Source organism: Streptomyces sp. NPDC046349 (genome assembly GCF_055587885.1).
Genome location: NZ_JBVJFK010000001.1, coordinates 55769 through 166783, shown reverse-complemented (window position 1 = coordinate 166783; position 111015 = coordinate 55769). Strand labels below are relative to the sequence as shown.

The following is a 111015-nucleotide window of genomic DNA, read 5'->3' as shown; positions in this document are numbered from 1 at the left end:
CGGCAGCCCGACGGCGGGTTGGCCGGGGACGGGACATCACCGGAGAGGATGATCCGCTCGCGGTGGGCGCGGGCCTGCGGGTCCGGGACCGGCACGGCCGAAAGCAGCGCCTGCGTGTACGGGTGGGTCGGGTGCTCGTAGATCTCGGTGTCGGTGCCGATCTCGACGATCCGGCCGAGGTACATGACGCCGACCCGTTCGGAGATGTGCCGGACGATCGAGAGGTCGTGCGCGATGAAGACGTAGGACAGGTTGAACTCGTCCTGGAGCTTCTCCAGCAGGTTGACGACCTGCGCCTGGACCGAGACGTCCAGGGCGGAGACCGGCTCGTCGGCGACGATGATCTCGGGCTGGAGGGCCAGGCCGCGGGCGATGCCGATGCGCTGGCGCTGGCCGCCGGAGAACTGGTGCGGGTAGCGGTTGATGTACTCCGGGTTCAGGCCCACGACGTCGAGGAGTTCCTGGACCTTGCGGCGCCGGTCGCCCTTCGGGGCCACCTCCGGGTGGATCTCGTACGGCTCTCCGATGATGTCGCCGACCGTCATGCGCGGGTTCAGCGAGGTGTACGGGTCCTGGAACACCATCTGGATGTTGCGGCGCACGGCCTTCAGCGCGCGCCCCGACAGCCGGCTGATGTCCTCGCCTTTGTACGCGATCGAACCGGCGGTCGGCCGTTCCAGGTTGACCAGCATCTTGGCGACGGTGGACTTGCCGCAGCCGGACTCCCCCACGATGCCCAGGGTCTCGCCCGCGTGCAGGCCGAAGGAGACCCCGTCGACGGCCTTGACCGCGCCGACCTGCTTCTTGAAGAGGATGCCCTGGGTCAGCGGGTAGTACTTGACCAGGTCCTTCACCTCGAGAAGGGGCTCAGCCATGGAGGCACTCCTTCCAGAAGTGGCAGGCGCTGGCCCGTGCCACGGGCGACTCGGTCACCGGGTACAGCGGCGGGACGTCGCTGCGGCAGACCTCCTGAGCCATCGGGCAGCGCGGGTTGAAGGCGCATCCGGGCGGGATGCGGAGCAGGTTGGGGGGCAGGCCCTTGATCGCGTACAGCTCCTGGCCCTTCTGGTCCAGGCGGGGGATGGAGTCGAGCAGACCGCGCGTGTACGGGTGGGCGGGCGCCTTGTAGATCTCGTGGACGGGGGCCGCCTCGACGATCCGGCCCGCGTACATGACCGCGATCTTGTCCGCGACGTCGGCGACCACGCCGAGGTCGTGGGTGATCAGGATGAGGCCCATGTTGAGCTCCCGCTGGAGCTCGGCGAGCAGGTCCATCACCTGCGCCTGGACGGTGACGTCCAGGGCTGTCGTCGGCTCGTCGGCGATGATCAGCGAGGGCTCCAGGGCCAGCGCCATGGCGATCATGATGCGCTGGCGCATGCCGCCGGAGAACTGGTGCGGGTAGTCACCCACCCGCTGTTTCGCCGCAGGGATCCTCACCCGGTCCATCAGCTCGACGGCCTTGGCCCGGGCGTCCTTGCGGGACATCCCGCGGTGGACCTCGTACATCTCGCCGAGCTGCTTACCGACGGTCAGCACCGGATTCAGGGAGGACAGCGCGTCCTGGAAGATCATCGCCATCTCGGCGCCGCGGATCCTGCGCCGCTCGTCCTCCTTCATCTTCAGCAGGTCGCGGCCCTTGAAGAGGATCTCACCGCCCGCGATCCGTCCCGGCGGCACGTCCAGGATCCCCATCACGGCCTGGGCGGTCACCGACTTGCCGGAGCCGGACTCGCCGAGCACGGCCAGCGTCTCGCCCTCGTCCACCGAGTAGTCGACCCCGTTGACCGCCTTCGCGACTCCGTCGCGCGTCTTGAATTCCACGTGCAGGTCGCGGACTTCGAGCAGCATGTGCGGGGCTCCTCAGCGCAGCTTGGGGTCGAGGGCGTCGCGCACCGCGTCGCCGAGCATGATGAAGGCGAGCACCGTGATGCTCAGCGCGCCCGCCGGCCACAGCAGCATGTGCGGGGCGTTGCGGATCTGCGATGCCGCGTTGGAGATGTCGATGCCCCAGGAGACGGTGGGCGGGCGCAGACCGACGCCGAGGAAGGACAGGGTCGCCTCCAGCGCGATGTACGTGCCGAGCGCGATCGTGGCGACGACGATGACGGGGGCGACGGCGTTGGGCGCCACGTGCCGCAGCAGCATCCGGGCGTTGCCGGCGCCCAGGGCCCTGGCGGCGTGGACGTAGTCGTTCTGTTTGGCGGTGATCACCGAGCCGCGGGCGATGCGGGCGATCTGCGGCCAGCCCAGCAGCACGATGAATCCGACCACGGGCCAGACGGTGGTGCTGGTGACGACCGACAGGAACACCAGGCCGCCGAGGACGACCGGGATGCCGAAGAAGATGTCGGCGACCCGGGACAGCAGCGAGTCGCCCCAGCCTCCGAAGAACCCGGCGAGGCCGCCGAGGGCGGAGCCGAGCAGGGCGGCGCCGAGGGTGGCGCAGACCCCGACGGTGATCGAGGCACGGGCGCCGTACACGGTGCGGGTGTAGACGTCGCAGCCCTGGGTGTCGTAGCCGAAGGGGTGGCCGGGGGCGGAGCCCTGCTGGGACTTGGACAGGTCGCACTGCAGCGGGTCGCCGCTCGCGATGAGCTGCGGCCAGATCGCGATGACGACGAGGAAGAGGATCAGCAGCGAGGAGATGATGAAGACGGGGTTGCGGCGCAGCTGGTGCCAGGCGTCGGACCACAGGGACCGGGCCCGCTCCCGGGGGCCGGAGGCGCCCGGTCCGGCGCTCTTCTCGATGCCTTCGACGCTCTCGGCCTCGTCCAGCGCGAGATCCATGGGTCCCCCCTGGCCCGTGGGTGATACCGCCTCCTTCGGGCGGGGCCCGACCGGGTCGTAGCCGCCTGGTTCGGGGCGCTCGGGATCAGGCATAACGGATCCTCGGGTCCAGGACCGCGTAGAGCAGGTCGACGAGCAGGTTCGCCAGCAGGAAGACGATGACGAGGATGGTCACGAAGCCGACGACCGTGGGCGAGTTGTTGCGCAGGATGCCCTGGTAGAGCTGGAAGCCGACGCCGTGGATGTTGAAGATCCGCTCGGTGACGATGGCGCCGCCCATCAGCGCGCCGATGTCGGTCCCGATGAAGGTGACCACCGGGATCAGGGAGTTGCGCAGCAGGTGACGGGTGACGACACGGCTGCGGGGCAGGCCCTTGGCGGTGGCGGTACGGACGTAGTCGGCCTTGACGTTCTCCGCGATGGAGGTGCGCGACAGGCGTGTGACGTACGCGAGGGAGACCAGCGCGAGGACGATGCCGGGCAGGATCAGCTCGTTCAGCGGTGCGTCCGGGGAGACGGTCGGCCGCACCCAGCCCCACTGGACGCCGAAGAGGTACTGGAGCAGGTAGCCCGTGACGAAGGTCGGCACCGAGATGACCACGAGGGTGAGCACGAGGACCGAGGTGTCGACGGTCCTGCCGCGGCGCAGGCCGCTGATCACGCCGAGGGTGATGCCGATGACGATCTCGAAGAAGATCGCGACCAGGGTCAGGCGCAGGGTGACGGGGAAGGCGGTGGCCATCAGCTCGGTGACGGACTGGCCGTTGAAGGCGGTTCCGAAGTCGCCCTGGAAGATCGCGCCCATGTAGTGGAGGTATTGCTTCCACAGGGGTTGGTCGAGGTAGAGGTCCTTGCGGATGCGCGCGGCGGTGGCCGGGTCGGGGGCCTTGTCGCCGAAGAGGGCCGCGACCGGGTCACCGAGCGCGTACACCATGAAGAAGATCAGGAACGTGCTGCCGATGAACACCGGGATCATCTGGAGCAGCCGCCGGATCACATAACGTCCCATGGAGTGCTCCATGCTGTTGGCGGGCGCGGCGGCCCCCCGCAGGGCGGGGGGCCGGGGATCCGGGTGGGGGGTCAGATGACCTTGATCTGGTCGTAGACCGGCACGCTGAACTGGTTGAGGGCGACGTCCTCCAGGCGCTCGGAGTAGCCGGCGCTGCCGTTCTGGTACCAGAGGGGGATGGACGGCATCTGCTCGGCGAGGATCTTCTCGGACTCCTGGAAGCTCGCGATCGCCTTGGCCGGGTCGCTCTCCCGGTTCGCCTGGTCGACGAGGGCGTCGAACTCCTTGTTGCTGAACTTCCCGTAGTTGGAGGAGGCGCCCGTGTAGTAGAGCGGCTGGAGGAAGTTCTGGATCAGCGGGTAGTCGGCCTGCCAGCCGGAGCGGAAGGGGCCCGTCAGTTTGTAGCTGCTCTGCTGGTTGCGGAAGTCGGCGAAGGTGCCGACGGGGTTGACCGTGCAGACGGGGCCCTCCCCCAGCGCGTTGTTGACGCTGTTGCAGACGGCGTCCATCCAGTCGCGGTGCGAGCCGGTGTCCACGTTGGAGGTCAGCGTGACCTTGCCGCCCGGCAGGCCGCCGCCCTCCTGGATGAGCTTCTTGGCCTCGGCCGGGTCGTAGACGCAGGCGTCGCCGCACGCGGTGGAGGAGAAGCCGCCCTTCTCGCCGAGGGCCGGCGAGGTCCAGTCCTTGGCGGGGGTCCGGGTCTCCCGGAAGATCTGCTTGGTGATCTCGTCCCGGTTGATGGCCCGCGAGATGCCCTGACGGACCTTCTCCATGCCCGGCTTGCTCCACTGCGGGTCGTACAGCGGGAAGGTGAGGGTCTGGATGATGAGGGCCGGCTGGTTGATGTACCGGTCACCGAGGTCGTTCTTGACGTTCTTCAGCTGCTGCGCCGGGACGTCGTCGACGAGGTCGAGGTTGCCGGAGATCAGGTCGGTGTAGGCGGTGTTGTTGTCGGTGTAGACCTTCAGGTCCACACCGCCGTTCTGCGCCTTGTCCTCGCCGGGGTACGCGTCCCACTTGCGCAGTTTCATGCCGGTGCCCTTGGTGTACGAGTCCACCGTGTACGGGCCGTTGCCGATCGGCTTGTCCAGCCAGGCGGTGTGGTCGGTGAAGAAGGCCTTGGGCAGCGGCGAGAAGGCCTGGTAGCCCAGGGTCTCCGGCCAGGTCGAGAACTTGTCCTTGAGGGCGACGGTGAAGGTCTTGGGATCCTTGACCACCAGTCCGGACATCGTCTTGGCCTTGGGTTCGCCGGACGCCGGGTGCACGTCGTCGTAGCCGACGATGTCGGAGAAGAAGGGCGAGTTGTTCTGTTTGTTGCGCACGTCCGCGCCGTAGTTCCAGGCGTCCACGAAGGACTGCGCGGTGACCGGCTCGTCGTTGCTGAACGTCCAGCCGTCCTTCAGCGTGATGGTGAAGTTCTGGCTGTCCGTCGTCTCGATGGATTCGGCGAGCATGTTGTTGGCCTCGCCGGTCTTGGGGTCATAGCGCTTGAGGCCGCGGAAGAGCATGTCGAGGACCTTGCCGCCCTGCACCTCGTTGGTGTTGGCGGGCTCCAGCGGATTCTGCGGGTCACCCCACGACGAGCTGATGATTCCCGCCTCGCCGCCCCCGCCGCTGTCGCTCCCGCCGCCGCAGGCCGTCGCCGCGAGGGCGACGGCCACCGCACATGCGGCCCACTTGGCGTGGGTGGCTCCGCGCATGGAGTGCCTCCTATGGCTCCCAAGACTCACTTAGGGGCCAATGTCACCCTATGAGGGGTGTCGCACACGCGTGGTTGGACCGATTGCACCCGCGCGTCCCGCCCCTGTCACCCCTGGGGGTGCAAAGCCAGCTCCCAGGCGTCGACGCCGTAGTGCAGGGCCATGCCGTGCGCCTCGTAGAGCGCGAGCGCGCCGGTCGCGTTGTGGGTGTCCACGCCGAGGCCGATGGTGTCGCGGCCGCGCGCCGCGTAGGCGGCGAAGCCGTGGCGCAGCAGGAATCCGCCGACGCCCCGGCCGCGCACGTCCTTGCGTACGCCTATGTGGCTGACCCAGGCCATGCTCGTGCGGTCGTCCCGGGTGACCAGCACGGCGACGTCGCCCTCGCCGGGCAGGCTCGCGATCCACACCAGCGACCAGTCGAGCCCGCGGCCCTCGATGTGGTCCAGCCAGGTCTCGTAGGGGCGGTCCACGTGGCCGAAGTGGTCGGCGAAGGTCTCCTCGACCAGGGCGTGGACCCGGTGGCGGTCGGCCTCGTCGTCGCCGCAGTGGCGCAGGGCGAGCCCGGCGGGCGGGGTGGGCGCGAGGTCGGCGGCGGCGGACAGGGACCGCGTCATCACCTGGTAGCGGCGGACGGTGCGGTAGCCGCGTTCCGAGAGGAGCGCGAGGTCGATGGTGGGCTGCACGTTGAGCTGGAGCCGCAGGACGCCCGGCCCGGCGCTCATCCCACGGGCCCGGTCCTCCATGCGCTCCAGGAGCAGGACCGCGGCCTCGTGGTGGCCGGGCAGCACGTAGTGGTCGGCGTCGACGCGGCCCGGCCCCGAGTCCGCCCAGACGAGGGCGTAGGCGACGAGCCTGCCGCCCTCGAAGGCGAGCCAGGAGTCGGTGGCGAGGTCCACGTCGGGTGCGTTGAGGTCGGACTCGACGGTGCCGAGGTCGGTTTCGGGCCGACCGATCTCGATCATGTCGACGGCGTTGAGCAGGGCGCAGATGTCAGCCGCGTCCCCGGGGCCGGCGGGCCGTACGGTGATGGTCATTGCGTCACTCTCGGGCCCCGGTTCCCGGGGTCGCAACCGGTTTCCGCGGAGGCCGAAAGCGCCGTCCCGCCGCCCCGCCCGTCCACGGCGGTCCCGGGGACGGGCCCCCGGGACGGGCGCGCACCCCACGGGGCACGGAGAACGGCCGGTCCCCGGCGCCGTGAGGCGCCGGGGACCGGCCGTTCGGTTAAGCGTGCGTGGATCAGACCGCCAGGATGGCCTTCTCCTCGGCGAAGTGGCACGCGGACTCGTGCGCCGCCGGGGTGTCGACGCCCTTGAAGCGCTCCGGGATCGCCAGCAGCGGCTCCTCGGTGGAGCACTTGTCCTGGGCCTTCCAGCAGCGGGTGCGGAAGCGGCAGCCCGACGGCGGGTTGGCCGGGGACGGGACGTCACCGGTGAGGATGATGCGCTCGCGGGACTCGCGGACCTCGGGGTCCGGGACCGGGACCGCCGACAGCAGCGCCTGGGTGTAGGGGTGCGTCGGGTGGTCGTAGATCTGGGCGTCGGTGCCGATCTCGGCCATCTTGCCGAGGTACATGACGCCCACGCGGTCCGAGATGTGCCGGACGATCGACAGGTCGTGCGCGATGAAGATGTAGGACAGGTTGAACTCGTCCTGGAGCTTCTCCATCAGGTTGATGACCTGCGCCTGCACCGACACGTCGAGCGCGGAGACCGGCTCGTCGCAGATGATGATCTCCGGGTTGAGCGCGAGGCCGCGGGCGATGCCGATGCGCTGGCGCTGGCCGCCGGAGAACTGGTGCGGGTAGCGGTTGATGTACTCCGGGTTCAGGCCCACGACGTCCAGGAGCTCCTGGACCTTGCGGCGCCGGTCGCCCTTCGGGGCCACCTCGGGGTGGATCTCGAAGGTCTCCCCGATGATGTCGCCGACCGTCATGCGCGGGTTCAGCGAGGTGTACGGGTCCTGGAACACCATCTGGATGTTGCGGCGCACGGCCTTCAGCGCACGGCCGGACAGCTTGGTGATGTCCTGGCCCTTGTAGAAGACCTCGCCGGCGGTGGCCCGCTCCAGGTTCATCAGGAGCTTGGCGACCGTGGACTTGCCACAGCCGGACTCGCCCACGATGCCGAGGGTCTCGCCCTGGTACAGGTCGAAGGACACGCCGTCGACGGCCTTGACCGCGCCGACCTGCTTCTTGAACAGGATGCCCTGGGTCAGCGGGAAGTGCTTGACCAGGTTGCGGACCTGGAGGATCGGCTCGCGCTCGGTGGTCGTCTTGCTGAGCTCAGCCATGGATCTGGTCCTTCCAGAAGTGGCACGCGCTCCCGCGGCCGGGCAGTTCGGTGCCGTCCAGCTCGGTGACCGGGTGCAGGACCGGGATCTCCGTACGGCAGATGTCCTGCGCCTTGGGGCACCGGGGGCTGAAGGCACAGCCCGCCGGGATGCGGAGCAGGTTGGGCGGCAGGCCCTTGATCGCGTAGAGCTCCTGGCCCTTCTGGTCCAGGCGCGGGATCGAGTCCAGCAGGCCCCGGGTGTACGGGTGCGAGGGGCGCTTGTAGATCTCGCGGACCGGAGCGGTCTCGACGATCCGGCCCGCGTACATGACCGCGATCTTGTCCGCGACGTCGGCGACGACGCCGAGGTCGTGGGTGATCAGGATCAGACCCATGTTCATCTCGCGCTGGAGTTCCGCGAGCAGGTCCATGACCTGGGCCTGGACGGTCACGTCGAGAGCCGTGGTGGGCTCGTCGGCGATGATCAGGTCCGGCTCCAGGGCCAGCGCCATGGCGATCATGATGCGCTGGCGCATACCGCCGGAGAACTGGTGCGGGTAGTCGCCCACGCGCGCCTTGGCGGCGGGGATCTTCACGCGGTCCATGAGCTCGATGGCCTTGGCCTTCGAGTCCTTCTTGGACATGCCGCGGTGGACCCGGAACATCTCGCCGAGCTGGTCGCCCACCGAGTAGACCGGGTTCAGGGAGGACAGCGCGTCCTGGAAGATCATCGCCATCTTGTCGCCGCGGAGCTTGCGGCGCTCCTCGTCGGACATCTTGAGGATGTCCCGGCCGTGGAAGCGCACCTCGCCGCCGGCGACGCGCCCGGGCGGGCTGTCGAGGATGCCCATGATCGCCTGCGCGGTGACCGACTTGCCGGAGCCGGACTCGCCGAGCACGGCGAGGGTCTCGCCGGCGCTGACGCTGTAGCTCACGCCGTTGACGGCCTTGGCGACCCCGTCACGGGTCTTGAACTCGACCTGGAGGTTGTCCACCTCCAGCAGCGGCACGGCGGTCCCGCCGCCCGTCTCCGCAACGCTGAGAATCTCCGACGTCGTCACGCCGCCACCTTCGTCCTGCTTGCTGATGTTGTCTCGGAGCATCGGGCGGCCCTACCGCAGCTTCGGGTCGAGCGCGTCGCGCAGGCCGTCGCCGACGAAGGCGAAGCCGAGCACGGTGACGACCACGAAGGAGCTCGGGTACAGCCACAGGTAGTCGTGGACGCCGATGAAGGCCTGACCGGCCGCCAGCATGTTGCCCCACTCCGGTACGTCGACCGGGACACCGGCGCCGAGGAAGGAGAGGGCCGCGACGCCGATGATCGTGGTACCGACGTTGAACGTCGCGTAGACCAGGACGGGCGTCAGCGAGTTGGGCAGGATGTGCGTGCGGACGATCCGGCCGCCGCTGGCGCCGAGCGCCTTGGCGGCGTGGACGTAGTCCATCTCGCGCACCGACAGGATCGAGCTGCGCAGCAGTCGGGACACGGTCGCCCACGAGAAGACCGCGAGCGAGATGATCACCGGGGTGATGCCGCGGCCGGTGACCAGGATGATGACGACGGCACCGATCATCAGCGGGAACGCGAGGAAGACGTCCGCGATGCGCATGACGAGGGTGTCGGCGAAGCCGGCGAAGTAACCGGCGATGGCGCCGAGGGCGACACCGATCAGCACGGCGAAGAAGATCGAGGCGAGGCCGACGAACATGGCCACGCGGGTACCGGCAATGAGGCGCGAGAACATGTCGCGGCCCAGGGCGTCGGTGCCCATCCAGTGCGTGGCGTTGGGCGACTGGAGGGTCTTCTCCAGGTCCTGCGCACCGGGATCGAACGGCGTGAACATGTCGCCGAAGATCGCGGTGATGAACAGCAGGGTGATGATCACGAGACCGACGACGGCCAGCTTGTTCTGGACGAAGCGGTGGCGGATCTCGCCCCACTGGGTGAGCTGCTTGGGGGTTGCTTCAGGGGCGGCCGGGGTGGCCGGCACGGGGCTCTCGTCCCCGATCGCCGGGCTCTTGACGAGCTCAGACATGAGGAAATCCTCCTTGGGGGCGGTCAGCTGAGGCGGATACGCGGGTCGAGGGCCGCGTACAGCAGGTCCACGATGAGGCTGAGGACGACGAAGATGGCGACGCTGTAGGTCACTACGCCGATCACGATCGGGTTGTTCTGCTGCTGGATCGCCTGAACCAGTGCCAGACCGACACCGTCCCAGTTGAAGATCGCCTCGGTGATGAGCGCGCCACCGAGAAGTGCGCCGAACGAAATGCCCAGGTAGGTGACGACCGGGATGGACGAGTTGCGGAGCACGTGCTTGAAGAGCACGCGACGGCGCGGAAGTCCCTTGGCCACGGCGGTCTTCACGTAGTCGGCGCGCAGCACCTCGAGCATCGTGCCGCGGGTGAGGCGGGCGACGAACGCGATGTCGGTGATGGCGAGGGTGACTGCGGGGAGGACCATGCCTTCGAGCTTGTCTCCACCGAGCTGCGGGAACCATTGGAGTTCGACCGCGAACCACTTCATGAGCAGCATGCCGATCACGAACGTTGGGAATCCCACCGCCATGGTCGTAAAGAATGTCGTGGCCATGTCCAAGATGCTGTATCTGTACAGGGCGGCGATGATGCCGACGCCCATACCGAACACCGTGACGAGAGCGATGGCCAGCAGGGCCAGCTTCGCGGTGTTCGCCAGCTTGGGGCCGAGGATCTCGGACACCTCGCGGCGCTGGATGAAGTCCTCGCCGAGGTCTCCGGTCGCGACCTTCGACACGTAGTTCACATACTGCTCGGGCAGCGACTTGTCGAGCCCGTACCGCGCCTTGAGCTCCGCGACCACTGCTGGGTCACGAGCCTTGTCGCTGCCTGCGATCGAGCCCACGGGGTCACCGGGGAGAACGAAAAGACAAGCGAACAGAACCATGGTCGCGCCGATGAGGACTATGACCATCTGCCCGAGGCGACGGGCGACGTACCTTCCCATGTTTGTGCCTCTCTACCTGGCCGCTTCTGGGAGCAGCGGCCTCCGGCCCAGGGAACGGGCCGGCTCTCGGCCGGCGGGGATTGCCCGCGGATGTGAGGGGTGCCGAAGTAAAAACGGCCTGCCGAGCGGGGCCGCGGCCCACCGGTCACCCGGGGGCCGCGGCACGTTCGCTCCTGACGGATATACCGTCCGAACCGATTACTTCTTGAGCGAGATCTTCTCGAGGATCGGGTCCTCGTTGAAGTTGATGTCGTCCAGACCGTTGAACTTGTCGGTCGCCATCAGGCGGAACTGGGAGCGGTTGAAGGTCGGGATGAGGGCCATGTCCTCCATGGCCATCTTCTCGGCCTGCTTGTACATCGCGGTACGCGCGGCCTCGTCCTTCGTGGCGCGGGCCGTGTCGACCAGCTTGTCGAACTCGGGGTTGTTGTAACGGGCGCGGTTGTCACCGACCACGTTGCCCTCGGCGTCCTTGTTCATCGAGGCCGAGTGCAGCAGCGGGAAGAGGAAGTTCTCCGGGGTCGGGTAGTCCGCACCCCACGCGAAGCGGTAGACGCCGCTGGCGGTGGCACCCTGCTGCTCCTTGAGCAGACCCGGGAAGTCCTTGCCGTCCAGCTTGACCTTCAGGCCGAGGACGTCCTCGAGCTGACGCGCGACGGCCTGGACCCACTCTTCGTGGCCCGCACCGGTGTTGAAGGAGAACTTGATCTCGGTACCCGGCTTCAGGCCCGCCTTCTCGGCGTGCTCCTTGGCCTTGGCGACGTCCTGCTTGACGCAGGAGCCGCACAGGTCCTTCTGGTACGCCTTCGGGAACGCCGGCGGCACGATGGTCGTCGACGGGGTCTGGAAGCCCTGGAAGACACCCTTGGCGATGGCCTGGCGGTCGATCGCGTAGGAGATCGCCAGACGGGCGTCCTTGCTGTTGGTCGGACCGTTGTCACCGATCGGCAGAACGAAGTTCATGCCGTTGGTGTCCTTGGCGAACCACTTGTTCTGCGGCTTGAACTTCGCCTCGGCCGTCTTCAGCATCGGCGTCGGGATGTGCGCGTAGTCGAAGGTGCCGGCCTGGAAGCCGTCGTACTCGAGCTGGTGCGCGGTCTTGTCGTTGAGGAGGGTGACCTGGACCTTGTCCAGCTTCGCCTTCGTCAGGCCGTAGTCGTCGTTGCGGACGAGGTTGATGGCCTTGTTGTGCTCCCAGCTGCCGTCCATCTTGAACGGGCCGTTGCCGACGGGGGCCTCGCCGAACGCCTTGTCCTCTTCGCCGACCTTGGCGACCTTCGGGACCGGGCTGTAGGCGGTGTGCGCCGTCTTCAGCACGAACTCGCAGTCGGCCTTGGACAGGTCGACCTTGATGGTGTGCGGGTCCGGGGTGGTGACACCGGAGAAGGTCTTGGCGGAGCCGTCCTGCAGCTGCTCGTAACCCTTGATGCCGGCGAGGTGGTACGCCACGTCGGACGCGGCGGCCTTGTGCGCGGCACGCGCCCAACCGCGGGCGAACGCCTCGGCGTCGACGACCTCGCCGTTGGAGAACTTGGTGTCCGGCTTGATCTTGAAGGTCCAGGAGGTGCAACCCTCGTCCGAGCTGGCCGACTCGGCCAGCGCGGGCTCGGCCAGGCCGTCCGGCGTGTTCGAGTACAGGCCGGTGAACAGGGCGTTCGACAGCAGGATGCCCGTGGACTCGTGGGCGCGCCCCGGGTCGATGGTGTCCGGCTCCGTGCTGCCCAGGCGGAACGTACCGCCGCCGGCAGCGTTGCCCTTGTCCTTGCTGTCACCGTCACCGCCGCCACAGGCGGTAGCGGCCAGGGCGACGACAACCGCGCCCACGACCCACTTGGCGCTCTTGGCACCGCGCATGGGTTTCCTCCTCATGAGTCCACTGATCGACTTGAGGGGCATGAAAACCTCGCCGACACCCCTGACGGCGAATGGTTTCCTGCCCATAGTGTGCTCGTGAGTCGGCGCGATCCCCACATCGCGTGACCCATTGACCCGAGCTCAATGGAGCCATCCTCAGGGACTGCCAGGCCGTAAACCACACTTAAGTGGTCTCGTTTTCACAACATCGATCCGCAGCAGAAACCCGAAATCCGGACAAACGGATAGGAGACAGACACGTGCGAAACGGACGGTTAGCTCATCATCCGGAGTGTCACGGTCGGTATGCGGACACCTGAACGCAAAAATCCGCTTGACAAAAGCGAACAGCCCCTCCCTTCACGGAGCCCGTGACGGAAGGGACTGCTGCTTTTCCGCACCCCGGCGGCCGGCTACGGCCGCCGCGGCCGCCGCCCGAGCAAACCCGGGACGTGCGGCCTGAACGCGGTTGCTACTTGGCGGACTTGGCGCGCGACGCGGTGCGCGAGCGCTCCTTCTGGTCCAGCACGACCTTGCGGATGCGGACCGCCTCCGGGGTCACCTCGACGCATTCGTCGTCGCGGCAGAACTCCAGGGACTGCTCAAGGGAGAGCTTGCGCGGCGGGACGATCGCCTCGAACGTGTCGGCCGAGGAGGAGCGCATGTTGGTGAGCTTCTTCTCCTTGGTGATGTTCACGTCCATGTCGTCGGAGCGGGAGTTCTCGCCGACGATCATGCCCTCGTACACCTCGGTGCCGGGGTCGGTGAACAGGACGCCGCGCTCCTGGAGGTTGGTCATCGCGAACGCGGTGACCGCACCGGCGCGGTCGGCGACCAGGGAGCCGTTGTTACGGGTGACCAGCTGGCCGAACCACGGCTCGTGGCCCTCGTGGATCGAGTGGCCGATGCCGGTGCCGCGGGTCTGCGTCAGGAACTCCGTACGGAAGCCGATCAGGCCGCGGGACGGAACGACGAACTCCATGCGGACCCAGCCGGAGCCGTGGTTCGACATGTTGTCCATGCGGCCCTTGCGGACGCCCATGAGCTGCGTGACGGCGCCCATGTGCTCCTCGGGCACGTCGATCGTCATGCGCTCGACCGGCTCGTAGGTCTTGCCGTCGACCTCCTTGGTGACGACCTGCGGCTTGCCGATGGTCAGCTCGAAGCCCTCGCGGCGCATCTGCTCGACGAGGATCGCCAGCGCGAGCTCACCGCGGCCCTGGACCTCCCAGGCGTCCGGGCGCTCGGTGTCGAGCACGCGCAGCGAGACGTTGCCGATCAGCTCGCGGTCGAGGCGGTCCTTGACCTGGCGGGCGGTGACCTTGCGGTCCTTGACCGCGGACTTGGCGTCCGCGCCCTTGCCCGTGCCGCCGCGGCCGACCAGCGGCGAGGTGTTGGTGCCGATGACCATGGAGATGGCCGGCTCGTCCACCGTGATCAGCGGCAGCGCGATCGGGTTCTCCGGGTCGGCCAGGGTCTCACCGATCATGATCTCGGGGATGCCGGCGACGGCGCAGATGTCACCGGGGCCGGCGACCTCGGCCGGCTTGCGGGTGAGCGCCTCGGTCATCATCAGCTCGGTGATGCGGACGTTGGAGATGCTGCCGTCACGCTTGATCCACGCGACCGTCTGGCCCTTGCGCAGCTCGCCCTGCTCGACGCGCAGCAGCGCGATACGGCCGAGGAAGTTGTCGGCGTCGAGGTTGGTGACGTGCGCCTGGAGGGGGGCCTCCTCGTCGTACGTCGGGGCGGGGACGTGCTCCAGGATCGTGGAGAAGAACGGCTCCAGGTTCTCGCTGTCGGCGGGGACGGTGCCGTCCTCCGGCTTGGTCAGCGAGGCGATGCCGTCACGGCCGCAGGCGTAGACGATCGGGAACTCGATCTGGTCCTCGTCGGCGTCCAGGTCCAGGAACAGGTCGTAGGTCTCGTTGACGACCTCGTCGATCCGGGAGTCCGGGCGGTCCGTCTTGTTGATGCAGAGGATGACGGGCATCCGGGCCTGGAGGGCCTTGCGCAGGACGAAGCGGGTCTGGGGCAGCGGACCCTCGGAGGCGTCCACGAGCAGAACGACGGCGTCGACCATCGACAGACCGCGCTCGACCTCGCCGCCGAAGTCGGCGTGGCCGGGGGTGTCGATGATGTTGATCGTGATCGGGGCCCCGCCGTCCTTGGGGTGATACTTCACCGCCGTGTTCTTGGCGAGGATCGTGATGCCCTTCTCACGTTCCAGGTCGTTCGAGTCCATCATGCGGTCGTCGAGCTGCTGGTGGGCGGCGAAGGCACCGGCCTGCTTGAGCATGGCGTCGACGATGGTCGTCTTGCCATGGTCGACGTGGGCGACGATGGCGACGTTACGGATGTCGTGGCGCGTGGGCACTTCGGCGCTTCTCCCGGGATCGTGGATGGCGTCACGTACGGCCTGGCACGCGCGCCTCGACCGGGCGAAAACCTGCCACGGCCTTACCCCATGGTACGTCGAATGGCGGGAACCGCCTGCCGGGGGGCTGTCAAGGGGCCGGAGGAATGATCGCGGCCGAGCGTGAGGTGGGGTGCCCGGGCCGCCGTTCCTGCGGGAAATCATGCGGGTCAACGGGTATCCACGACCTTGCCCGCCGGAGTTCCGGCGGGCAAGGGACTTGAGTCACATCTGAGCTTGTGACCCGTGGGTCAACCTGACAGGCACCGCTTTGTCACCACATCTTCGCCGCGGCTACTTCTTCTTGGCCTTGGCGGCCGACGCCTTCTTCCAGCCGATGTCCTGGTACCGGGGGGCGCCGAGCCCGAAGGCGCCGGCATTGACCAGGCCCGGCTTGACGGCCACCAGCTCCGGGCGCTGGAAGAGCGGGATGGAACCGGCCGCCGCCCAGATCCGGGCGTCGGCCTTGCGCACCAGCTCGCGGGACCGGGCCTCGTCCAGCTCCCCGAGGGCCTGGTCGAAGAGCTGGTCGATGTGGTCGGTGCCGACCCGCGTGTAGTTCTGCTCGACGAGGAGGGAGCCGTCCGCCGCCGGCTCCGGCTTGGCGAAGATCGGCCGGGCGTCGGTGGCGGGGAAGGCCGTCGCCGGCCAGGAGTACAGCGCCAGGTCGTACTGGCCCGACGCGATGTGGTCCTTGAAGAAGCTGTCGTCGGCCACCTTGGTCGTCTCGGTGTTCACCCCGAGCTTGCGGAGCATCCGGGAGATCCGCTCACCGACGGTGCGCAGGGACTCCGAGCCGGGTCCGGCCGGGAGGACGAAGCGCAGCGTGAGCGCCTTGCCGTCCTTGGCGAGCATGTTCCCGGAAGTACGGGTGGCCTGCTTGGCCGGCGCCGGGGAGGCCTTGGCGGGGTCGGCCTCGTCGGCGTCCCGGGCCGCGCTGCGCTTGGCGTCGTCGACGTCGCGGGCCATGGCCGCCTGGGCCAGGAGGGAGGCCTGCTGCCGGGCCCCGAAGGGGGCCGGGGCCAGCACCGGTGAGACCCGGTCCCGCTCGCCGTCCGCCGGGGAGGCGGCGGTGTCGGCTCCGGCCGCCCCGGAGAGGTCGCCGTTGGCCCCGTCGTCCTGGCCCACGATGTAGAGGCCGTCGTTCCCGGTGCCCGGGCCCTCGGGGGTCTTGCCGTCGTCCTGCGGCGCGCTCTCCGGTCCGGCCTTGGCGCCGGCCGGCTCGGTGATCTTGCCGCCGCGGCGCCACCCGGCGTCGGCGAGGAGGGCCTGGGCCGCCTTGGGGTCCGGGCCGCCGAGGGCGTCGCTGTTGTCGGCGTACGCCTGCTGCCCGGCCAGGGCCACGTGGCTCCCGACCGGCTTCGCGGGCAGCCCCAGCGGCCTCAGCACGAGGTCCGCCAGCGCCTGGCGGTCCAGGGCGCGGGCCACGGCCCGGCGCACCCGTTCGTCCGCCAGCGGTCCGGACGCCCCGTTCATCGCGAGCTGCGTGTAGGCCGGCTCCAGGGACTTGCGGACCGTGAAGCCCCGCAGGGCCTTCTGCTCGTCCGCGTACCGCTTCACCGACTCGGCGTGCTTGGCACGGGTCTCCTTCTCCTGCGCCGCCTTCTCCTCGTCCGTACCGAAGGCGGTCGCCCACGACAGCGTGGCCTGCGCCGGGGTCAACGCGGCGCCCGGGCCGTGCGCCGGGGCCCCGCCCGTGCCCGTACCGACCGCGCCGCCCTTGCCGGAGGCGCCCTTGCCGGAGGCGTCGCGGCGGGCCAGTGCGATGCGGTCGGCCCCCGAGCGGTCGATCTGCGCCAGGTCGAGCTTCCCGGCGGCCAGCGCCGCGGGGCGCTCGGCCCGGGGCACCGCCGTGAGGACCAGGGTGTCCAGCTTGGCCTGCCGCCCCCACCAGCGCGGGTTGCGGGTCAGGGCGGCGGTGCCGGTCTTCTTGTCGATCGCCCCGAGGGCGAAGGGGCCGGCGGTGACCTTCAGGGCGCCGCGGGCGCCCTCGTTGAAGGCGTCCGGGGTGCCGGTGACCTGCTTGGGGTACAACGGGGAGAACAGCGAGCGCCAGTCCGCGTACGGCTTGCCGAAGGTGACCCGGACCTCCAGGTCCGTCTTGCCCCTCTCGATCTTCTCGATGCGCTCGTAGCCGGCGTTGCGCGCCGTCCAGTACGCCGAGTCCTTGCCGTTGAGGGCCCGCCACTGGGCCACGAAGTCGGCGGCGCCGATCTCCCGTCCGTCGCTCCAGACGGCCTGCTGGTTCAGCTTGTACAGGACGACCTGCTTGGGCTCCCGCTCGATGACCTCGGCCTTCTCCAGGTAGTCGGGATTGGCCACCGGCCGCCCCTTGGCGTCCAGCACGAACAGGTGCGGCAGCACGGCTCCCGCGATCCGGCCGGTGGTGGCGTCCGCGTCGGCCTGGAAGGCGTTGAGGGTCTCGGGGAGGGCGTCCACCGCCCACCTCAGCACGCCCCCGTCCGCCACATTGTCGCGGGCGGTCGCCGCGATGTCCTGTCCTGCGGCGGCGGGGCCGCCCTCGTCGTCACCCGCGCCGCAGCCCGTGAGCAGCGGCAGTGCGAGGACTCCCGAGGTCAGGAGCGCCAAGGACCTGCGCCTTCTCTGGGACATGGGTGGTACCTCCGGGGCGGGGCTTGGGGGAAGCATGATCACGTTCGGCGGTATATGGAGCTGATCACACCGGTTGCCGGAATCCACTGAAATCGACGCCGCTCCGCACCCTTCGCAGCCGCCTCTCGCCACGCCGCGAAGCCCACCCGTGCGGACCAATCCCGCTTGCGCGGCGAGAGCGCGTTCCCCCGGGAGAGGGATGAGAATGGGGGGCGGGGAGGGGCGCACAGTTCGCGCCTGCGCGCCCGCAATCGCTGCACGTCCCTTCACAACGGGGGACGCGAAGCGCGACACTCGCAGGCGCACATGAGCGTTGCCACCGCACCCTGGCGGAAATGAGGGCAAATCATGTCCCTGCAAGATGACCTGACCGCTGTACGACGCCACCTGGACGAGCTGACACGCAAGGTCGAGCGGCTGGAGCAGCAGGCCGCGGCCGCGCGCGGCAAGCCCGCGTCGGCGGCGCCGGACCCGTCCCGGATGGTGACGGTCCCGGACACCCCCTACGACAGCGCGCTCTGGACGGACTCCGACGACGAGGGCCTCGGCGCCCGCGACCGCCGCGCGCCCTGACGCCGCCTCTCCGCGACCGCACACCGTCCACCCCGCACCCCGCCCGGCCCGGCCGCTCCGCGACCGCGCCGCCCGGAGGCGTCCCCTCATCACTCCTACCGGAGTCCTCTTTGGCCACAGGCACGCAACGACCCCAGCAGCGGCCCGGCGGCGTCCACGACGCCTCGCGGGCCGCGATCGCGGCCCGGCACCTGCGGACCGACCGGTGGTGGCTGGCCCCCGCCGGCACCGCGGCCGGGCTGCTCGCCTTCATCGTCTACTCGACCTGGCGGGCCTTCGCGAACGCCGACTACTACGCGGCCCCCTACGTCTCCCCGTTCTACTCCCCCTGCCTGGCGGAGAACTGCGAGGAGATGCGCGGCGGCCCCAACTGGGACCTCTTCGGCAGCTGGTGGGGCCTTTCCCCCGCGCTGCTGATCCTGGTCTTCCCGCTCGGCTTCCGGCTGTCCTGCTACTACTACCGCAAGGCCTACTACCGGGGCTTCTGGGCCTCCCCGCCGGCCTGCGCCGTCGCCGAACCGCACGCGCGGTACACCGGCGAGACCCGCTTCCCGCTGATCCTGCAGAACGCCCACCGGTACTTCTTCTACGCGGCGGTCCCGGTGGCGGGCATCCTCACGTACGACACCGTGCTGACCTTCCGGGACGAGCACTACGAGTGGGGCCACATGGGCCTCGGGACCCTGCTGTTCCTGGTCAACATCGTGCTGATCTGGGCCTACACGCTGTCCTGCCACTCCTGCCGCCACATCATGGGCGGCCGGCTCAAGCACTTCTCGAAGCACCCGGTGCGCTACCGCCTCTGGGGCTGGATCAGCCGGCTCAACTCCCGCCACATGCAGCTGGCCTGGGCATCCCTGATCAGCGTTGCGCTGTGCGACTTCTACGTGTACCTGCTGGCCAGCGGCGCCTTCACCGACCCGAGGATCTTCTGAGATGGCTCAAGTGGAACGGCAGCAGTGGGACGTGGTCGTGGTGGGCGCGGGCGGCGCGGGGCTGCGGGCCGCGATCGAGGCCCGCGAGCGGGGCGCCCGTACGGCCGTGATCTGCAAGTCCCTGTTCGGCAAGGCCCATACGGTGATGGCGGAGGGCGGGATCGCCGCCTCCATGGGCAACGTCAACGAGGGCGACAACTGGCAGGTGCACTTCCGCGACACCATGCGCGGAGGGAAGTTCCTCAATCAGTGGCGGATGGCGGAACTCCACGCCAAGGAAGCCCCGGACCGTGTCTGGGAGTTGGAGACCTGGGGTGCGCTCTTCGACCGCACGCCCGACGGCAGGATCTCCCAGCGCAACTTCGGCGGGCACGAGTACCCCCGCCTCGCGCACGTGGGCGACCGCACCGGGCTGGAGCTGATCCGCACTCTCCAGCAGAAGATCGTCGCCCTCCAGCAGGAGGACTTCAAGGAGTACGGGGACTACGAGGCCCGGCTCAAGGTCTTCCAGGAGTGCACGGTCACCCGGGTGCTGAAGGACGGGGAGAGGGTCTCGGGGGCCTTCTGCTACGAACGCGAGTCCGGCCGCTTCTTCGTGCTGGAGGCCCCGGCCGTGGTCCTGGCCACCGGCGGCATCGGCAAGTCCTTCAAGACGACCTCCAACTCCTGGGAGTACACCGGGGACGGCCACGCGCTGGCCCTCCTCGCGGGTGCGCCCCTGCTCAACATGGAGTTCGTGCAGTTCCACCCGACGGGCATGGTCTGGCCGCCGTCGGTGAAGGGGATCCTCGTCACCGAGTCCGTGCGCGGCGACGGCGGGGTGCTGCGCAACTCCGAGGGCAAGCGGTTCATGTTCGACTACGTCCCCGACGTCTTCAAGGAGAAGTACGCGGAGTCGGAGGAGGAGGGCGACCGCTGGTACGAGGACCCGGACCACAACCGGCGCCCGCCCGAGCTGCTGCCCCGCGACGAGGTGGCGCGGGCGATCAACTCCGAGGTGAAGGCCGGGCGCGGGTCCCCGCACGGCGGGGTCTTCCTCGACGTGTCCACCCGGATGCCGGCCGAGAAGATCAGGCGGCGGCTGCCGTCCATGTACCACCAGTTCAAGGAGCTGGCGGACGTGGACATCACGGCGGAGCCGATGGAGGTCGGGCCGACCTGCCACTACGTGATGGGCGGCGTCGCCGTCGACTCCGAGACCGCGGCCACCGTCGGGGTACCGGGGCTGTTCGCGGCCGGTGAGGTCGCGGGCGGGATGCACGGCTCGAACCGGCTCGGCGGGAACTCCCTGTCCGACCTGCTGGTCTTCGGGCGGCGGGCCGGTCTGCACGCCGCCGAGTACGCGGCGCGGGACGCCGACTCCGCGGCTTCCGGACGCCCGGGCGTCTCCCAGGCGGAGATCGACGCGGCGGCCGCGGAGGCGCTGGCCCCGTTCCAGGGTGCCGAGGGCGCGGAGAACCCGTACACGCTGCACCAGGAACTCCAGACGACGATGAACGACCTCGTGGGCATCATCCGCCGGGAGGGGGAGATGGCCGAGGCCCTGGAACGGCTCGCGGCCCTGCGCGTACGGGCCTCCCGGGCCGGCGTCGAGGGCCACCGGCAGTTCAACCCGGGCTGGCACCTCGCCCTGGACCTGCGGAACATGCTGCTGGTCAGCGAGTGTGTGGCCCGCGCGGCCCTGGAGCGCACCGAGAGCCGGGGCGGCCATACCCGCGAGGACTGCCCCGCGATGGAGCGGTCCTGGCGACCGGTGAACCTGCTGTGCCGGCCCGTGCACCCCGTACCCGCGGACCCGGCGGCCGACCGGATCGAGCTGGTCCGGACCCGCACCGAGCCCATCCGCCCCGACCTGCTCGCACTGTTCGACAAGGAAGAGCTGGTCAAGTACCTCGCCGAAGAGGAGCTGTACGAATGAGCACGTACGACGCGAGCTTCCGGATCTGGCGGGGCGACGCGGAGGGCGGGTCGCTCAGGGACTTCACGGTCGAGGTGCACGACGGCGAGGTGGTCCTGGACATCGTCCACCGGCTCCAGGCCACCCAGGCGGCCGACCTGGCGGTGCGCTGGAACTGCAAGGCGGGCAAGTGCGGCTCGTGCAGCGCGGAGGTCAACGGCAGGCCGCGGCTGATGTGCATGACGCGCATGTCCACCTTCGAGCGGACCGAGACGATCACGATCACCCCGCTGCGGGCCTTCCCCGTCGTCCGGGACCTGGTCACGGACGTGTCCTACAACTACCGGAAGGCGCGGGAGGTCCCGGCCTTCGTACCGCCGGAAGGGGTGGCACCGGGCGAGTACCGGATGCAGCAGATCGACGTGGAGCGTTCGCAGGAGTTCCGCAAGTGCATCGAGTGCTTCCTGTGCCAGGACACCTGCCACGTGGTGCGCGACCACGACGAGAACAAGCCCGCCTTCGCCGGTCCGCGTTTCCTGATGCGCGTGGCGGAGCTGGACATGCACCCCCTCGACGCGGCCTCGGACGCGGGCCTCGACCGCAAGCGGACCGCGCAGGAGGAGCACGGGCTCGGCTACTGCAACATCACCAAGTGCTGTACGGAGGTCTGCCCCGAGGGCATCAAGATCACCGACAATGCGCTGATCCCGCTGAAGGAGCGGGCGGTGGACCGCAAGTACGACCCGCTGGTCTGGCTCGGCAGCAGGATCGGGCGCCGGAAGTAGTGAGGGGTCCGGGGCCCTGCGCGGGGGCCCCGGACCCGGCGGTCAGCGCCCGGAGTGGTCGATGACGTTGCCGTTGGAGCAGTTGTTGACGTGGTCCGACATGTGGTCCCCGAGCACGGGGACCACGGCGACTTCCTGGAGGCAGACGGCGGCCGCGGTGAAGTTCCAGTTGTTGGCCGCGTTCACCCCGCCCCCGAAGTTCGAGTCGTCGTCCGCGTGGGCGGGAGCGGAGAGGCCGAGGGCGGTGACGGCCAGCACGGCCGCAGTCATGATCTTCTTCATGGCCTGCCAACGACCGCTGCCGGACGGGGTCACTGCCCCTTGCTCCGGATGCGGGCGGGGTGAAGCGCTCATACCCTCCCAAATGTGATCCCGCCGAGAAGCGCGCCACTCAGCAGAGCACTCGCCCGGGCCGGGCTCGCCCTGGCCGCCGGACTGCTGGCGCTCGGCGGCTGGGGCGTCGCGCAGGCTCCGGCCGCGCGGGCCGAGGACCCCATCGCCCTGGAGCGGCAGGGGCAGATCACCGACCTCGTCGGCGCGCTCGGCGACCGTGGGCCCGCCGTCACCGCCGCACTCGACCAGCTGTACGCCGACCGCAGGATCCAGCTCTTCGTGGCGTACGTGCAGGACTTCTCCGCGCGCTCAGCGCAGAGCTGGGCGGACGCCACCGCCCAGCGCAACGGCCTCGGCCGGGACGACGTCCTGTTGGCGGTGGCCACCGGGGACCGCCAGTACGCCTATTCGGCCGATGTCGACTCCGGTCTCACCGAGCGGCAGCTGGCGGAAGTAGCGCGGACGGCGATCGAGCCGGCCCTGCGGCAGAACGACTGGGCGGGCGCGGCGATCGGCGCGGCGAACGGCTACGACGCCGTGCTCGGCGGGCAGCCGGTACCGGCCCCCACCATCACCCCCGGACCGGCCGACCCCGGCGGCGGCAGCGGCGGCAGCGGCGCCGGGGACTACGTGCTCCCGGTGATCGCGGTCGGTGCGGCCGGGGCGCTCGGGGTGTACGCGTACACCCGCCGCAGGCGCAAGGACGCCGCGGCCGGCGGCCGCGGCACGACGACCGGGCCGGGCTGGCCCGAGGGCGCGCCGGACCGCCTCCCGCTGCCGGAGCTGGACGGCCGGGCGAAGTCGCTGCTGGTGGAGACGGACGACGCGGTCCGCACCAGCACCGAGGAACTGGGTTTCGCCACCGCGCAGTTCGGCGAGGAGGCGGCCGCACCGTTCACCGCGGCCGTGGAGCACGCCAAGGGCGAGCTGACGCACGCCTTCCGGCTGCGCCAGCAGCTCGACGACGCCTATCCGGAGGACGACGCGACCCGGCGCCGGATGCTGGACGAGATCGTCGCCCGGTGCAGCGAGGCGAACCGGCGGCTCGACGCCCAGGCGGCGGACTTCGACCGGCTGCGGGACCTGGAGAAGAACGCCCCGCAGGCCCTGGCGGCCGTGGAGGAACGCTATCTGGAGCTGACCGGGCGCACCACCACCGCCGAGGCGACCCTGACCGCGCTGGCCCGGCGGTACGCGGACTCCGCTGCCGCGCCGGTTTCCTCCAACGCCGGGCAGGCAGAGGACCGGCTGCTGTTCGCGGCGACCAACCTGGGCCTGGCCCACGTGTCCGTCGACGCCGGCGACCACGGCACGGCGGCCGTGCACGTACGGTCCGCCGAGAGCGCGGTGGACCAGGCGGCGACCCTGATGGACGCGGTCGAGCGGCGGGCGCAGGAGCTGGCGGAGGCCGCGGGGAAGCTGCCGGGCGCGCTGACCGAGACGGAGACCGACCTCGCGGACGCCCGCGGGCTGCTGACCGGTACCGCGGAGGGCACCTCGACGGCGGACCTGCGCGGGCGCATCGGCCGGGCCGAGGCCGTGCTGGCCGACGTACGGCGGGAGGAGGCGGCCGGGCGCTACGACCCGATCGACGCCCTGCGCCGGGTGGAGGAGGCCGACGCGGCCCTCGACGCGGCCCTCGCCGGGGCCCGGGAGCGGGAGTCGGGCCGGCAGCGGGCCGCGGCCCTGCTCGACCAGGCCGTGCTCGCGGCGCGCAGTGCGATCGGCGCGGCGACGGACTACATCACGACCAGCCGGGGCGCGGTGGGCAGCCAGGCCCGCACGCGGCTGGCGGAGGCGGGGCGGCATCTGGAGCGGGCGGGGGCGCTGACGGCGGGCGACCCGTCGGAGGCGCTGGCGGAGGCCCAGCAGGCGGACGCGCTCGCGCGGCAGGCCCAGCAGCTGGCGGAGCAGGACGTACGGGCGTACCAGGACCCGTACGCGGGCCGGCGCGGCGGCGGGCAGGGCGGCGCCGTCCTGGGCGGGATCATCCTCGGCGAGATCCTGCGGGGCGGCCGGGGCGGCTTCGGCGGCGGGGGCGGCGGCTTCGGCGGGGGCGGCTTCGGCGGGGGCGGCGGCGGCTTCGGCGGGGGCGGCGGCCCGGGTTCCTTCGGAGGCGGCGGCACCCGGGGCCGCAGGGGCGGCGGCGGCCGCTTCTGAACCTCCCGCGGCGCGGGTCCCGTACCGGACGGACCATCCCTCACCAGGAGAGACCCATCATGAGCAAGCAGACCATCCTCGGCCGGGTCACCCAGCTCGCCAAGGCGAACATCAATGCGCTGCTGGACCAGGCGGAGGATCCGCAGAAGATGCTGGACCAGCTGATCCGGGACTACAGCAACAACATCTCGGAGGCGGACCAGGCGGTCGCGACGACGATCGGCAACCTGCGATTGCTGGAGGCGGACCACAGGGAGGACGTGGACGCGGCCGCCGAATGGGGCTCCAAGGCCCTGGCTGCGAGCCGGAAGGCGGACGAGTTGAGGGCGTCGGGGGCCGCAGCGGAGGCCGACCGGTTCGACAACCTGGCGAAGGTGGCGCTGGGCCGGCAGTTGCAGTCGGAGAAGGAGGCGAAGACGGCGGAGCCGACGATCGCCGCGCAGACGGAGGTCGTCGACAGGCTCAAGTCGGGCCTGGATGCGATGAGGAACAAGCTGACGGAGCTCCAGTCGAAGCGGGACGAGCTGGTGGCCCGGGCTCGCACGGCCCAGGCGCAGAACACGATGCTGGACGCGGTGAAGAACATCGACGTCATGGACCCGACGAGCGACCTCCACCGCTTCGAGGAGAAGGTGCGGCGGGAGGAGGCGATGGCCCTGGGCAAGCAGGAGTTGGCCGCGTCCTCCCTGGACGCGCAGTTCGAGTCCCTGGAGGACCTCGGCAGGGCCGCGGAGATCGACGCCCGCCTGGCCGCCCTCAAGCAGGGCCGGGCCGCCTGAGGGCCGGAGCCCCCGGCCGCCCGGCGCGGTCAGCCGTACATGTTCAGCAGTTGCTCCGCGGAGAGTTCCGTGGCGGCCTCCTCCGCCCCGCCCGGCAGCGGCAGTTCGAACCACACGGTCTTGCCGCGGTGGGTCCGCCGGGTGCCCCACCCGGCGGACAGCAGGCCCACCAACTGGAGTCCTCGGCCGCCCTCGTCGGTGTCGCGGGCGCGCCGGCGCCGCGGCTGGACCAGGTTGGCGTCCCACACCTCGCACACCAGCGTCCGGTCCAAGAGAAGCCGGAGCCGGATCTCCCCCTCGCCGTAGCGCAGGGCGTTGGTGACGAGTTCGCTGACCAGGAGCTCGGTGGTGTCGAGCAGGCCCTCCAGGCCCCAGGCCGGCAGCTTGGCCCGGGCCAGTTCCCGCGCCCGGCCCACGGAGCGGGCCTCGCGCGGCAGCTGCCAGTCCCCGACCGCGTCCACGGGCAGTCCCTGCACCCGGGCCATCAGCAGGGCGATGTCGTCCTCGCCGTGCCGGGTGTCCAGGGTGTTCAGCACGTGGTCGCAGACGTCCTCCAGGGGGCGGACCGGGTCCGCGAGCGCGGCGCGCAGGCCGCGCAGGCCCTCCTCCAGGGGATGGTCGCGGGACTCCACGAGCCCGTCGGTGTAGAGGGCGAGCAGGGCGCCCTCGGGGAGTTCGACCTCGACCTCCTCGAACGGCTCCCCGCCCACTCCGAGCGGCAGCCCGGGCGGCACCTCCAGCAGCAGGGCGGGCATGGGCTCCCGGTCCGCGCCCGGGTCGCAGTGGTTCGGCGACACCAGCACCGGCGGCATGTGGCCGGCGTTGGCGATGGTGCAGCGCCGTGTCACCGGGTCGTAGACCGCGTACACGCAGGTGGCGAGGTACACCTCCGACCGGTCCGAGTCCCGGGAGTGCAGGGCCGCGCGGGAGGCCTGCTGGGAGCCGCCGGGTGCGCCGAGCCCGCGTGCGATCTCGTCGAGGGCGGTCAGCACCTCCGCCGGTTCGAGGTCCAGCAGGGCCAGGGTGCGTACGGCGGTGCGCAGTTCGCCCATGGCGACGGCGGCCCGCAGGCCTCGGCCCATGACGTCGCCGACGACCAGCGCGGTGCGGTGCCCGGGCAGTTCGATGACGTCGAACCAGTCACCGCCGACCTCCGTCGCCGCGTTGCCCGGCAGGTAGCGGCAGGCGATGTCCAGGCCCGCCGCCTCCGGGTCGCCGGGGGGCAGCAGGCTGCGCTGGAGGATCAGCGCGCGTTCGTGCTCGCGCCGGTACAGTCGCGCGTTGTCGATGCACACCGCGGCCCGGGCGGCCAGTTCCACGGCCACCGCCCGGTCCCGTTCGCCGAAGGGCTCGCTGCCCTTCGTGCGGGAGAACTGCGCGAGTCCGACCACGGTGTCGTGGGCGACCATCGGCACCACGAGCGTGGACTGCACCAGGTCTTCCGGTCCGCCCCCCTCGATCAGCCGCGGCCGCGCCGTGCGCAGGGCGAGCGCGCCGGGCGAGGCCGCCGGGTAGCGGTGGATGTCGCCGACGGCGACCAGGGCTCCCGGCCCGGACAGCGGGGCGTCCGAGACGGCGGAGGCGAAGGCCACGCGGCGCAGCGCGGCGGAGGGCGTGCGTGCCGGGCCCTGGCCGGGCAGGCTGGGCACACCGGGCCCCTGGGGCCGTGCGGGGCGGTCGTCGTCGCCGAGCAGCAGCCCCTGGTAGAGGTCGACGGCGGCCAGGTCGCAGAAGCCCGGGACGGTGACGTCGAGGAGTTCCCGGGCGGTGGTCTCCAGGTCCAGGGAGTTCCCGATGCGGTGCCCGGCCTCGTTGAGGAGGGCGAGATTGCGCCGGACCCCGGCGGCCTCGCGGGCGGCGAGGTGGCGGCGGGTGACGTCCGTGCCGATGCCGGCGACGCCGATGGGGCGCCCGCTGCCGCCGTGCACGCGGTAGAGGTTGATGGACCAGTGGCGGTTCTCCCGGCTGCGCGGGGTGGATCCGGTGATCCGGAGGTCGGTGACCGCGTCGCCGGTGTCCAGCACCCGGCGCAGGGCCTCCGCCATCCGGTCCGCCTCGTGCGCGGGCAGGTAGTCGTGCACGGTGCGGCCGCGGTGCGTCTCGGCGGTGCCGCCGAAGACGGTGGCGAAGCGGCGGTTGGCCCGCTGCACCGTGAGGTCCGTCCCGAAGAGCAGGAAGCCGAAGGGAGATTGGCCGAATATGGCTTGTGAAGCGGCAAGGTCGGATTCGATGCGGCGCAGCGCGCGTACGTCGACGACGACGCAGAGCGCCGCTCGTTCCGCGGTTTCGGTCTGGGTGGGCATCACATAGATCTCGGCCACGCCGTGCGCGCCGTTCCCGCCGGGGATCCGGAAGGGGATCAGGCCGGTCCACTCCTTGCCGTCGAGGATCTCGGCGACCTTGCGGTGGGCGTCCGGGCGCAACTCGGGGGGCATGAAGGCGTCGACCGGGTCGCGCCCGACGGTCTGGGCGGCCGTCAGTCCGAAGAGTTCTTCGGCGCGCAGGCTCCACTGGTCGATGAACCCGTCGGGCCCGATCGAGAAGGATGCGACCTTTATGTAGTCATATATCGAGCCAGGTGGACTGCTGTGCCACAGGGCGTCGTGCCAGGTCTCCCGAGGCACGTCGGCCTGATGTGCCTGCGCAGGTATTTCGCTCACGCGACCGTCCCCTCCAGCTCACCGCAACCGGACCGGCCATGACGGAAGTATTCAGCACCACGACCCCTGACGGCACGGCGTTCACGATCACAGCACGGTCTCGATGATTTCAAGCCATGTCGCGCGATCTCCCCCGGCCGCCCCACCGGCCACCGCCGGGGGGCGCCGCGGGGGGTCCCCCGCCACCGCTCACCTTGTTACTCACCAGGAAGAGCCAACTCGAACCACACAGTCTTCCCTGTTTTCCCGTGACGCGTTCCCCACCGCTGCGAGGAGGCGGCCACGAGGTGCAGTCCGCGGCCCCCCTCGTCCTCGGAGTCCGCCACCCGCTCGCGGGGCGGATCCGGAAGCGGATCGGAGATCTCCACAAGCAGCGCGGGGGCCCCTACGGGGGTGCCCGCGGCGCCGTGGGCGGCCGGATTCCGCCGTATCAGACGGACTCCGATGGGGCCGGAGGCGTAGCGCAGGGAATTGGTCACCAGCTCGCTGACCAGCAGGACGGTCACATCGCCGACGGCTTCGAGGCCCCACTCGTGCAGGGTTCCGCGCACGGCGTGGCGGGCGGTGCGGACGGCGCCGGGCTCGGCGGGGAAGGCCCACTCGGCGCACTCACCGTCTGTGTCGATCACGCCGATCACTTCCCGGGCCAGCTGCGACCCCAGTCCGGTTCGTCGGGGACGAAAGGGGGACGAGATGGGGATTAATAGCGACATACCCGATATTCGGGGCGTCGTACCACTCGCCCCCGAACCCACCGGCGCACTGTGGCGCGGACGGCCTAGAGCGTGAGCGTCACGCGCCCCGGCCTCCGCCGTCCGCGCGCAGCCGGCGGCCGGCCTCGGCGACGGCGGGACGGTCCTGGTCGAGCCAGTCCACCGACTGCAGCTCCTCCGGCCCCAGCCAGCGCAGTTCGTCGTGGTCCTCCAGCGGCGCAGGCACCCCGGAGAGCAGCCGCGCCGTCCACACGTGCAGGACGAGGCCGGGCTTCAGCGGCCACTCCCCCGGGATCCGCTCCAGCGGCTCGGCCTCCACGCCGAGTTCCTCGCGCAGTTCGCGCACCAGCGCCTCGGGGACGGACTCGCCCGGTTCGGCCTTCCCACCCGGCAGCTCCCAGCGCCCGGCGAGCTCCGGCGGTGCGCTGCGGCGGGCGGCCAGGAGGCGCCCCTCATGACAAAGGGCTCCGCCCACGACCACTCGTACAGTCATGGGCGGAGCCTATGTCAGCGCCGTGAGGCGCCGCTCAGCTCAGTTCATCGTGGCGGTCTGACCGATCCGCTCGACCCAGTAGAGCTGCTTGTGTCCTCGGTCGTCGAGACTGTCGGCGACCTTCTGGGCCTCGGCCCGGGTGGCATATCGGCCCACCCGGTAGCGGTTGCCGTTGTCGTCCTGACGTATGACCAGCCACGGAAGCAGTGCACCGCCGTCGTTCATCGCGTTTCACCTTCCGCCGACGTATCTGCCCGGGAAACCGCATTGCGCATATGCCCGACCTTACGCCCGACCTTTACGGAGCGGATACGGTTTTTCACGAAGAGGTACCTGGCAGGCGTACGCATCCGGCCACGCGTACGAGTGCGCCGCGCGCGCCGGTCCGAACCGGGCGCACGCGGCGCACCGTGGAGCGCAACCGTGGGCCCCGCCCACCTACGGACGGGTATACCCGCAGGTAGCTTCGGGGGGAGGGGCCCTCCCGGCGGCCCGAGGGCTCTGGAACGAGGCGGGTCAGGGCCGCCCCGGCGGCAGGGCCGAGGGCGGCGCGGCCGCCCCGCCGACCGTGGAAGGCGCAGTTCGGGGCGGCCGGCGGCGATCACCATCGCGCCGAAACCCGCCGGGTCGCCGGATCCGGCGACGGCCCGGCGGTCGCGGGCCGACCCCGGCGGGCGAGGGTACGTCCGCGGATCAGGGCCGGAGAGGCCGCGGCGGGGGGCGGTGCACCGCAAGGCGCGGAGCGCCTCGGCAGCGGAGCTGTCCCGGCATTTCAACAGCGCGGCGAGGCGCCGGGCCGACGCCGCCGACCCGGACATGGTCCGCCGGGCCGGCGCTAGCGCACGGGCAGGTGGTACGAGAGGCGGTAGCGGTCCGCCGGTACGACCACGTCGGCCGTCTCCACGGCACGGCCGGAGGCGAAGTAGGTGCGGCCGATCACCAGCACCACGTGCCCCGGTACCCCGCCGAGCAGGAGGAGCTCCTCCGCCAGGCCGGGTCGCGCGCCGACCTCCTCCACCATGTTGTCGACGACCACGTCGATCGCGGCCATCCGGTCGACCACTCCGGAGCCGCCCAGCGGGCCCTCCTCGGGCAGCATCACCGGGGTCCGCCCGGTCACGGCGAGAGGCTCCCAGGAGGTCGAGAGCATCATCGCCTCGCCCGCGTCGCGGAAGACGTACCGCGTCCGCATCACCCGCTCGCCCGGTTCGATGCCGAGCCGTTCCGCGATCTCCGCGGGCGCGCCCGTCTGTTCGCTGCTCGACTCCCACGTCCCCCGCGCGCCGGAGTCGGCCTGCTCCTGCCGGAACGGCGTCGACGAGCCGCCCGTGCGGTAGCCGGAGCGGGCCACCCGCCGCGGCACCGGCTGCTCGCGCACGTACGTACCGGACCCGGACCGGCCCTCGACCAGACCCTCCGCCATGAGGACCTTGCGCGCCTCCAGGGCCACGGTGTCGGAGACCCCGTACTCCTCGCGGATGCGGGCCTGGGAGGGGAGCCGGGCGTGCGGGGGCAGAGAACCGTCGACGATCTGCCGTCGAAGATCCCCGGCCACGCGCAGATAGGCTGGCTGCTCACCGAAAGTCACTGGCCACTCCCATCAGGTTGACAGACAGCTACACACTGGCAACCGACGGTTGAAGACCGCAAGCAAGGGCCAGAGTTTCACCCGATGTGATGAAGGCAGGTCACTCAAACCCGTTACCGCGCGTTACCCCGACAACGTCACCCCGACTCCGCGGCGGGCGCCCGGGCGGGCCCGACCTCCGGCCCCTCGGTGCCCTCCGGGCTGTCCTCCAGCCATCGCGGAACCTCCGTCGACAGCCCGTACGCGCCGCGCAGCGCCTTCTCCGTCTCCAGGGACATCGCGGCCAGCGCCCGGTCCCACAGCCGGTCGAACTCCGCCCCGCTCTTCGCCTGGGAGGCCCGCTGCCAGGCCGCGCGGGCGGCCTCGATCTCCTTGAGCTGCGCCGCAACGGCCTTCTCCAGCCCCGGCCGGGTCGCGTCCTGCTGGAGGACCTCCGCCTCCTCGCCGAGCGCAGCATGCATCTCGCGCGCCCACGCCTGGTGCTTCTGCAGGGCGTCGGCGACGTCCTCCTCGGGGGGCCGGCTCATGACGAACTCCACGCCGTTGGCCGCCCGCAGGAAGGCGGCCTGCTCCGGCTTCAGCATGTCCGCGTCCCGTCGCAGGCTGCCGCGCCACTCCTCCTCCGTCGTGCCGATCACGCAGAGCAGCCGCCGGTCCCCCTCCCGCCAGGACTGGCGCGAGGGCGCGTAGTAGAACATCTCCGCGAACTCGGGCAGGGCCCAGGTGTCCATCGCGTACTCGTCCTGGGCCTTCCAGCAGGCGTCCTCCGACGCCCGGTCGGCCTGGTTCGAGTCAGGGGCCTCCGCGGCGCTCACCGTCCTCGACGCGGTGACCTCGCCGTGGTGCACGCGGGAGCAGTCGACCGCGTACATGAGGGGGCGCTCGTCGAACAGGTCCCCGCCGGGGACGTTGAAGCAGTCGCCCGCCTTCAGGTCTTCGATGTCCCTGAGCTCGCCCTCGACCTCGGTGTAGTCGGTCAGCCCGTCGAGCCGGCCGGGAGCCATCTGCGCCAGCCGGCCGAGGGCGAAGACCATCACGCCGGTCATCAGGACGGAGACCGCCAGCCCCGTGATCGCCAGGGCCTTGCCCCGGTCCCCCTTCTTCGCGATCTGCACGAGCGCAGCGATGCCGAAGGCGATGCCGAGCGGCGGGAAGCAGAGCAGTCCGGCGAGGAGCGAGGCGAGGGCGAAGCCGTTGAGCGCCGGCGGCTGCGGCCCCTGGCCGAGCGGCGGCGCCCATCCCCACCCCGGCTGCGGCGACGGCGGGGGCCAGGAGTGGCCCGGTCCGGGAGGAGGACTCGGCGGGATGCTCAAGGGGTCGGACTCCATCGCAGGTGGCAGAGGGCATCGCGGGGCACCAGGAGGCACCACGGCGGGCGCGAACGGATGCGCGAATAGTACGCAGCGGGGGCGACCGTCAATCGGTCGCCCCCGCTGTTTCCCCACGGCTCAGTCACCGCCGCCGGCTTCGTCCCTCAGAACTGCAGGGCCCAGGAATCGATCTTCCCGGTGTCGCCGTCGGCGTTGTCGTTCACCCGGAGCTTCCACGTGCCGTTCGGCGCCGTCTCGGAGGAGGCGTTCACCGTGAAGGTCCTGATGATGTCGACAGCGCCGGCTCCGGAGCGGTTGTGCAGCGTGTAGACGGTGCCGTCGGGCGCGACCAAGTCGACCTTCAGGTCTCCGATGTACGTGTGCTTGATGTCGACCGCGACCTTCAGCGTCGTCGGGGCGCTGCCCACGACACCGCCGGCGGCGATCGAGGACTCGACGGTCGCCCTGTCGTTGATCGCGTAGTCGGTGGTGTTCTCGAAGCGCTTGGCCGGCGGGACGGGGCCCAGTGCGGTGACGTGGAGCAGACGGTTCGGCGAACCGGTGCCGGGGCCGCTCACCACGTTCGGGGTGGCGGACCCGATCAGCGCGGTGGCCACCTGGGCCGGGTTGCCGGCCGGGTTCTGCGAGAGGTAGACGGCGGCCGCGCCCGCGACGTGCGGCGTTGCCATCGAGGTGCCGTTGATGGTGTTCGTCGCGTAGTCGCCCGTGCCCCACGCGGAGGTGATGGCGGAGCCCGGCGCGAAGAGGTCCAGGGCCGGGCCGTAGTTGGAGTAGCTCGCCTTGGCGTCGGAGCTGGTGGTGGCGCCGACGGTGATGGCCTCGGCGACACGGGCCGGGGACTTGGTGGAGGCGTTGGCCGACTCGTTGCCCGCGGCCACGGCGTAGGTGATGCCGGAGGCTATGGAGTTGCGGACGGCCGTGTCGAGAGCGGTGTCCGCGCCGCCACCGAGCGACATGTTGGCGACGGCCGGCTTGACGGCGTTACGGGTCACCCAGTCGATGCCCGCGACGACCTGGGCGGTCGTGCCGGAGCCGTTGTTGTCGAGGACGCGCACGCCGACGATCTTGGCCTTCTTGGCCACGCCGTACGCGCCGCCCGCGACGGTGCCGGCGACGTGCGTGCCGTGGCCGTGGCCGTCCTGGGCGATGTAGTCGTTGTCGATGGCGTCGTAGCCGTGGGAGGCGCGGCCGCCGAAGTCCTGGTGCGTGACGCGCACACCGGTGTCGAGGACGTACGCGGTGACGCCCTCGCCTGCCTTGTCCGGGTAGGTGTAGCTCTGGTTCAGCGGCAGCGACCGCTGGTCGACGCGGTCCAGTCCCCAGGACGGCGGGGCGGGCTGGGTGGCGCTGACGGTGAACGTGCGGTTCTGCACGACCGACTGGACCGCCGGGTCGGCGGCGAGCTTCTCGGCCTGCGCCTGGGAGACCTCGACGGAGTAGCCGTTGAGGGCCGCGCTGTAGGTGCGGTCGATCCTCGCGCCGTACTTCTTGGCGACGAGCTTGCCGTTCGCACTGGTCGAGCGGGGCGCGGTGTCCTTCAGCGTCACGATGTAGCTGTTGGGCACGGTCCCGGGGGCGCCGGCGTTCTGGACCACGCCCCGCGCGCCGGTGTCGGCGGCCGAGGCGGGCAGTGCGGCGGCCGAGCCCAGCGCGAGGGCCGCGACCGCGGTCGCGCTGATGCCGGCGATCTTCCGGCGCCTGTGACGCATCACTGGCATGTGACGGGTCCTCCTCTTAGGTGGTGCATTGCGGGGGGAGCGGGCGGACCTCGCAAGCGTGACCATGACAACGCAGATGGCCCAACGGACCTACGCCCCCGAAAGGTTGACCGTCCCTCGGCACGACCCGACAGGAGGACGACGAACGCGTAGCATCCGTGCCGTACACCGGCCATGACCGACCAAAGGCGCTCTGCACATGACGCACGCACCCCCCGGTTACGTCTGCTCCGAGGACGGTACACGCGCCGACGTCCGGACTGCTCCTTGGGGGTGCCCTCTGTGCGGCGGCCCCTGGGACCTCGACTTCACGCCGGACCCGGACGCGGCGCTCGAACCCTCCGCCGGACCGAACTCGTTGTGGCGGTACGGTCCGGTGCTGCCACTGCCCGGGGCGTTCTCCGTCTCCCTGGCGGAGGGGCACACTCCGCTGATCCCGCTGGGGGAACGGATCCACGCCAAGCTCGACTTCCTGATGCCGACGCTGTCCTTCAAGGACCGGGGCGCCGTGATGCTCGTGGAGCTCGCCCGGCGGCTGGCGCCCCAGCGCGTGGTGGCGGACAGCAGCGGCAACGCGGGGACGTCGGTGGCGGCGTACTGCGCTCGGGCCGGACTCGCCTGCGAGATCTTCGTGCCCGAGGGGACGTCGGAGAAGAAGACCGAGCAGATGCGGGCACACGGGGCGGTCGTCCGCGTGATCCCCGGCGGCCGCGAGGCCGCGGCGCTGGCCGCCCGCAAGGAGGCGGACGCCCCCGGCGTCTTCTACGCGAGCCATGTGTTCAACCCGTACTTCCTGCACGGGACCAAGACCTACGTGTACGAGGTGTGGGAGGAGATGGGCCGGCGGCTGCCCGAGGCGCTGGTGGTACCGGTGGGCAACGGGACCCTGCTCCTCGGGGCCGCGCTGGCGACGCGGGAACTGGCCCGACGCGGTGTCAGGCCGCCGGTCCTGATCGCGGTCCAGTCGGAGGCGGTGGCCCCGCTCGCGGAGGCGTTCGCGGCGGGCGCGGAGGATGCCGCTGCGGTGGAACAGCGGCCGACCCTGGCCGAGGGGATCGCCATCCCCGCACCGCCGCGCGCCCGCCAGATCCTGGCCGCGGTCCGGGGCTCCGGCGGCACCTTCGTGACGGTCCCGGACGACCGGCTGCGCGAGGCCCAGCGGGATCTGGCCCGGCGCGGCCTCTTCGTGGAGCCGACGGCCGCGGCCTGCTGGGCGGCGGTCGGCCCCGCGTCCCCGACGGACCCCCTGCAGGGCCGCACGGCGGTCATCCCCCTCTGCGGCGCGGGCGCGAAAACGGGCCTGGCCCCGTAGAGGAAGCTGGTGGGCGGCGAAGCCGCCCACCTCAGGGCCTGCCGGGGAACCTCCCGGCGGTGGCCGGCCAAGTCCGAGGCCCGGGGCCGGCGGCAGGCCCGGACCTTCGGCCCCACCGGCACTTGAGGCACGCGGCTGGGGGAGGTCCGGAACTTCGGCCCCACCGGCACTTGAGGCACGGGCCTTGGGGGCTGGGACCCCGCAAGGGCGCCGCACCCGGGAGCGCGACAGTAGGCTCCGGAGTCCGCCGAGCCCGCGCACGCGCCATGGCAGAGGTCGGAAATCCGCGAGCCCCCGCCCCGCCCGATCTGGTCAACTGACGGCATGAGCACCCGCATCGGCCTCGCCGCCAAAGCCACCGCGTTCGCCGCGCTGCACACCCCCTCCGCCCCCCTCGCCCTGGCGAACGCCTGGGACGTCGCCAGCGCCCGCGTCGTGGAGGCGACCGGCGCCCCCGCAGTCGCCACCACCAGCGCGGGCGTCGCCTGGTCCCTCGGCTCCCCGGACGGCGACGCGCTCGCCCGCGACCGCGCCCTCGACCTGATCGCCCGCGTGACCGCCGCCGTGTCCGTGCCGGTCACCGCCGACATCGAGGGCGGCTTCGGCGCAGACCCTGCCGCCGTCGGCGAGACCGTCGCCGGGGTCATCGCGGCCGGTGCGGTCGGGATCAACATCGAGGACGGCACCCGCGCCCCCGCCGAGTACGCCGAGCGCCTGGCGGCCGCCCGCGCCGCGGCCGACGCCGCCGGGGTGCCGCTCTACATCAACGCCCGGATCGACACCTACCTCAGGGGCCTGGGCGATCCCGCCGTGCGCCTCGACGAGACCCTCACCCGCGCCGCTTCCTACCTCCGGGCGGGAGCCACCGGCATCTTCGTGCCCGGCGTCCTCGACCCGGCCGTCGTGGCCGAACTGGCCAAGGGCATCGACGGCCCCCTCAACGTCCTGCTCGGCCCCGAGGCCCCGCCCGTCGCCGCCCTCGGCGCCCTCGGCGTCTGTCGCGTCAGCCTCGGCTCCTGGGTGGCCGAAGCGGCGTACGCGCTCGTCCGCCGCGCCGCCGAGGAGCTGATCACCGACGGGACCTACGGGTCGCTCACGCGCTCCCTCCCGTACGGCGAGCTGAACAACCTGCTCGAGGGCTGAGATACCCGGATGCCTGCATGGGCCAACGACCATAGGATCCGGGCATGAGCACCTCAACCTCGGTGGGCGCCGAGCCCACGGCAACCTCGCACGGCAGGATCACCGGAGCGGTGTGGACCGCCCTGGCCCTCGTCTACGTCGTGTGGGGCTCGACCTACCTCGGCATCCGGATCGTCGTCGAGACGATGCCGCCCTTCCTCTCCGCCGGGGCCCGCTTCATCACCGCCGGCCTGCTCCTGGCCACCGTGGTCGCCTGGCGCCACGGAGCAGCCGCGCTCCGGGCCACCCGGGCGCAGCTCCGCTCGGCGGTCGTGGTCGGCCTGCTGCTGATCCTCGGCGGCAACGGCCTGGTCGTCCTCGCCGAGACCTCCGTGCCGTCCGGCCTGGCCGCGCTGCTGGTGGCGGCGGTGCCCATGTGGGTGGTGGTGCTGCGAACGGCCACCGGGGACCGTCCCCCGGCCCGCACCCTCGCCGGGGTGCTCGTCGGCCTCGCCGGACTCGCGGTGCTGACCAGCCCCGGGCTGAGCGGCACCGTACGGCTGTCGGGGGTGCTGCTGGTGGTGGCGGCGTCGGTGTTGTGGTCACTGGGGTCCTTCTCCGCCTCGAAGCTGTCCCTGCCGGGCAATCCCTTCACGGGCAGCGCCTACCAGATGCTCGCCGGCGGGATCGCGGGAGTGGTCGTCGGCCTGCTGCGCGGCGAGCACCGCGGTCTGGACCCGGCGGCCTTCTCCACCGCCTCCTGGCTGGCCCTGGGCTACCTGGTCCTCTTCGGCTCACTCATCGGCTTCACCGCGTACGTCTGGCTCCTGCAGGCCGCGCCGCTGTCCCTGGTGGCCACGTACGCCTACGTCAATCCGGTCGTCGCCGTCGCCCTCGGCGCGCTGATCCTCGACGAGGCCCTGACCTGGCCGATCCTCGTCGGCGGCGCGATCGTGGTGGCCGCGGTGGTGGTGATCGTCAGCACGGAGCGCAGGAAGAAGTAGCGGCGGCGCAGGCGCTCAGTCCCGCGCGGCCCGCTCGTACAGCGCCTTCGCACGCTCGTCGAACAGCGCGGCCGTGGAGTCCACATCGGTGTCTCCGCCGCTCAGCACGCCGATCAGGTGCCCGGCGGGATCCGCCCCGCCCCGGTCCGCGATCCAGGGGCTGCCGCTGGTACCCGTCCAGAAGCCCGCGCAGCTCATGTAGAGCATGTCGGGATCGTCGTCGTCGTGACGGGTCTGCGTCGTGCAGGAGACGGGCCGGTTCTCCGGGTTGTGCTCGGACTCCGGGTAACCGACGACGGTGACGTCCCGCTCGTAGCCGGAGGTCCATTCGGGCCTGGGTGCCTCGGCGCGGCCGCCGACGGCCTCCTGAACGCTGCGCCCGTCCTCGTCCGGCTCGATGGTGAGGAAGGCGAAGTCGGCGGTGTCCTCGCCCCACTTGCTCCAGCGGTCGTCGACGTGGATCGCCTTGACCTTCCACACACCCAGCGGCTGGGTGCCGTCGCCTTCGCCGGAGAAGGCCGGGGCGAAGGAGAGCTCCCCGATGGCCAGGCCGTCGTGGGCCACCTCACCCGGCTGCCCGTCCTCGCCGGCGGGGGTGACACAGTGCGCGGCGGTGGCGACGACATTGCCCTTCGGGCTGTCGACGACGCTCGCGGTGCACCAGTGCTCACCGCCCGCCATGAGGACGCCGACGGTGGGGAAGGGAAGCACCGGCCGCTCGCCGGGCGCCTTCATGAAGGCCATGGCACACACCGCCGCGATGCCCGCGGCGGCGGCCGCCGATGCCCCCTTCGCCACTGTGCTCATCGCACGCCGGGATCGGGTGTCGGTCCCTTCATCACCTTGCTGATCCACTCCAGGGAGCCCTCCCTCATGCCGCGCACATACGACTTTCCGTTGTGCTCACCATCCTGGATCACCTGGAGCGAGGTGTGCACGGGGCCCTTGCCGTACTCCTTCATGAACTTCTCGGCCTGCTCGCGACCGGTCTCCTTGGTGCCGATCTGGAAGTTGATGTAGACGTCGGGGCCGCCCGCGTCGATCAGCTTCGCGGCGAGCTTCTCGGGGTTGTTCTGGTCCATGGCCTGCGTGTTCCCGTTCCAGAGCGGAGAGTCGGGCACGATGTCGGTCCCGCTCGCGATGGCCGCCTTGAACCGGTCGGGGTACTTCAGGAGCTGCTTGAAGCCGTTGAATCCGCCGGCTGAGGAACCCATGAAGGCCCACCCGTCGCGTGAGGTGAAGGTGCGGAAATTGGCCTTCGCGAAATCGGGGACGTCATCGGCCATCCAGGTGCCCATCTTGGGCTGGCCGGGGATGTCCGATCCGTCGAAGTGGTGCTTGGTGTCCGCGTTGGTCACCGGCATGATCAGGATGAAGGGCAGGCTCTTGCCCGACGCGGCCCCGTCGGCGACCGCCTGCTGGAGGCCGAGGCCCGGCCCCGTACCCCAGTAGTTCGTGGGATAGCCGCGGCCTCCGGGCAGGGAGATCAGGACCGGGAAGCCGCTCTTGGCGTACTTCGGGTCGTCGTACTCCTTCGGCACCCACACCCACACGTCGCCCGTGAAGCCGGACTTCTTGCCCGTGAGGGTGGTCTTGCCGATCTGGGTGCCGTCGGGCAGCCGACTGGTGCGGACGAACGAGGCCGCCGGGCCGGTGGGCATGAGCACTTCCGGCATGGCCTCGGAGGCGGTGACCGTCTTCTCCTGGACCTTGCCGAAGGAGACCGGATCCCCTATGTCCGAGAAGAGGCCGAACTTGTACGCTGCCGCGCCGCCCCCGGCAAGGGTGAGCGCGAGACCGCCGCTGATCAGAAGCAGGCGCAGGCGGTGGGGGCGGCGGCTGCCCGTGGTCATGGGGCTGCCGTCGCCTTGCTGGTCATGCTGCACGGTTGTTGTCCCGTTCCTTCTCCGGCGCTCACCTCGGAGCGCGGGCCGGACCCATCGGTCCCCCTTACACCCCTTACAGAGGTATGAACGAGGGCCCGGGTTGCCTGGGACGGCCGCGACGTGTCGAGCACCACGCGAAGCCCGGGTGGGGGTGGGTGGGGGCGGGGATGGGCTGCCGGCGCGCCGGGCGGCGGGGGCGGCGGCGACGGCGGCGGGACGACGGCGGGGCGGCGGCGGCAGCGGGAGGGCGGCGGGGCGGCAGCGGTGGCTTCGGGTGAGCGGGGTTCCGGCGGGGCGGGATCAGGGATGCGCTGGGGGTTTCCCGTCAGTCCCATCGTCTCTCCGTGTCGTGCCGGCCCGACCCACCGGGTGCCGCCGCACTCCGCCCCACCGGGTGCCGCCGCACCCCGACCCCGCCGCGCCCGGAGGCGGGTGGGCAGCCACCGGCCCGCGGTGGGGGCCGAGGGGGCTGGAGCCCCGCCCCGCCGGAACCCCCGGCGCCCCGGATCCTGCGATCAGCCCGCCTCGGGCTTCGGCGCCTTCAGCACCTTGCTGATCCACTCCAGGGAGCCTTCCTTCATGCCCCGGACGTAGTGCCAGCCGTTGTGCTCGCCGTTCTGGATGTCGCGGATGGTCGTCTTGATCGGCCCCTTGCCGTACTGCTGCTGGAACTTCGTCATCCGCTCCTTCCCGGACTCCTTGGTGCCGATCTGGAAGTTGATGTAGACCTCGGGGCCCTTGCTGTCGATCAGCTTCTGGGCGAGCTTCTCCGGGTTGTTCGCGTCCATCTCCGCCTGGTGCCCCTTCCACAGGGGGGAGTCGGGGACGATCTCGCCGCCGCTGGCGATGACGGCCTTGAACTTGTCCGGATGCTGGAGCACGGTCTTCATGCCGACGAACGCGCCCGAGGAGGAGCCCATGAAGGCCCAGCCGTCACGGGACTTGTAGGTGCGGAAGTTGGCCTTGGTGAAGGCCGGGACGTCCTCGGCGATCCAGGTGCCCATCTTGGCCTGACCGGGAATGTCGGAGCCGTCGTAGTAGTACTTCGCGTCCGGGTTGAGCACCGGCATGATCACGATGAACGGCAGGCTGGTGCCGGCCTGGACGCCCTCGCTGATGGCCTTCTGCAGGCCGAGGCTGCGGTCGGACCAGTAGTTGGCCGGGAAGCCGTTGCCGCCGGGCAGCGCGATCAGCACCGGGAAGCCGCTCTTGGCGTACTTCGGGTCGTCGTACTCCTTGGGGGCCCACACCCACACGTCGCCCTCGAAGCCGGACTTCGCGCCCGCGAGGCGGGTCTTCGCGACGATCGTGCCGTCGTCGAGCTTGGTGGTCTGCTTGAAGTCCGACTTCGGGCCGGTCGGCATGAGCACGTCGGGGTCGCCGGAGGGCTTGGCCTCGGCCGCCGGGGCTCCCGCGTCCGACGTGCCCGCGGCCGGGGGCGGGTTCTTGCCGAAGGTCACGGCCTCGCCGTTGCCCGAGAACCAGTCGAGCTTCCAGGCGGCGAACCCGCCGCCGCCGAGGAGCAGCGCGAAGGCGACCACGGCGCTGATCCATATTCGGCGCCGGGACCGCTCGGGCCGCGGCGGCTCGGCGTCGTGCGGGTACCCGGCGGGGACGGGCGGCTCACCGTAAGGCGGCTGGTCGTACCGCTCCCCGTACGGCTGCTCCTGCCGGTACTGCGGGTACTGCTGCGTGTGCTGCTGCGGGTGGCCGCCATGCCCCTGGGGCGGATGATCCTGGTACGACGGCTGGTCGTCAGGCCGCGGGCGCTGCGGGTACTGGTGCACGAACTTCGCTCCGAACGGTCTTGACTGCCCCCGAGGGCAGAACGGCTGGTCTCCCCTAAGTCCTGATGAGCAAACCACCCGCACAGTTCCAAATTCGAGCAAAAAACATACGGGAACGTGTGCGGGCGGCGGCGGGGGTCACCGCCGCTGGGCGTCGAGTACCTCCGCGCACCGCCCGAGGAGTTCGATGAGCTGAGTCCGCTCCTCCTCGGTGAACGCGGCGGCGAGCGCCCGCTCCACCCGCACCGCGCCCGCGTCCGCGAGTTCCATGACGGCGCGCCCCTCGTCGGTGAGCCGGGTCTCCAGCACGTTGCGGTGCCACTCGTGCGGCGTCCGCTCGATGAGCCCGCGCTCCTGGAGGTTCTTCAGGACGGTGTTCATGGTCGGCGGGGTCACCCCGCACAGGCGCGCGAGCGCGGCGGCCGAGATGCCGGGCTTCTCCGCGAGCCAGAGCAGCGCGGCGTACTGCGGAACCGTTACTGCGGCGGGCTTGCAGGCCGCGTTCTTCGCCGCGAGGAGCGCCTGCTCGGCGCGCTTGACGTGAGAGCCGATGCGCTCCTCGGGGGCCATGGAGGTCATTGCGGCATCCTACGACCCGCCCTTGCACGCATTAGAGCTCTAACATACATTCGCCTTCATCTGATCACTAGAGGGCGTCCATCGGGTAAGGCGTGCGATGGCGCGGAGGACAGCGATGAAGAGGGCGAAGATGACGAAGACGAACGCGAAGACGGCTGCGCAGAAGTCGTTCCTGGTCGCGGCTCTGGCCGGGGCCCTCGCCTTTGGAGCGGCGGCGCCGGCTCCTGCCCGGACCGGGGCGGAGGGCACGTCGGGCGACGCCCGGATATCCACCGCCTTCTCCCTGCCCGGGGCGAAGGTCTACCCGGAGGGCATCGCCGCGGACCCCCGCACGCGGGCGGTCTACGTCGGCTCGTACGCCGACGGCACGGTCTACCGGGCGTGGCCCGGCCGGGCGGAGGCCGAGGTGTTCCTGCCCTCGGGCACCGACGGCCGCCGCACCGCCAACGGCCTGCGGGTCGACGCGTTCGGCCGGCTGTGGGTCACGGACTCCACGCAGGGCGTGGCCGTCTACGACACCGCGACCGGGGCGCGGCTGGCCCACTTCGAGGTGGCCGCGGGGGCCTCGGCCCGCTTCGTGAACGACCTGACGATCACGCCGGACGGCACGGCGTACCTGACGGACAGCATCCGCGGCGTGATCTACCGCGTGACGCCGCGGCAACTGGCCACCGGAAGCGGCGTCCTGACGGAGGCCTACGACCTCACCCCGGCCCTGCGCCCCCGACCGGCCGGCACCTTCAGCCTCAACGGCATCACCTCCGACCGGTCGGGCCGCTACCTCCTCGCCGTCGACATGACGGCGGGCGACCTCTACCGGGTTGACCTGCGGACCGGCGCCGTCCGCCGCGTCGCCCTCACCGGCGGGGACCTCAAGGCCGCCGACGGCCTCGACCTCGCGCCGGACGGCACCCTGCGCGTGGCGCACAACGTCACCAACGCGCTGACCCGGTGGCAGCTCGGCGCGGACGGCACCCGCGCCAGGCTGACCCGTACGATCACGGACCCGTCCCTGCAGATCCCCACGACGCTCGCGCGCGTTCCGGGGCGGACCCTGGTGGTCCGTTCGCAGTTCGACAAGGGCGGCCCCATGCACCCCGGTACGGGCACCCCGACCACGTTCACCGTGGCCTCGGTGCGCGGCCTCTGACCGGGCCGGGCCGCACTGCCGGGCCGTCCGGTCGGGCGGCGCCGTTCCTCCTGGCCCGCAGGTCGGCGACGGCGTGGGGCAGCCCGGGCAGCAGCAGGAGCGGCGGCGCCCACAGCGGCAGCGTGAACAGCGGGGCGTCACCGGCCAGCCAGGCGGCGAGGATGCCCGCGGGGAGCGCGGCGACGAGGGCCAGGGCCCAGCTCCGGCGGAGGCCGATCCTGCCCCGGCGCAGCTCCCAAGCGACGGTGACCGCGGCGAGGACCACCCAGAAGGCCACGTGGCCCGGGGTCACGTCCAGCTGTGTGGTCCATCGGATCAGGTACGGCGCCAGCAGGACGCAGCCGGCGTAGTAGCAGGCGATGGAGGCGGCGCGCAGCACCCGGCGCGGGAGCGGGGCGCGCGCCCGGGCCCAGGCCGCGGCGAAGGTACGTACGTCGCCGCCGACGACGTCCCGTGCGGTGCGGCCCGCGGCTTCCGCGTCCTCCAGGTGCGCGGAGAGCTCGTCGAGCATCTCGCGCATGGAGGCGTCGTCGATCCCGCGGTACTCCCAATTGCTGCGGCAGGCCGCGAGTACCTGTGCGTTGGTCATGCCGTGTTCTCCCCCGTGGATTGCGTGGCGGCGGTCAGGATCCGGCCCGCCGGTCCGGCGAAGGCGAGCCAGTCGGCCCGGCCGCGGCCGAGCTCGGCGCGCCCCGCGTCGGTCAGCCGGTAGTACTTGCGCGGGGCACCACCGCTCGGGGACGGGGCGCGGTACGAGGAGATGAGCCCGGCCCGCTCCATCCTGGCGAGCAGCGGGTAGATGCTGCCGTCGCTGACCAGCTCCAGTCCGCCGGCGGCGAGGGCTTCGGCGAACTCGAAGCCGTATCTGGGCCGTTGCGCGATCAAGGACAGCAGGCACAGGTCGAGCACTCCGCGCAGGAGCTGGGTTCGCCGTTGGTCACCGGTCGTCGGCGGCTCCTTTGTCATGCGGCACAAGATAGTCAGGAGCTACCTTGTGCCGCAAGACACTGGGGGCGGGCGGCTACCTCGTCGCGGTGAGCCGGCGGGTGGCGGAACGCATCACCAGGGCCATCACGACTTCGAACACACCGAGCAGGACGAGCCACAGCCCGAGCAGTCGCGTCAGGGCGACCGCGGAGTCCACCGGGAAGCAGAGCACCACGATTCCGGCGACGGCGCCGAGGGCCCCCAGCCCGAAGAGCAGCCCCCGGTGGAGGAGCAGGCGGTCGGCGATCGCGACGTACGCCGTGAGCAGCCCGGTGATCAGCCAGAACACTCCGACGATCAGGGACAGTGCGCCGATCGTCTGCATCGGGTGCCGCAGTACGAGGACGCCGGCCAGGACGGCCAGGATCGCGATCAGCACGCTCGCCAGCCTGCTGCCGCCGGCGTCGTTGCTGTGCGAGAAGGCGGCGACGAAGCGGAACCCTCCCGCCACCAGGAGCTGCAGGCCGATGATCACCGCCAGGATGTGCAGCGTCTCGTCGGGCCAGACGAGCACGAGGATGCCCGGGATCAGAGTCGCGAGGGCGACGCCGAGTGCCCAGTGCCAGGAGCTCCCGAGTTGGTTGAGCGTGTCCTCGGGGTCATGCTGCGCGCGCTGCGGTGCCGCGTCGGGATGTACGGACATCACGCCTCCCGGACCCACCTGGAGTACCTTTATGCCCATTTTATGCTGGTGCACCCCAACCCGCGGCCCGGTCGTCGGCCGACCCCGGGCGAGGGGGACGCCGTCAGGCCGCAATCGCCACGGCTGACGCGTGACCGCACTGCCCGGCCGAAGCGCCCGCCGCGCCAGGACAGCCGGTTCCCGGAGGACCTGGCCCACCTCCCCGGGGCACCCCGCCGCACCGGGCTGATCGACGGAGCCCTCGTCTTCACGAGGTCTCCCCGGAGGTGGTGCACGGCCACCTGGTCGGACCGGGGACGGCCGGGGTGCCGAGGCGGAGAAATCCATGGCGCCCCGGCCGGACCTTCAACGAGACTGCGCAGGTGAGCGACCGCTACCCCTGTCCCTGCTGCGGGCACCGCGTGCTCGAAGCGATGCCCGGCTCCCACGAGATCTGCCCCGTGTGCTTCTGGGAGGACGACGGGGTCCAGTTCCGCTGGCCGACCATGGACGGCGGAGCGAACAAGGTCTCCCTGATCGAGGCCCAGCTCAACTACCAGGACTTCGGCGCCTGCGACCGACACGGCCGGCAGTACGTCCGCCCTCCGGCGGAGGACGAGCCCATCGACCCGGCCTGGCGCCCCATCGACCTGGCGCGCGACTCCTTCGAGCATTGGGAAGCCGGGGACAGCGTCCCGTGGCCCGACGACAGCTCGGTTCTCTGCTGGTGGCTCCCCACCTTCTGGCGTCGCGCCGACCCGGCCCCATGACCTCCCATCCGCAGCAGTCCGCGGAACCTGGAGCGGCTGCGTGTCGTAGACCGTGGAACGGTGCGGCACGGGTCAGCTCTCGGGGTGCAGGTCGGTGCGGTCGATCCAGGCGGGGGCGACGAAGACGTTGTGCCGACCGGAGCTTCGGTGGCTTCCAGGAGGACCAGGCGCGGGCCCCTTCGACCGACAGCACAACGGCCTGACCTGCTTTCTCGCAGGTCAGGCCGTTTGTCCACGTCCAATCAGACGTTGCAGCGGATGCCTGAGCCCTTGCCCTGACCTGCGACGGAGCCGCATGCAACGTGCTGAACAGGCATTTCCCCGTTGACGTGCGCCGGGTCCCGACGGTCGCTTACGGGTGTCCTGCGGACTCTTTGCGGACCGCTCCCAGCCGCGCCTGCTCCTCCTCGACGATCTGGCGGGCCATCGCCGTGTCCGAGACGTCAACAAGCATTGTGTACACATGGCACACTCGGTACTCTTGGGTCATGACTCAGCCACTGCCCATAGAGTCCATCCGCGACGTACGCGCTCACTTGGCCGAAGTCGTCGAACGGGCCGACCGCGACGACGTGCCCACTGTCATCACCCGTCGCGGCAAGCAGGTTGCCGCCGTGGTCTCGATCGAGGTGCTGCGCAAGTACCAGGAGTGGGAAGAGCGCGAGATCAACCGCATCATTGACGAGCGCATGGCAAACCCGGGCGCCGGCGTCCCGATCGAGGACGTGATGAGGGAGACGCTGGCACGCAGTGAGTGACTACCGCACGGTCTTCCGGCCCGAGGCCCAGGCGGAGCTGCGCAAGATCCCGCGCGACATGGCGCTTCGCATCCTGGCCAAACTGGCAGAGCTGGAGAGCGACCCTTTCGGCTTCAACACCACCGCACTCGTATCCCAGCCCGAGCGCCGTCGCCTACGGGTCGGCGACTACCGTGTCGTCTACACGATCGACAACGGGGAACTGGTGGTGTGGGTCGTACACGTCGGACACCGTTCCACGGTCTACGACACTTAGCCGCTCCGGGTTCTGCGGACTGCTGCGGACAGCACAACGGCCTGACCTGCTTTCTCGCAGGTCAGGCCGTTTGTCCACGTCCAATCAGACGTTGAAGCGGAACTCGACCACGTCGCCGTCCTGCATGACGTAGTCCTTGCCCTCCATGCGGGCCTTGCCCTTGGCGCGGGCCTCGGCCACCGAGCCGCAGTCGACCAGGTCCGCGAAGGAGATGACCTCGGCCTTGATGAAGCCGCGCTGGAAGTCGGTGTGGATCACGCCGGCCGCCTCCGGGGCCGTCGCGCCCTTCTTGATGGTCCAGGCGCGGGTTTCCTTCGGGCCGGCCGTCAGGTAGGTCTGCAGGCCCAGCGTGGTGAAGCCGACGCGGCCGAGGGTGGCGAGGCCGGGCTCGTCCTGGCCGACCGACTGGAGGAGTTCGAGGGCCTCCTCGTCGTCCAGCTCGGAGAGGTCCTGCTCCAGCTTGGCGTTGAGGAAGATCGCCTCGGCCGGGGCGACCAGCGCCGACTGCTCCGCCTTGAAGGCGTCGTCCGTCAGCTCGTCCTCGTCGACGTTGAAGACGTAGAGGAAGGGCTTCGTGGTGAGCAGGTGGAGCTCGTGCAGCAGGTCGCCCTGCTCGGTGCCCTTCGTGATGCCCTTCGAGAAGAGGGTGTCGCCGCCTTCCAGGATCTTCTGGGCGGACTCGACGGCGGCGAGGACCGCGACCTTGTCCTTCTGGAGGCGGGACTCCTTCGTCAGGCGCGGGATCGCCTTCTCGATGGACTGCAGGTCGGCGAGGATCAGCTCGGTGTTGATCGTCTCGATGTCGTCCTTCGGCGAGACCTTGCCGTCGACGTGGACGACGTTCTCGTCCTTGAAGGCGCGGATGACCTGGCAGATGGCGTCCGACTCGCGGATGTTCGCGAGGAACTTGTTGCCCAGGCCCTCACCCTCCGAAGCGCCGCGCACGATGCCCGCGATGTCGACGAAGTCGACCGTCGCCGGGAGGACGCGCTGCGAGCCGAAGATGCCCGCGAGGACTGCCAGGCGGGAGTCCGGGACGCCGACGACGCCGACGTTCGGCTCGATGGTGGCGAACGGGTAGTTGGCCGCCAGCACGTCGTTCTTGGTCAGGGCGTTGAACAGGGTCGACTTGCCGACATTCGGCAGGCCGACGATTCCGATCGTGAGCGACACGTTGGCGACTTCCCGTAGCTGGAGGGGGCGGCGGCCCGGGAGTGGGCCACCGGACAGTTTACTTTCCTATGAGTGGCGGTCGATGTACGCGTGTCCGGGCCCGGATCCGGCCGCCCTCCCGCCTAATTTGGTGGGGTGGAGCAATACAGGACGCGACCGGCCCCTCACCCGCAGCGACCCCCGGCCCAGCGCCGGGGCCCGCGGCCCACGGGCGTGCCCGCCCAGGGCGGCGGCGCCCCGCGGCCCGCGCCCGCCCGCCGGATGCCCCGCCCCCGGCTGACCGGCCTGGGCGGCGGCCTCTTCGCGTGCGCCTCCATGGTGCTCGTCGGCGGGATCTGCTGGCTGCTCTTCGGCTCCTCGCTGTTCGTCTATGGGCTGCTCTTCCCGCCCGTCGCGGCCGCCACCGCGCTCTGGGTACGGCCGGCCGACCTGATCACCGCGCCGATCGGCGTGCCCATCGCCTTCGCCGCCGGCGTGTGGCCCATCTCGGGCGGCTCCGGCGGCTTCGGCGGCCAGCTGATGGGGCTGGTCTCGGCGCTGTCCCTGCACGCCGGCTGGCTGTACGCGGGGACACTGGTCGCCGCGCTCATCGCGCTGGTGCGCAAGGCCGTGCTCATCGGCCGGCGCCGCCTCCCCCGCCGCGTCGCCTGACCGGTACGGCTCCTCTAGCCCTTCGCCGCCATCGCCGCTCCGACGATGCCCGCGTTGTTCTGCAGCCGGGCCGGGACGATCTCGGCCCGGACGCCCTCGATCAGGGGCAGGAACTTGTCCGGCTTGCGGCTGACGCCGCCGCCGATGATGAAGAGGTCCGGGGAGAGGAGCATCTCCACGTGCTGCATGTACTTGCTGAGCCGGTGCGCCCAGCGTTCCCAGGTGAGGTCACCGTCCTCCTTGGCCTTCACCGACGCCCGCGTCTCCGCGTCGTGGCCCTTCAGCTCCAGGTGGCCCAGCTCGGTGTTCGGGACCAGCCGGCCGTCCGTGAAGAGCGCGCTGCCGATGCCCGTGCCCAGGGTGAGCAGGAGGACCGTGCCGCCGTGCCCGCGCCCCGCCCCGTACGTCATCTCGGCGACGCCCGCCGCGTCCGCGTCGTTCAGCACCGTGACGGGCTGGCCGCCGAGTCGGCGCGAGAGCAGCGCCGCCGTGTCCACGCCGATCCAGGACTTGTCCATGTTGGCCGCCGTGCGGGTGACGCCGCCCGTGACCACGCCGGGGAAGGTCACCCCGAGCGGGCCGTCCCAGCCGAAGTGGCGCACCACCTCGACGACGCAGCCGACCACCCCGTCGGGGGCGGCCGGCTGCGGTGTCAGCACTTTGTGGCGCTCCTGCGCCAGGTCGCCGCGCTCCAGGTCCACGGGAGCACCCTTGATCCCGGATCCGCCGATGTCCACGCCGAAGATCTGCATGGACATACCGTACGAAACGAGTTACTTGTCGGCGACCAGTTCCGCGGCTTCCGCACGAAGATCGCGGCGGAGTTCCTTGGGCAGGGAGAAGGTGATGTGCTCCTCCGCCGTCTTGACGATCTCCACGTCCGCGTAGCCGCGTGCGGCGAGCCACTCCAGGACCTCTTCGACCAGGACCTCCGGCACGGAGGCGCCCGAGGTGAGGCCGACGGTGGTGACGCCCTCCAGCCAGGCCTCGTCGATCTCGCTCGCGAAGTCGACGAGGTACGCGGCCTTCGCACCCGCGTCCTTGGCGACCTCGACGAGCCGGATCGAGTTCGAGGAGTTCTTCGAGCCGACCACGATGACCAGGTCGGAGTCGGCGCCCATCACCTTCACGGCGGCCTGCCGGTTGGAGGTGGCGTAGCAGATGTCGTCGCTCGGCGGCGAGACGAGCAGCGGGAACTTCGTCTTCAGCGCGTCGACGGTCTCCATGGTCTCGTCGACCGACAGGGTGGTCTGCGAGAGCCAGACGACCTTCGACTCGTCGCGGACGGTGACCTTGTCCACGTCGTGGGGGCCGTCGACGATGGTGATGTGGTCCGGGGCCTCGCCGGAGGTGCCGATGACCTCTTCGTGGCCCTCGTGGCCGATGAGGAGGATGTCGAAGTCCTCGTTGGCGTACCGGATGGCTTCCTTGTGGACCTTGGTGACCAGCGGGCAGGTCGCGTCGATCGTCGCGAGCTTGCCGCGCGCCGCCTCCTCGTGCACGACGGGGGCGACGCCGTGCGCGGAGAACATCACGATGTTGCCCTCGGGCACCTCCTCCGTCCGCTCGACGAAGATGGCGCCCTTCCGCTCCAGCGTCTGGACGACGTACTTGTTGTGGACGATCTCGTGGCGGACGTACACCGGCGCCCCGTACTGCTCGAGGGCTTTCTCGACGGCGATCACGGCTCGGTCCACGCCCGCGCAGTAGCCGCGGGGCGCGGCGAGCAGGACACGGCGGGAAGCGGGAGCAGGGGCGGGAGCAGTCATAGCCTCCATCGTACGGGGGTCTCCGGGAGGCCGATCGTCGACCGCTCGGCACACACCGGCCGGGGGGTCCGGTACCGAGGTCCCGAGAACGTCCCGCCCCGTCACCCGGAGGACTGATGGCGTCCGCGACGGATTCCGGCGGGGCCCCGGTGCCCGCGGCACTTCGGCGGAGTCTCGGCTTCCGGGACCTGGTCGTCTACGGGCTGCTGTTCATCGCCCCGATGGCCCCGGTCGGGGTCTTCGGCACGCTCGACGCGAAGTCGCGCGGCGCCGTCGCGCTGGTCTACCTCGTGGCGACCGTCGCGATGGCCTTCACGGCCTTCTCCTACGCGCAGATGGTGCGGGTGGCGCCCCAGGCCGGTTCGGTCTTCACCTACGCCCGCAAGGGTCTGGGCGAGGGTCCGGGGCTGATCGCCGGGTGGATGGCGATGCTGGACTACCTGCTGATCCCGGCGGTCGCGTACCTCTTCTCTGGGATCGCGATGAACGCGCTGGTGCCGGAGGTCTCCCGGTGGGTGTGGACGGCCGTGGCCGTCGTGGTGACCACGGCGCTCAACCTGTGGGGCGTACGGGCGGCCGCCCGGGTGGGTTTCGCCGTGCTGGTGATGGAGGTGCTGGTCCTGCTGGTCTTCGTGGCGGCCGCGGCGGTCGTGCTGGTCCAGGACGGCCCCCGGCGGGGCTGGCTGTCGCCGCTGACGGGAGACGGCTCGCCCGGCTTCGGCACGGCCGCGGTGCTGGGCGCGGTGTCGGTGGCGGTCCTGTCCTATCTGGGCTTCGATGCCGTCGCCTCCTTCGCCGAGGAGGTGACGGGCGGGTCGGAACGGGTGGCGCGGGCGTTGCTGTTCTGCCTGGCGCTGGCCGGGGCGCTGTTCGTCGTCCAGAGCTTCCTGGCGGCGCTGCTGATGCCGGTTTCCGCGGCGGAGCTGGCGGCGGAGCCGGTGCTGCAGGGCCCGGCCTTCTACACCGCGGCGGAGTCGTCGGTCGGCTTCTGGCTGCACGACCTGGTGGCGATCAGCAAGGCGGTCGGTGCGGCCTTCGCCGCGCTGGCGGGGCAGGCGGCGGCCGGGCGGCTGGTGTTCGCGATGGCCCGGGAGCGGCGGCTGCCGCGGGCGCTGGCCCGGACCTCGGACGGCACCCCGCGGGCCGCCCTGCTGGTGGCGGCGACCGTGACGCTGGCCGCCGCGGTGTGGGCCGCCCGGCGGGACGACGGGCTCGACCACCTGGTGTCCGTGGTGGACGTCGGTGCGCTGGTGGCCTTCACCCTGCTGCACGCCTCGGTGGTGGGCTGGTTCGTGGTCCGGCGGCGGGAGGGTCCGCCGAACTGGTGGAAGCACCTGGTCGTGCCGGTGCTGGGGGCGGTGGTGACGGTCACGGTGATCGTCGGGGCGTCCCGGACGGCGCAGCTGGTGGGCGCGGTGTGGCTGGCGGTGGGCCTGGCGGTGCTCTTCGCCCAGCGCGGTCGCCGGGACCTGCCGGGCGACACCGGCGCCGGGGCCTGACGCACTGTCGGCGGCGCCGGATAGCCTGCGCACATGGGTCTGAATACGTCGGCCGAGGCGCCGCTGCCGGTGGGCCAGGTGTCCCGGCTCATCGGGGGCTGGATCGAGCGCCTCGGACAGGTGTGGGTCGAGGGGCAGATCACGCAGCTCTCGCGGCGGCCGGGAGCGGGGGTGGTCTTCCTGACGCTGCGCGACCCGTCGCACGACATCTCGGTCAGCGTGACGTGCTTCCGCCAGGTCTACGACGAGGTCTCGGACGTCGTCTCGGAGGGCGCTCGGGTCGTGCTGCTGGCCAAGCCCGAGTGGTACGCACCGCGCGGGCAGCTGTCCCTGCGGGCGACGGAGATACGGCCGGTCGGCATCGGCGAGCTGCTGGCGCGGCTGGAGCGGCTCAAGCGGTCCCTGGCCGCCGAGGGCCTCTTCGCGCTGGAGCGCAAGAAGCCGCTGCCGTTCCTGCCGCAGCTGGTCGGGCTGGTGGTCGGGCGGGCCTCGGCGGCCGAGCGCGACGTCCTGGAGAACGCCCGCCGCCGCTGGCCGGCGGTCCGCTTCGAGGTGCGCAACGTCGCCGTGCAGGGCGTGCACGCCGTGCCGCAGGTGGTCCGGGCGGTCAAGGAGCTCGACGCCCTGGACGAGGTCGACGTGATCATCGTGGCGCGCGGCGGCGGTAGCGTGGAGGACCTGCTGCCCTTCTCCGACGAGGAGGTCGTGCGGGCGGTCGCCGCGGCCCGCACCCCGGTGGTGTCGGCGATCGGCCACGAGCCGGACTCCCCGCTGCTGGACCTGGTCGCGGACCTGAGGGCGTCCACGCCGACGGACGCGGCGAAGAAGGTGGTCCCGGACGTCGGTGAGGAGCTGGAGCGGGTGAGCCAGTTGCGGGGCCGGGGGCTGCGCGCGGTGAGTTCCCTGCTCGACCGGGAGGAGCGGGGGCTCGCCCACGCCCTGGCCCGGCCGGTCTTCGTCCACCCCCAGCGCATGGTGGAGATGCGGGAGGACGAGCTGGACGCGCTGCTGGCGCGCAGCAGGCGCACGCTGGGGCACCTGCTGGACCGGGCGGACTCGGAGCTGGCCCACACGCTGGCCCGGGTGGTGGCGCTGTCGCCGGCAGCGACGCTGGAGCGCGGGTACGCCGTACTGCAGCGGGCGGACGGTCACGTGGTGCGCTCGCCGCAGGAGGTTTCGGCGGGGGATGTCCTGCGCGCCAGGGTCACGGAGGGCACCTTCTGCGTGGAGGTCTCCTCGTCGGACGCGGCGCAGGCGGCCGCCGCCCCGGACACGGCCGAGGCTTCGCAGTAGCGCCACACGGCCGCAATCACGTGGCCGCACGACACACAGAGGATGGATACGGGAATGACAGAGGCCGCAACGGCGCTGGGGTACGAGCAGGCGCGCGACGAGCTCATCGAGGTCGTCCGCAAGTTGGAGGCCGGCGGGACGTCGCTGGAGGACTCCCTCGCGCTGTGGGAGCGCGGTGAGGAGCTGGCGAAGGTCTGCCGGCACTGGCTGGAGGGGGCCCGGGCCCGGCTGGACTCGGCGCTGGCCGCGCGCGAGGCCGCCGAGGAGGAGTGATCCAGGTCACGGCCACCCCAGTTTAGTTGAAAATTCATCTACTTCGGCCGTAGAGTCGTGGACATCGCTTCACGTCCGCATGGAAGAAGGCTTTCCCGATGTCTCTCGTTCTCGACCCCGCCGCTCAGGACCTGCTGTTCCGCGAGGCCCGCACCGCCAACGCGTTCTCCGAGGAGCCGGTCACCGAGGAGCAGGTCCAGGCGATCTACGACCTGGTGAAGTTCGGCCCGACGGCCTTCAACCAGACCCCGCTGCGCATCACCCTGGTCCGCTCCCCCGAGGCCCGCGAGCGCCTCGTGAAGCACATGGCCCCGGGCAACGACGCCAAGACCGCGACCGCGCCGCTGGTCGCGATCCTCTCGGCGGACAACGAGTTCCACGAGGAGCTCCCGCAGCTGCTGCCGCACTTCCCGCAGGCCAAGGACGCGTTCTTCTCCGAGCGCCCGGTCCGCGAGCGGTCCGCGCTGCTGAACTCCGCGCTGCAGGCCGCGTACTTCATCATCGGCATCCGCGCCGCCGGTCTGGCCGCGGGCCCGATGACCGGCGCCGACTTCGCCGGCATCCAGAAGGAGTTCCTGGACGCCGACCACACCCCGATCATGGTCATCAACATCGGCAGGCCCGCCGCCGAGGGCGCCTGGTTCGACCGCTCCCCGCGCCTGGCCTTCGACGAGGTCATCACCACCGTCTGACCGCCGCCGCAGGTGCGCGAAAGGGCCGTGCCCCCCGGATCACCGGGGGGCACGGCCCTTCGCGCACGTCCGGCCCCCGCCTGGTCCGTACCGGCGGATCCGCGGCGGCGGGCGTGGGACGGGCACGGCGGGCGCGCTTGCTGCCACCCTCGTCATCCATGGACGTCTGGCGGTTCATGGCCGGCGAGGGCCGGGCCGCCGAGGCCGGTCGGGTGCCGCTACTGGCGGCCCTGCTTGAACTCCAGCGCCGCCGCCAGCGTGCCGAGCTGTTCGAAGGAGGCGGTGCCGGTCACCACCGTGACGTAGCCCTGCTCCCGCCGCACGAGGGCGTCGTACTTCTCGCCGTCCCAGCGCTCCCAGGCCGTGTCGCCGACCTGCTGGGTCTGCCCGGAGGCCGCGGCCTTGTGGGTCACCCGCTCCAGGTACTTGGCCGAGGTGTCGGTGGACTGCTCGATCGCCGCGTACTGCTGCTCCGGGTCGAGGAAGCCCAGGTGCCAGGCGTCGGCCTTGTTGCGCTCGTACGTCACGGAGGTCGCGCGCCACTGCTCGGGGAGGCCCACGGGGGCGGCCACCGGGTACGGGGCCGCGCGCCGGGCCGTGATGGTCTCCACCCGGTAGTCGACCGTGCGCGTGGGATCGGCCTTGTCGTCATGCGGGACGAAGAGGTAGATCCCGGCGACGACGACGCCGATCACCGCCAGCGACCGGACCATGTCCCAGACCGTCTGCTTGCCTTTCATACCTGCCACCGCACCATCGTCCCGCATCACCGGGGGGCGATCACCGCCGGGGTCGCGCGGGCGCGCCGCGCGGCGTGCCCTCAAGTCGCCCCGGCCGGTCCCCGCACGGCGCGCAAGGCGTTCGCCCAGGACAATCGAATGACCGATATTCCGCTCATACGTGACCCGCCCTGCTCAATATGTCGACGTACCGATAGAGTTCCAGCACCCTCACTTCCCGGCCGTCGCCGTACAGAAAGGTGCGCTCCGATGACCGAGCACAACCTGCCGCCCCAGCTCGAAGTCTCTCCGGAGGCCCCCGACCGCAACCTCGCGCTCGAACTCGTACGGGTCACCGAGGCGGCCGCCATGGCCGCCGGCCGGTGGGTCGGCCGCGGCGACAAGATCGGCGCGGACGGCGCCGCGGTCAACGCGATGAGGACCCTGATCTCCACCGTCTCGATGAACGGCGTCGTCGTCATCGGCGAGGGCGAGAAGGACGAAGCCCCGATGCTCTTCAACGGGGAGCAGGTCGGCGACGGCACAGGCGCCGAGGTCGACATCGCCGTCGACCCGATCGACGGCACCACCCTGAACGCCAAGGGCATGCCGAACGCCATCGCCGTCCTGGCCGCCGCCGACCGCGGCACGATGTTCGACCCGTCCGCCGTGTTCTACATGGACAAGCTGGTCACCGGCCCCGAGGCCGCCGACTTCGTCGACATCAACGCCCCGGTCTCGGTGAACATCCGCCGAGTCGCCAAGGCCAAGGGCATGGCCGCCGAGGACGTCACGGTCGTCATCCTGGACCGCCCCCGCCACGAGGGCATCGTCCGGGAGATCCGCGAGACCGGCGCGCGCATCAAGTTCATCTCCGACGGCGACGTCGCCGGCTCCATCATGGCCGCCCGGGAGGGCACCGGCGTGGACCTGCTGCTGGGCATCGGCGGCACCCCCGAGGGCATCATCTCGGCCTGCGCGATCAAGTGCCTGGGCGGCGTGATCCAGGGCAAGCTGTGGCCGAAGGACGACGCCGAGCGCCAGAAGGCCCTCGACGCCGGCCACGACCTGGACCGCGTGCTCACCACCACCGACCTCGTCTCGGGCGAGAACGTCTTCTTCGTCGCCACCGGCATCACCGACGGCGAGCTGCTGCGCGGCGTGCACTACCGCTCGGAGACCGCGACGACGTCCTCGCTGGTCATGCGCTCCAAGTCCGGCACCATCCGGAAGATCGACTCCACGCACCGCCTGTCGAAGCTGCGCGCGTACAGCGCGATCGACTTCGACCGCGCCCAGTAGCAGTCGGGGGCACGACGCGAGAGGGGCGGTCACCCTGTGCGGGGGTGACCGCCCCTCTCGCGTGTCCGCGTACGAGGCGTGGCGGACGCACGGGCCCTGCGTGGTCCTCCGTGGCGTGCGACGCGGACCGCAGCCTGCCCGGTCGGCGACCGGCTCGGCCGGCGGCGGCGACCGGCTCAGCCCGCCGCGGCTATCGGTCCCGGCCCCGGCGCCTGCCGCAGCTCGGCGGAGCGGCGCCGCATCCGGGCCAGCACCACCCGGCGCTCGGCCGCGGTGAGTCCGCCCCAGACCCCGTACGGCTCGGGCTGGAGCAGCGCGTGCTCGCGGCAGGCGACCATCACCGGGCAGCGGGCGCAGACGCGCTTCGCGGCCTCCTCGCGGGAGAGCCGGGCGGCGGTCGGCTCCTTGGACGGCGCGAAGAACAGGCCCGCCTCGTCGCGGCGGCACACCGCCTCCGCGTGCCAGGGGCCGTCCTCCACCCTGGCCGGCACCCGCGGCTGCGGCACGGCCGATGGGCGTGCCCCAGGACCCTGAAGGCTCTTCACGGCGGCTACCTGCAGGGACTGATGCGGCGGATGCGGCACGGTCTACTCCTGACGACGTATACGTGAGCGAGAGACGACGCACCTGTCCCTACCCGCTGTACGCGCCCCTATGCACTGTGTGCCACCGGGCGCCAGGGGTTCGTCCGAAACGAGACCCTGCGCCTCCGGCTGCGCCGCCGCGCCGCTTCAGCCGTCGCGGTTCCCCCGGAGCCTGCGCGCGAGGTCGACCAGGCGGGCGCCCGGCTTGGGCCGCGCCTCGATGTTGCCGAGCAGGGAGAACCCGCGGACGATCACCACAGGCGCCTGCGGGTCGGTCTCGCCGCGGCTCTCGCCGCGCACCTCGAAGTTGCCGAGGACCCCGCTGCCGTAGCCGCGCAGGGTGACGTTCTCCGGTACCAGGACCTCCACGTTGCCCAGGACGCACGTCACCTCGACCTCCGTGACCTGCTGTTCGAAGACCGCCTCGGTGAGGTCGATGGTGATGTCGCCCATGACCGACACGGCGCGGGTGTGCGCGCCGGGCCGCCAGCGGCCCTTGCGGCTGGAGCTGCTGCACACGGCGACGATGGTCTCGGCGGCCGGGCCGGCGGCCGGCGCGTACGCGGACGCGGCCGGGGTGTGGGCGCCGCCGGCCGCGGGCAGATCCCGTACGAGTGCTTCCAGCTCGCCGACGGTCTTGACCGCGTACAGCGTGTCCAGGCGCTCGGAATGCTCCTCGGCGGTCAGCCTGCCCTCGGCGACGGCGTCGCCGAGGACCTGCGCGATCCGGTCCCGGTCGGCGTCGGAGGCGCGCAGCGCGGCGGGGCCGGGCGCGGGGGCGGCGGGGTGCTTTTCCAGGTCCACGTCGCCAGCATAGCGAGACACGATAGATCGCGATACTACCGAGACCGGGCGAGTGAGCCCTACCTCACAAACACACGCCGGTCGGGAGGTCCTACGCTGGAGGACTGCGCTGCCAATTTGGTCGTCAGTGCTGTCTGCCGAGTGAGGAATGGCCCCAATGCCGGAGTTCGCGTACACCGACCTGCTGCCCCTGGGCGAGGACACCACCCCCTACCGGCTGGTGACCGCCGAGGGCGTGTCCACCTTCGAGGCTGACGGCCGTACGTTCCTCAAGGTCGAGCCGGAGGCGCTGCGCAAGCTCGCCGAGGAGGCCATCCACGACATCCAGCACTTCCTGCGCCCCGCGCACCTCGCGCAGCTGCGCCGCATCATCGACGACCCGGAGGCCTCGGCGAACGACAAGTTCGTCGCGCTCGACCTCCTCAAGAACGCGAACATCGCGGCGGCCGGTGTCCTGCCGATGTGTCAGGACACGGGCACGGCGATCGTCATGGGCAAGCGCGGCCAGAACGTGCTGACCGAAGGCGGCGACGAGGAAGCGCTTTCGCGCGGCATCTACGACGCCTACACCCGCCTGAACCTGCGCTACTCGCAGATGGCCCCCCTCACCATGTGGGACGAGAAGAACACCGGCTCGAACCTGCCCGCGCAGATCGAGCTGTACGCGACCGACGGCGGCGCGTACAAGTTCCTCTTCATGGCCAAGGGCGGCGGCTCGGCCAACAAGTCCTTCCTCTACCAGGAGACCAAGGCGGTCCTCAACGAGGCCTCCATGATGAAGTTCCTGGAGGAGAAGATCCGCTCGCTGGGTACGGCGGCCTGCCCGCCGTACCACCTCGCGATCGTCGTCGGCGGCACCTCGGCCGAGCACGCGCTGAAGACCGCGAAGTACGCCTCCGCGCACTACCTGGACGAGCTGCCCCGCGAGGGCTCGCCGCTGGGCCACGGCTTCCGCGACGAGGCGCTGGAGCAGCAGGTGTTCGAGCTGACGCAGAAGATCGGCATCGGCGCGCAGTTCGGCGGCAAGTACTTCTGCCACGACGTGCGCGTCGTGCGCCTGCCCCGCCACGGCGCCTCCCTGCCCGTCGCGATCGCCGTCTCCTGCTCGGCGGACCGCCAGGCCACCGCGAAGATCACCGCCGAGGGCGTCTTCCTGGAGCAGCTGGAGCGGGACCCGGCGCGCTTCCTCCCGGAGACCACCGACGAGCACCTGGACGAGGCGTCCGACGTCGTCTCCATCGACCTGAACCAGCCGATGGACGACATCCTGGCGACCCTGACCAAGCACCCGGTCAAGACCCGTCTGTCGCTGACCGGCCCGCTGGTCGTGGCACGCGACATCGCGCACGCCAAGATCAAGGAGCTGCTGGACTCGGGCGCCGGGATGCCGCAGTACCTCAAGGACCACCCGGTCTACTACGCCGGCCCCGCGAAGACCCCCGAGGGCTACGCGTCGGGTTCCTTCGGCCCGACCACGGCCGGCCGTATGGACTCCTACGTCGAGCAGTTCCAGGCGGCGGGCGGCTCGAAGGTCATGCTGGCCAAGGGCAACCGCTCCCAGCAGGTGACCGACGCGTGCGCCGCGCACGGCGGCTTCTACCTGGGCTCGATCGGCGGCCCCGCGGCGCGCCTGGCCCAGGACTGCATCAAGAAGGTCGAGGTCCTGGAGTACGAGGAGCTCGGCATGGAGGCCGTCTGGAAGATCGAGGTCGAGGACTTCCCGGCCTTCATCGTGGTCGACGACAAGGGCAACGACTTCTTCCAGAATCCCGCCCCCGAGCCGACCTTCACCCACATCCCGGTCCGCGGCCCGGGCCTGTAGCACCGGTCTTGCGACGAGGGGCCCCCTGCCGAACGGCAGAGGGCCCCTCGGGCGTTTCCGCCGGTCGGCAGTGGCCCTGCCCCGCCGGCCCCCGGACCCGGCCGCAACCGCAGCCGTCGTCGTGGTCCTCGTCACGGCGCCGGCTCCGTCAGATACCGGGCCTCCACGGGGGTGGCCCGGTACCCCGTCGCCCGCGCGGCGACGACCTCGGCGATGGTCAGCCCGTACACCCGGCGCAGCAGCGCGATCGGCACCCCCTCGGGCCCGCCGACAGGCAGGCGGACGGAGCCCTCCCGGGCGAGGATGCGCTCCCGGATCCAGGGCGGGGGTACGCCCCGGCCCCGGTCGCACGCCTGGAAGAGGTAGCGCGTACAGGATTCGTACGCCTCCCAGCGCAGCTCGCCGTCCTCGATGGACTGCCCTTCCTCCCGGACGCACTCCTCGCAGGGCTCGCAGTGTGCGACGAGGTGCATCTGCGGTTCCGCCATTCGGGCAGGATGCGGTACCGGGGCGCTCCGCGCATGCGGATAACGTCGGGGCCATGACGCACACGCAGCTCCGTACCGACCGCGCCGTCCGGGTCGTCGCCCATCGCGGGGCCTCCCACGAGCACCCCGAGCACACCCTGGCCGCCTACCGGCAGGCCATCGCGGACGGTGCCGACGCCCTCGAATGCGACGTACGGCTGACCGCCGACCGCAAGCTGGTCTGCGTGCACGACCGGCGGGTGGAGCGGACCTCAGACGGGCGCGGGGTGGTGTCCGCCATGACGTACGAGGAGCTGTCCGCCCTGGACTTCGGCAGGTGGAAGGGCGAGGAGCACCGCGGGGCACCGGTGCTGCTCTTCGAGGACCTGCTGAAGGAGGCGCTGGCCGCCGGCCGGCCCGTCGGGCTGGCCGTGGAGACCAAGCACCCCACGCGGGCCGGCGGCCGGCTGGAGGCCGAGCTCGTACGGGTCCTGAGGGACCACGGGCTGGCGGACGGCCGGGCGGGCCTGGTGGAGGTGATGAGCTTCTCGCGCAACGCCCTGATCAGGCTGAACCGGCTCGCGCCCGGCCTGCCCGCCGTCTACCTGATCGAGCGGCGGCTGCGCCCGGTGCGGCCGCCGTTCGCGGGGCACGCCGGGCCGGGCATCGACCTGGTGCGCAAGGATCCGGGGCTGGTGGGGCGGCTGAAGGCCAAGGGGCTGCGGGTGCGGGTGTGGACGGTCGACGAGCCCGAGGATGTGGAGCTGTGCGTGCGGCTCGGTGTGGACACCCTGATCACCAACCGGCCGCGCGAGGTGCGGGAGTACCTGGGCTCCCGGTGACCCCTGCCGGTACGGGAGGACCCGGCCGGGGTGCGCCGGCCGGGCGTGGGGGCTCTGGTGGTGCGGGGCGGTTATGCGAAGCGCTGGTTCGCGGATCCGTTGCAGCTCTGGAGGCGCAGCGGTTCGTGGGCGGCGGCCACGGTCAGGCACATGCCCGGGGCGGCGGCGGGCCGCAGGGTGGCGCCGTCGCGGACGAACTGCTGGTTCGCTCCGCCGTGGCAGTTCCAGATGACCAGGCCGGTGCCGGAGCCGTAGTTCGCGCCGGGGGCGTCGAGGCAGCGGTCCTGGGTCAGCTCGATGTGCACGGACCTGCGGGCGGTGTCGTACCACCAGCCCTGGTTGCGGCCGCCGTGGCAGTCCCAGCCGACGATCTTCGTCCCGTTGGCGCTGGAACCGCCGTAGGAGTCGAGGCAGTTGCCCGTGGCCTCGTTCCGGAGCGGCTTGAACTTGTCGTCCCACGCCCCGGCCTGGAGGACGGGCCTGCCGGTGCTCGCGGGGTCGGCGCAGGAGGCCTCGCGCAGGCCCGAGTCGTAGAGCTGGGTCAGGCAGGACGCGAAGGCCCCGTGTCCGCGGTAGTTGGGGTGGAAGGACTGGCGGGCGGTGTTCTCGTCCCAGGGGAAGTGGTCCCCGAGGTCCAGGTAGAGCCCGCGGGCCCAGGTGTCCTCCATGCACACCTCGTGGCCGTGGAAGAGCCGCGAGTTGTCGAGGTAGATCGCGCCGGAGGCCAGGGCCGCCGCGCGCATGCCCTTCTCGAAGGTGGGGACCGCGTGGTTGCGGCCCCAGGTGGCGTCCGAGTCGTAGCCGGCGCAGCCGCCGGGCAGCTTCCCGGGGAAGTCCGGGTTGTCGTGGAAGTCGGGGCCGATGGGGCTGGGGTAGCCCATCACGACGAGCTTGTAGTCGGCGTCGGCGTAGCCGGCGTCGCGCATGACCGTCCTGAGGTCCGCGACGGTGGCCTCCACCTTCGGCTTCAGGCCGTCGACGCGGGCCTGCCAGCCGGGGGCGTACGTGGGCTCGCAGGTGCCCCGGCTGAGGATCCAGCGGGTCACGCAGTCGGTCATGACCGGGCCGAACTGCAGGTCGTCGTTGGCGCCGGCGACCAACAGGACCATCTTGATCCTGGTGTTGCGGGCCTTGATGGCGAGGTTGTCGCTCTGCACCAGCTCGTCGGCGTACTGCTTGCTGCCGCCGATCCTGATGTTGCCGGTGTAGCCGCCGGAGCAGGCGACGTTGAAGGTGAGGTCGGCCGGGATGCCGGTGCGGTGGATCGCCGCGTCGGGCGAGCGGTGGCACTGGTTGTCCGGCGTGTTGGTCGCAGGATCGTAGGTGCCGACGCCCTCGCCCGAGATCTCGCTGTCGCCCAGCGAGATCAGGCCGGTCCTGCGGTCCGCGTGCGGGCGCACGGCGGGGTCGCCGTAGATCTTGACGGCTTCGGCGGCGCGGATCGCCTCCAGTTCGGGCGAGAGGGGTTTGCCGACCCCGGAGGTGGTGGCCGCCTGGGCCATGGGGGTGACGGCGGTGACACCCCCCAGGGCGGCCGCGAACGCCGCCACGGCGGCGACGGTAGATCTGAGCGTGGGCTTCGTGCGGGCACGTGCCATGGACGCCTCCACGGATATGGGTGTTACCCACGGTATTTACTGGTCAGTAGGGGAGTTGGGAACACTTCCAACAAGAGAATTGCTCAACTTTTTTGGGAGGCAACAGACATGACAGACGATCAGCAGGACGACGGATTCCGCACGGAGCACGACTCCATGGGTGACGTGCGGGTGCCCGTGCACGCCAAGTGGCGCGCGCAGACGCAGCGCGCCGTGGAGAACTTCCCCCTCTCCGGCCAGCGGCTGGAGAGGGCCCACATCGAGGCCCTCGCCCGGATCAAGGGCGCGGCCGCCCTCGTGAACGCACGGCTCGGCGTCGTGGACCAGGACGTGGCCGACGCGATCCGGACCGCCGCCGCCGAGGTCGCCGAAGGACGCTGGGACGAGCACTTCCCCGTGGACGTCTTCCAGACCGGGTCGGGGACCTCGTCCAACATGAACACCAACGAGGTCATCGCGACCCTGGCCACCGAGCGCCTCGGCCGGGACGTGCACCCCAACGACCACGTCAACGCCTCGCAGAGCTCCAACGACGTCTTCCCCTCGTCCATCCACATCGCCGCCACCGCCGCAGTCGCCAACGGCCTGGTCCCGGCGCTGGAGCACCTCGCCGCCGCGCTGGAACGCAAGGCGGTGGAGTTCGACCGGGTGGTCAAGGCGGGGCGGACCCACCTGATGGACGCCACCCCGGTCACCCTCGGCCAGGAGTTCGGCGGTTACGCGGCCCAGATCCGCTACGGCGTCGAGCGGCTGCGCTCGTCCCTGCCCCGTCTCGCCGAACTCCCCCTGGGTGGAACCGCGGTGGGCACCGGCATCAACACCCCGCCCGGCTTCTCGGCCGCCGTGATCGCCGAGGTGGCGGTCGCCACCGGGCTGCCGCTGACGGAGGCGCGCGACCACTTCGAGGCCCAGGGTGCACGGGACGCGCTGGTGGAGACGTCGGGCATGCTCCGCACGGTCGCCGTCTCGCTCACCAAGATCTGCAACGACCTGCGCTGGATGGCCTCCGGCCCGCGGACCGGTTTGGCCGAAATCAGCCTCCCGGACCTCCAGCCCGGCTCCTCGATCATGCCCGGGAAGGTCAATCCGGTGGTCCCGGAGGCCGTCCTGATGGTCGCCGCACAGGTCATGGGGAACGACGCCACCGTCGCGGTGGCGGGGGCGGCCGGCAATTTCGAGCTCAACGTGATGCTGCCGGTGATGGCCCGGAACCTCCTCGAATCGATCCGGCTGCTGGCCGGCGCGAGCCGCCTGCTGGCCGACCGCACCGTCGACGGGATCACCGCCGACGAGGCCCGGGCCAGGGAGTACGCCGAGTCCTCGCCGTCCGTGGTGACCCCGCTCAACCGCTACATCGGCTACGAGGAGGCCGCGAAGGTGGCCAAGAGGTCCCTCGCCGAGCGCAGGACGATCAGGGAGGTCGTCCTGGAGTCCGGCTACGTGGAGCGCGGCGCCCTCACCCTGGAACAGCTCGACGAGGCCCTGGACGTCCTTCGCATGACACGTCCCTGACCGGTCGTCGGCGCCCCGGGGCGGGGGCCGGATCCGGTCGTTCGGCATCCCCGAATCGCTCCGTGACCTGCACCGCAGCGGGCGCGGGGGCCCCCGCCCTAAGATCTGCCCATGACAGGTACCCTCGAGCCCGGGAGCGGCCGGGCGCCGGACGCGCAGCCGGGTCCCGCGCGCGGTACGCGCTGGGCGCCCGGGGTCCAGATCCTCTGGCGCTACCGCGACCACGCCCCGGGGCTGAAGGGCGCGGTGCACATCTGCCGCCCGGTGACCGTGGTGCAGGACACCGACGAGATGCTCGCCGTCTGGATGGCCCCCGGCACCGAATGCGTCAAGCCGGTCCTCGCCGACGGCACCCCCGTCCACGAGGAACCGCTCGCCACCCGGTACACCGCGCCGCGCACGACAGTGCGCTCGCGCTGGTTCGGCGGCGGTGTCCTGAAACTGGCCCGCCCCGGGGATCCCTGGTCGGTCTGGCTGTTCTGGGGACCGGGCTGGACGTTCAAGAACTGGTACGTGAACCTGGAGGAACCGCGGTCGAGATGGGCCGGTGGAGTGGATTCCGAGGACCACTTCCTGGACATCGCCGTCTACCCCGACCGCAGTTGGAAGTGGCTGGACGAGGACGAGTTCGCCCAGGCCCAGCGGTCCGGCCTGATGGGTCGTGAGCAGGCAGGTCGGGTAAGGGAAGCAGGCCGGGCGGCGGTCGCGTTGATCGAGGACTGGGGTGCCCCGTTCTCGGCCGGCTGGCAGGATTGGCGGCCGGATCCGGCCTGGAAGATTCCGGTCCTGCCCGAGGACTGGGACCGCACCCCGGCGCATATGACCTCATGAGACCCTTGATGCGCCCCCGGGGTTCAACCGTAGGATCGTCCTCCGCGAGGTCGCGCACGCGGGACGGTGCGGTCGGGCCGCACATCGGCAAGTGTCTTTCTGCACACGCGATCTGACCGGAGGTCGGCACACGAGGAGAGGCTACGACGGGGCGGGGCGTCCGCCCGGGGAGCTCCCGGCCGCATGCCCGGGGGAGAAGTTCGAGCGAGGAACCTCTGGGCGATGGTGCCCGGGCCGCTGAGCGGGTATACCGCGACTGACCGAGTTGAGTGCAGCGCACATCGAGCGCAAACGGACGGAATTCCACGCGTGACGGAGTACCCCACCTCCCAGGAGGGCCCGCAGCCCGTCGCCTCCGGCGGAGGTACGGACGAGGCCGGCCACGGCAAGGCGCCCATCGCCGCCACCGAGGCCGTACGCACGCATGCCGCGGGCGCCGGCACCGGCCCGGCGGCCGAGCCGGGCGCGGCGGCCGCCGCGGCGGCCTCGGACGTACGGGCCGCCCGCTCGGCGGCGGGCTCCGGCTCGGGACTCCCCCGGCCGCGCGGAGCGGCGTCGGCGGAGGTGCCGGCTGCCGCCGGCCCCGGCCCGGGGCACAACCACGACAACGCCCGTCCCCGGGAGGCCGATGAGGCCCACGACGCCGCCGCCCGTGGCGCGGCGGCCGGCCCGGCACCCGCGGGCGGCGGGGGCGGCGCGGCGGGCCTCCACGGGGCCGGCGGGGCCGGTCCGGACGTGACCGCCGCGCGCCGCGAGGGGGATCGGCTTCGCTTCGTCGGCGCCGCCACGCGGCGGATCGCCCGCGGCATCGACCTCGACGAGATCGTGCTCGGCCTGTGCCGGGCCACCGTCCCGACCTTCTCCGACGCCATCCTGGTGTACCTGCGCGATCCGCTCCCGGTGGGAGACGAGCGGCCCGTCGGTCCGGTCGTTTTAAGGCTGCGCCGCACCGACCGGCTGCGGCCGATCGACGACCTCACCGACATCAGCAGCACCATCGGCGCGGGGATGGACCTCGCCGGGGCCGCGGGGGCCACCGGCGAGCTCGACTTCAGCCAGCTGCCGCTGGTCGGACCGCAGGGTGACCTGCCCGCGGCCGAGCTGTGCGAGATCCGGCCCGGCGGCGCACTCGCCGAGGTGCTGCGCGGCGTGCGGCCCGTGTTCGCGTCGTCCGCCGCCGCCCGGGCGGCGCTGCCCGAGCTGCTGGGCCTGGACCATCCGCTGCCGCGCGGCAACCGGGCGGTCCTCGCGCCCCTGCGCGGCCGCCGCCGGGTGATCGGCGCCGCCGTCTTCCTGCGCAGCCCCGAGCGTCCGGCCTTCGAACAGAACGACCTGCTCGTCGCCGCCCAGCTGGCCACCCACACCGCGCTCGGCATCGACAAGGCGGTCCTCTACGGCCGCGAGGCGTACATCGCCGACGAGCTCCAGCGCACCATGCTGCCCGACAGCCTGCCGCAGCCCACCGGGGTGCGACTGGCCTCCCGCTACCTGCCCGCGGCCGAGACGGCCCGGGTCGGCGGGGACTGGTACGACGCCATACCGCTGCCCGGCAGCCGGGTCGCGCTCGTCGTCGGCGACGTCATGGGCCACTCGATGACCTCGGCCGCGATCATGGGCCAGCTCCGCACCACCGCCCAGACCCTGGCGCAGCTGGACCTGCCGCCCGCGGAGGTGCTGCACCACCTGGACGAACAGGCCCAGCGTCTCGGCACGGACCGCATGGCCACCTGCATGTACGCCGTCTACGACCCCGTCGCGCACCGGATCACCATCGCCAACGCGGGCCACCCGCCGCCGGTGCTGCTGCACCTGGGCGGCCGGGCCGAAGTGCTGCGCGTACCGCCCGGCGCCCCCATCGGCGTCGGCGGCGTGGACTTCGAGGCCGTGGAGCTGGACGCGCCCGCGGGGGCCACCCTGCTGCTCTACACCGACGGCCTGGTGGAGTCGCGCCTGCGGGACGTGTGGACCGGCATCGAGCAGCTCCGCGAGCGCCTGGCCACCACCGCGCAGCTGACCGGCCTGGACCATCCGCCGCCGCTGGAGGCCCTCTGCGACGACGTCCTGGACATGCTGGGCCCGGGCGACCGGGACGACGACATCGCGCTGCTCGCGGCCCGGTTCGACGGCATCGCGCCCAGTGACGTCGCGTACTGGTTCCTGGACCCGGAGGAGACCGCCCCGGGCCGGGCCCGGCGGTTCGCCCGCCGGGCGCTGACCCGGTGGGGCCTGGAGGAGCTGAGCGACTCGCTGGAGCTGCTGGTGAGTGAGGTGGTCACCAACGCCGTCCGGTACGCGGAGCGGCCCGTGACGCTGCGTCTGCTGCGTACGGACGTGCTGCGCTGCGAGGTCGGCGACGACTCCCCGCAGCTGCCCCGCCAGCGCCGGGCGCGGGACACCGACGAGGGCGGCCGCGGCCTGTTCCTGGTGAACCGGCTGGCCCGCCGCTGGGGCGCGACCCGGCTCAGCAGCGGAAAGGTCGTCTGGTTCGAACTCCCGCTGCCGGGGGCGGGCGAACGGCGCTGACCGGCCGCGGACCGGACCCGTGGGACACCGCCGCCCCGCAGCCTTCTCGGCTGCGGGGCGGCGGTGTGTTCAGTTGCTCGGGTGCTCACCCAGGACCGGCGGGTCCGGCGGCTTGGGGCCGCCTGTCTTGGTGGCCGTGGCCGTCGGGGAGGTCGTCCCGGTGGGCGTGGCGCCCGTCTTCGTCGCGGTGGGAGTCGGCGACGTCTGCGTCGGGGACTGCGTCGGGCTGTTGGTGGCGGCCGGAGCACTGGAGGACTGGCTCGGCGAGGCCGTCGGCGAGGCGCTGCGGGACGGCGTCTGCACGGCGCCCATGTCGGCCTCGGAGAGCTGGAACTTGCCGGTGTCCACGCCCTTCAGGGCCGCGAGGGTGTACGCCTTCCAGATCGAGGCGGGGAAGCTGGAACCGCCCGCGCGCCCGAGGCCGGCGGTGCCGGTCAGGGTGACCTGGTTGTGGGTGTTGGGGTCCTCGCCGAACATCGCGACGACCGTGACCAGCTCGGGCGTGTAGCCGGTGAACCAGGCCGCCACGTTGGACTCGGTGGTGCCGGTCTTGCCGCCGGCCTGGTAGGCGCTGCTGCGGACCTTGTTGCCGGAGCCGCCCTCGTCCTCCACGACGCCCTGCAGCACCTTGGTGACGGTGTCGGCGGTCTTGCGGCTGATGGCCTGGCTGCCGACGGCCTCCTGCGGGGTGAACTCGCGGTCCTTGTGCTCGGCCTTCTTGACGATGGTCGGCGTGACCTTCTTGCCGTGGTTGTCGAAGGTGGCGTAGACGCCCGCCATCTCCAGGGTGTTGGCGCTCATCGTGCCCAGCGCCATGGCCGGCTTGTCCTCGGGCCAGCCCTCGCGGTCCTGCATGCCGAGTTCGAGGGCCGTCTTCTTCACGTTGGGCGGCTTCACGTCCACGATCATCTGCGCGTAGACGGAGTTCACCGAGAAGTTGGTCGCCTCCTGGACCGTCATCATCGGGTTGCCGTAGTTCGTGTTGTCCTGGTTCTGCGGGTTGAACGGGATCTTGCTGCCGACGACCGGGCGCTTGCTCGTGCCGTCGTAGAGGGCGTTCGGCGTGATCGGCTTGCCGTCCTGGGTGTTCGAGGCGTTCTCCAGGGCGGAGGCGAGCACGATCGGCTTGAAGGTCGAGCCCGGCTGGTAGTCCGTGCGCAGGGCGTTGCTCGCGGACTTCTCCTCCAGGCCCACGCCGCCGTACATGGCGACGACGGCACCGGTCTTCGGGTCCACGGAGGTCGCGCCCGCCTGGACGCTCTGGTCCTGCGGCCTGCCCTTGGTGTCCTTGCGGTCGAGCTTGGACTCCAGCTCGTCCTGTACGGCCTTCTCCAGCGCCGCCTGCTTGTTCTTGTCGACGTTGAGCGTGATGTTCCAGCCGCCCGCCGTGATCATGGCGTCGGTGATGTTCTGCTTGTTCAGCTCGTCGTTGGCGGCCTGGACCAGGTAGCCCTTCTGCCCGTCCATGCCCGGCCGGGGCTTGGGCTTGATGGGCTCCGGAAGCGTCATGGTCTTGCGCTTCTCCGGGTCCAGCTTGCCCATCTCGACCATGTTGTCGAGGACGGCGTCGAAGCGGATGTTGACCAGCCGCTTGCCGTTCGGGCCGGCCGTCGCCAGGTCGTACTGGCTGGGGGCCTGGATGACGGAGGCCAGGTAGGCGCCCTGCTCCAGGGTGAGCTGGCCGGCGTCGACGCCGTAGAAGGCCTGGGCCGCGGCCTGGATGCCGTAGGCGTTGCGGCCGTAGAAGTTGGTGTTCAGGTAGCCGGCGAGGATGTCGTCCTTCTCCATGCGCTGGTCGACCTTGAGGGAGATGACGAGCTCCCTGAGCTTGCGGGTCGCCGACTGGTCCTGCGTCAGGTAGTAGTTCTTGACGTACTGCTGGGTGATCGTCGAGCCGCCTGCGGTGCCCTTGCCCCGGACGGTGTTGAACAGGCCCCGGGCCACGCCCATCAGGTCGATGCCGCGGTCCTGGTAGAAGGACTTGTTCTCGATGGCGATGAACGCGGTGCGGACGTCCTGCGGGATCTTGTCGAGGGTGACGATCTCGCGGTTCATCTTGCCGGTGTTGGCCATGATCGAGCCGTCGGACCAGCGGTAGGTGTTGCTCTGGAGGGTCGCCTGCTTGTTGGGGTCGGTGGGTTCGTTCACCGAGAAGTAGAGGACGACCGCTGCGGCCATGAGGAGCAGGATCACCCCGAAGAAGGTCCCCAGGATCTTCTTCCAGGTGAAGAAGCGGCGTATGCCGGTGCGCTTGCCGGTACCCCCGCTCTCCTTGGCGCCCTTCGCGCGTCCGCTCGGCGCCCGCCGCGCACCGCGCTGCTGCGCCTTACGCACTTCTGCTCGGCCCATCGCTCCCGCTCCGCTCGATTACCCCCCCGACGTCAACTCAGAAAGCTAACACCGCAGGCTGTGACAAACTTTGGCCAATCCGGACTAATTCCGGTCATTTCGGACGTGAGAATCAGCACCCACATCACAGGAACCGACGCTCAGATAAGCGGATGGGTTGCCATTGCGCAAAAAAGTGATATCACTTTGCTAAGCGGCTCGACCGGCCGCGCGCAGAGAAACGGGGCGAACCATGACGAACCACATAGCCACTCCGGACGGAGTAAGGGAGTTCACCGCGCGGAGCATGGGTGGCGGGCTGGCACTGCTGCTCGGCCTGGGCGGCCTGCTCGCGGGCGGGGGGCTGGTCGTGGCCGGCGCGGTGGCGGGCGCGACCGGGGTCAAGGTGGCGCTGATCGCGAGCGGCGTGCTCCTGGGGCTCGCCTCCGTGATCGCGATGAGCGGCCTCAACACGGTGGCGCCGGGAGAGGCCCGGGTCGTCCAGCTCTTCGGCCGCTACCGCGGCACCATCCGCGCCGACGGACTGCGCTGGGTCAACCCGCTGACCTCGCGCGAGAAGATCTCCACCCGGGTGCGCAACCACGAGACGGCCGTCCTGAAGGTCAACGACGCCTACGGCAACCCCATCGAGCTGGCCGCGGTCGTGGTGTGGCGGGTCGAGGACACGGCGCGCGCCGTCTTCGAGGTCGAGGACTTCACCGAGTTCGTCGAGACGCAGACCGAGGCCGCGGTGCGGCACATCGCGATCGAGTACCCGTACGACGCGCACGAGGAGGGCGGCCTGTCGCTGCGCGGGAACGCCGAGGAGATCACCGAGAAGCTCGCCGTCGAGCTGCACGCCCGGGTGGAGGCCGCCGGTGTGCAGATCATCGAGTCCCGGTTCACGCATCTCGCGTACGCTCCTGAGATCGCCTCCGCGATGCTCCAGCGCCAGCAGGCGGGCGCCGTCGTGGCGGCCCGCAAGCAGATCGTGGAGGGCGCGGTGGGCATGGTCGAGCTCGCCCTGACCCGTCTGGCGGAGGAGGAGATCGTGGAACTCGACTCGGAGCGCAAGGCGGCCATGGTCTCGAACCTGATGGTCGTCCTGTGCGGCGACCGCGCCGCCCAGCCGGTGCTCAACACGGGCACCCTCTACCAGTGACCCCCTCCGGCGAGGAGAAGCCGGCGGCCCGGCAGGCGCGCAAGCAGGTGCTCCTGCGACTCGACCCGCAGGTGTACGACGCACTGGCCCGCTGGGCGGGCGAGGAGCTGCGCAGCGCCAACGCGCAGATCGAGTTCCTGCTCCGCCGGGCCCTCGCCGAGGCCGGCCGGCTCCCCTCCGCCCCGGGCCCCATCCCCCGCCGGGGCCGGCCGCCGAAGCCCATGAACTGACCGCAGCCCGAAAGCCGCTCCTGTGCCGCGCACGGAGCGGCTTGGCGTTTCCGCCCGGCCGACGCCTATACACCGTGCGTATACACGCGATGTATAGTCGCTCCCATGTCCATCGGTCACACCCTCCTGGGCCTCCTCGAGGCCGGCCCGCGCCACGGCTACGACCTGAAGCGGGCCTTCGACGAGAAGTTCGGCCACGACCGCCCCCTCGCCTACGGGCAGGTCTACTCGACCATGTCCAGGCTGCTGAAGAACGGCCTCGTCGAGGTCGACGGCATAGAGAGCGGCGGCGGCCCCGACCGCAAGCGGTACGCCATCACCGACGCCGGCATCACCGACGTCGAGACCTGGCTCTCCCAGCCCGAGAAGCCGGACCCGTACCTCCACTCGACCCTCTACACGAAGGTCGTCCTCGCACTGCTCACCGGACGCCGCGCCGACGAACTGCTGGACACCCAGCGGGCCGAGCATCTGCGCCTCATGCGCGTGCTGACGACCCGCAAGCGCAAGGGCGACCTCGCCGACCAGCTCGTCTGCGACCACGCCCTGTTCCACCTCGAAGCGGACCTGCGGTGGCTGGAGCTCACCGCCGCCCGCCTCGGCCAACTCGCCCAGGAGGTACGCCGATGACGGCAGCCCCGGCCGGCTCCCTGCTCGCCGCCACGGACCTGCGCAAGGCGTACGGGACCACCCATGCCCTCGACGGCGCCGAGTTCTCCATCCACGCCGGCGAGGTCGTCGCCGTCATGGGCCCCTCCGGATCCGGCAAGTCCACCCTGCTGCACTGTCTCGCCGGGATCGTCCCGCCCGACTCCGGCTCCATCCTCTACGCCGGCCGCGAACTCACCTCCCTGAGCGATGCCGAGCGCAGCGCCCTGCGCCGCACGGAGTTCGGCTTCGTCTTCCAGTTCGGGCAGCTGGTGCCGGAGCTGACCTGCGTGGAGAACGTCGCCCTCCCGCTGCGCCTGACCGGCGTCAGGCGCAAGGAGGCCGAACGCACCGCCCTGCACTGGATGGAGCAGCTCCAGGTGGAGGACCTCGGCGCCAAGCGCCCGGGCGAGATATCCGGCGGCCAGGGGCAGCGCGTGGCCGTCGCCCGCGCCCTCGTCACCGGCCCCCGGGTGATCTTCGCCGACGAGCCCACCGGAGCCCTCGACTCCCTCAACGGCGAACTCGTCATGCAGCTGCTCACGGAGGCCGCCCGGTCCGCGAACGCCGCCGTCGTGCTCGTCACGCACGAGACGCGGGTGGCCGCCTACTCCGACCGCGAGATCGTCGTACGCGACGGCAGGTCCCGCGACATGGAGCGGATCGTATGAGCCGGCTCCAGGTGTGGACCCGCGACCTGGGCATGGGCGCCCGCTTCGCCTTCGGCGGCGGCCGCGAGGGGTGGATCCGCACCCTGCTCACCGGCGTCGGCGTCGGCCTCGGCGTCGCGCTGCTGCTGATCGGCACGGCCATCCCCGGCGCCCTGGCCGCGCGCTACGAACGCGGCGACGCCCGGTCGACGATGAGCTCCGGGCGGGCCGACGCCCCCGGGCCCGACACCCTGCTCATCACCCGGATCAGCCAGACGTACCGAGGCAAGGACATCGAGGGGTACGCGCTGCGGGCCGAGGGCCCGCAGGCCCCGCTGCCGCCCGGCCTGGAGAAGATCCCCGGCGCGGGCGAGATGGCCGTCTCCCCCGCCCTGGACGAGCTGCTGAAGTCCTCCGAGGGAGCCCTGCTGCGCGAACGGCTGGACGGGCCGGTCAGCGAGAGGATCGGCGACCCGGGGCTGGTCGGGCCCGGCGAGCTGTTCTTCTACCTCGGCAGCGACAGCCTCGCCAAGAACGGCCCCGACGACCACCGCGTCGACCGCGTCACGACCTTCGGCCACGACGCGGAGCGCGACGGCCTCGACCCCGTCCTCATGCTGATGGTCGTCCTGACCTTCGTCGCCCTGCTGATGCCTGTCGCCGTGTTCATCGCCACCGCCGTCCGCTTCGGCGGGGAGCGGCGCGATCGCAGGCTCGCCGCACTGCGGCTGGTCGGCGCCGACAGCCGGATGGTGCGCCGGATCGCGGCCGGCGAGGCGGTGGCCGGCTCCCTGGCCGGACTGGTCCTGGGCGCCGGCTTCTTCGCCGTCGGCCGCTCCCTGGTCGGCAGCGTCAGCCTCCAGCAGCGCAGCGTCTTCCCCGCCGACCTCGATCCGGCGCCCTGGCTGGCCGCCCTGGTCGCCCTCGCGGTGCCCGCGGCGGCGGTGGCCGTGACCCTGTTCGCGCTGCGCGGGGTGGTCATCGAGCCGCTCGGCGTCGTCCGTACGGCCAAGCCCTCCCGGCGCCGCATCTGGTGGCGACTGCTGCTCCCGCTCGTCGGCATCGGCCTGCTCCTGCCCATGGGCGGCCGCGGCAACGACCACGGCAGGTTCAACCAGTGGCAGGTCAGCGGGGGCGTGATGCTGCTGCTGGCCGGAATCACCGTCCTGCTGCCCTGGCTGCTGGAGCGCTTCGTCGGCAAGGTGACGGGCGGCCCGGTCTCCTGGCAGCTGGCCGTACGCAGGCTCCAGGTCGACAGCGGCGGCGCCGCCCGCCTCGTCAACGGCATCGCCGTGGCCGTCGCGGGCGCCATCGCCCTCCAGATGCTGTTCTCGGGCGTCGAAGGCGACTACACGAAGTCGACCGGCCAGGATCCCGGCAGGGCCGCCGTCGCGGTCATGCTGCACGGCGACGACGGGAGCCGCATGGACGGCCTCGCCGAGCGGATCTCCGCCGTACCGGGCGTGACCCGCACCGTCCCGCTGACCTCCGCGCAGGCGGCCCACCAGGTGCCCGCGGAGGCGGAGACGGTCCACATCACCATCGGCACCTGCGACGCGCTCGGCGAGGTCGCGGTGCTCGACTCGTGCAAGGACGGCGACGCCTTCGTCCTGACCGGCTCCACCTCGACCGACGCCTTCTACGGGGGCAGGGCCGCGCCCGGCGACGAGTTGTTCGTCGGCGACGTCAGGCGGTACGAGTCCGCGACGACCGACAGCCCCGCTCCGGTGAAGTGGCAGGTCCCGGCGGGCGCCCGCACGGTCGCCAGCCGGGAGGACCCCACCGGGCAGCTGCGCAGCGGCCTGCTGGTGACGCCGTCGGCCGCGCCGAAGGAGATCGGCGACTTCCCGGACGCGCGGATCTTCGTCCAGGTCGACGAGTCCGGTCCGGACGCGCTGGACCGGGCGCGGAACGCCGTCTTCGAGGCGGACCCGTTCGTCACGGCGATGACGCTGCGGGAGAGCACCCGGGCCGCCGGCTTCTCCTCGATCCGCATCGGTCTCTTCTTCGGGGCGGCCGCCGTGCTGGTCCTGATCGGCGGGAGCCTGTTCGTCTCCCAGCTGGAGCAGCTGCGCGAACGGCGCAAACTGCTGTCCTCCCTCGTCGCCTTCGGCACCAGGCGCTCCACGCTGAGCCTGTCGGTGCTGTGGCAGACGGCCGTGCCGATCGTGGTGGGTCTGGTGCTGGCGGCCGGTGCCGGCGTGGGGCTGGGAGCCGTCCTGATGTCGATGGCCGCCCAACCGGTCCGGATCGACTGGCCGTCGGTGCTCGGCATGACGGGTATCGGCGCGGGCGTCGTCGCCGCGGTGACCCTGCTCAGCCTGCCGCCGCTGCTGCGCCTGATGCGCCCGGACGGCCTGCGTACGGAGTGACGCCCGTACGCCCCTGAACCCGTACGCCCGTTCCCGCCGGCGCCGACGACTCCCCCTGGTCGGTCAGCCACACCGGGAGCGGCCGTACGGCTTCGCGCAGGGCGGCGGCGATCGCCGCGAACTCCTCCTGGCGGGCGGTCCCCGTGCGCATGGCCAGGGCGATCCGCCGCGAGGGCGCCGGTTCGGCGAAGTAGCCGGTGGAGAGGTACTCGTTGCGGGCGGTCTCGAGCCGCAGCGCGGTACGCGGCAACAGCGTCACCCCCAGTCCCCCGGCGACCAGTTGTACGAGCGTGGACAGCCCGGCGGCGGTCGTGGTGACGTCCGCCCCGGCGGTCCGCCCGGCCTCCCGGCAGATGTCCAGGGCCTGGTCCCGCAGACAGTGGCCCTCGTCGAGCAACAGCAGCTGGAGGTCGCGCAGCTCGTCGAGCGGGATGTCCCGGCGGCCGGCCAGCGCGTGCTCCCGGGGGGCCAGCAGCACGAAGTCCTCGTCGAAGAGTGGCAGTTCGGTCACGCCGGGCACGCCGAGCGGCACCGCCAGCAGGAGCAGGTCCAGGCGCCCGCCGGCCAGCCCCTCCAGCAGTGAGCCGGTCTGCTCCTCGTGCACCTGGAGGTCCATCCGCGGGTAGCGCCGCTGGAACAGGCCGAGCACGGTCGGCAGCAGGTAGGGCGCCACCGTGGGGATCACCCCGAGCCGCAGCATCCCGGTGAAGGGGGCCCGTACCGCCTCGGCCTCCTCCAGCAGCCCGCCGACGGCGTCGAGCACCACCTGCGCCCGGGCGGCGATCCGCTCGCCCGCCGGGGAGAGCAGGACCTTGCGCGTGGTGCGTTCCAACAGCTGCACGCCGAGTGCCTCCTCCAGCGCGGAGACGGCACCGGAGAGCGCCGGCTGGCTCATGCCGATGGCCGCCGCGGCATCGCGGAAGTGCAGGTGCTCGGCGACGGCCGCGAAGGCGCGCAGCTGAGCGAGAGTCGGTTGCTTCGCTCCCCTATTACCGACAGCCACTGATAGGTACCTCCGATCACCCACGACAAGACTAGCTATTTCCATAATCAATGCAGGTTGTGCCAGCATGTGAGACACGTCCAACCCCATCGGAAAGCCCCCAAAAGGGGTCATTTTCCATTGAACAAGGAGAGCGCGTGCTCACTGTTGGTGACAAGTTCCCCGCCTTCGACCTGACCGCCTGCGTCTCGCTCGAGGCCGGTGCCGAGTTCGCGCAGATCGACCACAAGACCTACGAGGGCAAGTGGAAGGTCATCTTCGCGTGGCCGCTCGACTTCACCTTCGTGTGCCCGACGGAGATCGCCGCCTTCGGCAAGCTGAACGACGAGTTCGCCGACCGCGACGCGCAGATCCTCGGCTTCTCGCTCGACTCCGAGTACGTGCACCACGCCTGGCGCAAGGACCACGCCGACCTGCGCGACCTGCCCTTCCCGATGATGTCGGACATCAAGCGCGAGCTCTCCGCCGAGCTGGGCATCCTGGGCGAGGACGGTCTGCCGATGCGCGCCGTCTTCGTCGTGGACCCGAACAACGAGATCCAGTTCTCGATGGTGACCGCCGGTTCCGTGGGCCGTAACCCCAAGGAGGTCCTGCGGGTCCTCGACGCCCTGCAGACCGACGAGCTGTGCCCCTGCAACTGGAACAAGGGCGACGCCACGATCGACGCCGGTGCGCTGCTGGCCGGTGAGTGACGGATGTCCCTCGACTCCCTGAAGGCGTCCGTCCCGGACTTCGCCAAGGACCTGAAGCTGAACCTCGGTTCGGTCATAGGCAACAGCGACCTCCCGCAGCAGCAGCTGTGGGGCACGGTCCTGTCCTGCGCGATCGCCGCCCGCTCCCCGCGCGTCCTGCGTGAGCTGGAGCCCGAGGCGAAGGCGAACCTCTCGCCGGAGGCGTACACCGCCGCCAAGTCCGCCGCCGCGGTCATGGCGATGAACAACGTCTTCTACCGCACGCGGCACCTGCTCTCCGACCCGGAGTACGGCAGCCTGCGCGCGGGCCTGCGGATGAACGTCATCGGCAACCCGGGCGTGGAGAAGGTCGACTTCGAGCTGTGGTCCCTCGCGGTCTCCGCGATCAACGGCTGCGGCCAGTGCCTGGACTCGCACGAGCAGGTCCTGCGCAAGGCCGGCGTGGACCGCGAGACGATCCAGGAGGCCTTCAAGATCGCCTCCGTGATCCAGGCCGTCGCGGTCACCCTCGACGCCGAGGCCGCCATCGCCGGCGAGTAACGGCACCCGTACGACGGCAAGGGCCCCGCGACCGCATCAGGTCGCGGGGCCCTTGCCGTCGTCAGCCCTCCGCAGCGCGGCCATCAGCGCCCCTACGTCCTCGACCGCCGCCGCGGTCGGGGCCTCATGGCCGGGCCCTGCCGGGGGCGTCGCCCCCGGATCGCCTCGGCGTCCCCCCGGTCGAAGAACACCGGCTCGAAGACGAACACCGCGCCCCCGTCGCGCACGCGCAACCGGAGACCGTCGCCGTGCTCGGACGAGCGGACCAGGGGCCTGTTTCCCCCGCCCCGGCGTCTCCTCCCACCGGACGTCGCCGCCGAGGATGCGGTCGTTGCGCGAACCCACCGCGAACTCGGGCCCCGGATCGCTCTTCTCGGGCCTACGGCCTGGTGAGGCCCTCGTCGTCGTCGGGCAGCATGCCCAGCGCCGTGGAGCCGTGCGGCGCGGGGCCGATCATCCCGGTTCCGAGGTGGTGCTGTTCCCGCGAGTACGCCTTCAGGTATCCGACCACCGTGTTGGTGACGGCCACCAGCGGGACGGCCACCACCGCTCCGCCGATGCCCGCGATCATCCCGCCGGCGGCCACCGCGAGCACCACGGCGAGAGGGTGCACCCGTACCGCCCGGCCGAGGATGAAGGGCTGGAGCACGTGCCCCTCGATCTGCTGCACCGCCAGGACCACCAGCAGCGTCATCAGGGCGGTGAACACCCCCTGGGTCACGAGCGCCACGACCACCGCGAGGGCGCCCGAGATCACCGCGCCGACGAGCGGGATGAAGGCGAACAGGAAGATGAAGACGGCCAGCGGCACCGCCATCGGCACGTCCAGGAAGTAGAGCCCGAGACCGATGAAGATGGCGTCGATGAGCGCGACGATGACCGTGCCGCGCACGTACGCGGTCAGCGTGCGCCAGGCGCGCGGACCGGCGCCGGCGACACCGGGGCGGGCGGCCGCCGGGACCAGGCCGAGCGCCCAGTTCCAGATGCGCTTGCCGTCGTAGAGCAGGAAGAGCGTCGAGAACATCGCGAGCAGCATGCCCGTGAGGATCTCGACGAGGACCGTCACGCCCTGGAGTCCGGCGGAGGTGATCTGCTCGGTGTTGGTGCCGATGGTCTCGCTGAGGTTCTTCGCGATGTCGTTGATCTGCTTCTCGGTCACGTGGAACGGACTGTCCAGTGCCCAGAGTTTGAGCTCGTTGATGCCGTCGCGGACCCGGTCGGAGAGGTCGTCGAGGTTCTCCATGACCTGCCAGACCACGAACCAGCCCACGAGCCCGATGACGACGAAGCCGAGGACCGCGGTGACGGCCGTGGCCAGGCCGCGCGGCAGACCCAGTCTGCGCAGCCGGACGACGAAGGGCTGGAGCATCGCGGTCACGAGCATGGCGGCCGCGAAGGCGAGGACGACCAGGCGGACTTCGCTGATCACCCTCATCAGCACCCAGAGCATTCCGGCGAGCAGCAGCAGCCGCCAGCTGGCCTCGGCGGCGACGCGCATCCCCCACGGGACCACGCTCGCCGGGTCGGGCCGCTCGGGGCGCCGGTAGCGCTCGGGGGCGGACTCCCGGACCGCGGGCGCCTGCGCCGGGGCGTCGGAGCGCGCGGGGCCCGCCGGGGCCGCCGCGGCCTGCCCGGCCGGCTCCGGCAGATCGCCTCCGGCCTCGGCCTCGACCTCGGCGCGCCGCTCGTTGAGCCGCGCCTCCATCTCGGTCAGCCTGTTGCCCAGCCGGCCGAGCCAGCCTTCCCTCTTCGCCATGTCGCTTCCTTCCCCCGCCCCCCGTCTACGGGCACACCCCGAAGACCGTACACGCGAGGAGCCCCGCACCGTACGACGGTGCGGGGCTCCCCCGGGTTGAGCGGTGGCGCCGCGGTGCGGCGGCGGCCGTCAGTACCAGCCGTTGGCCTGGTGGAAGGTCCACGCGGCGCAGGGGCTGCCGTAGCGGTCTTCCATGTAGTTCAGGCCCCACTTGATCTGCGTGGCGGGGTTGGTGCGCCAGTCCGCGCCGGCCGAGGCCATCTTCGAACCGGGCAGCGCCTGGACCAGACCGTAGGCCCCGGAGGACTTGTTCACGGCCAGGTAGTTCCAGGTGGATTCCTGGTTGATGATGTTCGAGAAGCACTGGAACTGGCCGGCCGGGACCATCTGCTGGGCGATGGCCTTGACCTGGGCGACCGTGTAGGAGCTCTGGACGGCGAAGTCACCGGCGTCGCGGGCGGCGGAACGGCTGGCGATTTCCTTCGCCTCGCGTTCCTTCTTCGCCTTCTCGTCGGCGGCCCTCTGCGCCTCGGCCTTCTTGCTCTTGGCGTCCTCGGCGGCCTGCAGGCGTGCGGCCTCCTCGGCCGAACGCTTGGCGTCGGCGTCGGCGGCGTGCGCGATGGTGTCGGCCTGCTGCGTCAGGGACGCGCTCTGGACCTCCGCCTGGTCGCCGACGGGGATGTCTGCGAGGAGGGTCGCCCCGGACGCGGTCGTCTCGAGATCGTTCGTGGGGTCGCCGGTTGCAACGCCCACGACTGCGCCGACGGTGGTGACCGCGGTGGCCGAAGCCACTGCGAACCCCCGGACCGAGATCCGGCTCACACGGTGTCCTTCCAGCAGCGTCCGCAGTGACCGCGCGGGCGCAAAAGTGCCCTCGACTCTGGCCTCCGTGGTTCTACGGTCACTGGAGGCGCGGGCCCGTGGGCAACTCCCCTGCGGGGGCTGCCGCGTGAAGCTCCGGGCGGCATACGGCCATCGGCTGTGGAGTTGTGGTGCTGCGCGTACCTCACGGGAGATACAGGTGTGCCGTATGCGGGGCCTGACGGAAACCAGACTCTGCCGGACCTCGACACCGCAAGGCAATTCTCCGTTGCGTGTGAAAGGTCACACCTGGTCTGTCGCCGTCGATTTCATCAAAGGGCTGTGCAGCACGACGCCGCCCGGCTAGGCTCTGGGGCCTTTGCCGGGCGGCGTCAACTCACCTTCCCGCTATGCGTTTTTTGACCGGTTCGCCCGCCCGGCGGGCGGTGTCTCCGGGCTCACCCGCATCAGAGGCTCTCCAGCATCTCGGTCACCAGAGCGGCGATCGGGGAGCGCTCGGATCGCGTCAACGTGACGTGCGCGAAGAGCGGATGCCCCTTCAGCTTCTCGACCACGGCGACCACTCCGTCGTACCGGCCCACCCGCAGGTTGTCCCGCTGGGCGACGTCGTGGGTCAGAACGACCCGCGAATTGGCCCCGATCCGGGACAGAACGGTCAGCAGGACGTTGCGCTCGAGCGACTGCGCCTCGTCCACGATCACGAAGGCGTCGTGGAGCGAGCGGCCGCGGATGTGCGTGAGGGGCAGGACCTCCAGCATCCCGCGGTTCAGCACCTCCTCGATGACCTCCCGGCCGGCGACCGACGAGAGCGTGTCGAACACCGCCTGCGCCCACGGGCTCATCTTCTCGGAGGCGTCACCCGGCAGATAGCCGAGGTCCTGGCCGCCCACCGCGTACAACGGCCGGAAGACCATCACCTTCTGGTGCTGCCTGCGCTCCAGCACGGCCTCCAGACCGGCACAGAGCGCCAGCGCCGACTTGCCGGTGCCGGCCCGGCCTCCCATCGAGATGATCCCGATCTCGGGGTCGAGGAGGAGGTCCAGCGCGATGCGCTGCTCGGCGCTGCGCCCGTGCAGCCCGAAGGCGTCGCGGTCGCCCCGTACGAGCTTGACGTTGCCGTCGGCCGTGACCCGGCCCAGGGCCTTGCCGCGCTCGGACTGCAGGACCAGCCCGGTGTGCACGGGCAGTTCCGCGGCCTCCGGTACGTAGAGCCGCTCCTCCGAGTAGAGGAGGTCGACCTGCTCCCCGGAGAGGCCGATCTCGCTCATACCGGTCCAGCCGCCGTCGGTGATGGCGAGCTCGGCGCGGTACTCCTCCGCGATCAGCCCCACCGAGGAGGCCTTGATGCGCAGGGGCAGGTCCTTCGAGACGACCGTGACGTCGTAGCCCTCGGCCTGGAGGTTGCGGGCGACGGCGAGGATCCGCGAGTCGTTGTCCCCCAGTCGGAAGCCGGCGGGAAGGACCCCGGGGTCTGAGTGGTTGAGCTCGACGCGCAGGGTGCCGCCCAGATCGCCCAGCGGGATGGGTGCGTCCAGGCGACCGTTGCGAACCCGGAAGTCGTCGAGCAGGCGCAGGGCCTGGCGCGCGAAGTAGCCGAGTTCGGGATGGTGCCTCTTTGCCTCCAGCTCGGTGATCACCACGATCGGGAGCACGACCTCGTGCTCGTCGAAGCGGGAGATCGCGTTGGGGTCTGCCAGCAGGACGCTGGTGTCGAGGACGTAGGTCCGCCTGTCGGGCAGGCGGCGCTTTGTGCTGGTCACCACGGAAGGACGTACCCCCTCGGAAGAGGTCGGGCCATGAAGACCGGACCGGTCATCGGCACCCATGCCAGGGCCGATTTCCGGCCCTCCACTGCGTCCGTGCGAACCGCACGTGCGTCCTGGTGCAAAGGGCCTCCCGGGCGGACGACCCCATGCCGTCCGCTGAGACTCGACACCCGTGGATCGGGCATCGACCTGAAAGGGATATTCCCCGATCAGGCCAGGCCATGCCATGGCATATGACGGACGCTCGGTGAATCCATGGTGAAGGCTTCGAGGGGAGGGGGAGGCGGGGCAGAGGGGGCTCCCTCACGGCGGGAACCCCCTGGGCGGCATCAGGCGCCGTAGCGCCGGTGGCGGGCCGCGTAGTCGCGCAGGGCGCGAAGGAAGTCGACCTTGCGGAAGGCCGGCCAGAAGACCTCGCAGAAGTAGTACTCGGAGTGCGCGCTCTGCCACAGCATGAATCCGGACAGCCGCTGCTCGCCGCTGGTGCGGATGACGAGGTCCGGGTCGGGCTGGCCGCGCGTGTAGAGGTGCTCGGCGATGTGGTCGATGTCGAGGATCTCGGCGAGCTCCTCAAAGGAGGTGCCCTTCCGCGCGTGCTCCAGCAGCAGCGAACGCACGGCGTCGGCGATCTCCTGGCGGCCGCCGTAGCCGACGGCGACGTTGACGAGTATCCCGTCGACGTCGTGGGTGGCCTGCTCGGCCTCTTTGAGGACCGTCTGCGTCCCGGCGGGCAGGATGTCCAGGTTGCCGACGTGGTGGACGCGCCAGCGGCCGTCCGCGGCGAGGCCCCGCACGGTGTTCTCGATGATGTTGAGCAGCGGGCGGAGCTCGACCTCGGGCCGGTCCAGGTTGTCCGTGGAGAGCATCCACAGGGTGACGACCTCGACGTCCGTCTCGGTGCACCAGCCGAGCATCTCGGAGATCTTGTCGGCTCCGGCCTGGTGACCTTGCTCCGTCGTGCCTCCGGACGCCTTCGCCCAGCGGCGGTTCCCGTCCAGGATGACGCCGATGTGCTTGGGTGCCGCGTCATGGTCGAGGCGGCCTTCCACCCGGCGTGCGTAAAGCCTGTACACCAGGTCGCGCAACTTCACGATCTTCCAGCCCCTCCGTGCCTTGCCCCCGTGCGAAATGCGGTCCCTCCCCCGAGTCCGCCACATTACTGCGCGGCGGGATGGGGTACCCAACTCGGTCTGTCACAACTCCGTGATAGGGAGGACAACGTGACTGATACCAATCCCTATCGGGCAGAGCCCTCGCGCTACGACTCCATGGAGTACCGGCGCACGGGCCACAGCGGCCTCAAGCTCCCCGCGATCTCCCTCGGCCTCTGGCACAACTTCGGTGACGACAGATCCCTGGAGTCCCAGCGGGCGATTCTGCGCCGCGCCTTCGACCTCGGCGTCACCCACTTCGACCTCGCGAACAACTACGGGCCGCCGCCCGGCTCGGCCGAGCTGAATTTCGGCAAGATCTTTGCGCAGGACTTCGCGTCCTACCGCGACGAGCTGATCCTCTCGACCAAGGCCGGCTACCTCATGCACCCCGGGCCGTACGGCGAGTGGGGCAGCCGCAAGTACCTGCTCAGCTCGCTCGACGCCTCGCTGAAGCGGATGGGCGTGGACTACGTCGACATCTTCTACTCGCACCGCTTCGACCCGCAGACCCCGCTCGAGGAGACCATGGGCGCCCTCGCGTCCGCGGTCCGGCAGGGCAAGGCGCTCTACGTCGGCGTCTCCTCCTACACGGCCGAGCAGACGGCCGAGGCCGTGCGGATCCTGCAGGGGATGGGCGTGCGCCCGCTCATCCACCAGCCCTCCTACTCCATGATCAACCGCTGGACGGAGGAGGACGGACTGCTGGACGCCCTGGAGGACGCCGGCATGGGGTGCATCTCCTTCGCCCCGCTCGCGCAGGGGCTGCTGACCGACAAGTACCTCAAGGGGATCCCGGCCGACTCCCGCGCCGCCCAGGGCAAGTCGCTCAACCCCGACCTGCTCTCGGACGACGTGCTGCGCCGGCTGGCGGGCCTGAACGGGATCGCCTCACGCCGCGGCCAGTCCCTGGCCCAGCTGGCACTCACATGGGTGCTGCGCGACGAGCGGATGACCTCGGCCCTGATCGGCGCGTCGAGCGTCCGGCAGCTGGAGCAGAACGTGGCCGCCCTGGCAGGCGCGCCGCTCTCCGAGGCCGAGCTGAAGGAGATCGACTCCTTCGCGGTGTCCACGCCCGGCACGAACATCTGGGCCCAGCGAGGCTGACCTGCATTTTCGCCCCAACACCCGCGCGGGGAACGGGTGGACAAAAAACGGGCCGGTCCGTGGGGGGGATACGGACCGGCCCGAGGGGGGGGTTCCACCATAACCCTTCGTAAAGCATGCTGCGTGCATCGGCGCGCGATGATTACGCTCCGAAACCACCCAGCAGCACTCCGGTGAGTGCTCCGGCCGCCATGAAGGGGCCGAAGGCGAAGCCCTGGTCACGGGTCGCGGAGCCGCGCAGCAGCAGGGTGAGGCCGTGCAGCGCGCCGTAGAGCAGGCCCAGGAAGGCTCCCGACGCCCATACCCCCCACCCGTACCACCCAAGAGCGACCCCCAGCGAGAGCGCCAGCTTGACGTCGCCGAGGCCCATCCCGGCGGGGTTGATCAGATGGAGCACCAGGTACGCCGCCCCGAGCGCGCCCCCGCCGAGCAGGGCGAGCCGCCAGGACCCGGCCGAGCCGGGGAGCAGGGCGGCGATCCCGAGCAGGGCGGCCGCCGCGGCCGCGAGCGGCAGGGTGAGTACGTCGGGCAGCCGGTGCACGGCCCGGTCGACGAGGGCGAGCAGGACGAGGAGCGGGGCCAGTCCCGCGTACGCCGCCGCCTCGGGCCGCACCCCGACGGCTGCCGCGATCAGGGCGCAGACCCCTCCGGTGAGGACGGCCGGGAGCACGGCCCGCCGCCCGTACGCGTGCACCGGCCCCGGCGCGGCGGGCTCCGTCCGGGGCGGGCGGCAGCGGGCCGGGCCGAGCCAGCCGCGCAGCCGGTGCCCCTGCGGGCAGCTCTCCCGCCAGGGGTTCCCGGGGGCCACGGACAGCCGGTAGGCCGCGCGCGGCAGCAGCAGCCCGGCGGCGACGCCGTACCCGGCGGCGAGAACGATCACGACCACACCCATCCGGCGAAGGTAGGCGGTCCCCTAGGGTGGCCGCCATGGCGCACTGGCATGACGGCCCCGCCGCGTTGCGGGTCGGGTCCGACCCCACACCGATCCCCCTGGAGGTGGCCGCCTCGTACCGGGCACGGACGCGCGGGCTGCTCGGCCGGGACGGGATCGACGGGGCGATGCTGCTGACCCCCGCGGCGAGCGTGCACACCTTCCGGATGCGGTTCGCGATCGACGTGGCGTACCTGGACCGGAACCTGCGCGTGCTCGACGTGGCCACCATGGCTCCCGGTCGGCTGGGACGGCCCCGGCTGCGCGCCCGGCACGTCCTGGAGGCGGCGGCCGGCGCGATGGCCGGCTGGGGCCTGGCGGCCGGGACCACGCTGGAAGTGGACACCGCCTAGGAGGAGCTCGCCGCCGGGAGTAGGTTGGGGCGGTTGAGCTGGGGCAACAGGGGAGCGGCATGACGGAGAACGCCCGGATCAAGGCGCTGGAGCAGATCATGCCGGCGACGCACGGCGCCGACGAGGACGTGGACTGGCCCGCGGCGGAGGCGGCCTGGGGGACCCGGTTCCCGTCGGACTTCATCGCGTTCATGGGCCGGTACGGCGCCGGCTCCATCAACGGCGAGGCGAGCATCCTGCTCCCGATGCCCAAGCCCGGGCTGCAGTGGGATCCGGCCGGGATGGCGGAGGAGACGGAGAACGCACGGCAGATGTGGGTGGCGGAGGGCGGCCGTTCGGCCTTCGACGCGGACCCGGAGTCGATCATCGCGTGGGGCGTCGCGGGCGGCTCGGACATCCTGTGCTGGCTGGCCTCGGACCCCGATCCGGACCGCTGGCCGGTGCTGGTGTGCGGCCGTCACACCGCCGACTCCTTCGCCGTGCACCCGTACGGCATGGCCGAGTTCCTCTTCCGGCTCTGCTCCGACGAGTTCGACGTGAGCCCGGTCAGCATCACCTTCTGGGACGGCGGCCACCTGAGCTTCGTGCACTGGCGCAAGGCGCAGCGCCGCTGGCAGGAGGGCCGCAACCCGGAGACGGGCGAGCCCGACCCGTACGCGGGCGAATTCACCGACTGACCGACCGGCCCCCGCCGCCACCGCCCGCCGGCCCGTTTCCCTGAGGGAAACGGGCTTTTCGGCATGTCTACGCGCGTCTACTTTATCGGCCGCATACCGGAAAACACCAGACGGAAAAGCGGCGGTTGGAGCATTCACCACAAGTACGGCCCCCGTGGAAAAACCACCCCTGACACAGGAGAGAATTCCGGCCAACGGGCCATCGAGGGACCACCCTGCCCGGAGCAACCCATAAGCAATAACGAGACGCAAAAGAAATTCAGGGGAATACACCCGTGCGACGGAGAATTTTCGGCACGACCGCCACCGCGACCGTGCTCGGCCTGCTGATACCGCTGGCCGGATGTGGCGGTTCCGGAGACGACGCAGGTGACGGAGGCACGCTGCAGCTGGTCGCCGCCGAATACGGCGACAGTCCTGCCACCAGCTCCAAGCCCTTCTGGGACAAGGTGACGGCCGATTTCACCGAGGAGAATCCGGGAATCAAGGTGGAGGTCCAGCTCCTGCCGTGGGCCGACATCGACCGCGAGGTCTCCCGCATGGTCAAGGCCGGCAAGGCGCCGGACATCGCGCTCATGGGCTCATACTCGGACTTTGCCGCCCAGGGGCAGCTCTACCCTGCGGACGAACTCCTCTCGGTCACCGCCGAGGCGAATTTCCTCCAGCCGCTGGCCGACGCCGGCTCGGTCGGCAACACCCTCTACGGCCTGCCGTTCGTCGCGAGCAGCCGCCTGCTTTTCTACAACGAGGCGCTGTTCACCAAGGCCGGCATCAAGGAGGCCCCCAAGACCTGGTCCGACCTCAAGGCAGCCGCCAAGGCGTTGAAGGACAAGGGCGTGAAGTACCCGTACGCCCTGCCGCTGGGGCCCGAGGAGGCCCACGCCGAGGCGCTGATCTGGGAGCTCAGCAACGGCGGCGGCTACGCCGACAGCAGCGGCAACTACAGCCTGGCCTCCGACCAGAACATCAAGACCTGGGAATGGGTCAAGGAGAACATGGTCGCGACCGGCTACACGGGTACCACGGCGCCGTCCCGGCTGAACCGGGCGGACGCCTTCGCCGCCTTCACGCGCGGCGAGGTCGGCATGCTCAACGGCTACCCCTCGCTCGCCCACGAGGCGCGCGCCAAGGGGATCAGCGTCGTCACCACCACCATGCCCGTCTCGGACGACCTGGGCACCGGGGAGACCCCGCCGACCGTCGGCGTGGCCGACTGGATGATGGCCTTCAGGCAGAACGGCAAGCGCGCGGAGATCGGCAGGTTCCTGGACTTCGTCTACCAGGACGAGAACCTGTCGGACTTCGCCAGCCGCTACCACCTGCTGCCCTCCACCGTGACGGCCTCGCGCACCCCCGCGGGCGGCGGACTCGACAAGAACGACCAGCAGTTCCTCAACGCGCTGCGCGGCGCTCAGCTCTACCCGGTCAACGACCCGTCCTGGGTGACGGTCAGCGACACCATCAAGCGCAACATCGGGCGCGCCGTGGAACCGAACGGCAACCCCAAGGGCGTCCTGGAGGACATCGCCGCACAGGCCTCGCAGGCCTCCAGGAAGCACTGAAGTCCACCGGAAGTCCCCCACGACACGGGACCTTCGACACGTGCCGCGGACCATCCCGTGCGGCACCATGGCCACTACGGCCCTTGATCCGGGGCCGCGGCCCAGTCGCCCGCCGAGCACTCACGAGGTGCGCGGGGCGGCCGGACCCCGCCGGGAGCCTCAGCGCTGCTTCCCGTGGTCCTGGGAGAACGCCGTCCGGTACTGCTCGCAGCTGGAGTTCCAGCGCAGCGAGCCGTGGAGCGTCCCGTAGCCCGAGCGGGTGACCGACCACTCCACCGTGTACTCACCGGTGTCGCACGCGATCCGCTTTCCGCCCGCGACCTTCTCGCGCCCCGTCGCCGGCTTTCCGGTCAGCTCCTTGCGCACTTCCGCCACCGCGGACCGGTCCGCGCGGCGCAGTACGGCGTGCACGACGATCGGGTGCCCGCCCTCCTTGACCGTCACCGCCTTCTTCACCACGGTCGAGTCCGAAACCGACCAGGCGAACTCGTACGAGGGTTCCCACGCCAGCGTCCTGGGGTCGCCGACCTTCCGCTCGTGGTCCGGAGCGGCCGGGTGGCCGGGACGGGTGACCGTCTTGTAGCGGACGCCGGGGTGGAAGCGGAACTGCCCCTCCACCTTGTGCATTTCGTCGTCGGTCCACATCGACTTCATGGTCTTCTCACCGCCCGCCGGGTCCTGGAGGTACATCGCCGCCTCCGCGGCGGTGGCCTGCTGGACGAGGACGGGGGCGAGGGCCGCGGCGGCCGTGGCGAGGGCGAGAGCGGCGGTGCGGGTGCGCGTCATGCCCGGACCAACGGGGCCCCGACGCGGGCCGGAACGATGCCCCACGGCCTTTCACCCGTACGGGAGCCCCCCGGGTCACCGGAATATCCGATGATCACCTTCGGTTCGGGAGCAGCGGAACGACGATCCGATCCGAGGGGGACGCCATGGGCGGGAACGAGAACGCGGGAGCGGGCACGGCAGGGGGCACGGCCGTGCGTGGGGGCGGGGGTGTGGGCGGCACGGTGGCGGCCGGGTGGGAGCGGGTCCGGGAGGAGTTCGAGGCGTTCGCGGCTGCCGAGCCGCACTCCCCCGAGGCCCAGCTCGCCGTCCACCACCGGGGGCGGCGCGTCGTCGACCTGTGGGCCGGCGAGGACACGGACGCGGACACGCTGAGCGGGGTCTTCTCGATCACCAAGGGCGCCGCGCACCTGGTGGTGGCGCTGCTCGTACAGGACGGCACGCTGGAGCTGGACCGAGCGGTGTCGGCGTACTGGCCGGAGTTCACCGGGGACGGCAAGGGGCGGCTGACGTTGCGCCAGCTGATCAGCCACCAGTCGGGACTGATCAACGTGGACGGGGGCTTCGACTACGAGGAGATCGCGGACGACGCGCTGATCGCCGCCCGGCTGGCCGGGCAGAAACCGTACTGGGAGCCGGGGACGGCGTACGGCTACCACGCCTTCGTGATCGGCGCGCTGACCGGCGAGGTCGTGCGGCGGGCGACAGGCAGGTCGATCCAGGAGGTGTACGAGGAGCGCGTGCGTGCCCCGTACGGGCTGGACCTCTACATGGGGCTGCCGGCCTCGCAGGAGGGCCGTTGGAAGCCGGTCCTGGACATGCTGCCGACACCGGAGCAGGCAGCGGCGCGGGCTGCGGAGGGACCGGTGCCCGAGCTGTTGGCGGTGGCCTTCAACTGGCACCGCGAGCCGCCGATGGACCTGGTCGCCCACGCCAACCATCCGCGGACGCGGGAGCTGGGTCCGGCTTCGGCGGGCGGCATCGGCTCGGCGCGCGGCGTGGCGGGCCTTTACGCGGCGGCGATCAGCGAGGTGGGTTCCCGGTCGGCGCTGCTGAAGCCGGAGACGGCGGCGGAGTTCGCCCGGCTGCACACGCCGGGGCAGGAGGTGCTGACCGGGGAGACGGACCACTTCGGGCTGGGCTTCGAGCGGCAGCCCGCCGTGGGACCCCAGGCCTTCGGGCACTGCGGCGCAGCGGGCGCGCAGGGATTCGCCGACCCGGTCACGGGGATCGCGTACGGGTACACGCGCCGCCGCTTCGGCTTCCCGGGCGGGCTGGCCCCGGAGAACGGGCGGCTGACGGCGGCGGTGCTGGAGGTGGCGCGGGGCCTGTAGGCGGGGCGGATCGGGCCCGGCAGGTGCGGGCGGATCCGGCCGGTGCGGGCAGGCCCGGCAGAGGTGCAGTCAGGCCTGGCCGGTTTCGAAGCGGCTGATGCGACCGCCGCCGGGGGCGATGGTGAAGCGCCAGGCGGTACGCATCTCGCCCCAGGTGTCGTTGCGGTAGTCGACGACGAGGGCGCGACCCCCGTCGGACTCGGACAGCACGTCCATGTGGCCCCTGGAGTCGAAGATCTCCCGGTCGACCCAGTCGTGGAGATCGCGGTCCGATCCGTCGTCGGACATGGTCGCGTCGGCGGTCAGCAGCTTCAGGAAGGCCTCCTTGTCGTGCGCGTTGACGGCGGTGACGAGGGCGCCGACCACGGGGTCGGACAGTTTGCCGGGGGCGATGGCCACAGGAGCCTCCTGGTCGGGCGTACGTTCGTCCGTGCCGGACCAGGTAACAACGCGGGCGGGTCCGCGTCGTCGACCCTCACCCGTTCGCGCGGCGGACGGCGTGTCAGGGGCGGCCGTCGGGCGGCAGCGGGGGCGGTCGGCGGCTCACGGGGTGTCGGGGGCGGTGCGGACCGGGAAACCGGTCGGCCGGCCCTGGTCCCTGAGCCAGGCCAGCACCTGGTCGAGGGCCTCGACGGTCTGGGCGCGGTTGCCGCCGCCGTCGTGGAAGAGGACGGTGGGGCCGTTGCCGATCTCGCGCTTGACGGCGTCGACGACGGCGGCCGTGCCGGGCTTCTGGAAGTCCTTGGTGTCGACGTTCCAGCCGAGCGGGCGCATACCGTTCGCGGCGGCGATGCGCCGGCTGTCGGGGGTGAACGCGCCGCCGGGGGCCCGGTAGTACTCGACCTTCGCGCCGTCGCCCGCGGCTTCCTCTATGAGCTTCTTCGCGTCCAGGATCTGCCGTTCCTGGTAGTCGACGGGCTTCTTGTCCATGGCCGTGTCGTGGTCCATGGTGTGGTCGCAGAGACGGTGGCCGCCCGCGACCACCTTCTTGACGAGGTCGGGGTGGGCCTTGGCGCGGGGTCCGACCATGCAGAAGGTCGCCTTGACGTCGTACCTGTGCAGTACGTCGAGCACTTGGGGGGTCCAGCGCGGGTCGGGGCCGTCGTCGATGGTGATGTTGACGGCGTTGCCGCTGCTCTCGGAGGAGTGGGCTATGCCCTCGGGTATGCCCGTATGGGCCCCCGGCCGACCCGCCGGGCCATGGCCGGAGTGGTCGGTTCCGCCCGGCTGGGCCACGTTCTGACGGGAGGCCGCGCCGGCGCTTCCCGGCTCCACGAGGATCGCCACTCCCCAGACCGTCGCCGCCACGGCGGCGGCCGACGCGACGACGGCCGCGCCGGCCCGGACGCCCTTCCTGTTCGTGTACGTCGAGAAACCCATGAACCGTCCACTCCCCATCAGCTGTGCGAGCGTTCCGTGGATCAGGACGTCCGTCGCCAAGGAGGAGTTCCAGTCAAATCACCCATAGATTCCCCGTAATGGGACTGACAGGACCGATGGGGCTGATGGGACTTTGGCCCTTGATCGTCCACCGTTCCTTCCCGGGCGGGCGTGGCGGAAAACGGCTCGCCCCGGCGGACGCGTACGTCCACCGGGGCCGGGATCGTGTGCGGTGGGGGTCCGCGAGGGTCAGTGCGCGAGGGACTCCTGCGCCGCGGGGGCGGACTTGGCGTCGGCCGGGACGGACTTGCCGTCGGCCGCGGCCGACTTGTCGTCGGCCGGGGCCGGACCGGCGCCCCGCAGCGGGACCTCCTTGACGAACCAGGCGGCCAGGAAGCCCAGTACGGCCACGGCGGCGCCGAGCAGGAACGCGGAGTGCGTACCGGCGGCGACCGCGTACTGGTAGGCCTCGCGCACGGCCTCCGGCAGCTTGGCCAGGCTCGCCGCGTCCAACTGGGCGGAGCCCGCGGCTCCGGCGGCCTCCGGGCCCAGGCGCTCGGACATGGTGTCCGTGACCCGGGAGGTGAACAGGGAGCCCATCAGGGCCACGCCGAAGGAGCCGCCGAGCGTACGGAAGAGGGTGGCGGAGGACGAAGCGACGCCCATGTCCTTCATGTCGACGCTGTTCTGCGCGACCAGCATGGTGATCTGCATCAGGAAGCCGAGTCCGGCGCCGAGGACGGCCATGTAGAGGCCGGACACGAGGCGGGAGGTGCCGGTGTCCATGGTCGCGAGGAGGAACATGCCGACGACCATGAGCGCGCCGCCGACGATCGGGAAGATCTTGTACTTGCCGCTGCTGGTGGTGACGCGTCCGGCGATCAGCGAGACGAGCATCATCGAGAGCAGCATGGGCAGGAGCAGCAGGCCCGAGTTGGTGGCGGAGGCGCCCTGGACCGACTGCTGGAACAGCGGGAGGTAGAGCACGCCGCCGAACATGGCGAAGCCGACCAGGAAGCCGATCACCGACATGAGGGTGAAGTTGCGGCTGCGGAAGATGTGGAGCGGCATCACCGGCTCGGCCGCCTTGGTCTCCACGTAGAGGAACGCGGCGGTCGTCAGCACGCCGATCGCGATCAGGCCGATGATCTCGGCGGAGCCCCAGGCGTACTCGGTGCCGCCCCACGTGGTGACGAGCACCGTGGAGGTGATCGCGACGGTGAGCAGGGCCGCACCGAGGTAGTCGATCTTCGGGCGCTGCCGCTCGGCGGGCTTGGGCAGGTGCAGTACCGCGGTCACCATGGCCAGGGCGACGGCGCCGAGGGGCAGGTTGATGTAGAAGGACCAGCGCCAGCCCATGTGGTCGGTGATGGTGCCGCCGACGAGCGGGCCGCCGATCATGGCGAGAGCCATCACGCCGGCCATCATGCCCTGGTACTTGCCGCGCTCGCGGGGCGGGATGAGGTCGCCGATGATCGCCATGACACCGACCATCAGACCGCCGGCGCCGAGGCCCTGGATCGCGCGGAAGCCGATGAGCTGGCCCATGTCCTGGGCCATGCCGCTGAGGGCGGAGCCGATCAGGAAGATGACGATCGAGGTGAGGAAGGAGCCCTTCCGGCCGTACATGTCGCCGATCTTGCCCCAGATGGGGGTGGAGGCGGCCGTGGCCAGGGTGTAGGCGGTCACCACCCAGGACAGGTGCGCCAGGCCGCCGAGTTCGCCGACGATGGTGGGCATCGCCGTACCGATGATCATGTTGTCGAGCATCGCCAGCAACATTGCGATCATGAGTGCCATGAGGACGACCCGCACGCTGCGTGGCTTCACCTCCTGCGAGGTCTCCGCGGGCTTGCTTGTCTCCACCATTTCCTGTCCACTCCCCTGGGTACTACCTGCCGGAACGGCACTTACTTGCCGACCGGCTAGTTCACTACAATGGGGACGGTAGACCCGTAACTTGCCGGGCGTCAAGTAAGTAATCGAGGAGAGTCATGTCCAGCAGCAGTCCGCAGCGCCGTCGTGGCGACACGCGCCAGCGCATCCAGGACATCGCACTGGAGCTCTTCGTCGAGCAGGGATACGAGAAGACGTCGCTGCGCGAGATCGCGGAGCGGCTGGAGGTCACGAAGGCGGCGCTGTACTACCACTTCAAGAGCAAGGAAGACATCATCATCAGCCTCTTCGAGGACGTCACGCGTCCCATCGACGAGCTGATCAAGTGGGCGGAGCAGCAGCCGCGCACGCTGGAGACCAAGCGCGAGGTGCTGCGCCGCTACAGCGAGGCGATGGCGGCGGGCGCCGCGCTGTACCGCTTCATGCAGGAGAACCAGGCGACGACGCGCGAGCTGAGCATCGGCGACACGGTGAAGAAGCGGCTCTACCGCCTGGTGGAGCTGCTGCGCACGGACGACGGCCCGCTGACGGACCAGGTGCGCTGCGTCAGCGCCCTGTTCACGCTGCACGCCGGGATGATGTTCCTCCAGCACGTCGAGGGCGACCCGGAGGAGACCCGCCTGGCCGCCCTGGAGGTCGCCACGGACCTCATCACGCAGGCCCACCACGAGGAGTCGTGAGCAACCACGCGGATGCGTGAGCCGCGGCCGGCCCCACCCGGACGGCGACGCCCACCCGGCCGGCGACGCCCACCCGGAGGGCGACGCCCCACCCGGGGTTCAGGACCGGCCGGAGCAGGGCGGCGGCCGGCCCGGGGCTCAGGACCGGCCGGAGCAGGGCGGCGGCCGGCCCCGGAGAGGACCCGTCGGGTCGGGGCCGCCCCCGTCGTCCGCGCGGACGGCCGCGCCGCCCGTAGAACAGGCACGGGGTTCAGCTACCCGCCCATTCCTGCAGGGCGTCGAGCGAAGGCGCGTCACGGATCTCGGCATCAGCCCCCGACAGTTCGGACTCCGACCGTGCCGCCGCCGCGAGGGCGTCGAGTGCTGCCGATCCGGCTCGACGCGCCTCGGCGAAGGCCAGGAGCAGGGGTACACCGGCGGTGAAGGCGATCTCCCCGGCCGCGGGGCGCGGCTCGTATGCCGCACTGCCGTCCTTGCCCGCCCAGAGCAGGCCCACGGTGTCACCGCTCCGGCGAACCTCGATGTACTTGACCGGGCCTTCGGTGAACGCCTCGTAGGACTGTTCCTGGTAACCCTTCGGCAGGAGGCGCAGCATGCGCTGCCATCTGGCCGGTACGGCGAAAGTGCTCCAGGGGTCGATGTGGTCGGTGCCCTCCTCCGAGAGGTCCTCGAAGCCTGAGGCCGTGGGCCTGCCGTAGTAGGTGGGATCCCCGGGATCGACCTCGGCTCCCAGCAGCTCGGAAACGCCCCTCAACAGGGATGCCAGACGCGGCGCGTTCGCCGCGGCGACCTCGGGCTGCGGGCGCTCCCTCAGGTCCAGGGTCATCCAGGCGTCGGAGTACGCCGCCAGCGACACGACGGTGTGCCCGCCGGGCCAGAGCAGCAGCCTCAGGGCGAAGAGACGCTCGGAGCGGTGCACCCCGCCGTCGGAGTCCAGCCATGCGCCGGGCAGCACGCTCCAGAGGTGCAGCGTCGCGTCATGGTCGAACCACGCCCGGCTTTCCTCCACCGCGCCGTCGAGGCGGCCGTTGCCCTCCCATTCGTACCGCGTCTCCCGCGGCGCCTGCAGCGTGACGACCTTGACGCCCCCGTGTCCCCAGCCGTCGACGAGACCCAGGCCGGAACCGAGGGAATGGATCCGGTCGAAGAGACGGAGCGCCCGGTCCGCACCCTGCTGCCCGGATACGGCGGTCGTCGTCTCCCAGAACCATTCGCCTACAGGGTCGGTGGTGATCACAGCATGTCCTTCGGAATGGCCTCCGGATCGGTCGAACGGGACGCCCGGCGCACCGCGTCGCCGATGAGCTCGGCCGCGGCGATCTCGTCCAGCGACCAAGCCGACAGCCTTGACGGCCCCTTCCGTCTCCGGGAGTCGGTCCGTCGGCTCCCAGCCAACATACATCGCAGCTGCAACGGATCGAGCAACGGGCCTGTTGTGACTTACCCATGACAAACCGCCAGGTGCGTGCACGCGCGGTATCCGCGCGGCACGCATCCGGCGGACGGCGGGTCAGGAGCGGTCTGCGGAGGCCGTCGAGGCGAGGAAGGCGAGGAGGTTGTCGGCGTAGCGCTGCGGGGCGGTGAGGTGGGGGACGTGGCCCTCGCCGCGCAGGGTCCGCGCCTGCGCGCCGGGCAGCACCTGCGCGAGCCGGTCGACGATCGCGCCGAACCACGCCGGGCTGTCGGTGCCCTTGCTCAGCATGGCCGGGCCGGTGTAGCCGGCCAGCCGGGCGAGGTCCACGGTGTCCCAGTCCGGGTCGCCCTGTTCGTCGGCGGCGGTGGGGGCGTTGGTGACGAACGTCCGGCGGGCCGCGTCCGGCATCCCGTCCCACGCACCCGGCCCGAACACGACCTCCTCGACGAACCGGCGCGCGCCGCCCTCGGAGTCGCCCGCGCGCACGTCCGCCATGATGGCGTCGATGGGCGCCTGCGCGTTCCGCATCAGCCGGTCGAGCTCCGGATCGCCGGCGACGACGGCGGTCAGGGGCGGCTCGTGCACCGCGAGGCTGCGCAGCAGTTCGGGGCGGCGGGCGGCGAGGCCGAGCGCGACCGAGCCGCCGAAGGAGCTTGCGGCCACGTGGGCGGGGGCGCCGAGCCTCTCGATGAGCGCGGCCAGGTCGTCCTCGTCCTGGGCCCGCGTGCCCTGGCCCGGCGGGCGCTCGCTCCGGCTGTGGCCTCGACGGTCGTAGACGAGCACGCGGTGGGCGCGGGTGAGGGGCGGCAGGACGGCGTGCCAGCTGTGGTGGTCGGTCCAGGAGCCGTGGACCAGGACGAGCGGTTCCCCGTCGCCCTGGATCTCGTAGAAGAGCTCGACGCCGTTCACCTGAGCCCGTGCCATGCCTGGTCCCCCTTGCCCGAGATGCCCTGCCGGCCTCCCCCGCAGAGCCTTGATCATCCTCTCAGACGCCGGTCACTGCTGGACGGGCGTAGCGGCCGACCAGAACTCGTCCTGCTCGTCGCGACGTTGAGGGAAGGGCCCGCTGCGATGCGGGGTGTTCTCCGGGGTGATGGGTTGTTGGACGTCCGTGTCGCGCAGGCAGGGGGTGGCCGCCTCCAGAAGGAACTGGCCTTCGCCGCCCACCTCGACCGAGAGGCTGTAGCCGTCCGGGGTGCTCGCGTGGATGCGGGGGAACTTCCGGCTCTTGTTCGCATGGGTGAATGTGTAGCCGCGATCCTTCCACGCCTGCTCGATCAGCCCCAGGAGGGAGTCGCGGCGCTGCTCGGAGACGATCGTCTTGATCGTGATGATCCGGTCGGTGACACCGGTGCCGGTGGCGGCGCCCGCCACACCCTTCGTGCAGCCGGCGCTGCCACCGGGGCCGTGGTTCCACTTCAACTCCGGCCGTACGGCCCCCAGGGTCTCCTGAAGGATGGCGTCGGCGCCCTCCGCGCCCTGCTGCAGATGCATGGCCTTGGCCCCCTTGGCCGAACCGCGTCGGCGCCCGGGCCGCAAGCCGCGACGATAGCTGCCAGGACGAACAGCGCGGCTACGGCGCGCGGTGGCTTCACCGGGTTCCTCAGTGCTGTGTCCTGGGCGTGGGCCGCGAACGGGCCCTGCTCCAGGGGCGGCCGGCGCCTCCCCGGCGCCGCTTCCGCGCCCTCCGCAACAGCAGGCCTCGCGGCGAACACAAGTTCACGAGGCGCTCTTCCGGAAATTGGGCGGGCTCGCCGTATCAGCCGGTCGCGGTGGCTGCCAGGGGCGGGCGTACTCAGACACGGGTTCGCGGCTGAGTGCCCGCACCCGGGGGGTGTTCAGAGGATCCGGCGGTCCTCCGCGGCGATCGGTACGTCGTTGATGCTGGCCTCGCGGCGGCGCATCAGGCCGTCGTCGTCGAACTCCCACTGCTCGTTGCCGTGGCTGCGCCACCACTGGCCGCAGGCGTCGTGCCACTCGTACTCGAAGCGGACGGAGATGCGGTTGCCGGTGTGGGCCCACAGCTCCTTGCGCAGCCGGTAGTCGAGCTCGCGCTCCCACTTGTCGGCGAGGAAGGCGCGGATCTCGTCACGGCCGGTCAGGAAGCGGTCGCGGTTCCGCCAGACGGAGTCCTCGGTGTAGGCGAGGGCGACGCGCTCGGGGTCACGGCTGTTCCAGGCGTCCTCGGCGGCCTGGACCTTGGCGCGGGCGGATTCGTCGGTGAAGGGCGGGAGGGGCGGACGGGGCAGGGGCGGACGGGTCATGGTGCGTGCGTCCTTCCGGAGGGGGAGGCCGGAGAACGGTCGTTCTCCGACTCTCCGCCCACCCTAGGAGAACGATCGTTCTCGCCGCAAGCGATATCGGGTTACCCTGCCCTCATGGACGACGAAGAGGCCCGGACCCGGCTGCTGGACGCGGCGGAGGAGCTGTTCTACCGCCACGGCATCCAAGCGGTGGGCATGGACCGCATCCGCGCCGCCTCCGGCGTCCCCCTCAAGCGTCTGTACCGGCTCTACCCGGCGAAGGATTCCCTGGTCACGGCCTATCTGGAGCGCCGCGACCGACGCTGGACGGCGAGCCTGCGCGAGGCGGTGGCGGCGTCCACGCAGCCCCCGGCCCTGGCCGTCTTCGACTGGCTGGCGCGGTGGTTCTCGGAGCCGGACTTCCGCGGCTGCGCGTTCGTCAACGCGTACGGGGAGCTCGGCGCGGCCGCGCCGGACGTCGTCCGCGTCCACAAGGCCGAGCTCCGCGCCCTCCTGGCCGAACTGCTCCCGGCCGGGGCCCCGCCCGCGCTCGCCGACCAGTTGCTGATCCTGGTCGAGGGCGCGACGACGGTGGCCGCCCTGAGCCCCGGCCCGGAACCGGCCCTCAGGGCGCGCGAGGTCGCGGAGATCCTCCTGCGGCAGTGACGCGGTCACTCGGGCGTACGGCGGAGCACCGTCACATCCGTCCGGTGGGATCCGTCAGGGCTGTGCAGCCGTCGACACGTCAAGCAGACCAGGCGATTAGGAGACCACCATGAACGCCCGACTCGACTTCCACGCCAGCCAGATCAACGGCTGCGGCTTCTGCACCGACATGCACACCAAGGACGCCGCGCACGCCGGGGAGAGCGTCGCGCAGCGCCTCCAGCTGGTCGCGGCCTGGCGCGAGGCAAAGGTGTTCCCGAGGCCGAACGGGCGGCGCTGGAGCTGACCGAACAGGGCACGCGCATCGCCGACGCGGTCGGGGGCGCACGGACGATGCGTGGGCGAACGCCGCCCAGCACTACGGCGAGGACCAGTTGGCCGCGCTGGTGTCCCTCATATGGCGCTGATCAACGCCTACAACCGGATGAACGTGATCATCCAGCCGCCGGCCGGCGGCTACCGGCCGAAGCAGTTCGGCTGACCCCTCCCCGGGGTCGGCGCGGTACGGCGCAGTACGCGTACCCGGACCCCCGGTCTGGTCTGGGTACGCGTACTCAGGACAGGGCGCCGGGTCCTGCCGACCATGGAGGCAGTCCACACCACCTGGGAGAACCGATGACCGCCCGCACGCTCGTCCGCCTGACCTTCAGGAACCCCGCATCGGCGATCTACCTGGGCCTCGTCGGCATCGCCGTCGCCATCGCGACGGCCGCCACGCTGTTCGCGCCCGACCCCGGGTTCGTGTGGGTGCTGCCCGCGATGTTCGCGTTCCCGCTGTTCCTCTTCGTGTCGCTGGTCCAGGCGCCCGTCCCGGGCGGCGACCAGCCGGCGACCTGGCTCTTCCTCACCGAGCTCGTCCTGTGCGTGCTGGCCCAGTCGCTCGCACTCGGAACGATCGTGGAGGCCTCCCGCGGCCGCCTCCGGCGGCGGGAGCGGCCCATCGGGTCCGCGCCGCGGACGAGCTGACTAGTCGGCGCCGCGCGGGAAGGTGATCTCCACGCGGCGGTTCTTCTTGCGGCCCTCTTCGGTGCTGTTGTCGGCGATCGGGTAGTCCTCGCTGTAGCCGCGGACGTCGAAGACGACGCTCGGGTTCGTCACGGTCTTGGCCAGCTCGGCGTGCACGGCATCGGCCCGCTGCTTCGACAACTCCTTGCCGTGCTCGTAGCTGCCCTGGTCGTCGGTGAAACCGAAGACCCGGATGCGGGTCGCCTTGGACTGGTTGATCTCGTTCCCGATGGCCTGGATCCGGGCGGCGGCCTGCGCGTTGAACACGGCGCTGTCCTCGGGGAACAGCACCTCGGACTGCAGCGCCATCATGACGGTCTCGTTGGTCTCCTGCCGCCGCTGCTCGCCGCCGAGGTCTTCTACGACCTCGGCGATGTCCAGCACCTTGACGGGTGCCAGGGTCCCGCCCTGCGGGATCTTCAGCCCGGGCGCGTTGGAGTCGATCGCCACGGGCGCGGCGGCGGACGGCTCTGTGCCGGGGGGCACGGAGGGCTTCACGTCATCGGCATGCGCGGCGGTCGCCCCGATGAGGTGCCCTCCGGCTATGACGAGTGCGGAAACTGCAGTGGCGGCGGCTGCGCGATGGCGTGTGGTCATGGGTCACCCAGAGATCTTGACGGTGGCCGTGGCAAAGGTCGGGAGGCTGAATTCCACCTCATTGGTAGAGCTCGGCGGTGCCGGAAACTGGGCGAAGAACGGGATCACCTGACCGGCGTCGACGCTGGAAACGCCCGTCGTGCACAGGCACCTCGACTCCGTGTCCCGAAGCACGTAATAGCGCTTCTTCCCCACTTTGTCGACCAGCGTCGCACCGGCGACCGACTCTCCGGTCCCCTTGAGTTCGATGCCGCGCCAGGCGACGGTGTCCTTGTAGGACTGGCTACCCGTGTTCTTGAGCTGCCCGGAGACTGTGAGGAAGCCACCCGGGTCCCGCCGCACCGAGTTGATCTCCAACGTCATGCCGGCCTGTCCGTTCAGCGTGGCGATGACTTCGGTCGGCTCTGCGCTCTGGCTCGCGCTCGGTGCCGCGTTCTGCGACGCCGTTCCCTGTGATTGCGCCGCCCCGGACTTCTGCGGCTCGGCCGACTTGTCGTCGCCGCCGCCACCGCACCCGGCCAACGTGACGACCATGACCGCCGCACCCGCAACGGCCATCCCCCCACGGACCCTCACCATGCGCCGAATGCTCATCTATGAACGCTTCCTTGTCTCTCGGTCCCTGTCAGCCGACGAGTCGCACGCTGAACAGCTTTCTGGTCAATCCCTTGAGCGAACCCGGCTTCAGCGGGTCGAGCTTGACCATCTCCTTGCCACAGGTGAAGGTCACTGTTGATGCGTTCGGCGTGGGAGATGGTGATCCACCTGACGGCGCGGTGGATGTCGGGGTGGGGATGGGGCTCGGAGTGACGACGGCCCCCAGGCGGCACCTCGGCTCGATCAGAGCTGTGGCCTTCGCGGTCGCATGCACGTCGCGGGTGCCGGGAACCACGGAATCCCCCACGGCTTCATTCGTCTCCACCGTGACGGTGAACCGCGGGAGGGCAGCCCTGCACGTGGCCTTCGCATCGTTCTTCGCCGCGAAGGCCTCCGCCGCCGCACAAGCCTCGCCGACCTTGAAAAAGTCCCCCTCAACGATTTTCTTCCAGCCCCCCGTCTCCACCGACGGGAGATCGAGCCCGACAAACACCGTGTCCCGAGCCTCACGTCCGGCTGCCAAAGCCGCTGCGTCCGCAGCTCCTTGGGCATCACTGCGCCTGACCGACGCCTGACCCACCGCGAAGAAGGCGAGCGCGGCGAAGAGCAGCCCCGCCACGACCACCACGTAGATGGGAAAGGCCTGCCCCCGGTCGCGCCCATACAGGCCGCAGACGGCCACTAGCCGGCTTTGATGTCGGTCACCGCCTGCTTGATCCGCTTGGTGATCTCCGAACCGACGCCCGATCCCACGATCGCTCCGACGATCACGATGACCACCAGGATGATGCCCAGGTACTCGAAGGCCGTCTGGCCGCGGTCCTGTTGGGCGTGGCGCTTGCGAAGCCTTGTCACGGCCGTGTCCGCCCACCCGTTCACCCTGATCCGTGCCTCCACGGCGGCCTTCAGCAGCGTGTTCTGTGACATGGGGGTTCCCTCCCGGGCCGGTACCGGTGTCGATCTGCGGACGGTACGGCGAGTCACCACTCGTAACCAAGGGTCCCGGGACCCAATTACGGACCCACTGCGCACTCTGTCTACCCATGACCGGTCACTCCTGGACGGGCGGTTCCCAGCCAGCGGGCTATCGCCTCGCTGCGCGTGGCGCTGCGGAGCTTCGCGAAGATGCGGTTGATGTGGTTCTTGACGGTCTTCTCGCTGATGAAGCAGGTGGCGGCGATCTGCTGATTGCTCATTCCGGACGCGATCAGGTCCATGATCTCCACCTCCCGGGAACTCAGCCCGAAGAAAACAGAGTTGTGCATCCGTTCGGACGACTGTGCCACATCGCGTTGCGGATGCGAAGAGGCCCGGAGTTCCGTCAGCAGGGCGCTCGCCGCCGTGGGGGTGAAGTGCGGGCGGCCCAGGGGTGCGTCGTGCACGGCCCTGAGCAGCTCGTCGGCAGTGAACTCGCCGTGTACGAGGTACCCGCCGGCGCCCAGAAGCAATGCCTCCCGGACGATTTCGGCTTCCCTGCTGTACGTCAGCATCAGTACGGGTGCCAGCTGCACGAGGTGCGGGAGCGCCGAGATCCCGTCCACCCCGGGCATCCGGACGTCCAGCAGGACCACGTCCGGCGCGTGCCGGCGGGTCAGGCTCAGGGCCTCGCGGCCGTCCGCGGCCTGGGCAGTCACCTCGATGTCCCCGGCCGCGCCCAGGATGGCCGCGAGTCCCGCCCGGATGACCGGGTTCCCGTCGGCGATGAGCACGCTCAGTCGTGCCATGGCTCAGCCACCCCCGAACAGCGCGCCGAAGTCGACGTTCGCGCCGTAGACGAAGCCGCACACGAGCAGGATGAGTGTGCCCGGCAGCATGAACATCGTCACCGCGAAGGTCGCCTTCGGCACGGCCCGGGCCGCCCGCCGCCGGGCGTTCTGGGCGTCCGTGCGGCGCATGTCCTCGGCGATCGCGATCAGCGTGTCGACGATCGGGGAGCCCAGCTCCTCGCCCTGCTGGAGGGCCGTCACGAACTGCGCGACCTGCTCACTGTCGTTGCGCCGCCGCAGCTCGTCGAAGGCCTGCCGCCGGCTGACGCCCATGTCCATCTGCTGGAGCGTGATGCGGATCTCGTCCGCCCACGGCCCCTCGTACTTGCCCGCCACCCGGTCCAGCGCCTGCCGGAAGCCCAGGCCCGCGCTCACCACCACGGCCAGGACGTCCAGGAAGTCCGGCAGCGTCCGCTCGATGTGGTCGCGGCGGACCCGGATGGCCGACCACAGGCCGACCTCGATCCAGAACAGGCCGAAGGCCACCATCAGCAGGGCTGCGACCAGCTGGCCGTTGAGCAGCATGGAGAAGGCGCCCGCGGCGCCCAGAGCCCCGTACACCGCCCGCCGGGCCGCGTAGCGGTCGATCGTCAGGCCGGCCGGGTTGCCCGCCATGTCGATCTGCCTGCGCTTGCGGGCCACCCGGGTCGTGCCCATCGCGCGCAGGACCAGCGGCGCCCAGCGGATGCCTATGCGGTCGACCAGCGATCCGACCGCCGTCGTACGGGTGGCACCCACTTCCAGGGCCAGGGCGAGGTCGGTGGGGAGTTTCACGTCCGCCCGGTAGAGGCGGACGCCGTGGAAGGCGCCGAACACCGACAGGGCGGCGGCGAGCGCGAGGAGGAGTCCGGTCATGGTCGCGTCCGCCCCCTCACACGTCGATCTTCGACAGGCGGCGGATGAGGACGAAGCCCAGCGCGAAGAGGCCGAGGGAGACGAGGACGGCCGTCTGCCCGAAGAACGCGCCCGTCATCCGGTCCAGGGCACCCGGCATCATCATGTCGACGAGGAGGAGCGAGCCGAGCCCGATGGCCGGGACCAGGTAGGCCGTCACGGTGACCTGGGACAGCTGGGTGCGGATCTCGCGACGGGTCTCCTTGCGCTGCTCCAGCGTCACCGTCAGGTTGCGCAGGCTGTCCACGATCGCGCCGCCGGCCCGGGCCGACAGGACGAGGGTGGAGACGAGGACCACGAGTTCGCGCGACGGCAGGCGTTCGGTGAGCTCCCCCAGGGACTCCTCGATGGAGTGGCCCACGGCGAGGCGGTCGGCGACCCGCGCGAGTTCCTCGCCCGCCGGCGCCTCCAGCTCCTCCGCCGCGATGCCGATGGCGGTACGCAGGGCCAGCCCGGCCTGGGTGGCGTTGGCGAGGATACGTGCCAGGTCGGGGAGCTGGTTGATGAAGCGCTCCGTACGCCGTGCCCGCTGCCAGCCCAGGAACGCGTTCGCCGCCCAGAGGCCGATCAGGCCGGCCACCGGCCCGAAGAACGGTGCGAGGAGGGACGACGCGATGAGCCAGACGCCCGCGATGGAACCGACCATGTAGACGAAGAACTCGCCGGGCGTGAGGTCCAGGCCGGTGGTCGCCAGCTTCTGTTCGATCCGGCGGCCGAGCCTCGTCTTCCGCAGTCGCCGGTCGATCTTCCGGAAGCGGCGTGCCCGGCCGAGCGGTTCGGGCAGGCCGCTCGCCGAGAGGCGTTCGACGAGGGCGGCGTGCTGGGCGCGGCCGGCCGCGTACGCCTGGAGGCCGACGACCGCGAGGACGCAGGCCAGCAGCGTGATGCCGAGGGTGAGGAGGATCAGTGGGTTCACAGGGCGGTCCGTGTGATGTGCGGGGTGGTGAGGGGGTCGTCGGGCAGCGCGACGCCGAAGGCCTGCGGGATGGGCTGGTTGTTCATGTAGAGGCGTTCGGCGATACGGCGGGGCAGCGGGTAGTACGCGAAGTAGCCGTGGACGCGGCCGTCCGGTCCCATGGGCTGGGCGGCGAAGCGGCACACCGTGGTGATACGGAAGGGTTCGCGGCCGTGTGATTCGAGGATGGAGATCTCCGTGATGCGGCGCGAACCGTCGCCGAAGCGCGTCAGCTGCACGATGACGTTGACGGCGCTGTTGATCTGGTCCTGGAGGGCTTCGAAGGGGATCTCGACCTCCGACATGGAGGCCAGGGTCTGCAGGCGCGTCAGGGCGTCGGAGGAGCTGTTGGCGTGGACGGTGGCCAGCGAGCCGTCGTGGCCGGTGGACATGGCCTGCAGCATGTCGAGGGTCTCGCCGCCGCGGACCTCGCCGACGATGATGCGGTCGGGGCGCATGCGCAGGGAGTTGCGTACAAGGTCGCGGATGGTGATCTGGCCCTTGCCCTCCACGTTCGCCGGGCGGGACTCCAGACGGATGACGTGGGCCTGCTGGAGCTGGAGTTCGGCGGAGTCCTCGATGGTGATGATGCGCTCGCCCTCCGGGATCAGACCGGAGAGGGCGTTGAGGAGGGTGGTCTTGCCGGTGCCGGTGGCCCCGGAGACGATCACGTTCATCTTCGACTGGACCAGGCCCGAGAGCAGCAGGAGCATCTGCTCGTCGAGGGAGCCGAGGGCGATCATCTCGTGCAGGGTGAAGGCGCGCGGGAAGCGGCGGATGGTGAGGGTGGCGCCGGTCAGGGACAGGGGCGGGATGATGACGTTGACGCGCTCGCCGCTGGGCAGGCGCGCGTCGACCATCGGATTGGCCTCGTCGACGCGGCGGTTGACGGTCGAGACGATGCGTTCGATGGTCTGCATGAGCTGCTCGTGCGAGGCGAACCGGATGGGGAGCTGCTCGACGCGGCCGGCCCGCTCGACGAAGATCTGGTCGGGGCCGTTGACCATGATTTCGGAGATGGAGGGGTCTTCGAGGAGCGGTTCGAGCACGCCGAGACCGAGGGCCTCGTCGACGACGCGGCGGATGAGCTGCGCGCGCTCGACGGTGGAGAGGACCGGGCCCTCGCGGCTGATGATGTGCCCGAGTACGCGTTCAAGGCGCGCCCGGCGCTCGGCGGGTGCGAGCGCGGACATCTCGGCGAGGTCGATCTCCTCCAGCAGCTTCGCGCGGTAGGAGGAGACCAGCCGGCCGTCCTCACGCGGGCTGTGGCGGTCGTCGGGGGTACTGACCCGGGAACGCAGGCTCATGGTCCGGTCACCTCGGGGTCGTCGTTGGGCATGACTGCCGTGGCTTTGGCGTCGGCCGGGTCCAGCCCGGGGATGATCGAGTTGACGGGGATGGTCACGGTCGCGGTCACCGCGTCGATTCCCGGGTCCACGTCGACCGTCGCGGGAAGTCCCTCGCGGATGGCGGCGTGTCCGGCCGCCACGCCCCGGCCCGGGTGCTGCGCCTCCACGCGCGCCGCCGTCCGGGCGGCCGTGTCCGCCTGCTCGTGGACGTACGCGACCCACCCGAGCTGGATCGCGCACAGCGCGACGAACAGCAGGATCGGTATGAAGCCGATGTACTCCAGGGCCACTTGGCCCCGGTCGGAGCGAATCCGCCGCCTCATGTCACTCGGCCTCCTTCTCCAGCGCGGCGCCGCCGGTGCCGTCGATCCCGCCGAAGTTGAGTGCCGGGTGGAGGACGGGAATGGACAGGCGCACCTTGGCCTGGTAGATGTCCCCGGACTCCTCGCACACCACCTCAAGGCCCCACGCCTCCCCGATGTGCTCCCCCGCCGCCGCCACACACGCAGCGTCCCCGTGCACCGCCCCCGCCCGGGCCGCCTCGTCCGCCGCGTTGCCCGCCAGGGAGAAGGCGTAGCCGATCAGGACGCACTCCCATACCGCCGCCACCAGGAGCAGGATCAGCGGTACCGTGCCGACGAACTCGATCGCCACCTGGCCCCGGTCACCCCGGTCACCCCGGTCGCCCCGGTCCGCGCGGGCCCCTATCCGGGCGGGCTTCCGCATCCGTCAGCCCTCCCGGCCGCGGCGCAGGCGGGAGACCGTGCCCGCGGCACGCAGGGTCAGGGCGCCGCCCGGCGTGGCGGGGGCGGCCGCCGGGGTGTCCGGGGCGGCCAGCAGGCCGAGTTCGCCGGCCAGGGTCCACAGGGCCTGCTTGACCGTCGAGCGGTTGTCGAGGTCCTGGAGGCGGCCCGCGTCCACCACGGCCTGGAGTTCCTTGAAGGCGGCCGGGACGGGGGTGCGGGTGGCGCGGGTCTTGGTGATCTTCTCGATCAGGGCGGGCTGGATCTCGGTGTGCTTGCTCCAGCGGTTGACGACCATCACGGTGTCCTCGGCCTTGCGGACCTGGAGCCGCTCCCACAGGCGGACCATGCGCTTGGCGGCCCGTACCGCGATCACATCGGGTGTGGTGACGAGGACCGCGACGTCCGCCGTCTCCACGGCGGCGGCGTTGGCTCCGGTCACCTGGGTGCCGCAGTCGACGACGACGAGCTCGTAGCGGCTGCGCAGGGCGCCGACGATGTGGCGGGCGGCCCGGTCGTCGACCTCCTCGCCGCGTTCGCCGTCGGCCGGGGCCAGCAGCAGCGCGAGCCCGCTGCGGTCCTCGTAGACGGCGTCCTGGAGGACCCGCGGCGAGATGTCCTGGATGCCGGCGAGGTCGGCGATGGACCGCCGGAACTGCACGTCGAGGTACGAGCCCACGTCGCCGGCCTGGAGGTCCATGTCCACCAGTGCGGTGCGCCGGCCGGAGGCTGCCGCGGCCAGGGCGAACTGCACGGCGGTGAAGGTGGTGCCCACGCCGCCCTTGGCCCCGGTGACCGTGACGACCCGGCCGCCCGGCCCGGCGGGGGCGTCGGCGTCGGCGGAGCCCCTGCCCAGGTGGCGGCGGACGCCGACGGACCACTGGGCGGCGGCCTGGACGCGGGCGGCGAGCTCGTCGTAGGAGAGCGGCAGGCCGACGAGGCCGCGTGCGCCGGAGTCCATGGCGGCGGAGAAGAGCGCCGGTCCGGCGTCCGAGGAGACCAGGACGACCCCCACCGCCGGGAATCGGAGCGCGACTTCGCGGATGAGTTCCAGTGCGGGCACCGGGCCGATCCGCTCGTGGACGAGGACCACCTCGGGGAGTTCGTCGAGGGAGTCGACGGCGAGCCGGGCGAGGGTGTCCAGCAGTGTGGTCGAGTCGGGGACGGGCGGGGCGGGCTCCGCCGACGGGAGCTGGCTCAGCAGGGTGGAGAAGATGCGCGCGGCGTCCGGGTCGCCGACCGCGGGGAGGATTCGCGTGGTCATCCGGGCCTCACCTGTCCCCGTCGAGGGTGTACGTACGGTCGCCGGCGGCGGGCGCGGAGTCGGTGCCGGGGGCGACCAGGGCCAGGCGCACGTGCTCCGCGAAGGACTCGGCGTACGCGACGCGCTGGGTGTCCTTGGTGCTGAGGGCGAAGGTGATCGGGACGGCCTCGGAGGGGCCCTTGCGGTCGCTGTCCTTCTCCAGGGCGGTGAGCTTGCCGACGTTCAGGACCCGGGCATTGGCGACGATGATCACCGAGCGGGAGGGTTCGGTGTCCTTGGCGCCCTTGAAGGTGGCGATGATGTTGACCTTGGCGCCTGAGGTGATCTTCCCGGCCACCCCCGTCGCCGCGTCGATCATGATGGCGATCTCCTGCTCACCGGGCTGGAGCTGCGGCCGGTCGACGAACATGTCCGTCTGGAGCAGGGAGCCCTTCTTCAGGGTGGTGAGGGCGATCTTGTCCTTGAGCGCGCCGAGGTCGGTGACGGCCGTGGCGGACAGCCACCGCTCGGGGATCCTGACCTCCTCGAACTGCCCTGCCCCCAGCGGGCTGTACGGGGCTATGTCTGCCTTGGCACGGTAGGCGACGGCCTCGGACCCGACCTTGGAATTGACGTCGCCGATCACCACGAGGACTCCGGCGAAGGCCCCCAGGGCGCACAGGACCGACAGGAGCAGCAGAAGGACGCCGCGGCGCTGGCGTGAGTTCATAGGCCGTACTACCTCGCCGTTCTTTCTTCGTTCGTACGTTCGGTCGTCGGTCAGGGTCCGGAGCGGCCGGTGCCCGCCGGCGTCGCCGCGGACGGCGGTGGGGCGGTGAGCGGAGCGGCGCAGAAGCCGCACCGGTCGCCGATGAGTTCGAGGCCGCACCACCGGCACTGCTCGCGGCGGACCGAGGCGACGAGTTGGTAGAGCACGGACAGGTCGGGGATGCCGGCGGCGAACTCGACGAGCTTGGGGGTGCCCCACCAGCCGGGTGAGGCGGCCGGCAGCGGGTTCTCCATGACGCCCTGCACCTGCCAGGCGGGGGCGAGTTCGGCGGCGACCCAGTCGGAGGCGAGCTGGCCGCGCGCGAAGGTGAGGTGGGTGGCGAAGTCGGGGCCTGCGGGCAGGTCCGGGGCAGCGCCGTGGGATCCGCCGGCGGATCCCCCGTGGGAGCCGCGCGCCCCCCCGCGCGACGCGCCGCGTCCGCCGCGTCCGCCGCCGGAGCCGCCCAGCTTGGCCAGGTGCGGTGCGGGGTGGGCGAGTACGGCGAACTGCGCGCTCGGCGACCAGGACCGGGCGTGCGCCCCGAGCCCGACGGGGATGCGGACCCGGTCGAGTCTGGCGACCGAGCCGAGCAGGGCGCCCGCGTAGATGTAGTGGGACAGCAGCCGGGCCGCGGAAGCGATGATTCCGGGGCTGAAGTCGCAGACGCTGAGCTGGCGCAGCTGACGGGCCAGCAGGGCCGTTCCCAGCGGCGGGAGATCGATGTCGAGCAGCGCGATCCGGTCGGTTTCCAGGATGGCCCGGACGGTGTGCAGCCGCTGGACCGTGGGACGCGGGAGCCAGGGCGGTACGAGGGCCACGAGGTGGCCGTGCCGCTCCAGCAGGGCGCCGGTCCCGGCGAGCGCGGCCTCCAGGTCGTGCTGTTCGGGCGGGTGCAGCAGGGCGGCCCCCGGCGTGTGCCGGTCAGGGGCCGGAAGCACCAGATCGGCGCTGGTGACTGCGATGGCGGTCGGCACGCGAATTCCCCCGTTCCCCCACGTTCTCCCCGTACGCCCGGACTCTCGCGCGCTCGCCGGGGACGCGTCCCAGCCGCGTCGCGTGCGCGCACCACTGCGCGACCGCGGACGGCCGTCGCCCATCCCCCCTTGCCCCAGCACCATAACCGCGTCACCCCTGGCAGGTCAGGGGCTTGGTGATTCCCGTGCGTAAGGCACCGGTCACAGGTGACGGGAAACCCGGACAACAGGGATCGCGCATTGAGCCATTTCAAGCCACTTTGCGAAGACTCTTGACACGAGGATTGGTCTGGACCAACTTGGCAGCGCATGGCGTGAGCCGGCCCCACCCCACACGGCCCGGCTCGCCCCTCCCCACCACACCTCCCCCCACGGAGCCCACGTGAACCGCATACGCTCCCTCTCCCTGCCGCTCGCCGTCACCGTCGCCGCCGGGGCGCTGACGGCCCTCGCCGCCGGCGCCGCTCAGGCCGCGGACGTCAACGTCGTCCGCAACGGCGGCTTCGAGTCAGGCATCGCCAACTGGTCCTGTTCCGGCGGCAGCGGCGCCGCCGTCACCTCGCCCGTCCACGCGGGGGCCGGCGCCCTGAAGGCCACCCCGGCCGGTTCCGACAACGCCCACTGCAGCCAGACCGTCACGGTCAAGCCGAACTCGACGTACACGTTGAGCACGCAGGTGCAGGGCAGCTATGTCCATCTCGGCGCGACGGGGACGGGCACCCAGGACGTCTCGACCTGGACCCCCGGCTCGGGCGGCGGCTGGCAGAAGCTGTCCACCACCTTCACCACCGGCCCCTCCACCACCCAGGTCACCGTCTACACCCACGGCTGGTACGGCCAGCCGGCCTACGTCGTCGACGACTTCAGCGTCTTCGGCCCGGACGGCGGCGGGGGCACCGACCCCGGCCCGGGCATCCCGGGCGCACCGGCCGGGACCGCTGTTTCCGGCCAGAGCGCGAACGGGCTCACCCTTTCGTGGAACGCGGTCAGCGGCGCGGCCGGCTACCACGTCCACCAGGACGGGGTCCGCGTCCGGACGGTGGCCGGGACCTCCACCGCGATCACCGGGCTCGCGCCGTCCACCTCGTACTCCTTCCAGGTGAGCGCGTACAGCACGGCGGGCGAGGGTCCGAAGTCGGCCCCCGTCACCGGGACCACGACCGGCGGCGGCAACCCGGGCAACCCGGCCGTCCCCAGGCACGCCCTGACCGGCTACTGGCAGAACTTCAACAACGGCGCGACCGTCCAGAAGCTCTCCGACGTCTCCGCGCAGTACGACATCATCGCCGTCTCCTTCGCCGACGCCACCGCCACGCCCGGCGCCATCGCCTTCAACCTCGACTCGGCCGGCCTCGGCGGCTACACCGTGGCCGAGTTCAAGGCCGACATCGCCGCGAAGAAGGCCGCCGGCAAGTCGGTCATCCTCTCCATCGGCGGCGAGAAGGGGACCATCACGGTCAACGACTCGGCCTCGGCGGCCAACCTGGCGGACTCGGCGTACGCCCTGATGCAGGAGTACGGCTTCACCGGCATCGACATCGACCTGGAGAACGGCCTCAACCCCACGTACATGACGCAGGCGCTGCGCGCCCTGTCCGCGAAGGCGGGTCCCTCGCTCGTCATCACCATGGCCCCGCAGACGATCGACATGCAGTCCACTCAGGGCGGCTACTTCAAGACGGCGCTCAACATCAAGGACATCCTCACCGTCGTCAACATGCAGTACTACAACAGCGGCTCGATGAACGGCTGCGACGGCAAGGTCTACTCCCAGGGCTCGGTGGACTTCCTCACCGCGCTGGCCTGCATCCAGCTGGAGGGCGGCCTCGACGCCTCCCAGGTGGGCATCGGCGTGCCCGCGTCCCCGAGCGGCGCGGGCAGCGGCTACGTCTCCCCGACCGTCGTCAACAACGCCCTGGACTGCCTGACCCGGGGCGTGAACTGCGGATCCTTCAAGCCGTCGAAGACCTACCCGGGGCTGCGCGGCGCGATGACCTGGTCGACCAACTGGGACGCCAAGGCGGGTAGTGCTTGGTCGAACTCGGTGGGTCCCAAGGTCCACGGGCTCCCGTAGGCGGTACGTGTTGGGGGTGGCCGGATCGGTTCGGCCGACACCTGAAGTCCTTGACCGGGACATGCCACGAGAGGACGCTGAGCGCGTCCGCACGGCTACCCCCACACTCCCCACCCAGGAGAACGCATGCGGCTCCATACCCGCCGGAGGGCCGGCCTGACGGCGGCCCTGCTGGCGCTCGCGCTCGGCGCACCCGCCTACGGCATGAGTGCGACGGCGGCTCCACCGCCCAGCCCGTCCACCGCCACCCAGGACGAGGCCATCGTCCAGTACCGGATCCACGGCCCCTCCACCGTCGCCGACCGCACGGCCCTGCTCGGCACGGGCGTCTCCATCGACGAGGTGGACGACCACACCGTCGTGGTCAGCGCCGACACCATGCAGGCCAAGAAGCTGAAGGCACTCGGCTACAAGCTGACCCCGCTGCCAGGGCCCCCGGACCGCTCGCTGCCCGGCATCGCGGCGAGCCCGATGGACTTCCCTTCGGCCGACTCCAGGTACCACAACTACGCCGAGGCGACGGCCGAGATCAACACGCTTGTCGCGCAGTATCCGGCGATCGCCTCCAAGCGGGTGATCGGCACGTCGTACCAGGGCCGCGACCTCCTCGCCATCAAGATCAGCGACAACGTCGCCACGGACGAGTCCGAGCCCGAGGTGCTCTTCACCGCGCACCAGCACGCCCGCGAGCACCTGACCGTCGAGATGGCGCTGTACCTGCTCAAGGAGTTCACCTCCAAGTACGGCACCGACACCCGGGTCGCGAACGCCGTCAACGGCCGCGAGATCTGGATCGTCCCGGACCTCAACCCGGACGGCGGCGAGTACGACATCGCCACCGGCTCCTACCGCTCCTGGCGCAAGAACCGGCAACCGAACTCCGGATCCTCCTACGTCGGTACCGACGAGAACCGGAACTGGAACTACAAGTGGGGCTGCTGCGGCGGCTCCAGCGGCAGCAGGAGCTCCGAGACCTACCGGGGCCCGGCCGCCGAGTCGGCGCCCGAGGTGAAGGCCGTCTCGGACTTCGTGCGCAGCCGGGTGGTCGGCGGCAAGCAGCAGATCAAGGCCGCGATCGACTTCCACACCTACAGCGAGCTCGTGCTGTGGCCCTTCGGCTACACCTACAACGACACCGCCCCCGGCCTGACCGCCGACGACCTCGCCGTCTACAAGAAGATCGGCACGAGCATGGCCGCCAGCAACGGCTACACACCGGAGCAGGCGAGCGACCTCTACATCACGGACGGCACGATCGACGACTGGCTGTGGGGCAACCAGAAGATCTTCTCCTACACCTTCGAGATGTACCCGGAGAGCGGCGGCGGCGGCTTCTACCCGCCGGACGAGGTGATCGACCGCGAGACCGCCCGCAACAAGGACGCGGTGCTCCAGCTGCTGGAGAACGCGGACTGCATGTACCGCTCGATCGGCAAGGAAGCCCAGTACTGCTCGTAGCCGTCACCTGAACCGGGGGACGCCCCGCCGCCAGGGGGGCGTCCCCCTCCTGGTACGCGGGGCGTCCGCTTGCCCGCGGGGGCGTCAGCCCAGGACGGCGAGGGCGTCGATCTCGACGAGCAGCCCCTCCGGCAGGCCCACGTACACGGTGGTGCGGGCGGCCGGGGCCTCCTTCAGGCCCTGCTCGTCGAAGTAGGCGTTGTAGATGCCGTTCATCTCCGCGAAGTGCGCCGTGTCCGTGAGGTAGACGCG

106 protein-coding genes and 1 pseudogene (2 of these 107 only partly in view) are annotated in these 111015 nt (G+C 71.0%); 42 read left to right on the top strand and 65 right to left on the bottom strand.

The annotated features are described in order from the left end of the window. The 13 genes from ACZ6JS_RS00800 to ACZ6JS_RS00740 form a co-directional block, all read right to left on the bottom strand. On the bottom strand, window positions 1–875 hold the 5' portion of the coding sequence (locus ACZ6JS_RS00800; protein WP_469294902.1) for an ABC transporter ATP-binding protein. The gene continues 190 nt to the left of window position 1, outside the view; only the first 875 of its 1065 coding nucleotides appear in the window; the start codon lies at window positions 873–875; the stop codon falls past the left edge of the window. After that, window positions 868–1851 (bottom strand): ABC transporter ATP-binding protein, encoded by a 984-nt coding sequence (locus ACZ6JS_RS00795; protein WP_469294901.1) that lies wholly within the window; start codon window positions 1849–1851, stop codon window positions 868–870. Before ACZ6JS_RS00795 ends, ACZ6JS_RS00800 begins: the two co-directional genes overlap by 8 nt. Window positions 1852–1863: 12 nt before the next feature. Then, window positions 1864–2790, bottom strand: a complete 927-nt coding sequence (locus ACZ6JS_RS00790) for an ABC transporter permease (protein ID WP_469294899.1) — start codon at window positions 2788–2790, stop codon at window positions 1864–1866. An 85-nt stretch (window positions 2791–2875) separates the two neighbouring features. Beyond that, window positions 2876–3799: an ABC transporter permease gene (locus ACZ6JS_RS00785; protein ID WP_469294898.1), complete on the bottom strand. Its 924-nt coding sequence runs from the start codon at window positions 3797–3799 to the stop codon at window positions 2876–2878. A gap of 71 nt (window positions 3800–3870) precedes the next feature. After that, window positions 3871–5499 (bottom strand): peptide ABC transporter substrate-binding protein, encoded by a 1629-nt coding sequence (locus ACZ6JS_RS00780; RefSeq protein WP_469294897.1) that lies wholly within the window; start codon window positions 5497–5499, stop codon window positions 3871–3873. A gap of 107 nt (window positions 5500–5606) precedes the next feature. Then, the gene (locus tag ACZ6JS_RS00775) at window positions 5607–6533 is read right to left on the bottom strand and encodes a GNAT family N-acetyltransferase (RefSeq protein ID WP_469294896.1); all 927 of its coding nucleotides are present in this window, start codon (window positions 6531–6533) and stop codon (window positions 5607–5609) included. Between the two features lie 202 nt (window positions 6534–6735). Next, window positions 6736–7788, bottom strand: coding sequence for an ABC transporter ATP-binding protein (locus ACZ6JS_RS00770; protein ID WP_030853340.1), 1053 nt, complete (start codon window positions 7786–7788; stop codon window positions 6736–6738). Continuing rightward, window positions 7781–8872: an ABC transporter ATP-binding protein gene (locus tag ACZ6JS_RS00765; protein WP_469294894.1), complete on the bottom strand. Its 1092-nt coding sequence runs from the start codon at window positions 8870–8872 to the stop codon at window positions 7781–7783. Before ACZ6JS_RS00765 ends, ACZ6JS_RS00770 begins: the two co-directional genes overlap by 8 nt. Window positions 8873–8881: 9 nt before the next feature. Further along, a complete protein-coding gene (locus ACZ6JS_RS00760; RefSeq protein WP_469294893.1) occupies window positions 8882–9805 on the bottom strand; it encodes an ABC transporter permease in 924 nt (307 codons plus the stop codon). A 23-nt stretch (window positions 9806–9828) separates the two neighbouring features. Next, window positions 9829–10755, bottom strand: a complete 927-nt coding sequence (locus tag ACZ6JS_RS00755; protein WP_030853331.1) for an ABC transporter permease — start codon at window positions 10753–10755, stop codon at window positions 9829–9831. Between the two features lie 198 nt (window positions 10756–10953). Then, the gene (locus tag ACZ6JS_RS00750; protein WP_469294891.1) at window positions 10954–12609 is read right to left on the bottom strand and encodes a peptide ABC transporter substrate-binding protein; all 1656 of its coding nucleotides are present in this window, start codon (window positions 12607–12609) and stop codon (window positions 10954–10956) included. Window positions 12610–13081: 472 nt separating this feature from the next. Continuing rightward, window positions 13082–14986, bottom strand: a complete 1905-nt coding sequence (gene typA / locus ACZ6JS_RS00745) for a translational GTPase TypA (RefSeq protein ID WP_469294890.1) — start codon at window positions 14984–14986, stop codon at window positions 13082–13084. Window positions 14987–15319: 333 nt separating this feature from the next. Further along, on the bottom strand, window positions 15320–17638 hold the full coding sequence (locus tag ACZ6JS_RS00740) for an ABC transporter family substrate-binding protein (protein WP_469294888.1): 2319 nt from the start codon (window positions 17636–17638) through the stop codon (window positions 15320–15322). A 348-nt stretch (window positions 17639–17986) separates the two neighbouring features. Here ACZ6JS_RS00740 and ACZ6JS_RS00735 point away from each other — a divergent pair, with 348 nt between their 5' ends. The 4 genes from ACZ6JS_RS00735 (at window position 17987) to ACZ6JS_RS00720 (ending at window position 21828) form a co-directional block, all read left to right on the top strand. Then, window positions 17987–18211 carry a hypothetical protein gene (locus ACZ6JS_RS00735; RefSeq protein WP_469294887.1) on the top strand — a complete coding sequence of 75 codons (225 nt, stop codon included), beginning with the start codon at window positions 17987–17989 and terminating at the stop codon, window positions 18209–18211. A gap of 110 nt (window positions 18212–18321) precedes the next feature. After that, the gene (locus ACZ6JS_RS00730; protein WP_469294886.1) at window positions 18322–19146 is read left to right on the top strand and encodes a hypothetical protein; all 825 of its coding nucleotides are present in this window, start codon (window positions 18322–18324) and stop codon (window positions 19144–19146) included. A 1-nt stretch (window position 19147) separates the two neighbouring features. Next, window positions 19148–21064 (top strand): fumarate reductase/succinate dehydrogenase flavoprotein subunit, encoded by a 1917-nt coding sequence (locus tag ACZ6JS_RS00725; RefSeq protein WP_469294885.1) that lies wholly within the window; start codon window positions 19148–19150, stop codon window positions 21062–21064. Further along, entirely contained in the window at window positions 21061–21828 is a 768-nt protein-coding gene (locus tag ACZ6JS_RS00720; protein ID WP_469294884.1) for a succinate dehydrogenase/fumarate reductase iron-sulfur subunit, read from the top strand. Before ACZ6JS_RS00725 ends, ACZ6JS_RS00720 begins: the two co-directional genes overlap by 4 nt. Before the next feature lie 42 nt (window positions 21829–21870). On the opposite strand, the gene ACZ6JS_RS00715 is transcribed toward ACZ6JS_RS00720, so the two are convergent. Beyond that, window positions 21871–22110 carry a hypothetical protein gene (locus ACZ6JS_RS00715; RefSeq protein ID WP_469295514.1) on the bottom strand — a complete coding sequence of 80 codons (240 nt, stop codon included), beginning with the start codon at window positions 22108–22110 and terminating at the stop codon, window positions 21871–21873. A gap of 84 nt (window positions 22111–22194) precedes the next feature. Between ACZ6JS_RS00715 and ACZ6JS_RS00710 the strand changes: the two genes are divergently transcribed. Both ACZ6JS_RS00710 and ACZ6JS_RS00705 read left to right on the top strand, forming a co-directional pair. Further along, window positions 22195–24321 (top strand): TPM domain-containing protein, encoded by a 2127-nt coding sequence (locus ACZ6JS_RS00710; RefSeq protein WP_469294883.1) that lies wholly within the window; start codon window positions 22195–22197, stop codon window positions 24319–24321. 59 nt (window positions 24322–24380) lie between these two features. After that, complete coding sequence (locus ACZ6JS_RS00705; RefSeq protein WP_469294882.1) at window positions 24381–25100, top strand: PspA/IM30 family protein; 720 nt, start codon at window positions 24381–24383, stop codon at window positions 25098–25100. A gap of 29 nt (window positions 25101–25129) precedes the next feature. On the opposite strand, the gene ACZ6JS_RS00700 is transcribed toward ACZ6JS_RS00705, so the two are convergent. From ACZ6JS_RS00700 to ACZ6JS_RS00670, 7 genes are all read right to left on the bottom strand, one after another. Next, window positions 25130–27760: a SpoIIE family protein phosphatase gene (locus tag ACZ6JS_RS00700; protein ID WP_469294880.1), complete on the bottom strand. Its 2631-nt coding sequence runs from the start codon at window positions 27758–27760 to the stop codon at window positions 25130–25132. 197 nt (window positions 27761–27957) lie between these two features. Next, the gene (locus tag ACZ6JS_RS00695; protein WP_469294878.1) at window positions 27958–28398 is read right to left on the bottom strand and encodes an ATP-binding protein; all 441 of its coding nucleotides are present in this window, start codon (window positions 28396–28398) and stop codon (window positions 27958–27960) included. A gap of 154 nt (window positions 28399–28552) precedes the next feature. Further along, complete coding sequence (locus tag ACZ6JS_RS00690) at window positions 28553–28966, bottom strand: (deoxy)nucleoside triphosphate pyrophosphohydrolase (protein ID WP_469294877.1); 414 nt, start codon at window positions 28964–28966, stop codon at window positions 28553–28555. Between the two features lie 39 nt (window positions 28967–29005). Continuing rightward, complete coding sequence (locus tag ACZ6JS_RS00685; RefSeq protein ID WP_350988096.1) at window positions 29006–29191, bottom strand: SPOR domain-containing protein; 186 nt, start codon at window positions 29189–29191, stop codon at window positions 29006–29008. 610 nt (window positions 29192–29801) lie between these two features. Then, on the bottom strand, window positions 29802–30554 hold the full coding sequence (locus tag ACZ6JS_RS00680) for a GntR family transcriptional regulator (protein WP_469294876.1): 753 nt from the start codon (window positions 30552–30554) through the stop codon (window positions 29802–29804). A gap of 137 nt (window positions 30555–30691) precedes the next feature. After that, complete coding sequence (locus tag ACZ6JS_RS00675; protein ID WP_469294874.1) at window positions 30692–31867, bottom strand: DUF4190 domain-containing protein; 1176 nt, start codon at window positions 31865–31867, stop codon at window positions 30692–30694. 161 nt (window positions 31868–32028) lie between these two features. Then, complete coding sequence (locus tag ACZ6JS_RS00670; protein WP_469294873.1) at window positions 32029–33603, bottom strand: S8 family peptidase; 1575 nt, start codon at window positions 33601–33603, stop codon at window positions 32029–32031. A gap of 199 nt (window positions 33604–33802) precedes the next feature. Here ACZ6JS_RS00670 and ACZ6JS_RS00665 point away from each other — a divergent pair, with 199 nt between their 5' ends. The 3 genes from ACZ6JS_RS00665 to ACZ6JS_RS00655 all read left to right on the top strand — a co-directional run bounded on the left by ACZ6JS_RS00665 (window position 33803) and on the right by ACZ6JS_RS00655 (window position 37041). Next, window positions 33803–34915, top strand: coding sequence for a threonine synthase (locus ACZ6JS_RS00665; protein WP_469294872.1), 1113 nt, complete (start codon window positions 33803–33805; stop codon window positions 34913–34915). A 324-nt stretch (window positions 34916–35239) separates the two neighbouring features. Continuing rightward, entirely contained in the window at window positions 35240–36058 is an 819-nt protein-coding gene (locus tag ACZ6JS_RS00660; protein WP_469294870.1) for an isocitrate lyase/PEP mutase family protein, read from the top strand. Window positions 36059–36102: 44 nt separating this feature from the next. Beyond that, complete coding sequence (locus ACZ6JS_RS00655; protein WP_469294869.1) at window positions 36103–37041, top strand: EamA family transporter; 939 nt, start codon at window positions 36103–36105, stop codon at window positions 37039–37041. Between the two features lie 15 nt (window positions 37042–37056). Here ACZ6JS_RS00655 and ACZ6JS_RS00650 read toward each other — a convergent pair whose 3' ends face one another. The 4 genes from ACZ6JS_RS00650 to ACZ6JS_RS00635 form a co-directional block, all read right to left on the bottom strand. Beyond that, entirely contained in the window at window positions 37057–37848 is a 792-nt protein-coding gene (locus tag ACZ6JS_RS00650; RefSeq protein WP_469294868.1) for a trypsin-like serine peptidase, read from the bottom strand. Further along, window positions 37845–38894, bottom strand: coding sequence for an alpha/beta hydrolase (locus ACZ6JS_RS00645; protein ID WP_469294866.1), 1050 nt, complete (start codon window positions 38892–38894; stop codon window positions 37845–37847). Before ACZ6JS_RS00645 ends, ACZ6JS_RS00650 begins: the two co-directional genes overlap by 4 nt. Before the next feature lie 548 nt (window positions 38895–39442). Continuing rightward, window positions 39443–40714, bottom strand: a complete 1272-nt coding sequence (locus tag ACZ6JS_RS00640; RefSeq protein ID WP_469294864.1) for an alpha/beta hydrolase — start codon at window positions 40712–40714, stop codon at window positions 39443–39445. A gap of 138 nt (window positions 40715–40852) precedes the next feature. Next, window positions 40853–41293: a MarR family winged helix-turn-helix transcriptional regulator gene (locus tag ACZ6JS_RS00635; RefSeq protein WP_469294862.1), complete on the bottom strand. Its 441-nt coding sequence runs from the start codon at window positions 41291–41293 to the stop codon at window positions 40853–40855. 130 nt (window positions 41294–41423) lie between these two features. On the opposite strand from ACZ6JS_RS00635, the gene ACZ6JS_RS00630 reads away from it, so the two are divergent. Beyond that, window positions 41424–42443 (top strand): SMP-30/gluconolactonase/LRE family protein, encoded by a 1020-nt coding sequence (locus ACZ6JS_RS00630; RefSeq protein ID WP_469294861.1) that lies wholly within the window; start codon window positions 41424–41426, stop codon window positions 42441–42443. On the opposite strand, the gene ACZ6JS_RS00625 is transcribed toward ACZ6JS_RS00630, so the two are convergent. The 3 genes from ACZ6JS_RS00625 to ACZ6JS_RS00615 are packed head-to-tail and all read right to left on the bottom strand — an operon-like array spanning window position 42415 to window position 44073. After that, window positions 42415–43032: a hypothetical protein gene (locus ACZ6JS_RS00625; protein WP_469294860.1), complete on the bottom strand. Its 618-nt coding sequence runs from the start codon at window positions 43030–43032 to the stop codon at window positions 42415–42417. The two genes, ACZ6JS_RS00630 and ACZ6JS_RS00625, sit on opposite strands and share 29 nt — an antisense overlap. Next, complete coding sequence (locus tag ACZ6JS_RS00620; protein ID WP_469294859.1) at window positions 43029–43409, bottom strand: PadR family transcriptional regulator; 381 nt, start codon at window positions 43407–43409, stop codon at window positions 43029–43031. Before ACZ6JS_RS00620 ends, ACZ6JS_RS00625 begins: the two co-directional genes overlap by 4 nt. A 55-nt stretch (window positions 43410–43464) precedes the next feature. Continuing rightward, on the bottom strand, window positions 43465–44073 hold the full coding sequence (locus ACZ6JS_RS00615; RefSeq protein ID WP_469294858.1) for an HdeD family acid-resistance protein: 609 nt from the start codon (window positions 44071–44073) through the stop codon (window positions 43465–43467). Between the two features lie 362 nt (window positions 44074–44435). Between ACZ6JS_RS00615 and ACZ6JS_RS00610 the strand changes: the two genes are divergently transcribed. From ACZ6JS_RS00610 to ACZ6JS_RS00600, 3 genes are all read left to right on the top strand, one after another. Further along, window positions 44436–44822 (top strand): CPCC family cysteine-rich protein, encoded by a 387-nt coding sequence (locus tag ACZ6JS_RS00610; protein WP_469294857.1) that lies wholly within the window; start codon window positions 44436–44438, stop codon window positions 44820–44822. Between the two features lie 488 nt (window positions 44823–45310). Then, window positions 45311–45580: a type II toxin-antitoxin system Phd/YefM family antitoxin gene (locus ACZ6JS_RS00605; protein ID WP_469294855.1), complete on the top strand. Its 270-nt coding sequence runs from the start codon at window positions 45311–45313 to the stop codon at window positions 45578–45580. Next, complete coding sequence (locus ACZ6JS_RS00600; RefSeq protein ID WP_266382464.1) at window positions 45573–45836, top strand: type II toxin-antitoxin system RelE family toxin; 264 nt, start codon at window positions 45573–45575, stop codon at window positions 45834–45836. Before ACZ6JS_RS00605 ends, ACZ6JS_RS00600 begins: the two co-directional genes overlap by 8 nt. A gap of 84 nt (window positions 45837–45920) precedes the next feature. Here the strand turns inward: ACZ6JS_RS00600 and ychF are convergent, their stop codons facing one another. Continuing rightward, a complete protein-coding gene (gene ychF / locus ACZ6JS_RS00595; RefSeq protein ID WP_469294854.1) occupies window positions 45921–47009 on the bottom strand; it encodes a redox-regulated ATPase YchF in 1089 nt (362 codons plus the stop codon). A gap of 135 nt (window positions 47010–47144) precedes the next feature. Between ychF and ACZ6JS_RS00590 the strand changes: the two genes are divergently transcribed. Further along, window positions 47145–47660: a DUF6542 domain-containing protein gene (locus ACZ6JS_RS00590; protein ID WP_469294853.1), complete on the top strand. Its 516-nt coding sequence runs from the start codon at window positions 47145–47147 to the stop codon at window positions 47658–47660. 14 nt (window positions 47661–47674) lie between these two features. On the opposite strand, the gene ppgK is transcribed toward ACZ6JS_RS00590, so the two are convergent. Then, window positions 47675–48412 (bottom strand): polyphosphate--glucose phosphotransferase, encoded by a 738-nt coding sequence (gene ppgK / locus ACZ6JS_RS00585; RefSeq protein ID WP_469294852.1) that lies wholly within the window; start codon window positions 48410–48412, stop codon window positions 47675–47677. A gap of 21 nt (window positions 48413–48433) precedes the next feature. Next, window positions 48434–49438: a 4-hydroxy-3-methylbut-2-enyl diphosphate reductase gene (locus tag ACZ6JS_RS00580; RefSeq protein ID WP_469294851.1), complete on the bottom strand. Its 1005-nt coding sequence runs from the start codon at window positions 49436–49438 to the stop codon at window positions 48434–48436. 107 nt (window positions 49439–49545) lie between these two features. Between ACZ6JS_RS00580 and ACZ6JS_RS00575 the strand changes: the two genes are divergently transcribed. The 4 genes from ACZ6JS_RS00575 (at window position 49546) to ACZ6JS_RS00560 (ending at window position 53186) form a co-directional block, all read left to right on the top strand. Further along, complete coding sequence (locus ACZ6JS_RS00575; protein WP_469294850.1) at window positions 49546–50928, top strand: APC family permease; 1383 nt, start codon at window positions 49546–49548, stop codon at window positions 50926–50928. A gap of 33 nt (window positions 50929–50961) precedes the next feature. Further along, window positions 50962–52221 carry an exodeoxyribonuclease VII large subunit gene (gene xseA / locus ACZ6JS_RS00570; RefSeq protein WP_469294849.1) on the top strand — a complete coding sequence of 420 codons (1260 nt, stop codon included), beginning with the start codon at window positions 50962–50964 and terminating at the stop codon, window positions 52219–52221. Window positions 52222–52275: 54 nt separating this feature from the next. Next, window positions 52276–52494 (top strand): exodeoxyribonuclease VII small subunit, encoded by a 219-nt coding sequence (locus ACZ6JS_RS00565; RefSeq protein ID WP_469294847.1) that lies wholly within the window; start codon window positions 52276–52278, stop codon window positions 52492–52494. A 98-nt stretch (window positions 52495–52592) separates the two neighbouring features. Beyond that, window positions 52593–53186 carry a malonic semialdehyde reductase gene (locus ACZ6JS_RS00560; protein WP_469294846.1) on the top strand — a complete coding sequence of 198 codons (594 nt, stop codon included), beginning with the start codon at window positions 52593–52595 and terminating at the stop codon, window positions 53184–53186. Window positions 53187–53404: 218 nt separating this feature from the next. Here ACZ6JS_RS00560 and ACZ6JS_RS00555 read toward each other — a convergent pair whose 3' ends face one another. After that, entirely contained in the window at window positions 53405–53926 is a 522-nt protein-coding gene (locus ACZ6JS_RS00555) for a DUF4245 domain-containing protein (RefSeq protein ID WP_469295512.1), read from the bottom strand. A gap of 249 nt (window positions 53927–54175) precedes the next feature. Between ACZ6JS_RS00555 and glpX the strand changes: the two genes are divergently transcribed. Next, on the top strand, window positions 54176–55207 hold the full coding sequence (glpX, locus tag ACZ6JS_RS00550) for a class II fructose-bisphosphatase (protein WP_030850369.1): 1032 nt from the start codon (window positions 54176–54178) through the stop codon (window positions 55205–55207). Between the two features lie 176 nt (window positions 55208–55383). On the opposite strand, the gene ACZ6JS_RS00545 is transcribed toward glpX, so the two are convergent. Both ACZ6JS_RS00545 and ACZ6JS_RS00540 read right to left on the bottom strand, forming a co-directional pair. Further along, complete coding sequence (locus ACZ6JS_RS00545) at window positions 55384–55791, bottom strand: WhiB family transcriptional regulator (protein ID WP_469294844.1); 408 nt, start codon at window positions 55789–55791, stop codon at window positions 55384–55386. Between the two features lie 147 nt (window positions 55792–55938). Beyond that, entirely contained in the window at window positions 55939–56595 is a 657-nt protein-coding gene (locus ACZ6JS_RS00540) for a DUF1707 SHOCT-like domain-containing protein (protein ID WP_469294843.1), read from the bottom strand. A gap of 157 nt (window positions 56596–56752) precedes the next feature. Between ACZ6JS_RS00540 and ACZ6JS_RS00535 the strand changes: the two genes are divergently transcribed. Beyond that, complete coding sequence (locus ACZ6JS_RS00535; RefSeq protein WP_469294842.1) at window positions 56753–58417, top strand: fumarate hydratase; 1665 nt, start codon at window positions 56753–56755, stop codon at window positions 58415–58417. Window positions 58418–58548: 131 nt separating this feature from the next. On the opposite strand, the gene ACZ6JS_RS00530 is transcribed toward ACZ6JS_RS00535, so the two are convergent. After that, complete coding sequence (locus ACZ6JS_RS00530) at window positions 58549–58905, bottom strand: hypothetical protein (RefSeq protein ID WP_469294841.1); 357 nt, start codon at window positions 58903–58905, stop codon at window positions 58549–58551. A gap of 53 nt (window positions 58906–58958) precedes the next feature. Between ACZ6JS_RS00530 and ACZ6JS_RS00525 the strand changes: the two genes are divergently transcribed. Further along, entirely contained in the window at window positions 58959–59726 is a 768-nt protein-coding gene (locus ACZ6JS_RS00525; RefSeq protein ID WP_469294840.1) for a glycerophosphodiester phosphodiesterase, read from the top strand. 71 nt (window positions 59727–59797) lie between these two features. On the opposite strand, the gene ACZ6JS_RS00520 is transcribed toward ACZ6JS_RS00525, so the two are convergent. Continuing rightward, window positions 59798–61324, bottom strand: coding sequence for a ricin-type beta-trefoil lectin domain protein (locus ACZ6JS_RS00520; protein WP_469294839.1), 1527 nt, complete (start codon window positions 61322–61324; stop codon window positions 59798–59800). A gap of 108 nt (window positions 61325–61432) precedes the next feature. Between ACZ6JS_RS00520 and ACZ6JS_RS00515 the strand changes: the two genes are divergently transcribed. The 3 genes from ACZ6JS_RS00515 (at window position 61433) to ACZ6JS_RS00505 (ending at window position 66190) form a co-directional block, all read left to right on the top strand. Then, entirely contained in the window at window positions 61433–62836 is a 1404-nt protein-coding gene (locus ACZ6JS_RS00515) for a class II fumarate hydratase (RefSeq protein ID WP_469294838.1), read from the top strand. Between the two features lie 111 nt (window positions 62837–62947). Continuing rightward, complete coding sequence (gene fomD, locus ACZ6JS_RS00510; RefSeq protein WP_469294836.1) at window positions 62948–63667, top strand: cytidylyl-2-hydroxypropylphosphonate hydrolase; 720 nt, start codon at window positions 62948–62950, stop codon at window positions 63665–63667. Window positions 63668–63976: 309 nt separating this feature from the next. Beyond that, window positions 63977–66190 (top strand): SpoIIE family protein phosphatase, encoded by a 2214-nt coding sequence (locus ACZ6JS_RS00505; protein ID WP_469294835.1) that lies wholly within the window; start codon window positions 63977–63979, stop codon window positions 66188–66190. A gap of 69 nt (window positions 66191–66259) precedes the next feature. On the opposite strand, the gene ACZ6JS_RS00500 is transcribed toward ACZ6JS_RS00505, so the two are convergent. Continuing rightward, window positions 66260–68539 (bottom strand): transglycosylase domain-containing protein, encoded by a 2280-nt coding sequence (locus ACZ6JS_RS00500; protein ID WP_469294834.1) that lies wholly within the window; start codon window positions 68537–68539, stop codon window positions 66260–66262. A gap of 232 nt (window positions 68540–68771) precedes the next feature. Between ACZ6JS_RS00500 and ACZ6JS_RS00495 the strand changes: the two genes are divergently transcribed. From ACZ6JS_RS00495 to ACZ6JS_RS00475, 5 genes are all read left to right on the top strand, one after another. Further along, window positions 68772–69680: an SPFH domain-containing protein gene (locus ACZ6JS_RS00495; RefSeq protein ID WP_469294832.1), complete on the top strand. Its 909-nt coding sequence runs from the start codon at window positions 68772–68774 to the stop codon at window positions 69678–69680. Continuing rightward, window positions 69677–69910 carry a type II toxin-antitoxin system antitoxin gene (locus tag ACZ6JS_RS00490; protein WP_469294830.1) on the top strand — a complete coding sequence of 78 codons (234 nt, stop codon included), beginning with the start codon at window positions 69677–69679 and terminating at the stop codon, window positions 69908–69910. The genes ACZ6JS_RS00495 and ACZ6JS_RS00490 overlap by 4 nt, the downstream gene beginning before the upstream one ends. A 105-nt stretch (window positions 69911–70015) precedes the next feature. Then, complete coding sequence (locus ACZ6JS_RS00485; protein ID WP_030850425.1) at window positions 70016–70540, top strand: PadR family transcriptional regulator; 525 nt, start codon at window positions 70016–70018, stop codon at window positions 70538–70540. Beyond that, window positions 70537–71229 carry an ABC transporter ATP-binding protein gene (locus ACZ6JS_RS00480; protein WP_469294827.1) on the top strand — a complete coding sequence of 231 codons (693 nt, stop codon included), beginning with the start codon at window positions 70537–70539 and terminating at the stop codon, window positions 71227–71229. The genes ACZ6JS_RS00485 and ACZ6JS_RS00480 overlap by 4 nt, the downstream gene beginning before the upstream one ends. Beyond that, window positions 71226–73580, top strand: a complete 2355-nt coding sequence (locus tag ACZ6JS_RS00475; protein ID WP_469294826.1) for an FtsX-like permease family protein — start codon at window positions 71226–71228, stop codon at window positions 73578–73580. Before ACZ6JS_RS00480 ends, ACZ6JS_RS00475 begins: the two co-directional genes overlap by 4 nt. On the opposite strand, the gene ACZ6JS_RS00470 is transcribed toward ACZ6JS_RS00475, so the two are convergent. After that, window positions 73525–74583: a hydrogen peroxide-inducible genes activator gene (locus ACZ6JS_RS00470; protein ID WP_469294825.1), complete on the bottom strand. Its 1059-nt coding sequence runs from the start codon at window positions 74581–74583 to the stop codon at window positions 73525–73527. The two genes, ACZ6JS_RS00475 and ACZ6JS_RS00470, sit on opposite strands and share 56 nt — an antisense overlap. Window positions 74584–74720: 137 nt before the next feature. Between ACZ6JS_RS00470 and ACZ6JS_RS00465 the strand changes: the two genes are divergently transcribed. Continuing rightward, window positions 74721–75275 (top strand): peroxiredoxin, encoded by a 555-nt coding sequence (locus ACZ6JS_RS00465; RefSeq protein WP_030850437.1) that lies wholly within the window; start codon window positions 74721–74723, stop codon window positions 75273–75275. 3 nt (window positions 75276–75278) lie between these two features. Continuing rightward, a complete protein-coding gene (locus ACZ6JS_RS00460; RefSeq protein WP_469294822.1) occupies window positions 75279–75815 on the top strand; it encodes an alkyl hydroperoxide reductase in 537 nt (178 codons plus the stop codon). Between the two features lie 379 nt (window positions 75816–76194). Here the strand turns inward: ACZ6JS_RS00460 and ACZ6JS_RS00455 are convergent, their stop codons facing one another. The 4 genes from ACZ6JS_RS00455 to ACZ6JS_RS00440 form a co-directional block, all read right to left on the bottom strand. Then, window positions 76195–77571: an AI-2E family transporter gene (locus tag ACZ6JS_RS00455; protein WP_469294821.1), complete on the bottom strand. Its 1377-nt coding sequence runs from the start codon at window positions 77569–77571 to the stop codon at window positions 76195–76197. A 129-nt stretch (window positions 77572–77700) separates the two neighbouring features. After that, entirely contained in the window at window positions 77701–78393 is a 693-nt protein-coding gene (locus tag ACZ6JS_RS00450) for an aggregation-promoting factor C-terminal-like domain-containing protein (protein WP_469294819.1), read from the bottom strand. A gap of 446 nt (window positions 78394–78839) precedes the next feature. After that, window positions 78840–80156 (bottom strand): PhoH family protein, encoded by a 1317-nt coding sequence (locus tag ACZ6JS_RS00445; RefSeq protein ID WP_469294817.1) that lies wholly within the window; start codon window positions 80154–80156, stop codon window positions 78840–78842. A 332-nt stretch (window positions 80157–80488) separates the two neighbouring features. Further along, window positions 80489–81250 carry an isoprenyl transferase gene (locus tag ACZ6JS_RS00440; protein ID WP_469294816.1) on the bottom strand — a complete coding sequence of 254 codons (762 nt, stop codon included), beginning with the start codon at window positions 81248–81250 and terminating at the stop codon, window positions 80489–80491. Window positions 81251–81379: 129 nt separating this feature from the next. Between ACZ6JS_RS00440 and mgrA the strand changes: the two genes are divergently transcribed. After that, on the top strand, window positions 81380–82417 hold the full coding sequence (mgrA, locus tag ACZ6JS_RS00435; protein ID WP_469294814.1) for an L-glyceraldehyde 3-phosphate reductase: 1038 nt from the start codon (window positions 81380–81382) through the stop codon (window positions 82415–82417). Window positions 82418–82559: 142 nt separating this feature from the next. On the opposite strand, the gene ACZ6JS_RS00430 is transcribed toward mgrA, so the two are convergent. Continuing rightward, a complete protein-coding gene (locus ACZ6JS_RS00430; RefSeq protein ID WP_469294812.1) occupies window positions 82560–83309 on the bottom strand; it encodes a prepilin peptidase in 750 nt (249 codons plus the stop codon). Window positions 83310–83344: 35 nt separating this feature from the next. Here ACZ6JS_RS00430 and ACZ6JS_RS00425 point away from each other — a divergent pair, with 35 nt between their 5' ends. The 3 genes from ACZ6JS_RS00425 (at window position 83345) to ACZ6JS_RS00415 (ending at window position 85940) form a co-directional block, all read left to right on the top strand. Beyond that, window positions 83345–83701, top strand: coding sequence for a DUF192 domain-containing protein (locus ACZ6JS_RS00425; protein WP_469294810.1), 357 nt, complete (start codon window positions 83345–83347; stop codon window positions 83699–83701). Between the two features lie 59 nt (window positions 83702–83760). Further along, entirely contained in the window at window positions 83761–84378 is a 618-nt protein-coding gene (locus ACZ6JS_RS00420; protein ID WP_469294808.1) for an SMI1/KNR4 family protein, read from the top strand. A gap of 275 nt (window positions 84379–84653) precedes the next feature. Beyond that, window positions 84654–85940 carry an extracellular solute-binding protein gene (locus tag ACZ6JS_RS00415; RefSeq protein ID WP_469294807.1) on the top strand — a complete coding sequence of 429 codons (1287 nt, stop codon included), beginning with the start codon at window positions 84654–84656 and terminating at the stop codon, window positions 85938–85940. Window positions 85941–86099: 159 nt separating this feature from the next. Here the strand turns inward: ACZ6JS_RS00415 and ACZ6JS_RS00410 are convergent, their stop codons facing one another. Further along, window positions 86100–86726, bottom strand: coding sequence for a hypothetical protein (locus ACZ6JS_RS00410; RefSeq protein ID WP_469294805.1), 627 nt, complete (start codon window positions 86724–86726; stop codon window positions 86100–86102). A 146-nt stretch (window positions 86727–86872) separates the two neighbouring features. On the opposite strand from ACZ6JS_RS00410, the gene ACZ6JS_RS00405 reads away from it, so the two are divergent. Next, window positions 86873–88060, top strand: a complete 1188-nt coding sequence (locus ACZ6JS_RS00405; protein ID WP_469294803.1) for a serine hydrolase domain-containing protein — start codon at window positions 86873–86875, stop codon at window positions 88058–88060. Between the two features lie 69 nt (window positions 88061–88129). Here ACZ6JS_RS00405 and ACZ6JS_RS00400 read toward each other — a convergent pair whose 3' ends face one another. The 3 genes from ACZ6JS_RS00400 to ACZ6JS_RS00390 all read right to left on the bottom strand — a co-directional run bounded on the left by ACZ6JS_RS00400 (window position 88130) and on the right by ACZ6JS_RS00390 (window position 91309). Next, window positions 88130–88459 carry a nuclear transport factor 2 family protein gene (locus ACZ6JS_RS00400; RefSeq protein ID WP_469294802.1) on the bottom strand — a complete coding sequence of 110 codons (330 nt, stop codon included), beginning with the start codon at window positions 88457–88459 and terminating at the stop codon, window positions 88130–88132. A 144-nt stretch (window positions 88460–88603) separates the two neighbouring features. Further along, window positions 88604–89440 carry a polysaccharide deacetylase family protein gene (locus ACZ6JS_RS00395; protein ID WP_469294801.1) on the bottom strand — a complete coding sequence of 279 codons (837 nt, stop codon included), beginning with the start codon at window positions 89438–89440 and terminating at the stop codon, window positions 88604–88606. A gap of 249 nt (window positions 89441–89689) precedes the next feature. After that, window positions 89690–91309, bottom strand: a complete 1620-nt coding sequence (locus ACZ6JS_RS00390) for an MDR family MFS transporter (RefSeq protein ID WP_469294799.1) — start codon at window positions 91307–91309, stop codon at window positions 89690–89692. 125 nt (window positions 91310–91434) lie between these two features. Between ACZ6JS_RS00390 and ACZ6JS_RS00385 the strand changes: the two genes are divergently transcribed. Continuing rightward, window positions 91435–92016, top strand: a complete 582-nt coding sequence (locus ACZ6JS_RS00385; protein WP_469294797.1) for a TetR/AcrR family transcriptional regulator — start codon at window positions 91435–91437, stop codon at window positions 92014–92016. Window positions 92017–92266: 250 nt separating this feature from the next. Here the strand turns inward: ACZ6JS_RS00385 and ACZ6JS_RS00380 are convergent, their stop codons facing one another. The 4 genes from ACZ6JS_RS00380 to ACZ6JS_RS00365 all read right to left on the bottom strand — a co-directional run bounded on the left by ACZ6JS_RS00380 (window position 92267) and on the right by ACZ6JS_RS00365 (window position 95694). Beyond that, on the bottom strand, window positions 92267–93253 hold the full coding sequence (locus ACZ6JS_RS00380; protein ID WP_469294796.1) for a hypothetical protein: 987 nt from the start codon (window positions 93251–93253) through the stop codon (window positions 92267–92269). A gap of 273 nt (window positions 93254–93526) precedes the next feature. Next, window positions 93527–94354, bottom strand: a complete 828-nt coding sequence (locus ACZ6JS_RS00375) for an alpha/beta fold hydrolase (RefSeq protein ID WP_469294794.1) — start codon at window positions 94352–94354, stop codon at window positions 93527–93529. A gap of 72 nt (window positions 94355–94426) precedes the next feature. Further along, window positions 94427–94924, bottom strand: a complete 498-nt coding sequence (locus tag ACZ6JS_RS00370) for a hypothetical protein (protein WP_469294792.1) — start codon at window positions 94922–94924, stop codon at window positions 94427–94429. 344 nt (window positions 94925–95268) lie between these two features. Beyond that, complete coding sequence (locus tag ACZ6JS_RS00365; RefSeq protein ID WP_469294791.1) at window positions 95269–95694, bottom strand: nuclear transport factor 2 family protein; 426 nt, start codon at window positions 95692–95694, stop codon at window positions 95269–95271. A 114-nt stretch (window positions 95695–95808) separates the two neighbouring features. Here ACZ6JS_RS00365 and ACZ6JS_RS00360 point away from each other — a divergent pair, with 114 nt between their 5' ends. From ACZ6JS_RS00360 to ACZ6JS_RS00350, 3 genes and pseudogenes are all read left to right on the top strand, one after another. Continuing rightward, window positions 95809–96339, top strand: coding sequence for a TetR/AcrR family transcriptional regulator (locus ACZ6JS_RS00360; RefSeq protein WP_469294789.1), 531 nt, complete (start codon window positions 95809–95811; stop codon window positions 96337–96339). 133 nt (window positions 96340–96472) lie between these two features. Continuing rightward, window positions 96473–96820 (top strand): annotated as a pseudogene (locus ACZ6JS_RS00355) (carboxymuconolactone decarboxylase family protein); the annotation flags it as partial. 134 nt (window positions 96821–96954) lie between these two features. Next, a complete protein-coding gene (locus tag ACZ6JS_RS00350; RefSeq protein WP_469294788.1) occupies window positions 96955–97305 on the top strand; it encodes an SCO4225 family membrane protein in 351 nt (116 codons plus the stop codon). Here the strand turns inward: ACZ6JS_RS00350 and ACZ6JS_RS00345 are convergent, their stop codons facing one another. The 13 genes from ACZ6JS_RS00345 to ACZ6JS_RS00285 form a co-directional block, all read right to left on the bottom strand. Continuing rightward, window positions 97306–97941, bottom strand: coding sequence for an OmpA family protein (locus ACZ6JS_RS00345; protein ID WP_469294787.1), 636 nt, complete (start codon window positions 97939–97941; stop codon window positions 97306–97308). Window positions 97942–97944: 3 nt separating this feature from the next. Continuing rightward, window positions 97945–98535: a hypothetical protein gene (locus tag ACZ6JS_RS00340; RefSeq protein WP_469294785.1), complete on the bottom strand. Its 591-nt coding sequence runs from the start codon at window positions 98533–98535 to the stop codon at window positions 97945–97947. A 31-nt stretch (window positions 98536–98566) separates the two neighbouring features. Beyond that, window positions 98567–99220 carry a pilus assembly protein TadG-related protein gene (locus ACZ6JS_RS00335; RefSeq protein WP_469294784.1) on the bottom strand — a complete coding sequence of 218 codons (654 nt, stop codon included), beginning with the start codon at window positions 99218–99220 and terminating at the stop codon, window positions 98567–98569. Beyond that, the gene (locus ACZ6JS_RS00330; RefSeq protein WP_386396385.1) at window positions 99220–99465 is read right to left on the bottom strand and encodes a hypothetical protein; all 246 of its coding nucleotides are present in this window, start codon (window positions 99463–99465) and stop codon (window positions 99220–99222) included. Before ACZ6JS_RS00330 ends, ACZ6JS_RS00335 begins: the two co-directional genes overlap by 1 nt. Before the next feature lie 110 nt (window positions 99466–99575). After that, the gene (locus ACZ6JS_RS00325; protein ID WP_469294782.1) at window positions 99576–100262 is read right to left on the bottom strand and encodes a response regulator; all 687 of its coding nucleotides are present in this window, start codon (window positions 100260–100262) and stop codon (window positions 99576–99578) included. 3 nt (window positions 100263–100265) lie between these two features. Beyond that, the gene (locus ACZ6JS_RS00320) at window positions 100266–101159 is read right to left on the bottom strand and encodes a DUF5936 domain-containing protein (protein ID WP_469294781.1); all 894 of its coding nucleotides are present in this window, start codon (window positions 101157–101159) and stop codon (window positions 100266–100268) included. 16 nt (window positions 101160–101175) lie between these two features. Next, window positions 101176–102114: a type II secretion system F family protein gene (locus tag ACZ6JS_RS00315; RefSeq protein WP_469294780.1), complete on the bottom strand. Its 939-nt coding sequence runs from the start codon at window positions 102112–102114 to the stop codon at window positions 101176–101178. Next, window positions 102111–103460 (bottom strand): CpaF family protein, encoded by a 1350-nt coding sequence (locus ACZ6JS_RS00310; RefSeq protein WP_469294778.1) that lies wholly within the window; start codon window positions 103458–103460, stop codon window positions 102111–102113. The genes ACZ6JS_RS00315 and ACZ6JS_RS00310 overlap by 4 nt, the downstream gene beginning before the upstream one ends. Next, a complete protein-coding gene (locus tag ACZ6JS_RS00305; RefSeq protein ID WP_469294777.1) occupies window positions 103457–103825 on the bottom strand; it encodes a TadE/TadG family type IV pilus assembly protein in 369 nt (122 codons plus the stop codon). The genes ACZ6JS_RS00310 and ACZ6JS_RS00305 overlap by 4 nt, the downstream gene beginning before the upstream one ends. 1 nt (window position 103826) lies before the next feature. Then, the gene (locus tag ACZ6JS_RS00300) at window positions 103827–104228 is read right to left on the bottom strand and encodes a TadE/TadG family type IV pilus assembly protein (protein WP_469294776.1); all 402 of its coding nucleotides are present in this window, start codon (window positions 104226–104228) and stop codon (window positions 103827–103829) included. A gap of 3 nt (window positions 104229–104231) precedes the next feature. Next, window positions 104232–105509 (bottom strand): AAA family ATPase, encoded by a 1278-nt coding sequence (locus tag ACZ6JS_RS00295; RefSeq protein ID WP_469294775.1) that lies wholly within the window; start codon window positions 105507–105509, stop codon window positions 104232–104234. 7 nt (window positions 105510–105516) lie between these two features. Continuing rightward, the gene (gene cpaB, locus ACZ6JS_RS00290; RefSeq protein ID WP_469294773.1) at window positions 105517–106218 is read right to left on the bottom strand and encodes a Flp pilus assembly protein CpaB; all 702 of its coding nucleotides are present in this window, start codon (window positions 106216–106218) and stop codon (window positions 105517–105519) included. Window positions 106219–106268: 50 nt separating this feature from the next. Next, window positions 106269–107231: a hypothetical protein gene (locus ACZ6JS_RS00285; protein ID WP_469294772.1), complete on the bottom strand. Its 963-nt coding sequence runs from the start codon at window positions 107229–107231 to the stop codon at window positions 106269–106271. A gap of 382 nt (window positions 107232–107613) precedes the next feature. Here ACZ6JS_RS00285 and ACZ6JS_RS00280 point away from each other — a divergent pair, with 382 nt between their 5' ends. After that, window positions 107614–109305, top strand: coding sequence for a chitinase (locus ACZ6JS_RS00280; protein WP_469294770.1), 1692 nt, complete (start codon window positions 107614–107616; stop codon window positions 109303–109305). Between the two features lie 126 nt (window positions 109306–109431). Next, window positions 109432–110763, top strand: coding sequence for a M14 family metallopeptidase (locus ACZ6JS_RS00275; RefSeq protein ID WP_469294769.1), 1332 nt, complete (start codon window positions 109432–109434; stop codon window positions 110761–110763). 84 nt (window positions 110764–110847) lie between these two features. Here ACZ6JS_RS00275 and ACZ6JS_RS00270 read toward each other — a convergent pair whose 3' ends face one another. Continuing rightward, window positions 110848–111015 carry the 3' portion of a RidA family protein gene (locus tag ACZ6JS_RS00270; protein WP_469294768.1) on the bottom strand. The gene runs 243 nt beyond the window's last position, so only the last 168 of its 411 coding nucleotides appear in the window; its start codon lies beyond the right edge, outside the window; its stop codon occupies window positions 110848–110850.

Excerpts from the sequence above, each read along its gene's own strand:
- ACZ6JS_RS00795 (WP_469294901.1), bottom strand. The coding sequence starts at position 1,851 with ATGCTGCTCGAAGTCCGCGACCTGCACGTGGAATTCAAGACGCGCGAC.
- ACZ6JS_RS00790 (WP_469294899.1), bottom strand. The coding sequence starts at position 2,790 with ATGGATCTCGCGCTGGACGAGGCCGAGAGCGTCGAAGGCATCGAGAAG.
- ACZ6JS_RS00785 (WP_469294898.1), bottom strand. The coding sequence starts at position 3,799 with ATGGGACGTTATGTGATCCGGCGGCTGCTCCAGATGATCCCGGTGTTC.
- ACZ6JS_RS00780 (WP_469294897.1), bottom strand. The coding sequence starts at position 5,499 with ATGCGCGGAGCCACCCACGCCAAGTGGGCCGCATGTGCGGTGGCCGTC.
- ACZ6JS_RS00775 (WP_469294896.1), bottom strand. The coding sequence starts at position 6,533 with ATGACCATCACCGTACGGCCCGCCGGCCCCGGGGACGCGGCTGACATC.
- ACZ6JS_RS00770 (WP_030853340.1), bottom strand. The coding sequence starts at position 7,788 with ATGGCTGAGCTCAGCAAGACGACCACCGAGCGCGAGCCGATCCTCCAG.
- ACZ6JS_RS00765 (WP_469294894.1), bottom strand. The coding sequence starts at position 8,872 with ATGCTCCGAGACAACATCAGCAAGCAGGACGAAGGTGGCGGCGTGACG.
- ACZ6JS_RS00760 (WP_469294893.1), bottom strand. The coding sequence starts at position 9,805 with ATGTCTGAGCTCGTCAAGAGCCCGGCGATCGGGGACGAGAGCCCCGTG.
- ACZ6JS_RS00755 (WP_030853331.1), bottom strand. The coding sequence starts at position 10,755 with ATGGGAAGGTACGTCGCCCGTCGCCTCGGGCAGATGGTCATAGTCCTC.
- ACZ6JS_RS00750 (WP_469294891.1), bottom strand. The coding sequence starts at position 12,609 with ATGCGCGGTGCCAAGAGCGCCAAGTGGGTCGTGGGCGCGGTTGTCGTC.
- ACZ6JS_RS00740 (WP_469294888.1), bottom strand. The coding sequence starts at position 17,638 with ATGTCCCAGAGAAGGCGCAGGTCCTTGGCGCTCCTGACCTCGGGAGTC.
- ACZ6JS_RS00735 (WP_469294887.1), top strand. The coding sequence starts at position 17,987 with ATGTCCCTGCAAGATGACCTGACCGCTGTACGACGCCACCTGGACGAG.
- ACZ6JS_RS00725 (WP_469294885.1), top strand. The coding sequence starts at position 19,148 with ATGGCTCAAGTGGAACGGCAGCAGTGGGACGTGGTCGTGGTGGGCGCG.
- ACZ6JS_RS00720 (WP_469294884.1), top strand. The coding sequence starts at position 21,061 with ATGAGCACGTACGACGCGAGCTTCCGGATCTGGCGGGGCGACGCGGAG.
- ACZ6JS_RS00715 (WP_469295514.1), bottom strand. The coding sequence starts at position 22,110 with ATGAAGAAGATCATGACTGCGGCCGTGCTGGCCGTCACCGCCCTCGGC.
- ACZ6JS_RS00705 (WP_469294882.1), top strand. The coding sequence starts at position 24,381 with ATGAGCAAGCAGACCATCCTCGGCCGGGTCACCCAGCTCGCCAAGGCG.
- ACZ6JS_RS00690 (WP_469294877.1), bottom strand. The coding sequence starts at position 28,966 with ATGACTGTACGAGTGGTCGTGGGCGGAGCCCTTTGTCATGAGGGGCGC.
- ACZ6JS_RS00685 (WP_350988096.1), bottom strand. The coding sequence starts at position 29,191 with ATGAACGACGGCGGTGCACTGCTTCCGTGGCTGGTCATACGTCAGGAC.
- ACZ6JS_RS00670 (WP_469294873.1), bottom strand. The coding sequence starts at position 33,603 with ATGCCAGTGATGCGTCACAGGCGCCGGAAGATCGCCGGCATCAGCGCG.
- ACZ6JS_RS00665 (WP_469294872.1), top strand. The coding sequence starts at position 33,803 with ATGACGCACGCACCCCCCGGTTACGTCTGCTCCGAGGACGGTACACGC.
- ACZ6JS_RS00660 (WP_469294870.1), top strand. The coding sequence starts at position 35,240 with ATGAGCACCCGCATCGGCCTCGCCGCCAAAGCCACCGCGTTCGCCGCG.
- ACZ6JS_RS00655 (WP_469294869.1), top strand. The coding sequence starts at position 36,103 with ATGAGCACCTCAACCTCGGTGGGCGCCGAGCCCACGGCAACCTCGCAC.
- ACZ6JS_RS00650 (WP_469294868.1), bottom strand. The coding sequence starts at position 37,848 with ATGAGCACAGTGGCGAAGGGGGCATCGGCGGCCGCCGCCGCGGGCATC.
- ACZ6JS_RS00645 (WP_469294866.1), bottom strand. The coding sequence starts at position 38,894 with ATGACCACGGGCAGCCGCCGCCCCCACCGCCTGCGCCTGCTTCTGATC.
- ACZ6JS_RS00635 (WP_469294862.1), bottom strand. The coding sequence starts at position 41,293 with ATGACCTCCATGGCCCCCGAGGAGCGCATCGGCTCTCACGTCAAGCGC.
- ACZ6JS_RS00630 (WP_469294861.1), top strand. The coding sequence starts at position 41,424 with ATGACGAAGACGAACGCGAAGACGGCTGCGCAGAAGTCGTTCCTGGTC.
- ACZ6JS_RS00625 (WP_469294860.1), bottom strand. The coding sequence starts at position 43,032 with ATGACCAACGCACAGGTACTCGCGGCCTGCCGCAGCAATTGGGAGTAC.
- ACZ6JS_RS00620 (WP_469294859.1), bottom strand. The coding sequence starts at position 43,409 with ATGACAAAGGAGCCGCCGACGACCGGTGACCAACGGCGAACCCAGCTC.
- ACZ6JS_RS00615 (WP_469294858.1), bottom strand. The coding sequence starts at position 44,073 with ATGTCCGTACATCCCGACGCGGCACCGCAGCGCGCGCAGCATGACCCC.
- ACZ6JS_RS00605 (WP_469294855.1), top strand. The coding sequence starts at position 45,311 with ATGACTCAGCCACTGCCCATAGAGTCCATCCGCGACGTACGCGCTCAC.
- ppgK (WP_469294852.1), bottom strand. The coding sequence starts at position 48,412 with ATGCAGATCTTCGGCGTGGACATCGGCGGATCCGGGATCAAGGGTGCT.
- ACZ6JS_RS00580 (WP_469294851.1), bottom strand. The coding sequence starts at position 49,438 with ATGGAGGCTATGACTGCTCCCGCCCCTGCTCCCGCTTCCCGCCGTGTC.
- ACZ6JS_RS00575 (WP_469294850.1), top strand. The coding sequence starts at position 49,546 with ATGGCGTCCGCGACGGATTCCGGCGGGGCCCCGGTGCCCGCGGCACTT.
- xseA (WP_469294849.1), top strand. The coding sequence starts at position 50,962 with ATGGGTCTGAATACGTCGGCCGAGGCGCCGCTGCCGGTGGGCCAGGTG.
- ACZ6JS_RS00565 (WP_469294847.1), top strand. The coding sequence starts at position 52,276 with ATGACAGAGGCCGCAACGGCGCTGGGGTACGAGCAGGCGCGCGACGAG.
- ACZ6JS_RS00560 (WP_469294846.1), top strand. The coding sequence starts at position 52,593 with ATGTCTCTCGTTCTCGACCCCGCCGCTCAGGACCTGCTGTTCCGCGAG.
- ACZ6JS_RS00555 (WP_469295512.1), bottom strand. The coding sequence starts at position 53,926 with ATGAAAGGCAAGCAGACGGTCTGGGACATGGTCCGGTCGCTGGCGGTG.
- glpX (WP_030850369.1), top strand. The coding sequence starts at position 54,176 with ATGACCGAGCACAACCTGCCGCCCCAGCTCGAAGTCTCTCCGGAGGCC.
- ACZ6JS_RS00535 (WP_469294842.1), top strand. The coding sequence starts at position 56,753 with ATGCCGGAGTTCGCGTACACCGACCTGCTGCCCCTGGGCGAGGACACC.
- ACZ6JS_RS00530 (WP_469294841.1), bottom strand. The coding sequence starts at position 58,905 with ATGGCGGAACCGCAGATGCACCTCGTCGCACACTGCGAGCCCTGCGAG.
- ACZ6JS_RS00525 (WP_469294840.1), top strand. The coding sequence starts at position 58,959 with ATGACGCACACGCAGCTCCGTACCGACCGCGCCGTCCGGGTCGTCGCC.
- ACZ6JS_RS00520 (WP_469294839.1), bottom strand. The coding sequence starts at position 61,324 with ATGGCACGTGCCCGCACGAAGCCCACGCTCAGATCTACCGTCGCCGCC.
- ACZ6JS_RS00515 (WP_469294838.1), top strand. The coding sequence starts at position 61,433 with ATGACAGACGATCAGCAGGACGACGGATTCCGCACGGAGCACGACTCC.
- fomD (WP_469294836.1), top strand. The coding sequence starts at position 62,948 with ATGACAGGTACCCTCGAGCCCGGGAGCGGCCGGGCGCCGGACGCGCAG.
- ACZ6JS_RS00500 (WP_469294834.1), bottom strand. The coding sequence starts at position 68,539 with ATGGGCCGAGCAGAAGTGCGTAAGGCGCAGCAGCGCGGTGCGCGGCGG.
- ACZ6JS_RS00495 (WP_469294832.1), top strand. The coding sequence starts at position 68,772 with ATGACGAACCACATAGCCACTCCGGACGGAGTAAGGGAGTTCACCGCG.
- ACZ6JS_RS00485 (WP_030850425.1), top strand. The coding sequence starts at position 70,016 with ATGTCCATCGGTCACACCCTCCTGGGCCTCCTCGAGGCCGGCCCGCGC.
- ACZ6JS_RS00480 (WP_469294827.1), top strand. The coding sequence starts at position 70,537 with ATGACGGCAGCCCCGGCCGGCTCCCTGCTCGCCGCCACGGACCTGCGC.
- ACZ6JS_RS00475 (WP_469294826.1), top strand. The coding sequence starts at position 71,226 with ATGAGCCGGCTCCAGGTGTGGACCCGCGACCTGGGCATGGGCGCCCGC.
- ACZ6JS_RS00460 (WP_469294822.1), top strand. The coding sequence starts at position 75,279 with ATGTCCCTCGACTCCCTGAAGGCGTCCGTCCCGGACTTCGCCAAGGAC.
- ACZ6JS_RS00455 (WP_469294821.1), bottom strand. The coding sequence starts at position 77,571 with ATGGCGAAGAGGGAAGGCTGGCTCGGCCGGCTGGGCAACAGGCTGACC.
- ACZ6JS_RS00430 (WP_469294812.1), bottom strand. The coding sequence starts at position 83,309 with ATGGGTGTGGTCGTGATCGTTCTCGCCGCCGGGTACGGCGTCGCCGCC.
- ACZ6JS_RS00425 (WP_469294810.1), top strand. The coding sequence starts at position 83,345 with ATGGCGCACTGGCATGACGGCCCCGCCGCGTTGCGGGTCGGGTCCGAC.
- ACZ6JS_RS00420 (WP_469294808.1), top strand. The coding sequence starts at position 83,761 with ATGACGGAGAACGCCCGGATCAAGGCGCTGGAGCAGATCATGCCGGCG.
- ACZ6JS_RS00410 (WP_469294805.1), bottom strand. The coding sequence starts at position 86,726 with ATGACGCGCACCCGCACCGCCGCTCTCGCCCTCGCCACGGCCGCCGCG.
- ACZ6JS_RS00405 (WP_469294803.1), top strand. The coding sequence starts at position 86,873 with ATGGGCGGGAACGAGAACGCGGGAGCGGGCACGGCAGGGGGCACGGCC.
- ACZ6JS_RS00395 (WP_469294801.1), bottom strand. The coding sequence starts at position 89,440 with ATGGGTTTCTCGACGTACACGAACAGGAAGGGCGTCCGGGCCGGCGCG.
- ACZ6JS_RS00390 (WP_469294799.1), bottom strand. The coding sequence starts at position 91,309 with ATGGTGGAGACAAGCAAGCCCGCGGAGACCTCGCAGGAGGTGAAGCCA.
- ACZ6JS_RS00385 (WP_469294797.1), top strand. The coding sequence starts at position 91,435 with ATGTCCAGCAGCAGTCCGCAGCGCCGTCGTGGCGACACGCGCCAGCGC.
- ACZ6JS_RS00375 (WP_469294794.1), bottom strand. The coding sequence starts at position 94,354 with ATGGCACGGGCTCAGGTGAACGGCGTCGAGCTCTTCTACGAGATCCAG.
- ACZ6JS_RS00370 (WP_469294792.1), bottom strand. The coding sequence starts at position 94,924 with ATGCATCTGCAGCAGGGCGCGGAGGGCGCCGACGCCATCCTTCAGGAG.
- ACZ6JS_RS00365 (WP_469294791.1), bottom strand. The coding sequence starts at position 95,694 with ATGACCCGTCCGCCCCTGCCCCGTCCGCCCCTCCCGCCCTTCACCGAC.
- ACZ6JS_RS00360 (WP_469294789.1), top strand. The coding sequence starts at position 95,809 with ATGGACGACGAAGAGGCCCGGACCCGGCTGCTGGACGCGGCGGAGGAG.
- ACZ6JS_RS00350 (WP_469294788.1), top strand. The coding sequence starts at position 96,955 with ATGACCGCCCGCACGCTCGTCCGCCTGACCTTCAGGAACCCCGCATCG.
- ACZ6JS_RS00345 (WP_469294787.1), bottom strand. The coding sequence starts at position 97,941 with ATGACCACACGCCATCGCGCAGCCGCCGCCACTGCAGTTTCCGCACTC.
- ACZ6JS_RS00340 (WP_469294785.1), bottom strand. The coding sequence starts at position 98,535 with ATGAGCATTCGGCGCATGGTGAGGGTCCGTGGGGGGATGGCCGTTGCG.
- ACZ6JS_RS00330 (WP_386396385.1), bottom strand. The coding sequence starts at position 99,465 with ATGTCACAGAACACGCTGCTGAAGGCCGCCGTGGAGGCACGGATCAGG.
- ACZ6JS_RS00325 (WP_469294782.1), bottom strand. The coding sequence starts at position 100,262 with ATGGCACGACTGAGCGTGCTCATCGCCGACGGGAACCCGGTCATCCGG.
- ACZ6JS_RS00320 (WP_469294781.1), bottom strand. The coding sequence starts at position 101,159 with ATGACCGGACTCCTCCTCGCGCTCGCCGCCGCCCTGTCGGTGTTCGGC.
- ACZ6JS_RS00310 (WP_469294778.1), bottom strand. The coding sequence starts at position 103,460 with ATGAGCCTGCGTTCCCGGGTCAGTACCCCCGACGACCGCCACAGCCCG.
- ACZ6JS_RS00305 (WP_469294777.1), bottom strand. The coding sequence starts at position 103,825 with ATGAGGCGGCGGATTCGCTCCGACCGGGGCCAAGTGGCCCTGGAGTAC.
- ACZ6JS_RS00300 (WP_469294776.1), bottom strand. The coding sequence starts at position 104,228 with ATGCGGAAGCCCGCCCGGATAGGGGCCCGCGCGGACCGGGGCGACCGG.
- ACZ6JS_RS00295 (WP_469294775.1), bottom strand. The coding sequence starts at position 105,509 with ATGACCACGCGAATCCTCCCCGCGGTCGGCGACCCGGACGCCGCGCGC.
- cpaB (WP_469294773.1), bottom strand. The coding sequence starts at position 106,218 with ATGAACTCACGCCAGCGCCGCGGCGTCCTTCTGCTGCTCCTGTCGGTC.
- ACZ6JS_RS00275 (WP_469294769.1), top strand. The coding sequence starts at position 109,432 with ATGCGGCTCCATACCCGCCGGAGGGCCGGCCTGACGGCGGCCCTGCTG.